A 115,343-nucleotide genomic window follows, 5' to 3' on the forward strand; every position below is an offset into this window, starting at 1 on the left:
GAACCCGGGCGGTATCCGCGATACGAACGCCGCGCGGCACCACGTAGTCGGTCATCTGCGGGAATTTGTCGACGGACTTCACTTCCAGCAGGCGGTCTTCCGTCCGGGCATCCATCTGGCGGTCAGCCAGCTCGTTCAGATCAATCGCGCCCTCGCTGGTCCAGGCCACGTTGGGCAGCAGGCCGAAGATGCCGTCCAGCTTGAGTCCGTGCGGCTTAACCAGGCGATGGGAGATCAGGTGCAGCTTGAGGTAGACTTCCGGGGTGCTGGAGGCGGTGTCGTCGGTATCCAGCAGTGTGACGACGGCCGGGCGTTTGCTGCCGGCGGCTTTCTCGGCCAGGCGGGCCTGGTCGTCCTGTCCGGCGCTGCGCAGGGCCTCTGCAAACTGGGTTAGCTGTGCTGCATCGGCTTCAATAGCCTGGTTGCCGCCCTGATATCCCAGCGTGTTGGATGCGATTTCCCGGATGGTCGCCTCCGGCATATACAGGGGCTTCTGGTAAAACGTTTCCAGCCACTCGCCCTTGCTGTTCTGGGTGCCGATGCCGATGCCGAATGCGAAACTCATGGGGTTAATGCTCCTTGATCAGTAAACGGTTGCTTCGGGCGCCGCGAGGCGCCCGGATTATCCTGAAACGGGATCTGAAAATAGGTTTCAGCCGATGAGGCGGGTCCAGTCGTCGGCCTTGAAGCCGACATGAATCTGGCCTTTCAGCTCAACGACAGGCCGCTTGATGATGGACGGATTCTCCATCATGACTGCCAGCGCGGAATCGCGGTCTATGTTATCACGAACGTCATCCGGCAGCTTGCGCCAGGTAGTGCCGCGGCGGTTCAGCAGGATTTCCCAGCCCACCTGTTTTTCCCAGCTGGCCAGCCGATCCTCGTCAACGCCTTCCTTCTTGAAATCGTGGAAGGTGTAGCTCTGGTCAGCGTTGTCCAGAAACTTGAGGGCTTTCTTGACCGTATCGCAGTTTTTGATGCCGTAGATGTCCATGGGCCTTACTGCTCCTGAATGAAGGTACGGATGCGTTCGGCGGCCTCGATGCATTCGGCCAGCGGTGCAACCAGCGCCATACGGATTCGGTTTTCCCCTGGGTTTCGTCCGTTCACGTCGCGGGACAGGTAGCGTCCCGGCAGTACATGAACGTTCTGCTGGGCCGCCAGGTCACGGGCGAAGATGTCATCGGCGAAGGGTGTCTCTGGCCACAGGTAGAAGCCGGCATCCGGGGCCGATACGCGCATCACCTCGGACAGGATGGGCACTACCGCATCGAATTTCTCGCGATAGGCGGCGCGATTTTCCCGGACGTGATCTTCATCCTGCCAGGCGGCGATGCTGGCCAGTTGGTGCTGGATCGGCATGGACGAGCCGTGATAGGTGCGGTAGCGCAGGTATTCCTTGAGCACTTGGGCGTCGCCAGCCACGAAGCCCGAACGCAGGCCCGGCAGGTTGCTGCGTTTCGACAGACTGTGGAAGACAATGCAGCGCGCATAGTCATCGCGACCGATAGCGGCGCAGGTCTGAAGCAGGCCTTCCGGGGGATTGTTCTCGTCCGGATAGAGTTCGGAATAGCACTCATCCGAAGCAATCAGGAAATCGTGCCGGTCAGCCAGCTCGATCAGCCGCTTGAGCGTATCCCGGGGAATGACGCTGCCGCTCGGGTTACCCGGCGAGCACAGGTACAGGATCTGGCAGCGATCCCAGACCTCGCTGGTCACCGCTTCGAAATCCGGGATGAAATGATTGTCCGCCTCGCAGGGCAGGAAATGCGGCTCGGCGCCAGCGAGAAACGCGGCCCCCTCATAGATCTGGTAGAACGGGTTGGGCATAACCACTTTCGCACCCGGAATGGGGTTCACGACGGCTTGGGCGAGGGAGAAGATGGCCTCCCGCGTGCCGTTTACGGGAATGATGTGATCGGCTGCTGTCAGCGTGCCCGGCGTCAGCTCAAAGCGTGCCGTGGCCCAGTCGGCGATGGTCTGGCGCAGCTCTTCCATCCCTTTGGTCGTCGGGTAGTTGGCCAGACGGTCCAGGTTGTCACGCACCACGTCCTTTACGAACGAGGGCGCGGCGTGCTTGGGCTCACCAATGCCCAGGGCGATCGGTGCGAGCGACGCGGGCGGCGTGATGCCGGCCTTGAGTTGCGCCAGTTTCTCAAACGGGTAGGGATGAAGACGGTCGAGATTCGGATTCATGCTTGGTTCTCTGGGAAAATTTAGACGCCCACGCTCTCGTCCAGCTGGCGGCACAGGTCGTCCTGTAAGGCCTGGCAGACGACAGGGTCACTGAGCGGTGCACCTTCCTCGTCGGTGACGAAGAACACGTCTTCGACTCGCTCGCCCAGCGTAGCGATCTTGGCGTTGGTCAGCCGAACGTTGTTTTCCAGAAGGATGCTGCCGATACGTGCCAGCAGGCCGGGGCGGTCCGGTGTGATGACTTCCATAACGGTCCGCTGGTTCACCGTGTCATTGGAGAAGGTGACCTGGGTCGGGAACGAGAAGTGCTTGAGCTGTCGCGGTGTGCGGCGATGGATGATGTCCGGGTAATCCTCGGGATCGTCCAGCTCCTCAATCAGGCGCTGGCGAACCCGTTCCTTGCGCGCCTGGTCCTTGCCCAGCGGCTGGCCCTGTTCATCCAGCACCACGTAGGCGCTGATGGAATAAGGGCCGTCGCTGCTGCTGATGCGGGCGTCAACGATGTTGAGGTTAAGTTGTTCGAGCACGGCGGTTGTGGCCGCGAAGAGAGCTGCCCGGTCTTTCATGTAGATCACGATCTGCGAAAAGCCATCGGTTGGCCCGCCGCGGGTATCGCGGATCATGACCAGCGGATCGGGATCGTTGCCGTGACGGATAATGGCGGCGGTCTGCCAGGCGATGTCGACGGTGGAATCCTGCAGGAAGTAGTCCTCGTCCATCACATCCCAGATGGCATCGATCTGCTCGTCGGTAATGTTCTGGGCCAGCAGGATTTCCCGGGCCTCGGATTGGGTGGCCTTGATCCACTCGTTGCGGTCCACCGGTGTCTCTGACCCCCGGCGCAGGGCTCGCTTGGCCTCGATGTAGAGCTGGCGCAGCAGGGAGGCGCGCCAGGTATTCCAGAGTTTCGGATTGGTCGCGCTGATGTCGCAAACCGTCAGCACGTACAGATAGTCCAGGTGCACCTGACTGGGCACGGCCCGGGCGAAGGCGTGGATGATGTCCGGGTCGGAGATGTCCTTGCGCTGGGCGGTCATCGACATCAGGAGGTGGTTTTCCACGAGCCAGGCAATCAGGTGGGTGTCCCGTTGGCTCAGGTGATGGCGGTCGCAAAAGTCGATGGCTTCCTCGGCGCCCAGTTCCGAGTGGTCGCCGCCGCGGCCCTTGGCGATGTCGTGGTACAGGCCGGCAATATAGAGGTTTTCCAGCTTGGGCAGGCGATGCACCAGGCGTGAGGCGAGCGGGAAGTTGGAGAGTGCCTCGTCGCCACTCATCTGCACCATATTGCGGATCACCCTAAGGGTGTGGGCGTCGACCGTGAATATATGGAACAGGTCGTACTGCATCTGCCCGATAATAGCCCCGAATTCGGGCAGGTAACGGCCCAGCACGTTGTACTTCTTCATGAAGGACAGGGTCTGGTCGAGGGCGTGCGGTGTGCGCAGCAGCTCCATGAACAATGTGGTGACCGCGAGGTCGGAGCGGAACGCGTCGTCGATCAAATGACGGTGGGCCCGCAGGGATCGGATGGTGGTTGCCCGGATACCGCGGATGGTCGGGTTCTGGGCCATCAGTACGAAGATTTCCATCAGCGCATAGGGCGCGTACGCAAAGACCTGATTGTTGATGGCCTCGATGTAACCGTTACGGATCTGGAAGCGCTTGTTGATCGGGTGGATGTCGTCGTTCCCGTCGGAGCCCAGGATCGCCTCGTCGTAGTACTGCAGGATCACGTCCGTCAGCTCCGCCAGGGCCAGGACCGTGCGGTAATACTCCTGCATCATGATTTCCACGCCCAGGCGTTTGCCTTTGTCGTGGTATCCGAGCATCTCGGCCAGGGCGCGCTGGTGGTCGAACAGCAGGCGGTTTTCGTTGCGGTCGGCGATCAGTTGTAAGCCGTAGCGAAGGCGCCACAGGAAGTTCTCGCCGTTGAGGATGATCTGGTATTCCTCCTCGGTGAGAATGCTGAACCGGGTCAGGTCGGCAATGGACTCCAGGCCAAAGTGGCGCTTGGTGATCCAGCCGATGGTCTGGATGTCCCGCAAGCCGCCGGGCGAGCCCTTGATGTTGGGCTCCAGGTTGTACTCGGTGTCGCCGTATTTTTCGTGGCGACGGCGTTGTTCTTCCCGCTTGGCGATGAAATAGGCTCGATCGGCGCTGACGTCGTCTGAGTAGACCTGCTCCGAAAGGGTCGCACGCAGGCTGTCCGGACCGGCGATGGTGCGGGTTTCCAGCAAGTTGGTGAGGATAGTGACGTCGTCCCGCGCCGCTGCCTTGCTTTCCTCGATGCTGCGGACGCTGTGGCCGATATCCAGGCGCAGATCCCAAAGCAGGGTAATAAAGCTGGTCAGGTCCTCCTGCCATGCTTCGTGGACCTGGTCGCGCGTGAGAATGAGCAGGTCGATATCCGAATGGGGATGGAGTTCCCCGCGGCCATAACCCCCGACGGCAATCAGGGCAATATCGTCCGATGCGGCAAACTCGTAACGACTCCACAGCAGGGCCAGTATGCGATCGACCGAAAGCGCCCGGGCCATGACCAGTTCACGGACATCAGCGCCGTTACGAAACGCCTGGGCGTGGGTCTCGAAAGTGGCCTTCAGGGCTTGCCTGGCCGGCCCGATCGGTGAAGGCGCTTCGGCGATCTGGGCTTCCAGACTGGCTGTATCAAGGACGTCGGCTGTCGCCATGGTAGTCGTGGCCTCGGCGGCTAATGGCAGGCCGGGCAACCCGGCCTGAGACACTATAGGGCAGGATCGGGTTGCTCTGCTGGCTTAAAACGTCTCGTCCGAGCGCTTCGTCAGCACTTCGTGGCCATCGGCTGTTACCAGGATGGTGTGCTCCCACTGGGCTGACAGCTTGTGATCCTTGGTGACCACGGTCCAGCCATCCGGTAGCAGTTTGCAGTGGTACTTGCCCTGGTTGATCATTGGCTCAATGGTAAAGGTCATGCCTTCCTGCAGCTCGAATCCGGTGCCTGGACGGCCATAATGCATGACCTGAGGCTCCTCGTGGAAGACGCGCCCGATGCCATGCCCGCAATAGTCGCGAACGACCGAATAACGGCTTTTCTCCGCGTGCTGCTGGATGACATGGCCGATATCGCCAAGACGGGTGCCCGGGCGGACAAGCTCGATCCCTTTATAGAGGCATTCCTGGGTAATGCGCACGAGTCGTTCCGCCGCAATTTTAGGTTCGCCTACGAAGAACATCTTGCTGGTGTCGCCGTGGAACTCGTCTTTGATCACCGTGACGTCAATATTCAACGTATCGCCGTTCTTGAGCACCTTCTTTTCGCTCGGAATGCCATGGCAGACGACATGGTTGACGGACGTGCAGATCGATTTTGGAAAGCCCTTGTAGTTCAGGGGCGCCGGGATAGCCTTCTGGACATTGACAATATAGTCATGGCAAATGCGGTCCAGTTCTTCAGTGGTTACGCCGGGCTTGACGTGTTCACCGATCATCTCCAGCACGTCGGCGGCCAGGCGACCGGCCACACGCATCTTTTCAATTTCCTCAGGGGTCTTGATCGATACCTGCATCAGTAAGGCTTTCCTTCACACGGATTAAGCGCCCATTTTAGGGAGGTGCCACGGATGGTACAAGGCAACGCTTTCTAATTGGACCATATGCCCGCTCTATATAGGGATCATTATAAGGCCTTGATCTTCGGCAAGTGCGTAGTGCGTTAATGAAAAACAAGTGGCGTATTTGGGTGCTCATATGGTATAAACGCGCCCGCTGAAGCCATTGTCCGGACGCTTGTTCAGGTAGTGATCAGCAAAAAACACACATGTGTCGACACGTTGACCCAGGGTGCTTGTCAGGATCGGATCCTGCGGGTTGGGCAATTGGACACGTGGAGGACTAACCCAAAGTTTGAAAGGTATTGATCATGGCACAAGTCAACATGCGTGACCTGCTCAAGGCAGGCGCTCACTTCGGTCACCAGACTCGTTACTGGAACCCGAAAATGTCGAAGTTCATCTTCGGCGCCCGCAACAAGATTCATATCATCAACCTGGAACAGACTGTTCCGGCCATGGACGAAGCGCTGAACTTCATCCGTCAGCTGGCCGAGAACAAGAACAAGATCCTGTTCGTTGGCACCAAGCGCGCCGCGGCCAAGATCATCAAGGAAGAGGCTCAGCGCGCCAACCAGCCGTACGTCAACCATCGCTGGTTGGGCGGTATGCTGACCAACTACAAGACGATCCGTCAGTCCATCCGTCGCTACCGTGATCTGGAAACCCAGAGCCAGGACGGTACCTTCGACAAGCTGACCAAGAAGGAAGCGCTGGAGCGCACCCGTGAGATGGACAAGCTCGAGCGCAGCATCGGCGGTATCAAGGACATGGGCGGCCTGCCGGACGCACTGTTCGTGATTGACGTGGACCACGAGCGCATCGCCATCAAGGAAGCCAACAAGCTGGGCATCCCGGTTATCGGCGTTGTCGATACCAACAGCGATCCGGACGGCGTCGATTACGTGATCCCGGGTAACGACGATGCGATCCGTGCGATTCAGATCTACGTGAAAGCCGTTGCCGATACCTGCCTCGAAGCGAGCCAGGGTGGCACCGGTGCTGATGAGTTCGTTGAAGTCAGCGAAGAAGACGCACCGGCTGCTGAATAAGGCGGTGCAACCGGCTGATTCAGATTCAGCGACGAAAAAGGGGGGCTGAGTCCCCCTTTTTTGTAAGGGTTGCAGGTGCTCGCAATGACACAGGGTCGACCGCATGCATACCCGGTCGGCCCCGCGAATTAAAGAGGTGGCGCCCAACCACGGGTGTCATTGACCGGATATTGAAACGAGAGGATTGAACATGGCTGCTATTACCGCTGCAATGGTCAAAGAGCTGCGTGAGCGCACGGGTCTGGGCATGATGGAGTGCAAGAAAGCACTGGTTGAAGCCGAGGGCAGTGTTGAAAACGCGATTGAAGAGCTGCGCAAGTCTTCCGGCCTGAAAGCGGCCAAGAAGGCCGGCCGTACTGCGGCTGAAGGTGTTGCCGTGCTGAGCGTTGCCGACGACAACAAGAGCGCTACGTTGCTGGAAGTGAACTCCGAGACTGACTTCGTCGCACGTGACGATAACTTCATGACTTTTGCCAACGAAGTTCTGGAAGTTGCGGTCAAGACCGGTGAGACTGACGTGGCCAAGTTGATGGAAGGCGATCTGGAAGGCAAGCGTGAAGCGCTGGTCCAGAAGATCGGTGAGAACATCACCGTTCGTCGCATCCTGAAGATCGAAGGCGACGTGGTCGATGGCTACGTTCACAGCAACAGCAAGATTGCTTCTGTTGTGGCCCTGACCGGCGGTAACGCTGAAACGGCACGTGACATCGCCATGCACGTCGCAGCCGTTAACCCGCGGGTTGGCAAGCCGGACGAAATGCCGCAGGACGAAGTCGAGAAAGAGAAGGACATCATCCGCGCGCAGCCGGACATGGAAGGCAAGCCGGAGGAAATCGTCGAGAAGATGATGACCGGCCGGATCAACAAGTTCCTGAAGGAAAACAGCCTCGTGGAACAGCCTTTCGTGAAGAACCCGGATCAGACCGTCAAGGCGCTGCTGAAAGAGCAGGGTGCCGAACTGGCCGGTTTCATCCGTCTGGAAGTCGGTGAAGGCATCGAGAAAGAAGAAGTGGATTTCGCTGCAGAAGTGGCTGCAGCGGCAGGTACTGGCAAGGCCTGATCCCGCTTCTGCAAGCCGCGTCGCGCGCCGTTCCGGCGGCGCCGCCGCGGGTTGCATCCGGAACGGTCTGACGTCGGGCCGTTCCGGATGCAACCCTGACCCTGATAACGTCTGCGACGGCGAGCTTCGGCGGCGACAGGCGTTGTCGACCGTCAAGTCATCGTTCACGCCATTAGGGGAACCCTCGCCATGCCGAAACACTCGCAGTCCCAGCCCAAATACAAACGTGTCCTTCTCAAGCTCAGCGGCGAAGCCCTGATGGGTGAGCAGGATTTCGGCATTGACCCCAAGGTCCTTGATCGCATGGCGCTGGAAATCGGCGCATTGATCGGTATTGGTGTCCAGGTGGGGCTGGTCATCGGCGGGGGTAACCTGTTCCGGGGCGCCGCGCTCAACGCAGCGGGTATGGATCGGGTGACCGGCGACCATATGGGCATGCTGGCAACCATGATGAACGGACTGGCAATGCGGGATGCGTTGGAACGCTCCAACATCCGCACGCGTGTTATGTCCGCCATTCCGATGAGTGGTATTGTCGAGCATTACGACCGTCGCCGGGCCGTGCGCGACCTGAAAGACGGCGACGTGGTGATTTTCTGTGCCGGTACCGGGAACCCCTTCTTCACGACGGATTCGGCGGCGTGTCTGCGGGGCATCGAGATCGATGCCGACGTCGTTCTCAAGGCGACCAAGGTCGACGGCGTTTACTCCGCCGATCCGGTCAAGGATCCCTCGGCTGAGAAATACGAAAGCCTGACCTATGATGAAGTGCTCGACAAAAAGCTCGGCGTCATGGATCTCACTGCCATTTGCCTGTGCCGCGACCAGGGTATGCCGGTTCGCGTGTTCAACATGAACAAGTCCGGCGCGCTGACCCGTATCGTGGTGGGCGAGGCAGAAGGTACACTGATTGAATAAGGCTCGACCGAGCCTGAACACGCATTTTCCGGGCAACGGACTGAATTGAGGAATTCAAAGTGATCAACGAAATCAAGTCAGACGCCGAAAAGCGCATGAAGAAGAGTCTGGACGCGCTGCACTCGGCCTTCAACAAGATCCGCACCGGCCGCGCGCATCCGGCCATCCTGGACAGCGTCACGGTCAACTACTACGGCCAGGAAACCCCGCTGAAGCAGGTGGCTGCGGTCAACGTTGAAGATTCCCGTACGCTGGCGGTTGCCCCGTGGGAGAAGAACATGGTCCCGGCCATCGAAAAGGCCATCATGATGTCTGACCTGGGCCTGAACCCGGCCAGCAATGGCGATATTATCCGCGTGCCCATGCCGATGCTGACCGAGGAAAGCCGTCGTGAGCTGGTCAAACAGGCCAAGGCGGACGCCGAGCACGGTCGCGTTTCCATCCGTAACGCACGGCGTGACGCGAATAACGACCTGAAAGAACTGCTCAAGGAAAAGGACATCACCGAAGACGAAGAGCGTAAGGGCGAGGAAGAGGTCCAGAAGCTGACCGACCGCTACATCGCTGAAGTCGAAAAGATGCTCAAGAGCAAGGAAGACGACCTCATGGAGGTCTGATTCCTGTTCTGGAATTTACCGGGGGCGACCGGGGACAATGATCCCGGCGCCCCCGTGACGTATCAGGGGAAGGCATGACGGAAAGTCTATCCGCCAACATACCGGTGACGGCGGCCTCAACGCCGCGGCATGTGGCCATCATTATGGATGGCAACAATCGCTGGGCGAAGCTGCGCCGGCTGGCGGGAGTCGCGGGTCACAAGGCCGGCGTCAACGCAGTGCGCTCGACGGTCGAGACCTGCGCCCGGAATGGCGTCGAAGTGCTGACGCTGTTTGCATTCAGCAGCGAGAACTGGCGGCGGCCCAAGGATGAAGTATCGGCGCTGATGCGTCTGTTTCTGATGGCTCTGGAACGCGAAGTCCGTAAGCTGCATCGCAACAACATCCGCTTGCGCATTATCGGCGATCGCTCCGCGTTCAACGACAAGCTGCAGGAGCACATGGCCCGGGCAGAAGAATTGACGGCCGGGAACACGCGTATGACGCTGGTGATCGCCGCCAACTATGGCGGGCACTGGGATATTACCCAGGCGGCACAGTCGCTGGCGCGGGACGTCCAGAATGGCCTACTGCAACCGGGCGACATCACCGACGAGCACCTGCAAAAGCGGCTGTGCATTGGTGATCTGCCCATGCCTGACCTGCTGATCCGTACCGCCGGAGAGCAGCGCATCAGCAATTTCCTGTTGTGGCACCTTGCGTACACCGAATTCCACTTTTCCAACGTGTTCTGGCCGGATTTTGACGAGCGGGAGATGCTCGCGGCACTGGAGGCCTATGCCGGCCGCAAGCGTCGCTTCGGTCAGACGGACGATCAACTGGAGAAGGCCGCCGCGACTGGCTCCGAATCCAAATAAATAACAAGAGCGAGCCCTGTTGTGCTCAAAACACGTGTCATCACAGCCCTCATCCTGGCTCCGATCGCCATTGGATGTATTTTTTTCCTGCCACCACTGGGCTTTGCCCTGTTTACCGGGATCATCATTTCCATCGGTGCCTGGGAGTGGGCCAACATGGCCGGCATGACGGCCGGTCCCGCCCGCATTGGCTATGCCCTCGCCACTGCACTGGTTCTTTTCCTGTTGTTGCAAAGCACGGCGCTGACCGTCCTGGTGCTGGCGGTGATCTGGTGGGTCGTTGCCCTGTTGTTGGTACGGGCCTATCCGGGCGGCAGTCAGCAATGGCAGCCGGTTCCGGTCAGGGCGCTCATGGGCGGGCTGGTGCTCGTCCCCGCATGGGTCGGTCTGAACCAGTTGCGCTCCGGAGATTTTCATCTGGCCAATGCGGATAATAATCTGCTTCTGTTGCTCTACGTCTTTTGCGTGGTTTGGGTGGCAGATATCGGCGCCTATTTTGCGGGTCGCGCTTTCGGCAAGGCCAAGCTCGCCCCCCGGGTCAGTCCCGGGAAGTCCTGGGCCGGCGTCTGGGGCGGGCTGGTCGCTGTGGCGGCGCTGTCTTTGATTGTGAGCCTGGTGATTGGTTGCAGCGCCACCGAAACGGGACTGCTGCTGGTCGTCAGTCTCATTACCGGGGCGGTGTCGGTGCTTGGGGATTTGCTTGAAAGCATGCTCAAGCGCTTCCGGGGCATCAAGGACAGCAGTCAGTTGTTGCCCGGTCACGGTGGTATCATGGACCGCATTGATAGCCTGACCGCGGCCATCCCCGTCTTTGCCCTGTGTATTACCCTGCTGGGCTGGCTTCAGGTCAGTCCGATTGCATGAACCTGCTGGGGGCACCATGCGTCACGTAACCGTCCTGGGCGCGACGGGCTCAATCGGCCTGAGCACGCTCGATGTCATCGCCCGCCATCCGGATCGTTTTCGTGTGTTCGCGCTGACGGCCTGCCGTCAGGTCGACAGCATGCTTGAGCTGTGCCGGCGGTATCGGCCGCGCTATGCCGTCATGGCTGACCCTGAGGCCGCTGTGCGGCTTCAACAACAGGTGCCGGCGGCTTGGCAGGTTGAGGTTCTATCCGGGCCAGAGGGGCTGGTCGCTGTCGCTGATGCGGATGACAGCGATACCGTTATGGCGGCGATCGTCGGCGCGGCCGGGCTTGAGCCGACACTGGCTGCCGTGCGCGCCGGCAAACGGGTGCTGCTGGCCAATAAGGAAGCGCTGGTCATGTCCGGCGCCCTGTTTATGGATGCGGTGGCCGAGAGCGGGGCGGAGTTGCTACCGATCGACAGCGAACACAACGCGATTTTCCAGTGCCTGCCGCCGCACCAGGTGCGTGATTTCCAGGGAGCTGGCGTCCGTCGGGTATTGCTGACCGCCTCTGGTGGCCCGTTCCGCGAAACGCCGGCGGACGCCCTGGTTGATGTGTCTCCCGAGCAGGCTTGCGCCCATCCCAACTGGAGTATGGGGCAGAAGATTTCGGTGGATTCGGCCAGCCTGATGAACAAGGGGCTGGAGTTGATCGAAGCCTGCTGGCTGTTCAATACCCGGCCGTCGCAAATTGAGGTGCATGTGCATCCGGAAAGCATCATCCACTCCATGGTGGAGTATGTGGATGGCTCGGTGCTGGCCCAGTTGGGAAGCCCCGATATGCGTACACCGATCGCCAATGGGCTGGGCTGGCCGGAGAGGATTGATGCCGGTGTCGCTCCTCTGGACCTGTTTGCCCTTGGGCGCTTTCATTTCGAGCGGCCGGACTTGCAGCGTTTCCCCTGCCTGCGGCTGGCAGCGGAGGCGTTTGAATGCGGCGGTACCGCGCCAGCCGTTCTGAATGCGGCCAATGAAGAGGCGGTGGCTGCCTTCCTGCGTCGTGAGATCCGTTTTACCGATATTCCGGCCGTGATTGAATCGGTTCTGTCGTCGTTGCCGGCGGTTGCCGCGGACGGTTTTTCCGTTATCTTCGAAAAAGATCGTGAATCCCGGGCCTTCGCTGCGGAACAGATTCGCAGACGCGCGGTCTCAGTGTCTGGCCTCAAGTAAGGTCGGTCTCCTGGCGGATGTCTTTCCCGAGGCGTCCAGCCGATATAAAGAGGCGTGTGACGACGGGCATCGTCACGGTCGGAGTCTGCCCCAGGCAGGTCGGCCTTAACCTGGTTTGAATCCGGAGCAACATGCAGTTTATTGAATCAGCGCTTGCGCTCATCGTGACCCTGGGCATCCTGGTCACCATCCACGAATACGGGCACTTCTGGGTGGCCCGCCGGTGTGGCGTGAAGGTATTGCGGTTTTCTGTCGGCTTCGGCAAGCCCATGTTTTCCCGGTACGACCGGCACGGCACCGAGTTTGCGGTGGCCGCCATTCCGCTGGGCGGCTACGTCAAGATGCTGGATGAGCGGGAAGGGCCGGTGCCCGATGATCAGCTCGACCAGGCCTTCACCCGGAAGTCCCCCGGCAAGCGCATCGCCATTGCCGCCGCCGGTCCTGCCGCCAATTTCCTGTTTGCCATCTTCGCCTACTGGTTGTTGAGCGTCGTGGGCGTCACCACAGTCGCGCCGGTGGTGGGGGACGTCAAACCGGGCAGTGTGGCCGAACGCATGGGGTTGTCGCCCGGCATGGAAATCATCAGCGTCGACGGCGAGCCGGCAGCCAACTGGCGCGACATCGGCGCCTCGTTACTGGAACGTGCCGGTGAATATGGCCAGGTTCGCATGACCGTCCGGGAAGATGGCGGGACCAGCGAGCATTCGGCCGATCTCCAGGGCTGGCGGTTGGATCAGGATGAACCCAATCCGATCGACCTGTTTGGTATCGCGCCATACCGCCCGGATGTGCCAGCGGTGCTGGGCCAGGTTATGGAGGGTGGCCGTGCACAAGCGGCTGGTCTGAAGGCCGGCGATCATATCGAAGCGGTTAACGGTACACCGGTGGAGGATTGGTTCGCTCTGGTCAAGAAGATCCAGGCGTCGCCCGAGAAAACACTGACATTGACGCTGACGCGTGATGGGCAGGAGCGGCAGGTGGATGTCACGCCTGCAAGACACGAAACCGAGGACGGTCAGGTGATTGGTCTGGTCGGTGCCGGGGTCAAGCCGGTCGACTGGCCGGACGACATGATGCGGAATACCCGATACGGTGTCCTGGCAGCTATTCCGCATGCGGTGGGTGAGACCTGGGGGGACACCCGCCTGACTCTGATCGCCATCAAGAAAATGGTGACCGGGTTGCTGTCTTTGAATAATCTCAGCGGCCCCATTACCATTGCCCGCGTTGCCGAGCAAAGCGTGAGCTCCGGGTTCGAGGATTTCATCCAGTTCCTGGCGTATCTGAGCGTGAGCCTTGGCGTGCTGAACCTGTTGCCGGTTCCCGTTCTGGACGGCGGCCATATTCTCTTCTACAGCCTGGAGGCCATCCGGCGCAAACCGCTCTCCGAGCAGGTGCAGGCGGCCGGAGTGAGAATAGGGATGGCCATGATCCTGACATTGATGGTCTTTGCTCTTTACAACGACCTGATGCGGTTGTGAGAATCACGACCTTCCGTACGCGCATAAACAGGCGAATTATCTGAATGAGACGTTCTCTTCTGAGTGTGGCAGTAGGCCTCATTTCCACAGTAGGGGTCCTGCCATCGGCTCTGGCTGACCAGTTTGTCGTATCCGATATCGAAGTCGAAGGATTGCAGCGGGTGTCCGCCGGGACCGTATTTGGTGCCTTCCCCGTTGATATCGGTGAGCCGGTCGACGAAGTGTCACTGGCGGATGCGATCAAGAACCTGTTCGGTACCGGGCTGTTTACGGATCTGAGCGCCAGCCGGGACGATGACGTCCTGGTCCTGACCGTCAAGGAGCGGCCAGCCATCAGTTCCATCGATATTGAAGGGAACAAGGCGATCGAGACCGATGCGCTCAAGCAGGCCCTGGACAGTGCCGGCCTGAAGGAAGGGCAGGTCTTCAAGCGCGCCACCCTGGAGCGACTCGAGCTGGAAATCCAGCGCTCCTATGTGGCCCAGGGCCGCTACAGTGCCCGGGTCAAGGCGACGGCGGAAGAACTGCCCCGCAACCGGGTGGCGATCAAGCTGGACATCAACGAGGGCGAAGTCGCCTCGATCCGTCATATCAATATCATTGGCAACGAATCCTTCTCCGACGAACAGCTACTCGACCAGTTCGAACTGGAAACATCCAACTGGTGGGCCTCGATCACCAACTCCGACAAGTACGCTCGCGAACGTTTGAGCGGCGATCTGGAAACGCTGCGCTCCTGGTATCTGGACCGTGGGTATATCGATTTCAACGTGGAGTCCAGTCAGGTCTCCATCTCTCCGGACAAGAAAGACGTCTTCATCACCATCGCGATTAATGAGGGGCCGAAGTACACCATCTCGGACATCAAACTGCGTGGTGACCTGATCCTGAAAGAAAGCGAACTGCGTGATCTGATCAAGCTGAAGTCCGGCGACACCTACTCACAGCAGGCGCTGACCAATACGTCCGAACGTCTTTCCCGTCGTCTGGGCAAGGAAGGCTACACCTTCGCCAACGTCAACGCGGTGCCGGAAACCCACGATGATCACACCGCATCGGTGACGTTCTATGTTGAGCCAGGTAAGCGAGCCTACGTTCGCCGGGTCAACTTCAAGGGGAACGTCAGCACCCGTGACGAGGTTCTGCGCCAGGAAATGGTGCAGATGGAAGGCGGCGTGGCTTCGACCGATCTGATCGAATACTCCAAGACGAAACTGGAACGACTGGGTTTCTTCAAAACCGTGGACGTGGAAACGGTCCGCGTGCCGGGTCACGATGATCAGGTCGACGTCAATTACACCGTGGAAGAGCAGCCTACGGGCAGCCTCTCCGCCTCGCTGGGCTTCTCGCAGAGTTCCGGCGTGATCCTGGGGGCCAGCGTCTCCGAGAAGAACTTCTTCGGCACTGGCAAGCAGGTCACGATCGGCGCCACTCACAGTGATTCGGTGCAGAGTGCCAAGTTCTCCTACACCAATCCTTACTATACCGTTGATGGCGTCAGTCGTGGCTTCAGTCTGTACGGGCGCCAGACCGATTACGATGAGCAGGATATTACCTCCTACCTGCTGGACGAGTATGGCGGCAGTATCGATTTTGGCTATCCGATTGACAGCATCACCCGTCTGAATTTTGGTACCGGTTATACGCGGACCAAGATCAAGCTGGATGATTATCCGGCCCAGGAAGTCTCCGACTTTATCGATGAATATGGCGACACCTCGGATACCTTCCACCTGACCGGTAGCTGGACTCGCAACTCGCTGAACCGCGGCGTATTGCCGACCGCCGGTTTCAGTCAGTCGATTTCGCTGGATGTGGCAGTGCCGGGCAGTGACCTGACGTATTACAAAGCGTCTCATCGGACCAACTTCTATCAGCCGCTGAACGACAACCAGACCTGGGTATTCCATACGCGGACGGACGTTGGATACGGCGATGGCTACGGCAACAACAGTGAGCTGCCGTTCTATGAGAACTACTTCGCCGGTGGCTATGGTTCGGTTCGGGGTTATGAGGCCAACTCTCTTGGGCCGCTTGCCACCAACGCCGTTGGCGACAACTCCGATCCGGATCCGTTCGGCGGTAACCTGCTGACCGAAGGCAGCATGGAACTCATCTTCCCGACACCGTTTGCCGGCGATACCCGGTCCATGCGGACGGCTTTCTTCCTGGATGCCGGTCAGGTCTTCGATACCAGTCGCGGTTACGATCCCAAGCTGGGCGAAGTCCGGACAGCGGCGGGCATCAGCTTCCAGTGGATTACCGCGATTGGCCCGCTGGCGTTCAGTCTGGCCAAGCCGCTGAACGATAAATCCGGGGACAATACGCAGGTGTTCCAGTTCTCACTGGGGCAAACTTATTAATCGCCGGGCTCAAATCGCGCAGCGCAATCGGTACAATGCGCAGAACAAGACGAATGAACAGGAGTTTTCAGCATGATGAAGAAGATGATGGTTGCAGCCCTGGCCTTGATGCTGGCGGTGCCGGCACTGGCCGACACCAAGATTGGTGTCGTGGACTTGCGCCGCGCTCTTTTTTCTTCGGATGACGCGCAGGCATTCAGCAAACAGCTTCAGTCCGAGTTCAGTGACGATGAACAGAAAGTCCGGGACGCCCAGGAAGAAGCTCGCAAGCTCAAGGAACGTCTGGAAAAAGACGGTGCTATGATGAACGAGTCCGAGCGCAACGAGCTGTCGGGCAAATTCAAGGACAAGGTCCAGGAATTCCAGTATCTCAAGAACCGTCTGGACTCAACCGTCAACAGCCGCAAGCAGAAGTTCCTCGAAGACGCTCGTCCGCAGGTGGATGCGGCCGTGAAGGCACTGCTTGAAGAGCATGACCTGGATCTGGTGCTGCCGAGCGAAGCCGTTGTCTATGCCAAGCCGGATATGGACCTGACCAAAGAGTTGATCAAGAAACTCAACAAATAAGTCGATGGGTCGCTGCCTGAAAACGACGTGAGCGCCTCCGAATCAGGGGGTTCCAGCCATTGTCCCGCTGCGGGGCCTCTGGCAGGATTCGGCGGTGTTTTTCGGGCGACTCGTTTTGGCGAAGAGCCCCTGTCCAGGGGCGGGTTGTATTTCGCCCTCAATAAGGAGGCGAGGCGACCCGTCACCTTTTCAGGGGCTTTTCAGGTCTGGTGGCTAGCACAAGGGAAGCTGTCCGCGTCCTGTGTATTTGCGACGGTGAGCCCGAAGCAGTATCCCAAGACAGGGTGGAGTGAATCATGACGAACAAAGTCCATACGCTGGGCGACATTGCACAGGCACTGGGCGGCCGCGTAATCGGGGATGAATCGGTCCAGATCAGCGGCATTGCGACGCTGCAGTCTGCGGGAGAGGGCCAGATCTCTTTCCTGGCCAACCCGTCCTACGGCCGCTATCTCAAGGAGACGCAAGCTACGGCCGTGATCGTCTCGCCGGATATGGCTGACGAGTGTCCGACCAATGTCCTGTTACTGGACAATCCCTACCTCGGTTATGCTCGGTTGAGCCACTGGTTTGATCCCGAGCCCAATCCTGAGGCCGGCATTCATCCCTCGGCGGTGGTTGATCCGTCGGCAACGATTGCCGAAACAGCCTGGATCGGTCCCCAGGCGGTTATCGAGGCAGACGCGTCGATCGCTGATCATGCGGTGATTGGCGCGGGTAGTGTGGTCGGTCAGCGCTGCCGGGTCGGGGAAGGGTCACGACTCAACCCGCGGGTGACGCTCTATCACGACGTCATCGTCGGCAAGCGTTGCCTGATCCTGAGCGGTGCCGTGATCGGTTCCCAGGGGTTTGGATTCGCCAATGAAAAAGGCGTCTGGCATCGCATCGCCCAGGTTGGACGCGTGGTCATCGGCGATGATGTGGAGATTGGCGCCAACACGACAATTGATCGCGGCGCGCTGGACGACACCGTCATCGGCGATGGCGTCAAACTGGATAATCTCATCCAGATTGCCCATAACGTGAGTATCGGTGATCACACGGCTATGGCGGCACTGACCGGGATAGCCGGCAGTACCCGGGTGGGACGGCACTGCGTCTTTGGTGGCGCATCCGGTGTGGGTGGACATCTCGAGATTACCGACAACGTGCACCTGACCGGCATGACGATGGTGACACGCAGTCTGAAGGAACCGGGTGTTTACTCGTCAGGTACCGGCGTGGATACAAACCGCAAGTGGCAAAAGAGCGTCGTGCGCTTCCGTCAGCTGGATGATCTGGCGCGGAAATTGCGCGAGTTAGAGAAGAAACTGCTTAAACGAGCCTGAGGCCGTACCTGATGATGCATATTGAAGAAATTATGGAATTCCTGCCCCACCGCTATCCGTTCCTGCTGGTGGATCGCGTCACGGAAGTCGAGAAAGGGCAGTCCATTGTCGGCTACAAGAACATTTCGATTAACGAGCCGTTCTTCAACGGACACTTCCCAGGCAAGCCGATCATGCCGGGTGTGCTCATTATTGAGGCCATGGCACAGTTGTCAGGGATTCTCGGGTTTGTGACTGTCGACCGGAAACCGTCCGATGGCGTGATACACTACCTCGCCGGTTCCAGTAAGGCACGCTTCAAGCGGCCGGTGGTACCGGGAGACCAGTTGCGTCTTGAGTCCCGTTTCATTTCGGACAAGCACGGCATCTGGAAGTTTGACTGCCGCGCGCTGGTGGATGACAAGGTTGCCTGCGTCGCGGAAATCATGACCGCTGAGAGAGAAGTTTGATGGCGACACAGGTCTGGTCGGGAGTCCATCCTCAGGCGATCGTTGATCCCGGAGCGAAGTTGGGGAAGGACGTGACCGTGGGTCCCTTCAGTTATGTGGGACCCGATGTGGAAATTGGCGACGGTACGGAAGTTCTGTCCCATGTGGTGATCAAGGGGCCGACCGTCATCGGCCGCAATAACCGCATTTTCCAGTTTTGCAGTGTGGGCGAAGAGTGCCAGGACAAGAAGTACGCCGGTGAGCCGACGCGGCTGATTATCGGTGACAACAACGAGATCCGTGAAAACTGCACCATCCACCGTGGCACGGTCCAGGATCGGGGTGAAACGGTGATTGGCAGCAACAACCTGCTGATGGCCTATGTGCATGTGGCGCACGATTGCGTTGTGGGCGATAACACCATCCTAGCGAACTGCGCGACCCTGGCCGGCCACGTGTCGGTGGGTGACTGGGCGATTCTGGGTGGGGGCACGATGGTGCATCAGTTCTGCCATATCGGCGCCCACAGCATGAGCGCTGGCGGCAGTATCGTCCTGAAAGACATTCCGGCTTATATCATGGCCAGTGGCCAGTCGGCGTCTGCTCATGGTTTGAACGCCGAGGGCCTCAAACGGCGCGGTTTCAGCCGTGAGGTGATCACCGAGTTGCGTCGGGCCTACAAGGTGATCTACCGGCAGGGGCACACCCTGGCACAGGCCCTTGAGGTACTGGAGCGGGATTTCTCCGGCCAGCCTGAGCTTGATGCGCTGATCGAATCCCTGCGCATCGCGCATCGCGGTATCGTTCGATAACGGGGTGACCGTGACGGAATCCCCGCCTTTCCCTGCGGTCTCAGTCAAGCACGAGGCCGCGTCCCCGAAAGCCTCCATTGTCAGCGAGCGTGCGTTCACCATCGGTATCGTCGCGGGCGAGGCGTCCGGCGATATTTTGGGCGCCGGGCTCATCCAGTCGTTGCGCCAGCGCTATCCGAATGCCCGCTTTGCCGGCATTGGTGGTGAAGAGATGCAGGCCGAGGGCTTTCACTCCCTGGTGCCCATGGATCGGTTGTCCGTCATGGGGCTGGTGGAGGTGCTCGAGCGTCTGCGAGAGCTGGTCTCCATTCGCAAGCGAGTGCGCGACTACTTCCTGACCACGCCGCCGGCCATCGTCATCGGCATTGATTCCCCGGACTTTACCATCGGCCTGGAGTTGCAGTTGCGCGAGGCCGGGATCCGCACCGCACACTACGTCAGCCCGTCCGTCTGGGCCTGGCGCCGTAAGCGCATCCACAAGATTGCGCGGGCGGTGGACAAGATGCTCACGCTGTTTCCCTTCGAGGCCCGGTTCTACGAAGAGCACGATGTGCCGGTGGCTTGTGTCGGGCATCCGCTGGCCGATGCGATTCCGATGGAGCCGGACACCCAGGCGTACCGACAATCGCTGGACCTTGACGCGTCTGCGCCGGTGCTGGCCATATTGCCCGGCAGTCGCGCTGGTGAAGTGGAGAGGCTCGGCGAGCTTTTCCTTGCAGCGGCGCGTTGGCTGCAGTCCCGTAAACCGGATCTTCAACTGGTCATTCCCTGTGTGAATCGTGCAAGGCAAATGCAGCTGGAAGCACTGCTCGACGCGATGGACGTCAAGCTGCCGGTGCGTCTGGTTTTGGGGCGTTCAAGGGATGTCATGGCTGCAGCTGACGTGGTGTTGCTGGCTTCTGGAACCGCCACGCTGGAAGCGATGCTGCTCAAGAAACCCATGGTGGTGGGCTATCGTCTGAACAGCTTTACCTACTTTCTTGCTTCTCACCTCGTTAAGGTGTCGCACGTCGCGCTGCCCAACCTGCTCGCCCGTCGGGAACTGGTGCCCGAGCTGCTACAGGATAAGGCGACTCCTGAAGCGCTTGGTCAGGCGGTACTGGACCGGCTGACGCCGGGGCCGGACATTGACGCGCTCAAAGAGGCTTTCTCCGAATTGCATGATATGTTGCGCCGCAATGCCAATGAACGCGCGGCCGAGGCCTTGGTGCCGCTGATTGAAGGGGGCGTCGATGGCCGCCGCTAGTCTGGTCGGACAGCCGTTTGTGGCGGCGTATCAGGGCGATTTACTGGCCGGTGTCGATGAAGTGGGGCGAGGTCCGCTGGCGGGGCCTGTCGTCACTGCCGCGGTTATTCTTGACCCGGCCCGGCCGATCGAAGGCCTGACCGACTCCAAGAAGCTGACAGAGCGGCGCCGCGAGGCCCTGGCTGGTGAAATCCGGGAAAAGGCGCTGGCCTGGTGTTTGGGGCGCTGCGAAGTGCATGAGATCGACGAACTGAACATCTATCAGGCGACGATGCTGGCCATGGAGCGGGCATTGGGTGGCTTGCGACCGGCGCCAGAACATGTGCTGGTCGACGGTAACCGCTGTCCGAAGTGGCGCTGGCCCAGTGAGCCGGTGGTCAAGGGCGACAGCCGCGTCGCAGCCATCAGTGCCGCGTCGATCCTGGCCAAGGTGGCGCGCGATCAGGAGATGCTGGCGTTGGAAGATCATTACCCCGGCTATGGCCTCGGTGCCCACAAGGGATATCCGACCCCGGTTCACCTTGAAGCCCTGGCGCGTCTGGGCGTGACGCCTGTCCATCGTCGCTCGTTTCGTCCTGTCAGGGAAGCGCTGGAGAGCGTCGGTGCGGCAACGGCTTCGGCCCCGGCCTTTCCCACAGATCTGTTTGACGTCTGAGGCGTTGGTTGCGTCGCGCTCGCATCAGGCCGGTGCGCGTCGCTTCATTTCATAAAGTCGCTGGTCGGCCAGTCGCAGAAGTTCTTCCGTCGCGGTGTTGGTTTCCGGGCGAATACAGGCGATGCCGTAGCTGAAGCTGACCGAAACCGCCTCCCCACGGATCGTCACCGGATTTGATTTAAGATCGTCCTGCATCCGGCTGGCGATCTGTTCCGTCCGCTCTTCCGTCTGTCCGGGGAGTAAAGCGATAAATTCATCGCCAGCGAAGCGGAACAGGCTGTCATCCCGGCGCATCAGCGATTGCATTCGGCGGGCCACGTGGACCAGGCAGGCATCGCCGGCTTCGTGCCCCCAGGTGTCGTTGACCGTCTTGAAGTCGTCCAGGTCGAGAAAGAGCAGGGCGAGTGGCTGCTCTTGACGCTGTGATCGGCCCAGTTCCTGTCCCAGCACCGCTTCCATATCCCGTCGATTGCGCAGGCCGGTTAACGGGTCACGTGTGGCGAGCAGGCGAAGTTGCTCCCGCGCCCATATGCTGGTCAAGCCGGCAGAGGCCTTGATCGCCAGCTGGTGGAGAAAGAAGGATTCCATCTCCGGCTGATAGCGCGTGACATCGCCGGATCCCAGTATCAGAGCGCCGATCAGTCGTCCCTCCATCTGCAGGGGCAGAATGGCCAGTGAGCGGATACGGCTCCGTAGGTGGCGTGGAACGAGCGTCTGCAGGGGACGGATGTTGTCGCGGAGAACCGGCGTATCGCTGTTTTCGGTCAGGCGGAGAAAGTCGACCGCACTCACAAGCAGGCGCTCGGAAAGGCCACCCTGTTCGCCCAGCAGCGCAAGGATGCGGCGGTTGTCTTCGATATCCGTCAGCGCAAACCAGACCTCATCCAGTTCAAATCGATCCCGGACCTGCTCGGTCAGGCCATCGGCGAACTGGCTCAGCTCGGCGGCCCTCAGCATATCCAGCTCGATGTCGAACAGCTTTGCAGCGATCGCCTCATTGCGGCGGGCCTGCTGAATCAGGGCCTCCAGGCGATGAGTGGCATGTTTGTGATCGGATGACGGCATGACAGGTCCGGTGAAAGGCTCAGCACAAGGCGTGCTGATCGTATCGTCCATTTATGATCTTTCTGAATAACCTGTAATGCGTCAATTGGCAAGCCCGGCGCCGGAACTGATGCGTGGTTTTACAATGTGTGAAATCCGCTACGAGAAACGTTTGACACCCACCCCGCAAGGCCGTATTATTCGCGCCACTGAGATCAAGGGCACATTCACGAAGTGCTTGATTTCTAAAAGTTTGATGCGGGGTGGAGCAGTCTGGTAGCTCGTCGGGCTCATAACCCGAAGGTCGTTGGTTCGAATCCAGCCCCCGCTACCACGTTTACCCAAAGTTGGGTGTTTCCGGGAACGCTTCCAGAGTTCTCGGTCTAAAGTTAAAAGCCGTTTTGATGCGGGGTGGAGCAGTCTGGTAGCTCGTCGGGCTCATAACCCGAAGGTCGTTGGTTCGAATCCAGCCCCCGCTACCAATATGAGAAGGGCCAGTCTGAGGACTGGCCTTTTTTGTTCCTGGGGGGCTTTGTGAGTCAACTCCTTTTTTGGCGCTTCGCGCGGAAATGGCGTTGCCGCAAGTGCTTCATCGCACTTGCTCCCCGCTACCAATATGAGAAAGGCCGGTCTGAGGACTGGCCTTTTTTGTTTGTGCCCGGGCTTTAAGATGTAGCAGGCGCTTCAGTATCGTAGGTTGGGCTGACGCAGGAAGCCCAACAATCGGGGCTTGTCGCCGCTCTCATTCAGCCTGATGGTCGCCAAGCGCCCATGCTCCACGCATTTTCGCGATAACAGGAGCGTCCGGTATGCGCTTGTGTTGGGCTTCCTTTGTCAGCCCAGCCTGCCCTCGGTCCCTGTTAAAGTTCCAGCTCCACTCCAACTGGATGCGTTAGTATCGTAGGTTGGGCTGACGCAGGAAGCCCAACAATCGGGGCTTGTCGCCGCTCTCATTCAGCCTGATGGTCGCCAAGCGCCCATGCTCGACGCATTTTCGCGATAACAGGAGCGTCCGGTATGCGCTTGTGCTGGGCTTCCTTTGTCAGCCCAGCCTGCCCTCGGTCCCTGTTAAAGCTCCAGCTCCACTCCAACTGGGTGCTTTAGTCGTCATCCAGCAAATACGTCATCGGAAAGCGCTCAATCCTCAAATTCTCCCTCTCGATCCATTCCACTTCATCCGCTTTAAAGCCGTGCTTCTCGAATAGCGGTCTGGATACCCGGCTGGCGTCCGCCGACAGTTCCCGCACTCCGTCACGGCGGGCGGATATCAGCAGCTCTTCAAGTAACGCCGAGGCGATGCCGCGGCGCGCGAAGTCCGGGTGGGTGTACAGCATATTGATGTGGTCGTACGGCTGTCGCTGAGCGAAGCCTGCGATCCGGCCGCTGTGTTGGGCGATGAGGGTTTGCCCCTGGCTCAGAGTCAGGGCGATGGCCTGGGTGCTTTCGCCCCATTGGCGCCAGACCTCGATCACGTCCGGTTCATAGCTTGTCGCGCCCAGTTCGATGATCGACTGGCTGTACAGGGCGCCGATGGCTGCGCAGTCGAATTCCGGCCGGAATCGTCGGATGGCGAAGTGAGTGGTGCGTTTGGCCATGGCGTCGTCCAAATTAGTGTCAAAATATTGGCTAAAAAATAAACCATAAAATGACGTAAAACACATTAGTTTTTACGCCGCTTGGATACAGTGACGCTGTATCGTCAAATTAGTGGTGTCAAAACATGTTTTTTACCGTCATTAATCGGTCATGGGCAGGGATTGCCAGTCTGACATTATCCCTTCTGCTTGTTGGCTGCGGTGGCGGTGGATCGTCGGATGACGTCTCCACTTCGTCCAGTGCCACGTCCGAGTCTATCGTGCTGAATGGTGGCGCGATCAAGGGCATTATCAGTGATGGTGACGTTACCGCCTGGACGCTTGATAAGAACGCGGACACCGGGCGTTTCGAAATCGGCAGCGCTCTGGGTGATTCCGTGACGACCGACAAGCAGGGGCGTTTCCAGTTGCCGATCAAGCGCAAGGCCTCTGGCTGGATCCTGGTTGAACTGCGTGCCAATGGCGCTACCCGGATGACCTGTGACGTCGTACCGTCCTGTTTTACCGGCACGTCCAGCGCAGTAGCCTTTGGCGAGACCTTCCCGCTGAATGATAATTTCCGGCTGCGAGGTGCGGTCAACCTGTCAGACACTCGCGAGGTTTATCTGACTCCTCTATCAAGTCTGGCCGTTGCTCTCGCTGAGGCCTCTGACGTGGGGTTCTCCGCGACCAGTCTCACCCGGGCCTACGCGGAGATGGAGTCGGCCTTTGGTCTCCAGGCCGGTACCCTGCAGTTGCCGCCGCCGGATCTGGTGCGACTCAACGGCTTTTCCGGTAGTACTGACGCGGTGCAGCTGGCCGTTATCAACGCCGCATTTTTGTCACTGGTCGATGGCGACCACTGGCAATCCATCGAAGAAGTCCTGACGGACAGCGAGTCACTGATTCGTGACGAGGGAAGCTTTTCTTCGGCGTCCGACGGCGGCAATAACCTGTCTGTGGAATCGGTCATGCTGGAAGCTGCCGTTTTGTCAGAAGGGCTGAAATCCGAGGTGAACAATGCCTCGGTCGTGGCGACACTGGATGAGGTCTCCACCCGCACCCAGGCCTACTATGCGGTCGTCGCCGGTAACGGGAGCGAGGCCGATACGCCCAGCGATAACAGCGGCGGCGTCATTGTTGACCATACGGCAACGCTGACCTGGGATGCACCGCTCACCCGCATGAATGGCGACAGCATCGCCATGGGTGAGCTGCAGGGATACGAGATCGTCTACGGGCACAGCGCCGATCGTCTCGACAACACCATTACGATCTCAAGCGCCAGCACCACGACCCATACCATTGAAAACCTGGATTCAGGTGACTGGTACTTTGCTGTTCGGGCGATCGATACCGAAGGGCTGACAAGCCCCCTGTCCCAGGTAGTGAGCAAGTCAATCTGAGTCTGAGGTCTCAGCTGCGATGGTGGCCAGCGGATCGGCCACCGGCAGACGCAGGGTAAACGACGACCCCTGGCCTTCCTTCGACTCCACGCTGATTTCCCCCTTGTGCTTGTCCACCACGACTTTGACGAACGACAGGCCCAGGCCGGCGCCCCGGTTGCCGGATAATTCCGTGCTCTTCTGGCGCCGGTAACGGTCGAACAAATGAGGCAGTTCATGAGCCGCGATGCCCATCCCTTCGTCGGAGATCGTCAGGCAAACCTGATGGCCGGCCCGGAACACCTGGATGGTGACGGTGGAGCCCGGTGGGCTGTATTGCACGGCGTTGGTCAGCAGGTTGATGACCGCTCGCTCCAGCAACTCGGCGTTGCCCCGCAGCCAGATGTCGTCCAGACCGTGCAGGGCGAGTTCGATGCCTTTGCTCTGGGCCTGTTCGCTGACGCTGTCGCGGGCGTTCTCGACCACGGACAGGAATTCACAGTCGTAGAACCGGGTCTCGGTCAACTGCTCGGCCCGGGCCAGCTGCACGAATTCCTCGGCCAGTTGGTAGCTGCGCCGAGCCAGGTTGCCCAATTGCTCCAGTTGCTCCGGGCCGATGGATTCCGGGCGCCGCTTGAGCTGGGCGATCAGGGCCAGCTGGGAGACCAGGGGCGAGCGCACGTCGTGCGAGATGAAGTCGATGGCTTCCCGATGCTGTCGCTGCTGCTCGCGCAGCTCGGAAATATTGGAGATGTTGGCGATGATGCCGTGCTGCTCGTGATCGGACATGCTGAACGGCGCCAGGTGGATCAGCAGATCCATGCCGCGTACGCGTAGATCGACGGTACGGGTCTGGCCGAGTGTCAGCGTGTCGGCAATGGTTTCCTGCCAGGGCGTGCCGTCTCTGGGGTCATGGGCGTTGAGCAGGCCGGGCAGTGGCATGCCAATGAGGCTTGGCCGTGGCTCGCCGAACCACTCCTCGATGTGACCGTTGACGAACTGGATGGTCGCCAGGGCATCGGTCACGATCACACCGTCAGGCATGCGCTCGAAGCCGCGACCGATGAATTCCCGCATCCCGGTCAGTGATTCGATGGCCCCCCGGACCCGCTCGATGCGCGCGCCGATGTTCTCCGCCGGGTAGTCCTTTTCCACACCGCCGCCGTGGCCGGGATGGTCCAGTCGCAGCCGTTGCAGGTAGCGGCGGCTGGCTTCCCGGGTCAGGCTCGGCGGCAGCGCCAGCCCCATATCGAACTGCCGTTCACCGCGTTTGAAGCGCAACCAGCTCTGGTCGCCTTTATGCATCCACAGGCCAACAGTCAGCCGATCCGGCCTGTCCACCTCTGAGAGGCTGTGACAGGCCAGCACGTCGTCATCCTGGGACAGCCACCAGCCTCGGGCCTGTAAGAGCTGGGAGAGGTCTTCCAGGACGCGCAGCGGCTGATGATCGTTGGGTTCCTTGAGGCCGAGGCCGGGGTCGCGGCTGAGGAGGTCGAGCTGACGATTGAGAAACGTATTGAGCAGCGTCAGGCGACGGGTGCTCCAAAGCGGGTAGGCGATCAGCGGGATCAGCAGCGATTGGGAGACCGGAATCCAGACATTGGCATGCCGGTATAGCAAAGTGGTCGCGAGCAACAGCAATGCGCTGGTCATCAGGCAGACCCACAGGGTATGGGACGGTTTGAGCTGGGGCAGGGCCAGGCTGATGAACAGGATGATCGCCACGAGCAGCAGCCATTGCTGGTAGGGCGGCATGGTGATCATCAGCTTGTTCTGGACCAGGGCGGAAAAGGCATTGGCATGGAATTCGACGCCGGACATGGGGGCTGCCAGGCCAGACAGCGGCGTTGGCAGTACATCACCAAAGCCCGGGGCTGTCGCACCGACAAAGACCGTCTTGCCGGCGAAGCGGTCCATGGACACCCGCCCCTGCAACACATCGCTGTAGGACGTGGTGGATATCGTCCCGACGCGTCCCGAAAGCGGAATATAGGCGTACTGGCTGCGGACATTCACGTAGGGGGACGCCTGATTCTCACCCGAGTTGCGGGCCGGCACATCGCTGCCGCCGAGTTGTGCGGCGGCCACGGATAACGCCGGCCAGGTGGCCTCGCCGAGACCGCTGTAGAGGTAGAGGCCGCGGGCGATGCCGTCTTCATCCAACTCCACATGGACATGGCCGAGCGCCCCGGCAGCCTGGGTCAATTGCGGTGTCGGTAGCTGTTCGGTGAGCGGGGCGTCGGCGGTGGACGGGTATAAGTGAACCGGCAGGACGACCTTGCCATGCGCCTTCATGGCGGCCGCCAGAGCATCATCACCGGGACCGGCTTCGCTGAACAGCACATCGAAGACGATGACGTTGGCTCCGGCCTCCGTCAGGCGCTCGATGAGCTTGGCATGGCGCTGACGGGGCCAGGGCCAGCGGCCGAGCTCACGCAGGCTTTTCTCGTCGATAGCCACCAGCTCCAGGTTAGAAGCCGGTGCGAGAGGCGTGCTCAGGGCGAGGGTGTCGTAGAGCCAGAGGTCGAGGCGCTGAGGCAGGCCGGCAAATTTCAGTGCGAACGCAATGAGAATAAGGGGGAGGGCCAGCTTCCAGGCAGTGCGTGTCAGTCGGAACCAATCCCTGTGCATGCGTCTCGCTTATTGAAGCCCGTTTCCTGGAGGTGTGAAAAAACGTGGCGTTTGCGACGCTTTGACACGGACTCCATCCGTTACGGTTTAATTGACAAATAGCTCCCTGCCCGGTCCCCATCGGCCGTTGATCGGTCCATCAGAAAGCGCTTTCAGCCGCACAAAATACCGCCTTCCGGGAATCAGGCGCAAGGCCGCCGTGGTGTCGGCCACGTTCGCCTCCTTGATGATGTGCTTGAAAGACGGGTCTTCAGACAGCTGCAGCTGGTACTTGTCGGCGCTTGCGACCTGTTGCCAGAAGATCCGTACCTGGCTGTCGACGTAGTTGATGTTGATGATCCGTGCCGGTGGCAGGGTGCCATTGACGACCAGTTTACGCGGCTGGCTGGTGGCACTGGAGTTACCCCCGGTGCGGGTCACCACCCGCCAGTAATATTCGCCAGGAGTCAGGGCGCGGGATGGAATTGCATTGCTGTCCGGCGCCCACTCGCTGGTGGCCACCAGGTCCGAAAAGTCAGATGAGCTGGCAATTTCCACCCGGCCTACCTCGTTATCGCCTTCATAGGTCCAAGCAAACGACGGCATCTTGTCATCAATTTTGGCGTCGGCTTCGGGGGTTTGCAGCTCGGCGGCGCGGGCTTTCTGATCCACGGTAATGGACTGCTTGTCGGGCATGCCGGGATTGCCATGGCGGTCGATGGCCGCCAGCCGCACCTGGTAATGGCCATTGGCGAGATTATCCAGGCGCATTTTGGGCGACGACGACGTTTTACGTGCCACCCAATTGCCTGTGTCGGTGTTGAAAATGTCCATCTGATAGGCCTGGGCGCCCTGGATATCCTGCCAGGCGATGTCCAGCGGCATCTTGTTGGTGGTGCCGGGGATCGCGCCGGGTTCGGGCGCCGGCGGCAAATGCCGGATGTCCACCGGGTTTTGGGTGCCCAGGCCCGCCGTCCCGCTGTAGCCGGCCGGTATACCAACCGTGCGGCCGTGTGGTCCGAATTCGACCTTGCCTTCGGTCACCTGAAGTTGGGTTTTCGATGAGGTGGCTTGCAGGCTGAATTTGGTTCCCCGCACAGCGGCCACAGCAGAGGGCGTATCAACCTCGAAGCGCGAGCCTTTGTCGATCAGCTTTTCCACTTCCGCGTCGAGCTCACCCCGGTCAAGGCGCATGCGGGTGTCCACCATGCCGGTCTTGCCGAAGCGGGTAAGCCGGTTGAACATCAGGTCGGTGTTGCGCCCGAGGCGTAGGAGGGAACCGTCTGCCAGTTGAACCACGGCAAAACCGCTACCCGTCGCGATTTCGTCACCGGCTCGGATGCGGGACTGTGCCGTCAGCGCCTGGCGCCGCCCGGTCACACCGTCGACGTGCTGAACCGGTCCGGAAACGGCCAGGGCCACGGCGGGTTCGGGACTCTTCTCAAGCCAGTTGACCGGGATGCGGATGCTCTGGCCGGGCACGATGTCACCGGGGCTGGACACCCCGTTATGCTGCAGGAGCTGATTCAGGTTGTGGGTGGATGCCAGTAGGCGTTTGCCCACCTGTTCCACGGTCTCGCCCGGGCGCAGGGTGTAGCGCCAGTCATCCACGCCATGGGCCTGGGCCACCTGCAGGTTGCCCTGTTGTGACCCATGGGTGACGGACAGGTCCGCCTGGGTGTGCGAGGCCAGGATCAATAACGTGAGGCCGCCCAGGAGCCGGGCGGCGGCACGGATGACAGTGGAAAGCATCGGCATGAATCGTCTAGCCCGTCGGAGACATCATTGGATGGACGGCGAGTCACCGATCGGTAGCGAGCCGTCGTCGTCCGCATCCAGGGCGATCTCGTCCATCGATTCCAGCCGGTAGCCGCGCTGGTAGATGGTCTTGATGCGGAAGCCGTTCTCGGGCTTGATGCCCAGGCGACGGCGCAGGCGGCTCATGTGGGTGTCTACGGTCCGGGTGTTGATGTCCCGGGTCACGCCCCAGACCCGCTCCAGTAACATTTCACGGGTGAGCAGGCGGCCCTTGTTCTGGAACAGGAACAGGGTCAGGTCAAAGTCCTTGTCGGTCAGCGTCACTTGCTCACCGTGCAGCACAATCGTGCGTGCCTTGGTGTCGATGGTGAACGGTCCGAACTCCAGTACTGGGCGATCGACCTCTGGATTGCTGCGTCGGGCCAGCGCGTGGATGCGCGCCAGCAGCTCGCCCGGACGGGCCGGCTTGGACAGGTAATCGTCGGCACCGGCGTCCAGTGCCTGAACAATGTCCTGCTCGCTGTCGCGCTGGGTCAGGAAGACCACGGGAATGGGCCAGTTGAGCTGAGCGCGGACGCTTTTCAGAACGTCAATCCCGGTCATGTCCGGAATCTGCCAGTCGAGGATCAGCAGGTCGTAACTGCGGTGTGTGACGGCACTCAGGAAAGACTGGCCGGTCTGGAAGCTGTCACATTGGTGTTGATTGTCGGCCAGCAGGGTTTCGATGTTTCTTGCCTGAGCCAGCTCGTCTTCCAGTAATGCGATTCGCATTGAAAGTCTCCTGCGTATTGTCGTGCGCCATTACCGCCATCGCATTGAATATTGTTGCAAATTGCCAGCGAGGGGTCAGTGTCAATGTGTAGCGTACTGTTAACCAGATCGCCCGAATGTTCCAGAGGTCTGTAATAAACGGCGACGGATAGCGTGCGTTCAGGCGGGGGCGAGACATCTACTGCGGGCGACCCGGCCTTCCGTCGACATCCCCTACTGTTTGTCGGCAGGCGGGGAAATTACTGCAGCCCCAGAACCAGCCTTTTTTACCGTGACGACGCACCAGGGGCGAAAAGCAGGCCGGGCAGGGCACGGGTGCCTGGTCGGTGCCGTCGTTGTGATCACTGTCGTCTTCGATTGGGCGCGTGCCTTTGCATTGGGGGTAGCGCGTGCAGGCCCAGAACCGGCCGAACTTGCCGGTCCGCTCCCGCATCGGGGCTCGACAGGCCGGGCAATGGACGCCGGTTTGCTCCACCGACCCGGTTGAGGCGCCGCCTGCGGCTGGCGCAGAGCGGATCGGGCCGAGCAGTTCGCCGATCTGGTTTTCAATCGAGGCCAGGAAGGCCCGCGGGTCACCTTCGCCCTGGCGAATCCGCTCCAGCGTGGCTTCCCAGAGCGCAGTCATGTCCGGCCGTGCCACCGCTGCAGGGAGTGCGCCAATCAAATCCTGCCCCTTCTCCGTCGACTTGATGGCGCGACCGTCACGGATCAGGTAGTCCCGCTTGAACAGGGTTTCGATAATGCCGGCCCGGGTAGCCTCGGTGCCCAGGCCATCTGTGTCGCGCAGCGTTTTGCGCAACTCGGCGTCCGACACGAAACGGGCGATGTTTGTCATGGCCGACAGCAGCGTGGCGTCGGTGAAATGGCTGGGTGGCTGCGTCATCCGATCTTTGATCTGGGGCGATGTGCAATCGACCGGATCGCCAACGTCCAGTCGGGGCAGCGGCCGTGCCGGCTTTTCATTCTGCTCTTTGAGGCGGATTTCCAGCACTTTCCAACCGGCGTCCAGGACGCCGGTTTCCGTGGCGCGGAAGTCATAGTCGGCCACGGTCAGGTCCAGTCGCCCTTCGCGGTGAACGGCATCGGGGAAGAACTGCATCAGGTAGTAGCGGCTGATCAGCTCGTAGACGCGCATCTCCGATCGGCTGAGATTGCCCGCCGGCCGCTTCCGGGTCGTAGGAATAATCGCGTGGTGGGCATCCACTTTCTTGTCGTCCCACGCGCGGGAGTGGCGCTTGAGTTCGGCTTGCTGTGCCAGTCTGGAGAGGCCGGGCGCGATAAATTGCAGCGCCTCGATCACGGCGTGGCGTTGCCCGAAGTGTTCCTCAGGCAGGTATCGGCAATCCGATCGGGGATAGGTGATCAGCTGATGCTTTTCATACAGGGACTGGGCCGCATCCAGTACGGCTTTTGCCCCCAGGCCGTACAAGCGACCGGCCTCGATTTGCAGGGCCGACAGGGACAGCGGCAACGGCGGTGCTTCGTTGCGTTCACGGAAGCGGGCCTGGGTAATCGTGCCCGTCTGGCCATCCACGTCGGCGGCGACCTTTTCCACCAGTTTTCGGTCGAGGACGCGATCCTCTTCGTCCATGGCCTGTCGGAAGGCTTCCCCCGGTCGCCAGCGGGCCGTGAACGTTTCCGGCGGTTCCGAACGGCTCGCTCCGGTGACGGTGAGCGTATAGAACGGCTTGGGTTCGAAGTTGGCGATGGTCAGGTCCCGCTCCACCACCAATCCAAGAACCGGCGTCTGGACCCGGCCCACGGAATAGACGCCTTGCTGGCCCTGTTGTTGGTAGCGCAGGGTGTAAGCCCGGGTCAGGTTGATGCCGTAGAGCCAGTCCGCCCGCTGTCGCGCGAGGGCAGAGTGGGACAGATGCCGGAACTCGCGGTTGTCGCGCAATTGCGAGAGTGACCGCACCACCGCGGTGGGGGTCAGATCCTGGATCAGCAGCCGCTCGACCGGCATGCGCACGCGACAGTAGCGCAGGACTTCGTCGACCAACAGCTGGCCCTCGCGATCCGGGTCGCCGGCATGGACGATCGTTGTCGCCTGGCCAACCAGCGTCTCCAGGATCTTGAGCTGGTTGCGCACGTTGTTTTTGGGCAGTACGGCCCACTGCTCCGGGAAAATCGGCAACTCATGCAGGCGCCAGGACTTCCAGCGTGGGTCGTAGTGGGCCGGTTCCGCCGGTTCCAGCAGGTGGCCGATGCACCAAGTCACCACGTCGCCGTCACCGCAGCGCAGGTAGCCTTGCCCTTTTTCAATATGACCGGGCAGGGCCGTCGCGATCGCGCGGGCGAGGCTGGGTTTTTCGGCGATGAACAGGCGCATGGTGATACCGGGTCGGAAACAGGCGATGGAAGATGGCGAACCCGCCGGATCGTGTCAAGGGTGGACCGCGTCTTCTCAAGCAGGCGGGGTCGGGATTACGTTACAATAGAGCGTATTGTTAAGGGAGGTTCTTTATGGCCGAAACGGCACCCATCCAGACTGCCATTGAACAGAAGCTGAACCAGGGGTTCCAGACGACGCACCTGGCGGTCGAAAACGAAAGCCACATGCACAGTGTGCCCCCGAATTCGGAGACGCATTTCAAGGTGACGCTGGTCAGTGACGACTTTGCCGGCAAGAACCGCGTCAAACGGCACCAGGCGATCTACGGTGCGCTCGGAGCGGAGTTGCAGGCCGGCGTCCACGCTCTTGCCCTGCATCTGTATACGCCCGAGGAATGGCAGGCCCGCAACGGGGTATCGCCAGCATCGCCCCAGTGTCTTGGCGGGTCCCGGCACGACAAGGCGTAAGCTCACTGTCGCCAGGAACATGATTGCACCGGTCCTGACCGGATGACCTATTTCGCTCAATCAAAAAGGATGCCCCATGAGCCAGTTTTTCCAGATTCATCCGGAGACGCCACAACTGCGCCTGATCAACCAGGCTGTCGACATCCTGCGCAAGGGCGGTGTCGTGGTCTATCCCACGGATTCGGCCTATGCCATCGGTTGTCAGCTTGAAGACAAACAGGCGACGGATCGCATCAAGCGCATTCGCCGCCTCGACGACAAGCACAACTTCACGCTGGTGTGTCGCGACCTGTCCGATATCGGGCAGTACGCCAAGGTGGACAACACCCAGTACCGCCTGCTCAAGAATTTCACGCCCGGTCCTTACACGTTCATCCTCGATGCCACCAGCGAAGTGCCGCGTCGGTTATTGCATCCCAAGCGCCGCACCATCGGTCTGCGCGTGCCGGACAACCCCATTGTCCAGGCCCTGTTGGCGGAGCTGGGAGAGCCGATCATGAGCAGCACCCTGATCCTGCCCGGTGAGACCGAACCGATGACCGACCCGTACGAGATTCGTGAGACCCTCGAGCATGAACTGGACCTGATCATTGACGGCGGGTTCTGTGGCTTCGAGGCAACGACGGTTGTGAACTTCTGCGGGGAAGTCCCGGAAGTGACCCGGGTTGGCAAGGGAGATCCCAGCCCGTTCCAGTAAGGTCGTACGACCGGATCAGGCCCGGGTATTCAGGCTGAAGGCGTACTGGCGATTCTGGCCGGCCGCTTCCAGGGCGGTGGCGCCGGCGTTTTTGCGCAGACTGTCGTAGCGGTGGGCCAGGTCTTGCAGCCCATTGAACTGCTGGTTTTCGCTGACCATCTGGTCCAGCACGCTGTTGCTGACGCCATAGGCCTGGTTCAGGCGCAAGGCAGTGTCCACAAAGGAGACGGTCGGCTCGTTCACGCTGAGCCGGCCAAACGCCTGCCTGAACGCTTTGTTGTTATCCAGGTCCTTCTCGATCTGCTGGCGGGTCGATTCCGGCATCAGCGCGTTGATGGAGAAATCGCCGGACTCTTTCCTGGAGACGGCAATGCGTGTTGCCGGGTTCAGCCCGTACTCGGCAAGTTTGTGCCGCAGCGTATCCTTCACAAAGGCATGATCCTGCCCCACATTCTGCTTGAACGAATTCACCGACAGCTTGCTGGATGCCTTGTGGGTTTCCCCGCCATTGATCGTGACGCTGTCACTGTCGGTGGCAGCCGATTTCTCGACATCCGCGCCAGCATTGGCTTGTGTGGCCGCCTTCTGGGCTGCCCGGTTTTCTGTGGCCTGTTGGAAACTGGTGCCGGCCCGCATCAGTGATGTTAGCAGAGACATGGTTTTCGATCCCCGAACGTCAAGGTTTCAACGCTTACCGGTATCGGATTGCATAATGTGGGCCAATTGGGCGTGAACGCGAGCGTGTCCTTGCCCAGACCATCCCGAGGCCCGGCAACGGAAGTCCACATGTTAGTGTCGGGCGTAGACCTTCGACACAATCTACCGACGAACAGGAGGACGGATGATGACAGACAAGGTCATGTTGATTACAGGAGCCTCTTCAGGCATTGGTGCCGCGACAGCCCGGGCTGCGGCCAAAGAAGGCTATCGACTGGCGCTGGCGGCGCGTTCCGTCGACAAATTGCGATCGCTGCAGGAGGAGCTGGGTGGCGAGTCCACGGCGCTGGCGCTGTCCTGCGACGTCCAGGATTTCGACCAGCAGAAAGCAGTGGTCAGCAAGACGCTGGAACATTTCGGGCGCCTGGACGTGGTCTTTGCCAACGCCGGACGCGGCGGCTCACCGGGTGGATTCAGCGGTGCCGATCACGAAGCCTGGCGGGATATGATCCTCACCAACGTCTACGGGGTTGGTTTGACCTTACAGGCGGCTTTACCGGCATTACGGGAATCGAAAGGGCAGGTGCTGCTGACCGGTTCCGCCGCCGGACGGGCGACCATTCCCGGATCCATGTACAGCGCGACCAAATGGGCCGTGTCGGCGATCGGTTATGGTCTGCGGGAAGAGCTGCGAGGGTCGGGCATTCGCGTCACGCTGATTGAGCCCGGCATGGTCGACACGCCGTTCTTCGATCAGAAGCCCGAGCATGCGCTGGTCGACGACGACATTGCCCGCGCGGTGATCTATGCCGTGTCACAACCGGCCCATGTCGACGTGAACGAAATCCTGGTGCGACCGACACCGAAGGTGGAGTGACAAGGCGCTGTAATCAGCGGGAAAGGCAATGGTGCCCCCGGCAGGACTCGAACCTGCTACCTGTCCCTTAGGAGGGGACCGCTCTATCCAGATGAGCTACGGGGGCGCGCGGGTCCGGTATCATACCCATGGGGTGCGCCGGGCTCAACCTGCGAGCACCAGAGGCCTCTACCGGGTTGCCGACGTCGTCTTTCACGCTTGGCTGCAGGGGACCGGACCTGTTAATTTAATAGCGTCATTTCCTGTGCAATGTCACGGAGTTTTCCTTGGGTACGGTACCCCTGCATGTTTCCTTTGTCCTGCCTGTCCTGAACGAGGCGGAGGGCATTGTCGTGGCGTTGAATGAGTTGCAGGGCTGGCGCGATCAGGGCCACGAGGTGATCGTGGTGGATGGCGGCAGCAGTGACGCCACGCGAGATCTCGCGGAGCCGCTTTGCGATCAGCTGGTCTCGGCACCGCGCGGGCGAGCCAACCAGATGAATACGGGGGCTGCCCTGGCAGGCGGCGAGGTGCTGGTCTTCCTGCATGCGGATTCCAGGCTGCCCCTGGATGCCCTGCCGCAGTTGCAACAGTTCGTTGACAGCCCCGCGGCCTGGGGGCGGTTCGACGTGCGTTTGTCCGGGGAGAGTTTGATCTTCCGGGTGATTGGCTGGTTCATGAATCAGCGCTCACGCATCACCGGCATTGCTACCGGCGATCAGGCCATATTCGCGCGGCGTGTGATTTTCCAGGAGGTGGGTGGTTTTGAAGCCCTGCCGTTGATGGAAGACATCGCCCTCAGTCGACGCTTGTTGGCGCTTTCCCGTCCTTACTGTATCCATTCCCGGGTAACCACCGACAGCCGTCGGTGGGAGCGACAGGGCGTCCTCAAAACCATACTGCTGATGTGGCAGTTGCGCTGGCGCTACTGGCGGGGCGAAGACCCGCTCAAGCTGGCTCAGGTCTATTACCCCGATGCACGCACCAAATCCGAGTGAGTCGTCCGACGGCGTGCTGATCCAGTTTGCCAAGTGGCCAGAGCCGGGCCAGGTCAAGACCCGGTTGGCGGCCGGCATTGGCGACGAGAAAGCCCTTGAAGCGCACTTGGTTCTGACGACGGCGGTGCTCGACTCGCTCTCGGCAACGGCTTATCCGCTCTCATTCTGGTGGGACAGGCCCCGGCCACCCGGAGTGCAGGTCTACGCCGATAAGCTTCTGACTCAGCTGCACCATTTGGCGATTCCTCAGTTCAGCCAGAAAGGCACGGATCTCGGCGCGCGCATGGCCCATGCGCTGGGCGCCGCACTGGAAAACTCGCCGAAGGCGGTGATTGTCGGCAGTGATTGCCCGTCGGTTGACCCGGACTATGTCAGTCAGGCGTTTGCTGCGCTGGCCGAGGCGGATGTGGTTCTGGGACCGTCCGACGATGGCGGTTTTGTCTTGATCGGTACCCGCTGTGATCTTGGGGATGCGTTGACCGGTATCGAGTGGGGCACTTCAAGAGCGCTCGAGCAAACCGTCCAGGCTTTGACTGAAGCGGACTTTGTGGTCCGGCAGCTGGCCCATCGGTGGGATGTGGATGATGTGGCGGACTGGCAGCGTTTTCTCGAGAGCCGGAGTAGCTGATCGGGGGAGGCTTTCAACCACCCGCGATCGGCAGGACCGACGCGGGTGGCTTAATGAGGACTAACGCCGCTTCATGAAGTACAGCGTCAGCGGCTGGCCCTGAACGCTTTGCACGTTGCTGCCTGTTGCTTCCGCCTGAAGCTGCTTCTGCACCGGCGCCAGAGCGAGGCTGTGGCCGTCGCTGTCCTGGGCCCGGACGAGCTTCCAGTTCACTTCATTACTCAGCAGATTGATCAGACCCGCCAGCTGGGTTTTGTCCTGGGGACGGAACCAACGATTGTGGCAGCCCCCCGCACCATAGAAATCATCTTCGCGCAGCAACGCCCCAAGTTCCGGATCCTGGGCGTTATTGATGATCATGCGCCGGAGTCGACGCAGTGACGCGCGGGTTTCCGGCAGCTCATGTTGACGGATAAGCTGCCGAATATGGCTGTCGGCCTCCGAGTCGCCTTCAATTCGCGTGTGCAGGTGGACAACAGCGCCCTGGCCGCTGGCCTGATCGACCAGTTGGGCCAGTGACAGCGAGCTCATTTGTTCTGAAGGGAGGCGACCGATTTCGAGCCAGTGCACCTGGTTGCCATCCGCAATGAACTGACTGGCCAGTGACCAGGGCCAGAACACGATGTGGTTCAGCCCCATTTCCTGGGCGGTCCGACTGGCGCGAGCGATGTTCGGGAGAGACTCGTCCACTGCCACAATTTCGACGTCGCTCAGAGAGGCGGCGAGCTCAAGCGCCCGTTGCCCGGACTCGGCGCCACACACCATGATGCGCAGGGTATCCGGCAGCGAGTCGGTGTTCAGGCCCAGCTTCGCTTTCATCACTGCTTTCAGGCTGCTTTCGCTGTGGTGGGACAGCGTCTGCCACGTGGGCCAGGCTTGCGGCACATCGGCTCGCTCCAGTGTCAGCTCAGCGGCTTTCTCTTCAAAAGGCTGTTTGATGGCTTCTTCCATCGCGCGGTTGTAGTAGCTGGCGGCCATCAGGGGTTGCAGGCCGACGGGCCACTCCGTCAGGTTCCAGTGGCCGATATCGACAGCGAAGGATTGATGGAACAGGGCGCCGTACAGGGCACTGATCATTAGCGAGCCGGCGATGTCTTCCAGACGCTCACCCATGGCGAACTGGGCGCGGATGCTGTTGTTGATTGCGTCTATCAGCCGTTCCTCGGCGTCGCTGACCAGCAGTGCGTAACCGGTCCGGTCGGCATAGAGGGCGATCGCGGCCGCAAGCCGATGCATGTCGTCACGGAGCGTTGCGGTTTGTGCAATTTCCGCCAGAATCGCATGGCGCAGCAGAGTGACCAGATTTTCGATCCGGGCATCCGGCATCAGTGTCTTTTCCAGCGCCAGCAGGAGCAGTTCATCCTCGGCGGCGGCTTCGAGCAGGACCGCCGCGTTGGGGTTATCCAGATCGTACTGCTGGCACAGGATGCCCGCCGCGAAACGACCCAGTTCCTGGTGCGCAACGTCATTCCGGCTGAGCAATGTGATGGCGTCGTAAGCCAGCTCCTGATCCGCCCGGTCGACCTGCAAGTGACCTGCGCACGCCACCATGCCTGCGCAGACCGACGGCCAGTTCAGGTCGAGCTGCAGCAGTTTGCGGTAATGCAGGTAAGCCACATCGAACTGACCCAGCCGCCGTTTCGCGTGGGCGATCCCACAGAAAGCGGCGGCAGACTGCCGGTCCCGTTGCAGGGCTTCCTGGAAATACTGTTCAGCGAGGGCAGGACGTTCGCAGGCCAGGGCCCAGTAGCCGAGGTTGGTATATTGCTGGGGCTGGTCCGGATTGATGTCGAGGCTGCGTTCGAACAGGGCCCTGGCGGTATCCAGGTTGCCGTCGTCCATCTCCAGGCGCCCCAACAGCCCCCACGCCGCCGCGTTCTCGTGGCTGAGCTCCATCACCTGGGCCAGCAACTGCCGACTCTCAGCCCGGGCTTCCACGCGCTGGGTGTAGCTGTTGTCCGGCCGGTTGGACTCGCCGTAGGCGCTGTTGGCGGCCAGCAACAGACGCGCGATGGTCGCCTGGTTGCGGGAAGCGACTTGGGGTTGGTGTTGTGCCTGCATGTTTCACCTCGTGATCGTTCTGGCCGCTTTTTAAGTGAGGCGGCAAGAATCTGCAGCTTTTATGACGATGAATCGATGTTGAGGTGAGTGGAGCGAAAGCTGTGCCAATCTGTCGATAATTTCTACAATCCACTGTTTTAAAAGACTTTGTCGTAAATAAAACGGCCGGATCAGTTTCGGTATGGATGTTGCTCCGCTATGCTCAGTGTTGCCGCAACGAGTTGAAGAACAATATGAAGGTACTGGTTTCCGGAGGGGCGGGCTTTATTGGCTCTGCGTTGATCCGGTTTTTAATTCAGGAAGCCGACGTTTCAGTGATCAATCTGGACAAGCTGACCTACGCAGCCAGTCCGGAAGCGCTGGACGCCGTGAGGGCAAGCACGCGCTACCATTTCGAACAGGTGGATATCTGCGACCGTGAGGCCGTGACGAGCGTCTTCGAACGGCATCGTCCGGATGCCGTCATGCACCTGGCCGCGGAATCCCATGTCGATCGTTCGATCGATGGCCCGGAAGCCTGCCTGCAAACCAATGTCGTAGGAACGTTTGTTCTTCTGGAAGCGACCAGGGAATACCTGAAGCAACTTTCCACCGAGTCACGCGACGCCTTCCGCTTTCACCACATCAGTACGGATGAGGTCTTTGGTGATTTGTCGCCCGATGCGCCACCATTCAATGAAGTGTCGCCTTACTCGCCGAGTTCTCCCTACGCGGCAACAAAAGCCGCATCGGATCACCTGGTCAGGGCATGGGGGCGCACCTATGGCGTTCCCGTGGTGTTGAGCAACTGTTCCAACAACTACGGGCCGTTCCAGTATCCTGAGAAGCTGATTCCCCTGACGGTATTTAATGCACTGCGCGGGCAACCGTTGCCACTATACGGTCAGGGCGACCAGATCAGGGATTGGCTGCATGTCGATGATCACGCGCGGGCGCTTTTCCGGATCCTTTGCGGTGGTGAATTGGGTGAAACCTACCTGGTCGGCGGCGAGTCGGAAAGAACCAATCTGGAGGTCGTCGAGGCTATCTGCGACCAACTCCAGCCGTTGATTCCGCGACCGGGTGGCTACCGTCCGTTGATCCGGTTTGTGGATGACCGGCCAGGCCACGATCGCCGCTACGCGGTTTCGCCCAGCAAGGCGCTCAGGACGCTCGGGTGGACACGGCATTATTCCTTTGAAGCCGGTATTCAGCAGACCGTCTCCTGGTACGTCGATCATCAGGACTGGCTGTTTGGCAGTGGGGCGGATGGGCGCCGGTTGGGTTCAGGGAGTGCGGGATAATATGAAGGGCATCATACTGGCCGGAGGCTCCGGCACGCGGCTCTATCCCATCACCATGGGTGTCTCCAAGCAGCTCCTGCCGGTGTACGACAAGCCTATGATCTATTACCCGCTGTCAGTGCTGATGCTGGCTGGGATCCGCGACATTCTCATTATCACCACACCCGAGGATAGCGACAGCTTCCAGCGCATTCTGGGCGACGGTGCCTGCTTTGGGATCCGTTTATCCTACGCCGTCCAACAGGCACCGGAAGGATTGGCGCAGGCCTTCCTGATTGGCGAAGAATTCATTGGGCAGGACTCTGTTTGCCTGGTTCTGGGGGACAACATTTTCTACGGGCAGGGCTTCTCACCAAAGTTGCGCGAGGCGGCGGGGCTTGAAGAAGGCGCTCGAATCTTCGGCTACCAGGTTCGGGATCCGGAGCGATTCGGTGTGGTTGAGTTTGACCGGGATCGTCGTGCGATCTCTCTGGAAGAGAAGCCACGTCGGCCAAAATCCAACTACGCGGTGACCGGGCTGTATTTCTACGATAACGACGTCATCGATATTGCCCGATCAATCAAGCCTTCCGGTCGGGGAGAGCTGGAAATAACATCGGTAAACCAGGTCTACCTGGAGCGCGGAAAACTCGCTGTCGAGAAACTGACGCGCGGCTTTGCCTGGCTAGATACGGGAACGCACGAAAGTTTGCTGGAAGCCGCCCAATTCGTGGAGACGATCGAGAAGCGGCAGGGCTTCAAGATTGCCTGTCTTGAAGAGATCGCCCTCAAGCAGGGTTGGCTCTCGACGACCGATATTCGCGGGTTACCCTCGTTTATGGCCAGCAATGGCTATGGAGACTACGTTCGCATTCTGGTGGATGAATATGATTCCGGTGACTAAGCCTTATTTGCCGCCCCGTGAGCGTCTGGACGCTTATCTTGACCGTGTCTACGCCTCCGAGCAACTCACCAACAATGGCCCGCTGGTTCAAGAATTAACGGAAAAGCTGAAAAACTACCTCGGCGTAGAGCATTTGCTTCTGGTCGCCAATGGAACGATGGCGCTGCAGATTGCCTTCGAGGCGCTCAACATTAACGGCGCTGCTGTCACGACACCCTTCACCTTCCCCGCCACCAGCTCATCGTTGACTTGGCAAGGGATTCGTCCCATCTATGCGGCTATTGATCCTGCGACATTGAACCTTGATCCCCTGGATGTGGATAAGCATCTTGATGAGGACGTGTCAGCTATAGTGCCCGTGCATACCTATGGCAACCCCTGTGAGGTTGAGGCTTTTGAAGCGTTGGCGGAGCAGCGCGAGATCAAGCTGATCTATGACGCTTCTCATACCTTTGGTGTCTTTTACAAACAGCGTAGCCTGCTGCGTTGGGGGGATGCTGCCACTCTGAGCTTTCATGCCACCAAGCTTTTCCATACAGGGGAAGGTGGGGCAATCGTGTTCAAGCACGAAGCTGATCTTCTGAGGGCTCGCGAGTTGATTAATTTCGGCTTTGTCGATGGGCAGCCGCATAGCGTGGGCATTAATGGAAAAATGAGCGAGCTTCATGCCGCTATGGGGCTTGCCGTTCTTGAGGACATCGACCGAATCATTGCCCGACGTGTGGCCATTACGGAACAGTATCGATCGTTATTGGAAGGCGTTGTGCAATTTCCGGAATGCCATCCTGATGCGACCCGAAATGGCGCCTATCTTCCGGTGCTGCTCGGCAATCGCCAGAAGCGGGATTACATCAAGGATACGTTGCGCTCTGAGGGCATTGAATGTCGGGCTTACTTCTCACCGTCGCTGGACAGTCTCGGGCTTTACACTGGGATCAGGTCGACCCTGGCAGGGGCGCAGACGGACAGAATCTTGTGTTTGCCGGTTTATGACCAGCTTGCCGATTCTGACATAGACCGCGTCGTTAGCCGTGTTCGCCAGTTGGTAAATGATGATGTGTCTTAGTGCCTATCGCTTGTTTTTGGATTCTGCCGCTCCAGACACTCTGCATTTGGCTATGGCCTCATGACCAGGTTTGACAATCAATAACGAGAGTTCGCCAATGCGCCTCGCAATCATGCAGCCGTATTTTTTCCCGTATATCGGTTATTTCAGGCTGCTCAAGGAAGCGGATGTGTTCCTGCTTTTCGACAATGTGCAATTCCCCCGAAGAGGCTGGGTTCACCGTAATCGAGGCCTGATTAATGGCGATTGGGTCTGGGTGACTCTCCCGCTACAGAAAGCCGCCCAGTCGACTGAAATACGGGAGTTGCGGTTCCGGGAGGCCGGGTTGCCTGAATGGATCGACAGTCAGAAACGTCGATTGGAACACGCGTGGAATGGCACTGGAGAGCCTATCGAAAGCTTGCCATGGCCGGAAACGTCCGAGTTGCCGGTTGATTACCTGGAACGGTCTATTCGCTGGATGTCAGCCGGGCTGGGGCTGACTTGCGACATCGTCCGATCGTCATCTGTGTTGCCGAGTCTCGGTGAGGGTGCGGGTGAAGATAAAATCCTGAAACTGGCTGGCGAGATGGGCGCGTCGGAATATTTGAATTTGCCCGGTGGCGTTGGGCTCTATCACGAGGAACGGTTTTCTGAGGCGGGCCTTCGTTTGCGGTTTTTGGATGAGCCCGTTGATAGCTACGAATCGACGTTGTTCCGGTCGGTTCGGTCGGGTTTCGGCATGCTCGCCAACTCATTGTGAGGGGCAGGGCCTTCAGCTGAATCGCTGACCGGGGAGAAAACGTTCGTAAAAAGCGCGCTTGGCCTCCATGTTAGCCTTCACGCCAGGACCCCGAACGGCGGGATACGCTCGCTGTTCCTCTCTTTCATACTCAGCAATGAGACTCTCTTCAATGGCGTCGAGTTCAGCAGCACTCGTCTCGGGCCGGTAACCCAGAAGTGCCATTTCGTGACGACAGATGGATTCGATATACGAAATCTCCTGCTGCGACAGCGTCTTTAGATACTTGGCTTTGTTGTTTTTCATGACGCCTTGACCAAGATTTTTCCAGGCAGACTGCTGGTTTGCATTTTCCTGAGTCAATTCATCCTGATGGAATGTGAGCATGCTCGGTTCGAACGCATGCCCGAGCACATTGAGGACGCGTTCAAGCTCGTATTGAGGATCGTCCAGCAGGTCTTCATATCTTAAAAAAATCGACAGATTCCGGGCTTTCAGTTCATTGTGGGCCAGCATGAAACGTTGCTGATCCGCTTTCCATCGGCGCGCTCCTGCTATCAGACCCCCGGGGTGATCTGGATTCGCGCGCCATGACAAAGCCATATCTCTCGGATCCCGTGTTTGATAGACGTATCTGGCATCAGGGAAGCGAAGCAGCAGGAAAGGGAGTATCTCGTAGAGCTGATTTTCCTTTATGAAAACGTCAGGCTTACCCGCTGCCTTGGCTTCCAGCTCAAAGATACCGCTCAACAGCCCTCCAATATCCCCAGCCGATGCCAGTTTGGTCAGTTCCTCTTTGTCGAAGACCTGACGCCAGACCGAAAAGGGCACATTAATCATCCTTTCAATATCATCCAGAAGCTGGTCCCAATGAGCGCTCTGGTTCAATGGTTCATACCGGAAGAGATTGCGGATGACCGGGTTGAAGATGTGTTTGGTGGCGGGACCGCAAATTCGGCTGTGGCCATTGAGAAGTTGGGTGATGAAGTTGCTGCCCGAACGCTCAGAGCACATCAGGAAATAAAGGCTCATGCAGATTCGCTGCCTCGTGTGGACGAAGCGTTGCGGATAAACCGTTCCATCTTTTCGCTGGCATCACGCGCTGCTTGCTCTGTGTACCGGCTCAACCGCCATTGGTTGGTGGTTTTGAACTTCTCAGGCAGTTCCCGCCAGTGATCGGGATCCACGTGCTCCTGAATTTTTTCCGCGATACCTTTCAGATAGGTCCCGGGGGTATCGCAGAACGCTTCGTATGAGACCGTGAGTTGATGGGTGTCTGGGATGTTGGCAAAGCCGAGCTCGATGGCTTGGTTGATAGCATGGACCTGTCCAGCGACAGCGTGCAGGGGGTCAAGCTCCTTGAGTTCGTCGAAGGCTTTTATCTTGAACGAATACCAGGTCTCCATATCACCAAACTGACGTTGGCGGGCCTCCAGAGCGGATTGAATGTTAAAGACGGGATCTCGAACCATACGAATGAATAACGATCCCGGAAACAGGGAATAGAGTGCATCAGCATGTTCGTTGAGAATCATTGCTTTGAGGGCAAATGGCTTGGTGAGTTTGTTCGATATGCCATTCAATTCCGCCTGGAATGCCTTCGCCTGCTTTCCCGTAGGAGCCTCCGGCCGCCCATCGACAAATGGAATAAATCGTTTCCAGAAATACCAGAATTCATTCGGGGAAAGAGGGCCTGACGTCTTCCCGTTGTATGAGCTGAACAGATGCTCCGGCAACTCCAGCGCCATTTCATCCCGAAACTGAAAGCGTGGATCGAACAGCATTTGCTGTATCAGGGTCCCCACCAACGGGGCTTTGTAGAAGCGGGATAAAAGGTTGGTTGGGTAGGCAAACGGTCCCGCCTGAGACAGGCACTGCATCATCAGCGTCGTACCCGAACGCATCGGTCCGAAGACGAAAATTTTGGGGACGGACTCCGAAGAATCGACACTTGGCTGCCGTGAGCAGGAGCCGAGAGCGTCGTTTAATTCCGTGAGCAATGCCTCCAGATCAGGATTGCGCTTCGTCTCTTGGCTTCGGGTCGTCTCGACGGGCTTCTGCATGGATGCCATGTTCCGGGTTGTGATTCCCAATGTCGGGGCTTCAGCTGGCAGAATGCTCGCTGGATATGGTCTTCAAACCTTCAAGGAAGCTGAATGCCGGAGCTGATCCATCCTGATGGGAAATGCTTTCGACAAAGGCTTCCCGAATGCCCGCCATGTACGCTTTCGCGGCATTGAGTTCGTGGTGGTTGTGAACCCACATTATGGCACGTGCGACCAAATCCAACTCGCTGCCACAGGCAAAACCGCCATTGGCGTCGTATCGTAGGAAGTTGTTCGAGTCTGTGAACGCAGCCAGGTCGTTATTCTCCGGAAGATAGGCTTTGGGCTGTCCAAGGAGAATGGCGTCCACATTGGTGTTCGCACCGCCAAACGGGAATGTCCCTATCGCAAAGTGGCAATCGGAAAGTTGCTTCAGGTAAATCGGATAAGGCTGCGGCTCATGGACAACGACATTGTCGCCCAAGACGTGCAGCAACTTCCGGTAGAACGCGAGGAGCTTGAAACCCCGGTTATGTGCCGGGAAAAAATGAAACTCCAGCGGACGCGTGCTGTTTTCCTGCAGCATTCGGCATGCTTTAAGGACGCGATCGCTCACTTTCATCAGTGAACTGTTAATGGCGATCCTCACCACCGGGCTGTCGGCCTGGAGCTCGGCGCTTCTCAACCGGCTATCGAGATCCGGGTGCAGCGTAATGTGGCCTCGCTCGCCATAAAAAGGAATCAGTTTTTCGGTGCAGTAGGCCTGGTAATCCGGACCCTCAAAGAACCCGCTCAGAAAGCCGTAATCGATCGTTTCAGACATTGCCGAAGCAGGGTGGCCATAACCCATGACCTGTACCGGCGCGAGTCGGAAATTAGCGAGACACACCGTCCAGATATTCATGCCCAGCGACGGATACAGGATGATATCGGGCTGAAAGTCGCTCACCGCTTTGGCAGCCTTTTCAATCTCCGACGTAGCGCTCGGGATCTGGACGAACTGGTGTGCGTCCTTTCGGCTGACATCGTCCGTATCGCCTTTGGCGGCAAACAACGCTGTCACAAAATGCTCTTTCAGCGGGGCAATACGTGCGTGATAGGAACGATACATCGCGTGGTCTGAGCGGTAGCGCTCAACCAGAATTGCAACCCTGGGCTTCGAAGCAATCTGGCCGGGTTCTGTTTCCTTTATGGACTTGAAATGAGCACGAATCAGGCTGTTTATTTTGCGTTTGATCTGGTGCCGCTGGGGGATGTCCCAATAGGAGCAGCCCATCCAGATGTTGACCAACATGACGAGGCACAACGAGATGTCCAATCCATCCGGCAGCTTCTGAAACTCCCCGAAAACGGTATCGAACTGTTCAATGCCCCGAGGCGTCTGCAGCTGCTCCAGCTGATACATGGCTGACGTCAGCATCAGCATCAGTTCCTGGGGGACCCGCTCTCGCAAGACATCGTAAGGCACGGACATCTCACTGTTGATCGTCCAGCAGATCATCAGCATGAAGACATCCGCATCCGTTTTCAGCTGGAATCCACCGTTCGCGGACCAGAGATCCCGGTATGCCATCACGTGATCCAGGTTGCCGAAGTCCGAAAGATAGAAAATATCAGTCAGGTGCGTTTTGTAGAAAATCAGCTTGCGGACCTCGAGCGTCTCCAGCTTCAGGTGAGGCGCGCAAAGAAATCCGGTAATGCATGTGGCCAGTCGCTGGACCGCATTCTGATTGTCAAAAAAGCTCGCGTCTTTGTGGAGGGGCGAAATGCCTGGGGACCGGTGGATGCTCCCTTGCTGCGTCAGTCGCTCACCGCCAAGAACCGGGTTGCCTTTTTCCATCGCATCGAGAATGTCGAACAGTTCTTTCTTGAAACCCGCGTCGTCACGGGTAAACAGCTTCTTCTCGAGCGAGGCGATAGTCACATCGGGTCCTTATAAAGCGGAGGGAAAGGGGCGGCACTCTCGTGCCACCCCAAAAGGCTAGTTTAGCCTTGCAGCAGCTGCAATACCTGCTGTGGTCGGGCGTTGGCCTGAGCCAGGATGGACAGGCCGGCCTGTTGCAGGACCTGCGTCCGCGCGAGCTCTGCGGTTTCCGCGGCAAAATCGGCGTCCTGGATCCTGGATCGGGCTGCCGTCAGGTTTTCCGAAGTGGTGCTCAGGTTCGCAATGGTGGATTCGAAGCGGGACTGAACCGCACCCAGATCCGCTCGGATACCGTTGACCACCGACAGGGCACCGTCAACGATTGAAATGGCGTCGTTGGCACCTTCTACCGTACTGATATCGATACTTGAGACCGTCTCTCGCTGTGCGCCGACAGGCGTGTCGGCTGCCACGTCAAAGAGTGAGCCGGCGGTGTTATCGATGTCGGATGTGACGGCGTAGGCGCCTGAAGACGAAAAGTCCACGGTGCCCGTCACGACCACAGAATCCTGGGCGGCATCGTCACCGATCAGATCGGTTGACGCGCCGCTACCGGTAACGCCGGCGACGGTCATGTTGCCAGGACCACTGTGGGAGAAGTTCTCGATCTGGATGTCTTTGCCCGCATCCTGGGTCAGGACGATCGTGTCATCCTGGACCTTGGCGTTGATGCCTGTCTGGCCGGCTGCCTTGTTGATCACCGATGCCAGTTCCGTCAGATCATTGGGGTCGTTGATGGACGCCGAGATCGTGGAGGTCTGCCCCCCTGAACTGAGATCGAAAGTGACCGTGCCGGCAGCGTTGGTGGTCAGTGTCGTTTCAGTACGGGCGGTCGCCGTGACACCGGTACGTTCTTCTTCCTTATTAACCAGGGCCGCAATGTCCGCAGCCGATGCGCCCGCCGGGATCGCGATGTCGACTTGATCCAGGGCGCTGGCAACGGTCAGGTTCTGGGCGGCCACCGGATGGTTGGCTGCAGTGATGTTAGCGGCAACAGCAGACGGTGAGCCGGACCCGAGGTTATCCTGATCGTTGACGCTTTCGATCGAGTAGTTACCCAGGTCATCGTTGGTCGCGCCGGTGACCGAGACTGAAATGTTCTGGTTTTCGTTGGCGCCCACCTGGAAGGTCTGGGCCTGGAACGAACCGTCGAGGAGTTTCAGACCGTTGAATTCGGTCGTCTCCGCGACGCGTTGCAGCTCCTGCTTCAACTGGTTGACTTCGCTCTGCAGGGCCGCGCGATCCGAAGCGGAGTTGGTGGAGTTGGCAGACTGTACAGACAGCTCGCGAATCCGCTGCAGGATTTCGCCGGATTCGTCGAGGGCGCCCTCGGCCGTCTGTGCCAGGGAGATGCCGTCGTTAGCGTTGCGCACAGCCTGGTTAAGGCCTTTGATCTGCGACGTGAATCGCTCGGAAATCGCAAGACCGGCCGCGTCGTCCTTGGCGGAGTTGATGCGCAGGCCTGAAGACAGACGTTGCAGAGCCGTGTCGGCGTCCCGTTGTGATGTGTTCAGGTTTCGCTGGGCATTCAGCGAGGCAATGTTCGTGTTGATAATCTGAGGCATATCGCTCTCCTTATTCAGAGAAGCCGGTAGCTCAGTGCCCGATCACAAGGACGCCCTGCCGGCCGTTATTCAGAAAATTCATTCCTGAGCGGCACAAAGCGAAGGCCATGCCAATTTTTGGTTATCGTTTATAACCATCTAATAAATATGAAAAAATAGTTAATTATTTGCGTGATGGGTGGGGGTGGTGACGAGCTTTTGGCGGGGCGGCAAGGCAGGCTTTTGCCGCTTTTACAATCCTTAACAATAAAAACCGAAGTTTTTTCTAAAGGAACCGTAAGGGTCGCCGTTAAGCACTACAGCAGGGCGGCGCACCCAAACAAACGAGGACGGGCGCCAGACCTCTTCCAAGAGAAACATAGGTTTTATAGGAGAAGCATCATGGCTCTCGGTATCAACACTAACGTCGCTTCACTGTCCGCTCAGAACAACCTGAACAAATCCCAGTCTCTGTCGGATCAGGCTCTGGAGCGTCTGTCTTCTGGTCTTCGCATCAACTCCGCCAAGGACGATGCCGCGGGCCTGGCCATTTCCTCTCGTTTCGACGCGCAGATCCGCGGTCTGAACGTTGCCCAGCGCAACGCCAACGACGGCATCTCCCTGGCACAGACCGCTGAAGGCGCCCTGGGCCAGGCTGGCGACCTGCTGCAGCGTATTCGTGAGCTGTCTGTACAGTCTGCCAACGACACCAACTCCTCCACCGACCGCAAGTCGCTGCAGGCTGAGGTGACCCAGCTGCAGGCCGAGCTGAACCGTGTTGCTGACACCACCAACTTCAACGGCCGTACGCTGCTGAACGGTGATTTCACCAACTCCCAGTTCCAGGTCGGTGCGAACGCCAACCAGACCATCAACGTGTCTCTGGGCAGTGCTCGCGCAACTGACATTGGTAACTACACGGCTGATACCAGCAACGGTACGCTGACCGGCAACCTGACTGCGGCGGCGGCTGCTGATCCGGGCGGCAACAACGTTACTGCTGGCAATATCACAGTGTCTGGCAACGGTGCGACCGAAAAAGCAGAATTTGCCGACGACGCAACTGCGAAAGATATCGCTGCTTCAGTGAATGAGCTGACCTCAAAAACGGGTGTTAGCGCCGATGCATATACTGAAGCAACTATCTCTAACCTGACAGCAGGTACGGTTTCTTTCGATCTCAAGGGCGAAAACAGCACTGCAGTGACTATCTCTGCAACGGTTGAGTCTGGCGACAACAGCGCACTGGTTACGGCCATCAACGATGCGTCTGCAACGACAGGTATTACCGCGAGCCTTGACGATTCTGGCAACGTATTGCTTGAAAGTGACGCTGGCGACGACATCGTCATCGCAGATTCGTCTGCCAACGTTACGGTGACTTCTGCCGATGGTTCGACGGCTGATCTGGTTGCTGGCGGCAACGACAGCACCCGCGTTACTGGTGAAGTTGATTTCAGCTCCAGCTCTGCCTTTAGCATTGTCGGCAACGCTGATGAAGTTGTAAGCAGCACCGCCGAAAGTGGCCAGCTCCAAAGCGTCGCCGCAATCGACATCACCACGGCTGACGGTGCGAACGCTGCGATCGACACCATCGACGCTGCACTGACCTCCATCAACAGCCAGCGCGCTGACCTGGGTGCGATTCAGAACCGCTTCACATCGACCATCGATGCGATTGCGACCACTTCTGAAAACCTGTCCGCTGCGCAAAGCCGGATCCTGGACGCGGACTTCGCCGCTGAAACTGCGAAGCTGTCCAAGTCCCAGGTCCTCCAGCAGGCTGGTATCTCTGTCCTGGCGCAGGCTAACGCCCGCCCGCAGCAGGTCCTGTCCCTCCTGCAGTAACAGGGATAGCACGGTAACGGCCGGTCCCCTCGGGGGCCGGCTTTACGCCGTATGAGGATAGCGAGGTGAGCTATGACTGACGTAAACCTGAACAGCCCGGATTTGAAGCTGGTTCGCTCCAGTGAACAAGCTCCGGCTCGGGCGTCTGCGTCACCTCAGGCAGAAGGAAGCAAGCCTTCCGCTCGAGCCAAGGATACTTCCAACGTTGTGTCGCTTGACCAGTCGCAGCAGCCTACAAAAGTGCAGCGGATGGAAAAGCAGGAGGAAGCCCAGAGGGAATCTCTTGATCAAGCCGTTTCCCGCCTCAACGATTTTGTCCAGACGGTACAGCGAGACCTGCAGTTTGAGGTCGACAATGACTCCGGCAAGACGATCGTGCGCGTGGTGGATCAGCAAACGGAAAAAGTGATTCGGCAGATTCCGGATGATGTGGCTTTGAGGTTGGCCGAAAATTTGCAGCAGGATGAACCGCTGACGTTATTCAATATCGAAGTGTAGGCGCTTGCCGCCTCTCAATCCGGTCACGAGTAACGGAATTTCAGCACCGCCGCCTTCGCGAGAAGCCGGCGGTGTTCTGCGTTAAGGGCGCTTTGCTGAAGATCGTGAATAATCCTGTGGCGTCAATAGGTTGGGGCGAGTGGGAACCACGAGAGCCGACCAAGAGTGCGGCCCGAGGGCCAGACGGTCTATCCTGGTTACCGACGGTCCTGGATGCCGGGTCTCGGATACATGTTGTTACAAATTGGCGGTCGTAACTGGCAAAGTTTTGCCGCTTCTGGCCGATAAGCGTACAAATGGATAAGGCAGCCTTCTTGGGGAGGCGATCGATATGGCTAACATTTCTTCATTGGGGATTGGTTCCGGCGTTCTGACGTCTGATCTGGTGGACCAGCTGGTAGAAGCCGAGCAGAAGCCGACGGCAAACCGGTTGGACAGCAAGGAAAAGGAAACCGAGGCCCTGATATCCGCTTACGGGACCCTGCGCAGCGCTATCACGGAACTGCGGCTGCCCATGCGCCAGCTGAGTTCGGTCGAGAATCTGAAAGCCTTTTCCGCAACGTCATCCAGTGAGGATGTCGAAGTTTCTGTGGACAGCGCATCCGCCAGCCGCGGCAACTACACCATCCAGGTCGACAGTCTGGCGCAGGCCCAGTCTCTGGCATCCGGCACGTTCGAAGATAAGGACGGCACCGCTATCGGCACGGGTCGGATTAGCCTGAGTGTGGGCGGCGAAGTCAAAAACATCGATATCGACAGCTCGAACAACACTCTGCAGGGCATCGCCGATGCCATCAATGATGCGGATATTGGCGCCAGCGCCGGGGTGATCGATACGGGTAATGGCTATCGTCTGGTGTTGTCTTCAGATGAAACCGGCACCGACAACGCCATCCGTATTTCGGTCAACGATGGCGACGGCAACAACACTGACGGTTCCGGGCTGTCGCAGTTCGTCTTCAATGACACCACCCAGAACCTGACCGAGACCGTGGCCGCGCAAGATGCGGTCGTTCAGGTCAACGGCATTACCATCACTCGGTCCTCCAACACCATCGAAAACGTGGTCGACGGGCTTACGTTTGATGTGAAGGCGGAAGGTGCCACCTCAACGGTCAAGGTTACCCAGGACACCGGGGCCGTGGCCGATCGGGTTCAGTCTTTCGTCGACAAGTTCAACGCGCTGCAGCAAACCATTCAGGGGCTGGCCGGCTACAATGCCGAAACCCAGCAGGGCGGCCTGCTGTCCGGCGATGCCACCGTTCGCAATATCCAGAATCAGCTGCGCAACATGCTGACGGGCGTCGTCCCCGGTCTCGAGGATGCCGGCGTACGCTCTCTTGCCGATGTGGGGATCACCACAGACTACAAGACCGGGCAGCTGAGCTTTGATGCCAGCAAGTTCCAGACGCAGCTTGAGAAATACCCGGATGACGTTGCCGCTTTGTTCGGCGAACAGGGGCGGGCGTCCGATTCCCAGGTGGAGTTCATCAGCAGCAACGTGAATACCGAGCCTGGTGAATACAGTATCAACGTGACCCAGGCGGCGACGCAGGGTGCACTGACGGGCGCAAACGCCGGCACGGGCTCCGTCACGATCGATGGCAACAATGACAACCTGTCGTTCAAGATTGACGGGTCCACCTCAGTCAGCATCCAGCTGACCGCAGGTACCTATACCCGCGACGAGCTGGCCGCTGAAATCCAGTCCCAGCTCAACAGCAGCGGCAGCCTGAGTGCGTCCGGCAAGAAAGTCCAGGTTGAGTTCGATTCGACCAGTGGCGCACTGAGCTTCAAATCCGGCGCTTATGGCAGCGATTCGAACGTCAGCATCACCTCGGTGGATACCAACAGTGCCGCAGACCTGGGGTTGTCCGTTGCCACGGGCACGGCCGGAAAAGATGTGGCCGGCACGATCAATGGTCAGCGGGCCTCCGGTGAAGGGCAGATTCTCTACGTCGAGGGAACGTCCCAGGCGGCGGGCATGCAGGTGCGCATCACCGGCGATGCTACCGGCAATCGTGGAACCATTACCTACATTGAGGGGCTGGGGGAGCGGACCGTCAATATGGTGACGGACATGCTCAGCGCCGATGGTGCGCTTGAAGCGCGTACCGATAGCCTGCAGGACACGCTGGATGATATCGCAGATGATCGCGAGCGACTGCAGACCCGCATCGACGCGTACCGGGAGCGCCTGGTGTCGCAGTTCAGTGCGGCCGACTCCCTGATTTCGCAGCTCAATAGCACCAAAGACTACGTCACCCAGCAGCTGGCGGCTCTGGCTCCAAACAGCAATAATAACAACTAACCCGTTGTTACGAAGGCAATCAAGAGGTTGATTATGAACGGTTTACAGGCATATCAGCGGGTCAATACCCAGACCAGCATCACCGATGCCGACCCGCACAAATTGATTCAGCTGTTGTATAACGGCGCTCTGGAACGGATCAATATGGCCAAGGCGCGTATGCAGGCCAAGGATTACGAAGGTAAAGGTCGCCTGATCAGCAAAGCCATCGAGATTGTCGGTGGTCTGCGCAGCTTCCTGGACTTTGAAAAAGGCGGTGAGCTGGCGCGTCATCTGGAAGGGCTGTACGACTACATCGAGCGCACGCTGTTTGAGGCCAATCGCCAAAACGATGTCGCCAAACTGGATGAAGTGTCTGACTTGCTGCGTCAGGTCAAGGAAGGTTGGGACGGAATCCGCGAAGAGGTCATGTCTGACCAGCAGGCCGTCGGCTAACCGATAGCCGATGTTGTGCTGACAGCCGCGGGGCACCAATGGTCGAATAGGGGCTGATTGTCATAGCCGGTAAGCTGGTGCCAAGCTGGTTCGTTTGAGCGGTTGTCCTGCCACATGAAGCCCATTGTTCGGCATCCGGTTGCCGTAGTTCTGCTGACCTTTCTGGTGCTGGCTCTCGACGCGGCCCACGCCAAAGAGCCCCACAGGGGGGACGATTACCCGGAACCTGCCATTTTTGTCATTCCCGAAGTCTGGCCCTGGGGTTATGAAGGTCGTTATGGCCAGCCGGACGGCACGTTGGTGGCTTTTGCTCATCGTCTTGTTGCCGTCGCCAACCTCCCGATCACCTATGAATTAAGGCCACATCGTCGCGCCATCAGCGAATTGCTGGAAGGCACTGCGGATTTTGTGGTGCTGTTTGAAAGCCCGGCTCTGGATAAAGCCGCCATCAACCTCGGCACGGTTGTGACCACGCAGGTGATGCTGACCGCGCTTGCGGACAGCGACTTTGAACTTTCTCTTGATGGATTGGCGGGCAAACCGGTCGCGTTCGTTAACGGTACCTATTACGGTGAGGTCTTCGAGCAGGCGAAGACAATCCAAAAGTTTCCGGTGCGGGACATTTTTCAGGCTATTGAGATGCTGAAGCTGGGGCGTGTCAGCGCCATCCTGTGCAGTGATCAGGCCCTCTATCACACCATGCGATCCCTCGAACTTTCATGGAATCAGTTTCGCACTGCCGTGTTTCGCAAAGGGCAGCGGGGCATCCTGTACATGTCGAAAAAAGCACGCTACCCGCAACTGCGAGAACCTATTCAGGCTGCCCTGCGGCAGCTTGAACGGGACGGCGACCTCGCCGATATCTTCCAGTTATCACACTGACGATCAGTCCTCGATCGCCACCAGGCCTTCCAGGTGAGCCGTGACGCCCTCGGCGAGCGCTTTCAGGTGATATCCCCCTTCGAGCGTCGACACGACACGGTTATCCGAGTAATCCCGGGCAATCGACGTAATCAGGTCGGTCAGCCAGCGGTAGTCCGCGGCTTCCAGTTGCAGTTCGGCCAACGGGTCCGACTTGTGGGCATCGAATCCAGCGGAAACCAGCACCAGTTGCGGTTTGAATTCTTCCAGGCGATGCAGCCAGGCTTCTTCGACGATTCGTCGATAGTCTGTGCCGGACGTGCCAGCGGCAATCGGCGTATTGATGATGTTTTCCGGCAACCGGTAGACATGGGAGTGAGGATAGAAGGGATGCTGGAAGCTTGAGCACATGAGCACCCGCTCATCGCCCTGGACGATATCGACTGTGCCGTTGCCCTGATGCACGTCGAAGTCGATGATTGCGACACGCTCCAGGCCGTGGAAATTCAGGGCGTGCCGGGCGGCCAGGGCGATGTTGTTGTAGAAACAGAAGCCCATCGATTTACCGCGCTCGGCGTGGTGACCCGGCGGACGTGCCGCGACAAAGGCATTGGTGGCCTGGCCAGACAGCACCATATCAACCGCCTCCACATTGGCGCCGGCGGCCAGGCGCGCGGCACGCAGCGTGTGAGGCATCATCGCCGTATCGGGATCGGTGAACACGCGACCCCGGGTGGGCTGCATCATGTCCAGCTGACTGAGGTAGGTTTCCGGATGGACCTGCAGGAGCTGGTCCCGGGTAATTTCCTCGGGCCGCACCCAGTCCAGTTGCTGCTCCAGCTCGGTGTCCGCCAGGTAGCTGATGATGGCATTGAGCCGTTCCGGTGACTCGGGGTGCTCCGGCCCCATGTCATGCTTCAGGAAGTCGTCGTGGTAGAAGAACGCAGTTGTCATTATTGGTCCCGTATTACCGGTGCGCTGTGGCATCTCTTTTTGCCATGGTATCAGGGATGGCAGGGTCTCGCTTTGCTTCTTTGGTGGGTTTTCATACCGTCCTTGCGGGGCCGGATAGGTGCGACAACAAGTCATTTCAAATGGTAAAAGTTTCGTTTTTAAATCCACCCCGGACCGCCTAACATGAGAGGCAGATTGGAGTACGGCTGACGCGGGGGCGACGACTTGAGCACACGGTATCTGGAAAGCCTGTTCAATCCGGAATCGATTGTGATTGCCGGTGCATCGGAGCGGGCGGAAAACCTGGGCGGGATGGTGCTGCGGAACCTGATGGCCGGCGGTTTTCCGGGCCAGTTGCTGGTGATCAACCGCAACGAGTACCAGAACGTCCACGGCGTGCCCTGTGTGCCAAAAGTGTCGCGCATGCCCATGAAACCGGATCTGGCGATCGTCTGCACGCCGCCGGACACGGTGCCCAAGATGATTCGCCAGTTGGGCGAGGCCGGTGTCCGCACGGCGATTGTGATGACCGGCGGGATGTCCCGGGCCCACAGCAAGACCGGTCAGCCGCTGATGTACTCGGTCCGCGACGCGGCGCGCGAAGCCGGTATTCGGGTGCTCGGACCGAACACGATCGGTCTGATGGTGCCGTTCCGCAGCCTGAACGCCACCTACGCCCATATGGGGGCGATTCCAGGAAAGGTTGCGTTTGTGGGGCAGTCGGGCACCGTGGCCAGCTCCATCATCGACTGGGCGTTCGCTCGAGGCGTGGGCTTCTCGCACTTCCTGACCCTGGGTGATGGCATGGACATCGGTCACGACGACCTGATCGATTACCTCGCACAGGACACCCGCTGTCGCGCCATCCTCCTGCACATTGAAAGCATTCCCAATCCTCGACGGTTTATCTCGGCGGTTCGAGTTGCCTCCCGCACCAAGCCGGTCATTGCTGTAAAGAGCGGACGGGTGCCGGAATCCGAGTGGATGCCGGTGCAACGTCCGGTGGGTGTGACCCGAACGGACCCGATCTATGATGCCGTCCTGCGCCGCGCCGGTGTGTTGCGGGTGGACGGTCTCAGCCAGATGTTCGACGCCCTGGAAACCCTGACCCGCATGCGCCCGGTGCGCCGGGAAGAGCTGGTGATCATGGCCAACGGGGTCGGGCCGGGCGTGTTGGCGGTGGATCGGCTGGCGGGGCTCGATGGCGATTTGGCCACCCTGTCGAACGAAACCGTCGAGTCGCTGGCCAAACACCTGCCGTCCTACTGGACCCGCAAGAACCCCATCGACCTGAACTACGATGCGTCGCCGGAACTCTACGCCGAGGCGATCCGGATCCTGGCCAAGGATCCCAACGTCAGTAACGTGCTGGTGATGTACGCCCCGAGTCTGACGGAAGACAGTCTGCAGATTGCCGATGCGGTGGTTCAGGCCAGCAAGGGTACCCGCTTGAACATCTTCACCTGCTGGCTGGGCCAGAGTACGGTACTGGAGGCGCGGGACGAGTTCTATCGGGCCGGTATTCCGTCGTTCTTTTCGCCGGAAAAAGCCGTTAACGCCTTCATGCAGCACGTTCATCATCAGCGGGTCCAGCGGCTGCTGCGGGAAACGCCGGAGTCCTTCACCGATCACTTCGCCGACAGCTCCGTGGCCCGCAAGTTGGTCATGAAAGCGCACCGTTCCGGGCGCAATCACCTGTCCAACAGCGAGGCGAGGGCGGTCATCCGCGACTACGGGATCCGCGCGGTGGATACGGTCTACTGCGATGATGTAGAAGGTGTGGTGGAGAGTTTCCAGGTCGAACGCCGCCCCATTGACGTCACCCTGATTCATGAGCGCGGCTGTCACCCGTTTATGGAAGAGCAGACCGGTCGCGGACGCTACAAATCGACGATTCAGGGGCTCAATAGTGAGTCGGCGATCATCGAATCCTGTCAGGTCCTGATGGACGAGTACCGAGCGCACTTCCCGCGCAGTGGTTTCCTCGGATTTGCCGTGCAGCGCACCTACCAGCACCTGGGCGGTATCGCCTTCAGCGTGGGCATTACCCGGGATCCGGTGTTCGGCCCATTGGTGGTCTGTGGTGCGGCCGGCGCCAGTGTCAACGTGATGACCGATCGCCAGATCGCATTGCCGCCCCTGAATATGGTGCTGGCCAAAGAGCTGCTGCGGCGAACCTATATGTATCGCCTGTTGCGCGAATACAGCCTGCAGCCGGAAGAGGACATCCGGGCGATCTGCGAGACCCTGGTGACCCTGTCCCAGATCGTGATCGATATTCCGCACATCCGCGGGCTGGAAATCCTGCCATTGTTATTTGATCGCAACGGTGCCGTGGCGGTGGACGTGGCCATCGACCTGGCTGAAGAGCCGGGGCGTCCGATTATCCAGCCCTATCCTCGGGAGCTGGAAGAGTGGGTGGTTTTGCCAAAATCCGGGCGTAAGGTGATCGTGCGGCCGGTACTGGCTGAGGACGAGCCCGCGCATCTGGAATTCCATCATCACCAGTCACCGGAATCGATCCGCTACCGGTTTTTCCAGTACCGCAAGCATTTCTCCCACGAAGACGTGGCCCAGATGGTCCAGATCGACTATGACCGTGAAATGGTGTTTATCGCCAACGCCGAACGGGAGGATGGCAACGGCGAGGAAACCCTGGGCACCGTGCGCGTCTGGACCGACGCCGACAACCTCCAGTGCGAATTCGCCGTCATGGTCCGGGATGACATGAAAGGCGAGGGCCTGGGCTACATCCTCATGCGCAAGATGATCGACTACTGCCGCGCCCGCGGCACCGTGGAAATGATCGGCAACGTCTTGCCGGACAACCACCCCATGCTCAACCTGGCGCGCCATCTCGGCTTCGAGATCACCTACAACATGGAAGAAGACGTCATGGACCTGCGCCTGCCGCTCAATGAGCCGGAAACGGATTGGCAAAGGGAGAGGTTGCGAGGGTAACGTTTTTGCCCAGCATAAGCTTAAAAGGGCACCTTCGGCGCCTCAGAAGCTAAAGCATCTGCTACATGCTCGAGTTGACTGGCAATGTAGCCGACGCTTCAGCTTCGGAGCAGCCCGCAGGGCTGCTAGCGTGTTGTCGATATTCTTAAAGTTTCGACTGAAGCCATAACAGAGCCCCTGTCGGCGCCTCAGAAGCTAAAGCATCTGCTACATGATCGAGTTGATTGGAAATGTAGCCGACGCTTTAGCTTCGGAGCTGCCCACAGGGCAGCCATCCATCAGGATTTACGCCTTAGCCCAAATACATCGAATCCCAATGTGGATATTCGCGAACGGTCCGCACTATCCCTGCTCGCACAGGATTAAGAATAATGTATCGCGCGATATCCTGTCGGTCCTCGATTCTTCTCAGCGTCCGCTCGTGATAGCCCTTTTGCCAGGGGATTTTGCTACCGGCATTTCGTGATGCCTGAATTTTCAGGTGAGCTAAAACGTCTCCGAGGCTTCCGACGCCAGTCAGCGCCATTAGAAGATGCAGGTGATCGGGCATAATGACCCAAGCCATGACTTTTGCCAGGCCACTCTCTTCCGTTTTCCTTAACGCAGCGACTGTAGCCCGGGCCGTGTTGAAGTCCTGGAAAGCCGGATAGCGATTCTGAGTGCATGCAGTGACCAGGTATTCCTGGCCTGCTATTGAATGTCGGTGGGCGGTGGCGTTCTTATAACTCAAGAATTAACTCCTTCCATGGAGTTGGCATTCAACGGGCACCTTACGGCGCCTCAGAAGCTAAAGCATCTGCTACACGCTCGGGTTGACTGGCAATGTAGCCGACGCTTCCAGATATTCCTGGCCTGCTATCGAATGTCGGTGGGCGGTGGCGTTCTTATAACTCAAGAATTAACTCCTTCCATGGAGTTGGCATTCAACGGGCACCTTACGGCGCCTCAGAAGCTAAAGCATCTGCTACATGCTCGAGTTGATTGGCAATGTAGCCGACGCTTCAGCTTCGGAGCAGCCCGCATGGCTCCCTGCAAGTAGCGGAATTACGCCGCTTCTTCCTCATCCACGATCGCCGAACGATCCTCACCGCCCAGCGCTTCCAGCAATGCCGGAATCAGGCGCGCCAGTTCCAGTGTCATCAGGGTAAACGCAGCATCGAACTTGGCGGCGGCGTCATCGGCGTCCACGTCGTCCAGTTTTTCCTGGAAGGTGTCACCGAACTTGAGGCGGCGCAGGGCCAGCTCCTCGTCCAGCACGAAGGTCAGGCTGTCTTCCCAACCCAGGGACAGTTTGGTCACTTGCATGCCGGCGTTGAGGTGGTTGCGGATTTCGTCACCCAGCAGGTCCAGGCCCTTGCAGCGGACCACGCCACCGTCTTCGCTGGTGTCCTTGAGTTCGCACTCGTTACCCAGCGAGAAGGTTGAGGGCAGGTCGATGGTTTCGCTCAGCCAGCCGGAGAAGGTGAAGGTCGGCGCCTGTTCCAGCGCGGGCGGGCGGATCGGCAGGGAGCCGATGCACTTGCGCAGGGTGGTGGCGATTTCCTCGGCCTGCTTGTCGGACCCGGCGTCGACAATCATGAAGCCATCCTGTGGTGCCAGGTAGGCAAACGTGCGCTTGGACTTGGTAAAGGCCCGCGGCAGCATTTCCTGGGTCAGCTGCTCCTTGATCTCGTCCTTTTCCTTGCGCGGGACCTTACGCATCTGCTCCGCTTCGATCATCTCGACCCGTTCCGTCACGGCTTCCTTGAGCACCGCGGCGGGCAGTACACGCTCCTCCTTGCGCAGGGCAATCAGGTGATAGCCGTTGGCGCTGTGCACCAGTTGCTGGCCGTGGCGACCCAGCGGCGGGACCCAACCCTGACGGAAAGACTCCTGCGGACCACAGGGTTTAAAGGCGGATTCACCCAACTGACGTTCCAGCTCTTCGGCGGACACGGTGAACGGTTTGGTGAATCGGTAGATACGGGCATTACGAAACCACATTCAGATGTTTCCCTGAGTTGAATGGTTATTGGAACGTGATGGGCCGGAGGGACGGCTCCGGCAAAAGATATGTGCGCATTGAAGCACAAAGCGACCGCAAAGGTCAGTGTCGAAATTGCGGACGGTCGAGCGCCGTTTGGAAAAAGGGTTGAGAGGACTCAGAAATCCATCGTTTCAACCAGGATCGTCTTGATGACGAAGCCCACAACGCCGGCGCCCAGCACCACGAACAGAATCGCGGTGCCGAAGCGTCCGGCTTTGGAGCGTTTGGCCAGGTCCCAGACGATGAAGCCCATGTAGGCGATCAAGGCCGTCAACAGGACATAGAGGGCGATCTCGGAAAACAGAGCTTCGTTCATGGATGTTGATCAGGCCGGCTCGTCCCGCAGGAAGACCCAGTTGTCGCCGCTGGATTGCTCTTCGCTGAAGTAATAGCCCGCCGAGTCGAATTGCTTGAGGGCTTCCGGATCGTTGATGCGGTTCTTGATGGCGTAGGCGCACATCAGCCCGCGGGCTTTCTTGGCGTAGAAGCTGATCATCTTGTACTGGCCGTTCTTCCAGTCCTTGAACTGAGGCGTGATGATGCGACCGTCCAGTTCCTTCTTCTTGACGCTCTTGAAGTACTCGTTGGACGCGAGGTTGATCAGCACCTGGCCTTCGTCCGCCAGTTCGTCGTTGAGCGCCATGGTCAGCTTGTTGCCCCAGAAGGCATACAGATCCTTGCCGCGTTTGTTCTCGAATTTGGTGCCCATCTCCAACCGGTACGGCTGCATCAGGTCCAGCGGACGCAGGATGCCGTACAGCCCGGACAGGATGCGCAGGTGATCCTGGGCAAAGTCGAAATCCCGGTCGTCGAACGACGGCGCGTCCAGGCCGGTGTATACGTCGCCGTTGAACGCCAGGACGGCCGGTCGGGCATTGTCTGGCGAAAATGGCGTATGCCACTGTTGATAGCGCTCGGCATTCAGCTGCCCCAGCTTGTCGCTGATGCCCATCAGGTTGCTGACCTGATGCGGCTCCAGGGTCTTGAGCTGGTCGATCAGTTCGCAGGCGTCGTCCAGGAAAGCCGGCTGGGTATACTTCTGCGTCGCCAGGGGGCTCTCGTAATCCAGGTTCTTGGCCGGGGAAATGACCATCAGCATGATTGGATCCTCGCTCTCGAATAGGGGCTATCGAAATAGTCGATAATAATAAATTATAAAATGCTGATTATTAAATTGAGTTTGGCTATCTCACGCATCGGTTCAGACTTTGTCCAGAAACGCCATCAGGTCGTCCCGGGTAAACGGCCAGTCCAGTTCGCGGCCGTTGTCCGCACGCCGCAACACGGGAATGCGCTCGCCATAGCGGGCGACCAGTTCCGTGGATTGGGCGATGTCCACGACATCCACGGGAATCGGCGGATCCATGGGCGTTTGTACGAGCAGTGTCTCGGCCAGTTCACAAAGTTGGCAGTTGTCGGTGGTGTAGAACACCAACTGCATGGGATGAAGCGCGTCCTGGCTCATGGGGTTACCGCGCGTCGAGCTGCTGGCCGGTCACGCCGTGGCTGTCCGGCCCCATCAGGTAGAGGAACATCGGCATGATGTCTTCCGGCGTCGGGTTACTGTCCGGGTTCTCGGCCGGGTAGGCGTGGGCCCGCATGTTGGTGCGAGTGGCGCCGGGGTTGAGGCTGTTCACCCGCACATTGTGGCGTTCGTCGTCGAGTTCGTCGGCCAGCAGTTGGCTCAGTCCTTCCAATGCAAACTTGGACACCGAATAGGCGCCCCAGTAGGCCCGCGCCTTGCGCCCCACACTGGAGGAGACGAAAACAATGGAGGCATCGTCGGATTTGCGCATGGCCGGAATCAGGGCGCGGGACAGCAGAAAGGGCGCCGTGACGTTCACCCGCATGACTTGCTCCCAGATTTCCGGATCGTAGTGTTCAATCGGCGTGCGCTGGCCCAACAGGCCGGCGTTGTGCAGGATGCCGTCCACCTGACCAAAGGATTCCTCGATGGTCATGGCCATCTCCTCGTAATCCTTCACCGCCGCGCCTTCCAGGTTCATGGGGACAATGGCGGGTTGCGGGTGGCCGGCGGCTTCGATCTCGTCATAGACCGATTCCAGCTTGCTGATGGTGCGGCCCAGCAGGATAACGGTCGCCCCGTGGGCGGCGTAGGTCTTGGCGGCGCATCGGCCGATGCCGTCACCAGCGCCGGTGACCAGGATAATGCGACCTTTCAGTAGGTCGGCAGGTGCCTTGTAATCTTGCATGGTCTGCGCTCCTTGATCCGGGCCTGATTCCCTCAGGCTTCCTTTCCAGTGTACCGGTTCTGCAGCATGGCCAGCAGTTGCCCGGCGGAATCGATGACAAAATCCGCCTGCCAGCCGGGGATTTCGCCAGGGTGGCGGATATAACCATAGCGGGCGGCCACCGTGGTCATGCCGGCCCGACGCCCGGCCTCGATATCGCGCACATGGTCACCGACATAGAGGCAGTCGGCGGCCGGGATGTGCAGCAGCTCACTGGCCAGGAACAGGGACTCGGGGTGGGGCTTGCGCTGATCCACGTCGTCCGGGCAGACCAGGGCGTCGCAGCGGTCGTGAAGATCCAGCGCGTGAAGCAGCGGGACGCTGAAGCGGCGCGGTTTGTTGGTAACGATGCCCCAGGCAATGCGGTTTTCTTCCAGCCAGGTCAGCAGGTCGGCCATACCGGGAAACAGTTTGGTTTCCACGGCGATCTCGCTTTCGTAGAGATCGAGGAATTCGCTGTGCCGATCGAAATAGTCCTCATCTTCGGGGGTCAACCCAAAGCCCACGTGAATCATGGCCCGGGCGCCGTCGGACACCGCTTCGCGGATTTCGGGCTCGGGCAGGTGGGGCAGCTTGTAGCGTTCGCGCACGGCGTTCAGGCAGCGAATGAAATCCGGCGCTGTGTCGATCAGGGTCCCATCCAGATCAAACAGGACGGCGCGCGGTCGCTTCACGCCGGCTCGCTCCCGTCGTCCAGCTTGGCGTGCATCAGGTAGTTGACGTCCACGTCACGGCCCAGCTTGTAGATCTTGGTGATCGGATTGAAGGTCATGCCGGTCAGGTCCTTCACCTCGAAGCCGGCGTGGCGCAGGAAGTCGGACATCTCTGAAGGCCGGATGAACTTGCGCCACTCGTGCGTTCCTTTGGGCAGCATGTTGAGCACGTATTCCGCGCCCACGATGGCAAACAGGAACGACTTGGGATTGCGGTTGATGGTGGAGACGAACAGGTCACCGCCCGGACGCAGCAGCTTGGCACAGGCCTGGATAATCGAGGCCGGTTCCGGCACGTGTTCCAGCATTTCCAGGCAGGTGATGGCGTCGTACTGGCCGATGTGCGCCGGATCCTCTGCCAGGGTTTCGATGGGAATCTGCTGGTAGTCCACTTCGATCCCGGATTCGAGACCATGCAGGCGGGCGACGGAGAGCGGTGCCTCACCCATGTCGATCCCGGTGACGTGCGCACCGCGCTGGGCCATGCCTTCACTGAGCAGGCCGCCGCCGCAGCCCACGTCCAGCACTTTGCGGCCGGGCAGGGGCGCGCGCTCGTCGATGTAGTTCAGGCGCAGCGGGTTGATGTCGTGCAGCGGCTTGAACTCGCTGTTGGGATCCCACCAGCGGCTGGCCAGTGCCTCAAACTTGGCAATCTCGTTGCGGTCTACGTTGTTACCACTCATTCGTGTCTTTCCTGTGAGAAAACAATAACGAGTCAGGGGATCAGCCCTGGCGAATGCGTTGCGCCCAATGGTCGACCCGCAGCATCAGGTCCGGCACGTCGATGCGCGTCAGGATGCCGTCCTGCACCTGAGGTACGCCACCGATCCAGCTGTGGCTCAGTTGGCGGCCATGGCGGCTATAGATGAGGTGCGAGGCCGGGTCGTAAATCGGCTGGTTGAATGGATCACTCAGGTCGATGGCGATCACATCCGCCAGTTTGCCGGCTTCCAGCGAGCCGATGTCCTGTTCCCGGCCCAGTGCCCGGGCGCCATTGATGGTGGCCATGGCCAGCGCATCGTGGGCGGACAGGGCCGCGGCGTCCTCGGCCACGGCCTTGGCCAGCAGCGCGGCCGTGCTGACTTCGCCGAACAGATCCAGATCGTTGTTGCTGGCAGCGCCGTCAGTACCAATGGCCACGTTCACGCCCGCTTTCTGAAGCTTGTCCACCGGGCAGAAGCCGCTGGCCAGTTTCAGGTTGGATTCAGGGCAATGCACCACGTGGGCGCCGCTCTCCGCCATTAATGTCAGGTCGCTGCCGTCCACCTGCGTCATGTGAACGCACTGGGTGCTGGAGGACAGCAGGCCCAGATCCGCCAGGCGCTGGGTCGGGCGTGTGCCGGATTTCTCGATGGCGTCGGCGACTTCGAACGCGGTTTCGTGCAGGTGAATCTGGATGGCCGCCTGCTTGTCCGCGGCCAGGCTGACAATGTCCTTCAGCGGGCCGTCGGAGACGGTGTAGGGCGCATGGGGCCCGATGGCGATCCGGGTATGACTGTGATCGCCCCACTGGTCGATCAGGTCCGCGCCTTTTTTCAGGTAGGTGTCCGGGCCATCGCCCCAGGCCGTGGGGAAATCGAGGACCGGGAAGCAGATCTGGCTGCGAATGCCCACGTCGGTCGACACCTGGGCGGCGACCTCCGGAAAGAAGTACATGTCCGAGAAACAGGTGGTGCCGGTGCGCAGCATTTCCGCAATCGCCAGTCGCGTGCCGTCGGCAATGAAGTCGTCGCTGATGAACTTGGCTTCGGCGGGCCAGATGTGGTCGTTCAGCCAGGTCATCAGCGGCAGGTCATCGGCCAGCCCGCGCATCAGCGACATGGCGGCGTGCCCGTGGGCATTGACCAGCCCCGGCAGCAGCACATGATCGTTGAGATCGAGGGCTTCCCGGGCGTGAAAGCGACGGTCGGCTTCGTCCTGCGGCACGATGGCTTCAATACGCCCGCCCTGGATCAGCAGCGCGTGATGGTTGAGGACCGTGCCGGCGGGAACCACCGGGATAATCCAGCGTGCGTTGATGCGGGTATCGACAGCGGTAATGGTGTCTGCGGTCATGCCTGTCCTGGTTGGGTTTCCATGGAATGTCGGCGCGGGCCGGTATGCTCGCCAGTATAGCGACGTCCGCCCGGTGGAACCAGCAACCCGGGTGCTTCGGGCGGCCCTGAAGCGTTATAATCCGTGCCAGTAAGCCCCCAATTTCAGGACGCTTTTTCATGACTGACAATACCCCACAGACGCCCGGCCCGGACAGCCTCGGCACCCTGGCCATTCTCTGGCACGGCGACCACCTGGCGTTGCTCGACCAGCGCCTGCTGCCAGACCAGGAAATCTGGCTGACTTACCAGGACCCCCACGGTGTTGCCGATGCCATCCGGGACATGGTGGTTCGTGGCGCACCGGCCATTGGGATCAGCGCGGCCTACGGCGTGGTGCTGGCGGCGATCCGGGCACGGGTGAAGGACGACTGGAAAGGCGCGATTGGCGAGGCGATCGATGTCCTGGCCGCCTCCCGGCCCACCGCCGTCAACCTGTTCTGGGCGCTGGAGCGGATGAAGACCCGGCTGCACGCCTGCCAGGCACCGGATGAAGCGATTGCCAGCCTGACCGGCGAAGCCGAGGCCATCCACGCCGAGGATGTGGCCGCCAACCGGCTGATGGGGCGCCACGCGCTGTCCATTATGGAAGAGTCGCCGTTTGCCGTGCTGACCCACTGCAATACCGGCGCGTTGGCCACCGGTGGCTACGGCACGGCACTGGGGGTGGTGCGCAGCCTCTGGCACGCGGATCGGCTCACGCGGGTTTACGCCGACGAGACCCGGCCCTGGTTACAGGGAAGCCGCCTGACGGCCTGGGAGCTGCAACAGGAAGGCATCCCTGTCACGTTGAATGCCGACAGCGCCGCCGCCCAGATCCTGCGCCAGGGGGAGGTTCGCTGGGTGATCGTCGGGGCGGACCGGATTACCGCCAACGGCGACGTCGCCAACAAGATCGGCACCTACAGCCTGGCGATCCTGGCGCGCCATCACGGGGTGCGCTTCATGGTGGTGGCGCCTTCCAGCACGGTGGACATGGCGCTGCATTCCGGCGCGGACATTCCCATTGAAGAGCGGGACGGTACCGAAGTCCGGTCCGTGCGTGGTGTGTCGATTGCGCCGGGAAAGGTGCCGGTCTACAACCCGGTCTTCGATGTGACGCCGGCGGAACTGATTGACGCCATCGTGACGGAGAAAGGGGTCATCGAGAAGCCGGATGCGGAACGAATGACGGCGATGTTCGGCAGCCGCTAAAGGACGTGTTACCAGCCCGGCCTTACCGCCGGGCTGGTCGAGAGGGCTTTCAGTAAACGAACGGCGCGCTGCGCAGCTGGGCGAGGGCGCTGTCATCGGCCTTTTTCTCAGCGCCGGTGGACACGCGCAGACTGTGCAGTCGTGGTTCGATGGTCTGGCGGTAGGTCTTGAGCACGTCGTCGAGGGTGACGTTGCGGATGGCCTTGGCCAGTTGCTCACGGCTGTCGAAATCGAACTCGCCCCGGTCGATCTCCTGCCAGTAACGCTCGGATACCTCGCTCAAACGACGATCCTGCGCCAGCAGCTGGCTCAGGACGGCCTGTTTTTCCCGCTCCAGGTCGGCCTTGTTCAAGTCGGCGAGCGTCTTGTCGAAACCTTTCAGGAAATCGCTGACCGCCTGGTCGATGGCGGCGGCGCTGGCCTTGGGCGACTGGATCATGAAGCCCAGGGCCGGGACCTCCAGCATCTCGAAGGACGACGCGGAGACGATGTAGCCCAACTGCTGCTGGGTGCGCAGGCTCTCATAGAAGGGGGCGCCGATAATCTGCGCCAGAACGCTGAAGCGGGCCCGCTCGTCGAAATCCGTCGAGTCGCCCTGCAGATACAGCGCATAGCCGGTGTCCGGGTGGTCGACCTGCAGGTTCACTGACAGCTCGCCCTTGGGCAGTTGACGAACGCCGCTGCGGGGCACGTCGTCGATGGTGCTGTCGCTGAACAGGATGGCGTTGGCCTGACGCTGCAGGTTCATGGCCGCGGCTTCGGTCAGGTTGCCGTGGGCGAGCATCACCGGATCCACTTCCGCCAGGAACTGACGGGCGAATTCGCGCAGGTCGGAAAGTGTGACCGCATTGGCCGCAGCCAGCTTGTCATCCACCGACCAGGCGCCTTCGATCAGGGCACTCTGCAGCTTCATCGCCGCCTGCTGGACCGGCTTGCTCTTCTTCTGGTTGCGCAGGTCATCGATCAGCTGTTCCCGGTTGATCTGGAAACGCTGGGCGTCGATGTCCGGATGCGCCACCTGGTTCATGATGCGACGCAGCAGCACGTGCAGCTTGTCGTCGTAGCCGCTTACGCGCAGGGTGATGCCCCGCAGGTGGTTGTAGACGGCGTAATCCAGGCCGGCAAGCTGGGCCGGGTAGGCGTACGCGTTCAGGTTGTCCTTGATGCTGTCCACCAACAGGCTGGTCAGCACCTGACCACGCGCGGAATCCCGGGTCAGGGGCGAGCGCAGGCTCAAATACACATCGGCCTTGGGCGCGCCGAAGCGCTTGTCACGCGCGTACCAGACCTTTGGCGCACCCGAGCCGGAAAGGGCAATGGGGTGGTCCATGGTCTTGCCATCCACCATGGCAAAATTCTCCGGGATGAACGGGTTGGGGGCCGGCAAACCGAGCTGGGCGACCAGATCCTTGGGCGCGTCGTCCAGATCCGCGGCGTTGAACGACTGCACCTGGTAGGGCGTGTTGTACCACGTTGTTTTGGGCGCATCGTCCGGCAAGGCCTTCGGCGTCATCAGGGAGATCAGCGCGTTGTCCGGCGTCAGTCGCTTGAGCACGTCCCGGTATTTCTCGGGCGTGTAGTCCTGCATCATGTAGGGCGCCTGCAGCACGTCTTTCGGCGCCACGCGCTGGAGCTGCATGGCCAGCGAGCTGACCTTGTGGATCGGCGACGACTTCTCCTGGAAGCGGAAGCCAATGTCCGAGAGCTGCCGCAGTTCGTCGTAGTAGGTCTTCTGGATGCCGTCCTTGCGGATCTTGTCGATGTAGTCGAACGTCAGCGCAACCACCGTTTTCCAGTTGTCCGCCCCTTTCGGCGTCAGCGACATGCTGATGTTGAAGCTGGTCTGGTGGCCGTCATCCTGGCCCTGCCCGGCGGAAAGGCTGTCGGCCAGCCCGGCATTTTTCAGCACGTTGAGGAGGCTGCCCTGGCCCTCATGACCAATCAGGTTGGCGACATAGCCCGCCGGTTTGTCCGCGTAGTCTTCTTCCATCGACTGCATCGGGAAAGAGAGATCCAGCTGGCGCACGTCTTTCAGGGACTGGACCTGCATAAAGGCCGGCAGGAAACCCGGTTTGAACAACGGAGCGCTGTAATCGGTCTTTTCCAGGTGGCGGTTTTCGATCGCTGAGAAACGCGGGCGAACCATCTTTTCCAGGTTATCCAGGGACTGTTTGCCGTAGACCACCAGGGTCATCAGGTTGGCGGAGTAGTGGGTCTTCCAGAAATTCACCAGATCTTCCCGGACCGGGTCATTCGGGCGATCGGCCAGGGTATCCAGGCTGCCGACGGCAAACCGGCTGGAGGGGTGTTCCGGATTGTAGATGGCTTTCTCGGCCGAGAAATAGCGGCGTCCGTCGTCTTTCAGTTTGGACGAATACTCGGAATTCACGGCGTGCTTTTCACGTTCTACCAGATCGGCGGTAAACAGCGGCGCGGAGAACTGCTGGGCAAAGCGGTCCAGCGCCGGCTCCAGCGAATCGGCCTGGATGTCGAAAAAGAAGTTGGTGTCCCGGAACGCCGTGAACGCGTTGTGGCTGCCGCCGTGGCTGGTGATGAACTGCTGGTATTCACCCGGTTTGGGGTATTTCTGGGTGCCCAGGAAGAGCATGTGCTCCAGGAAGTGGGCGAGACCCTGGCGATTTTCCGGGTCATTGCCGCTGCCCACGGCCACGTTCATGGCGGCCGCTCCCTTGTCCGCATCCGGATCGGAAATCAGGAGCACTTGCAGGCCGTTATCCAGCTCCAGGTAGCGGTATTGGCTGTCGTCATTGGGGCTCTTGATCGGCGTCGTCGCGGCGAGCGCCAGGTGGGGCAGGGTGACAAACAGCAGGAGGACCAGTAAACGAAACGGGGACCTGTGGCCGATCAACACAACACTCCTTTTCCCAAGTTCAAAATAGTGGGGCGACCACGCTGGGGCATGATCGCCTGACAATCAATGCTTAGTGGATGGGCCGGTTCGCGACATTGTGGCCGGAACCCGCCAGGGTTTTACGGGCCAATTCCGAGGCCGACTCGCCGCTGAGTTCGCCGGAAGCGATCCGCTCGAGCACCGACCCCATGACCGCCAGGGACTGACGGTAATCGCTGAACTCGGCCTGAAAGGCGTCGTCGATGGCGTCGTAGACCTTCTGGATCTTTTCTTCCCGACTCTCGCCGCTGGTGCCGGAATCGTTGATGGCCTTCAGGCAGGCCCGGGCGATTTTGATATAGCGCTCGGAATGGGCGTTTTTCTCAGACATGGTGTGCTCCCGAAAAGTTCAAAGGTCGCGGATTATGTCATTGCAACATCATTGTGTCCCGTCTGCGCAGGGAATTCTGCGAGGCCTGGCTGGTCCATTGTGCATGGTCCGCAAGCCCGCGCACAGTTGTGAAAGGGGTGCGACCCAAATCAAATTCAGTGCCCGGGCGCGATGCGCCTGGTGGACGCTGTGCTAGGCTCATTTGAGAGGTGTCCCGAATGCGCTGTTACGTCCCGTCGCCCTGGGCCCGGGAGGTGTACCTGCCCCAGATCCCTCTCAAGAATTTAGAGTAATTAATCTAGCAAAAACAGTAAATTACACGGAGTAAAAGCTCTAATAAAGTACAATACTTGCAAAAAACAATTGCGTACAATGCGACCGATCTCGCCGGGGTACGCACGCCACGGCGGATCATGGAGAGGGAGTCCTCCAGCTGTCCCCGCAGCGATGCTGATCGAGACACGCAGGCGACCACAGGCCTGCAGCCGTCAGCGGACGTTGAGGGTGGTGGATTCCAAATAAAAGCAATAAGTGGATGGGCAAACTATGGACTATTTCCTGACGGGTGGAACCGGATTCATTGGGCGGTTCCTGGTAGAGAAGCTGCTCGCACGAGGCGGTACCGTGCACCTGCTCGTACGCGAGGAGTCACTGGAAAAAGTCGACCGGCTGCGTGAGCGCTGCGGCGTCGACGAGACACGGATCAGGCCGGTGGTGGGCGATCTCACCAAACCGCAGTTGGGCATTGATGGCGACGTGCTCAAGTCGCTGAAGGGGCACATCCGCCACTTCTTCCACCTGGCAGCGGTATACGACATGGGCGCGGACGAGGAGTCCCAGCGCGCGGCCAACATCGACGGCACACACCAGGCCATCGCCGCGGCTTCGGCCATGGATGCCGGTTGCTTCCACCACGTGTCTTCCATTGCGGCAGCCGGCCTGTTCAAGGGCACCTTCCGTGAGGACATGTTCGAGGAGGCCGAGAAGCTCGATCACCCCTACCTCAAGACCAAACACGACAGCGAACGGGTGGTGCGCTACGAGTGCACGGTGCCTTTCCGCATCTACCGTCCGGGTATGGTCATCGGCCATTCAAAGACCGGTGAGATGGACAAGGTCGACGGCCCCTATTACTTCTTCAAGATGATCCAGAAAATCCGCTCGGCGCTGCCGCAGTGGATGCCGACCATTGGTATCGAAGGCGGTCGGCTCAACATCGTGCCGGTCGATTTCGTCGTGGCCGCGCTGGATCACATTGCCCACCTGGATGGCGAGGACGGCAACTGCTTCCATCTGGTGGATTCCGACCCTTACAAAGTGGGCGAGATTCTCAACATCTTCTGCGAGGCCGGTCACGCGCCGCGTATGGCGATGCGGATCGACAGCCGCATGTTCGGCTTCGTGCCGCCGTTTATCCGCCAGAGCCTGAAGAACCTGCCGCCGGTGAAACGCATCACCAGTGCGGTGCTGGACGACATGGGCATTCCGCCGTCGGTGCTGTCGTTCGTGAATTACCCGACCCGGTTCGACGCCCGTGAGACCGAGCGCGTGCTGAAGGGCACTGGCATCGAAGTGCCGCGCCTGACGGATTACGCGCCGGTAGTATGGGACTTCTGGGAGCGGCATCTGGATCCGGACCTGTTCAAGGACCGTACTCTCAAAGGCACCGTGGAAGGTCGCGTCTGCGTCATCACCGGCGCCACATCCGGGATTGGTCTGGCCACGGCCCAGAAGCTGGCGGACGCTGGTGCGATCCTGGTGATCGGTGCGCGTAAACCCGAGCGCCTGAAAGAGGTGGCGGCCGAGCTGGAATCCCGTGGGGCCAGCGTGCACGCTTACCAGTGCGACTTCTCCGACATGGAGGAGTGTGACCGCTTTATCAGCACCGTACTGGACAATCACGGTCAGGTGGATGTGCTGGTCAACAACGCCGGTCGCTCGATCCGCCGTTCGCTGGACCTGGCGTTTGATCGTTTCCATGATTTCGAGCGCACCATGCAGCTCAACTACTTCGGATCGGTCCGCCTGATTATGGGCTTCGCACCGAAGATGCTGGAGCAGCGTCGCGGCCACATCGTGAATATTTCGTCCATTGGTGTGCTGACCAACGCGCCGCGGTTTTCGGCCTACGTGGCATCGAAGTCCGCGCTGGATGCGTTCAGTCGCTGTGCCGCGGCGGAGTGGTCGGATCGTAACGTAACCTTCACCACCATCAACATGCCGCTGGTGAAAACACCCATGATCGCGCCGACGAAAATCTACGATCAGGTGCCGACCCTGACTCCGGACGAGGCGGCCGATATGGTCGCGGAAGCGATCATATACCGTCCCAAGCGCATCGCTACCCGTCTGGGCACCTTTGCCCAGGTGCTGCACGCATTGGCGCCGAAGCTGGGTGAAATCGTGATGAACACCGGCTACCGCATGTTCCCGGATTCCGCCGCCGCCTCCGGTTCGCGCAGCGGTGAGAAACCCAAGGTATCGACCGAGCAGGTGGCGTTCGCGGCCATCATGCGCGGGATTTACTGGTAGGTTTTGCCGGGCAACAAAAAAACCGGAGGCGTGGCCTCCGGTTTTTTTATGGGCGATGGAAACGCCCGGTCAGGCGGGCCGCTCCCGTTCAGGTGTTAGCGCTGCCCGCTTTCAGGCTCGACGGATACAGCGGTGCCAGTCCCGGCGCGGCCTGTCGCTGGGGGCGATCGCGCAGCCGCTGGAGGGCCTTGAGCAGGGGCTCGGGTTGCCAGTGGGTCTCGGACGCCTTGCCGCCGTAGAGCCGTTCCTGCAGCTTCTCCAGCTCTTCCGCCAGGGTTTCGTCGGTGCTGAAGCGAACCACATCGCCGGCGCTGCGCAGATGCTGGTTGCCGAATCGTTGGCGGGCCCACCGTGGCAGCAGACTGAGCGTTTGGGCTTCGCCGGCGCGGGCGGCTTTTTCCAGATCCGCATAAAGCGCCGCTTCCGCCGGATCACCTTGTGGACCACTTTCCCCGGAAGGATCCGTCGCGCGTCGGCGGTTGAGCCACCAGAACAGGACCGTCAGCGCCCAACCGGTGCCCAACGCGACAGCGAGCCACAGCCAGGTGTTATCCAGCGGTGAGTGCAGGGGCTGTGGCGACTCGGCCATCGATGTGTCCCGGGTTTTGGCAACGACCGGCTCGGCCTTGTCCGGCGCAGACGGCGAGTTCTTGGCGGCAGGCGGGGTTGCGGCCACGCCGGCGCTGTCGGTGATGGTCACCGTGCGGGCCGGGATCACGGCGACGCGCTCCTTGTCGTTCACGGTGTCCCACCAGGGCACCCGGACTTCCGGCAGGGTGATCTTGCCCGGTTTGACCGCCACCAGCGCCGTGCTCTCGGTGCGCGAGGAGGTGACTGTGCGGTTGTCCACGTTGGATTTCAGGTCCGGCTTGTCCGGGTAGCTGCGCACGGCGTCCGGGTACTCGACCTTGAGTGGCGGCAGCGCGGAACCCAGCAGGCCCAGGGCGTTCAGGGTCAGTGTCCGGGTCACGCTCTTGCCGGCCTTGAGGGTGCTGCTGGGATCGCTCCAGTCCTGGGACAGTTCCAGGCTGCTGGCCGGCAGCCAGGTGTCGCCGGTGAAGCTGGCGGGAATCCCCTTGACCGGAATCTCGAGCGGGTCGGCCGCATCCCGCAGGAAGGTGAGGTTGCCGGTGTCGTCCCGGGCCTGTCCGTTGAACTTGATGCCGTCGATGGTCAGCGTGCCGGCCGACTGCGGGTAGATGGCGTAGCGCCGTTCCACCACGCGATAACGTACGTTGTTGCGGACCCGGGCGTATTCCTGCTGTTCGCCCATGGATTCGACGATCGCATCCCCCTGATCCGGCTGGCTCAGGTCGCCGCGGATCAGGTTGCCCCGGTAGAACAGGCGCACGGTCAGGATCAGTTGCTCCTGCACGTAAACCGAATCCTTGTCCGTTTCCACCTCGACAAAGGCGGGGCGGGCGGTACCGTCCGGCGCGGGGGCATCACCGGGCTCGACAGTGATGGTCACGGGGTTGGAATGGGCCTCACGGAATTTCAGCGAGGGGATTTCCAACTGCCCCGTTTTCTTCGGCGCCAGTTCGTAGATCCAGGTGACGATGGCCGTGGCGTCGCCGTTGACCGAGCGCAGGCTGTACTTCTGGTGCTTGCTGAGAATCTCGAAGTTCTCTTTCAGCGCATCCTCTTCGGGGGAGGGCAGCTCCAGATCGCCGATGTTGAACAGCATGTCCAGATCCATGGAGAACGGCATCTCGCCCTTGACCGTTAACGTCAGGGTCTGATTCTCGTGCAGGGTCTTCCGATCCACGTGAACGTCGAGCGTTCCTTTCTCGTCCGCCCAGGTGTGGGTCGTGACAAGGGCCATCAGGATCAGCAGGAGCATCTGCCGGACGTGATTTACCATGGTGTATCGCCTTCCATTTGTTGCTGGTTGCCGCGCTCACGGTATTGGTAAAGGAATTTGCGGCGCATCAGGCCGGACGGGTCGTCCGGTATCCGCCGAAGCCATTGTTCCTGGCTCTGGGTCAGTTGCTTTTCATCGCCGGCCTTGTCGGCAGGCTGGGGCTCGGCCTGGGCTTCCTGGCCGGATTTCTCGCCGGACTGCCCCTGTTGCTGGGCGGACTGGCGTTGGGATTGCTGATCGTCCTGTTTTTGTTGGCCAGATTGCTGCTGGGATTGATTCTGCTCTCCCTGCTTGCCCTGGTCGGCGTTCTGGTCCTGCTGGGACGGGTTCTGCCCCTGCTGGCTGTTCTGCTGTTGTTGCGAAGAGGACGGGTCCTGGTTGGGCTTGTTCTGCTGACCCTGACCGGACTGGCCCTGCTGTTTCTGCTTCTGGTCCGACGACTTGTTGTCCTGTTTCTGCTGGTTCTGTTGATTCTGCTTTTGCTGCTGTTTTTGCTGTTGCTCCAGCAGTTTCTTCACCAGGTCGCGGTTGAACCGGGCGTCCTGGTTGTCCGGATTTTTCTCAAGCGCCTTGTCGTAGGCGGCCAGGGCGTCCTTGAGGTTGCCCTTGCGGGCGAGGGCGTTGCCGCGGTTGTACTGGGCATCCGCTGAATCCGCCTTGGCGAAGGCATCGGCGGCACGGTCGTAGTCGCCGGCCCGATAGAGGGCGGAACCTTTCCAGTCGCTGTCGTCCAGCTTATCGGCGGCGACCGCCGGGTCCTTCTGGATCAGCTCCTCGGCACGCTGGTCCGGGCGGCTCCACCAGTCGTCCCAGTCCATGGCCTGGGCGGGCTGTGGCATCAGCGGCAGCAGCACCAGAGGAATCAACAGCAGGGCGCCGCGGCGCCAGGCAATGAGGGCCAGCGGCGCAGCCAGCCACAGCAGCCAGTAGCCGTCGTCCTTCCAGCGTTTGACGGTCAGGTCGCGCTTGCTTTCCTGCCAGTCGTCGCTGTCCTGCGAGCGCAGTTCCAGGGTGCGGATATCGTCATCGTCCAGCGTGACCGGCGAACTGAGACCGCCCGTGGCGCTTGCCAGCTGGGCGAGTCGATCCGGCTGAGCCTTGGCGATCACCACGTGGTCGCCGTCCCGGATAAAGCCGCGCTTGGGCAGCGGTATCGGGCCGCCTTCTCGGGTGCCCACCACCAGGGTACTGAGGCTGTAGGGCGAACCCTGCAGGGTTTCGCGGATGGACTGGTAGTCGCTGGCGCGCAGCGCGTCGGTGACCAGCAGGATGCGGCCTTTGCCGGGCGCGCCCTGTTCGAGCAGTTGTTCCGCCTCTTCCACGCCCAGGTCGGCGCGGTTACCGCTGGCGGGCATCATGAAGGGATCGATCACATCCAGCAGGCTCTCGATGGTGCGGCCGTCATCGGTCAGCGGCGTGACCACATGGGCATCGCCAGAATAGACCACCAGCGCCGTGAAGCTGCTCCCGCGCTGGGCCAAAATGTCGCGGATCTTGCGCTTGGCCTGGGTCAGCCGGTCCGGATCCACATCCTGGGCCAGCATCGACAGGGACAGGTCCAGCACCACCACCAGGCTGTCGTTTTCCTGCATCAGGGGCGTGGGTGCCTCGCGCCAGCTGGGGCCGGACAGGGCCAGGGCACAGGCGATCACCAAGGTGCCGAGGATAATGCCCGGGCGTTTACGGCGAGCGTTCTGCTCCACCGCTTCGCCCAGCAGCGGCCGCAGCAGCGCCTCGGGGATCACCCGGGCCCAACCGCTCTGACCTTCACCCTGGAAACGCAGCAGGAAGGGAATCAGGGGCAGCAGCACCAGGAGCAGTAACCAGAGCGGCCGCACGAAGTGGAAGTCAGCCATGACTCACCTCCGGAACGTCACGCCGGCGCACGTGGGACAGCAATTGACCGATCAACAGCAGGGCCACGGCCAGGCCCGCCGGCCAGTAGAACAGGTCGATGGTGGGGCGATACTGTTTGCCTTCCAGTTCGATCGGCTCCAGTTTGTTGATGGTTTCGTAGATGGATTCCAGCTCCGGGGTGCTGCGGGCGCGGAAATACTGGCCGCCGGTCTGGCTGGCAATGCGCTTGAGCAGGTCTTCGTCCAGATCCCGGGACGGGTTGATCTTGCGGGTACCCAGGAAGCCGCGTTGCAACATGGCTTCAGCACCAATGCCGATGGTGTAGATGCGCACGCCGGCGGCTGCGGCGATTTCGGCGGCCTTGTCGGGGCTGACTTCGCCGGCGGTGTTGGCGCCGTCGGTAAGCAGGATCAGCACCCGCTGCTCCTGGGGGCGGTCCCGCAGGCGTTTCACCGCCAGACCGATGGCGTCGCCAATCGCCGTGGCCCGGCCCGCCATGCCCAGCTGCGCTTCCTGCAACAGCGTCTGGATGGTCTCGTGGTCGAAGGATAACGGCGCCTGGATGTAAGGCTGGGTACCGAACAACAGCAGCCCGAGGCGATCGCCTTCCCGGCGCTTGATGAATTCATCAAGGACGTTCTTGACCGCCGTCAGCCGGTTCACCTGGCGCTGGCCCACGATCATGTCCTCCTCTTCCATACTGGGTGAGATGTCCACCGCCATCAGCAGGTCGCGACCGGTGACCGGCAGGTTGACGCCTTCGCCGATGTACTGGGGTCGGGCGAGGGCAGCGACCAGCAGCATCCACGCCACCAGCAGTACCACCTTCTGCCACAGGCTGCGGGCATTGCCGCTGCGGCTGACGCCGGGCAGGTCCGCCAGCCAGTGCCCCACGGGGATGGCCGGCGCGGCCACCTGATCGGCATCGGTCTTGCGACGCCGCCACCACAGCAGCGGTAGCAGCACCAGCAGCAACAGCCAGGGATAGGCAAAACTCAGCATTTCTGCCCTCCCAGCCAGCGTTCAGCCAGCGCCCGGGCCTGGTCCGGTTCGATGCCCGGTGACGGGCGCCAGGCGGCGTTTACCAGGGCTTCCACCTGCTGGCGCTCCAGCGTCGGTTCGGTGCGGGCGAGAAAATCGGTCCACTGCGACCCGCTCAGGGCATCCGGATGCTGGTCCGGGTAGCGCTGGCGGGCGCAGCGTTTGAGCAGGGCATTGAGCTCGGTAAACCAGTCGTTGTCGGACCGGGCAGAGGCGCTGAGCCGGGCCAATTCCTGTTTGGCGTCGTGAATCCAGCGGTTGCGCCGGTGCCGGCGCCAGACCCACCAGAGGACGGCCGCCACCAGAATCAGCACCAGCGCGGCAAGAACCCACCAGCCGGGCGCGGGCGGCCAGAAGCCGCCGGGCTCGGGCAGGTGGATGTCCCGCAGTTGTGCGAGAGGATCGCCCTGGTTCATGGGTTGTTGTACTGCCTGTGTCATGCTGTTGTTGTGACCGTTGTGCTTATCCCAGTCGGCCCCGCGGGCCGAGCACGGTTTTCAGGACCTGCGCCGGCTGCTGCCCGGTGTAGATCGGGACGGCTTTGACACCGGCCAGACTGAAGCAGCGGTCCACCTGGTATTCGTGTTCCGCCACTTTCGCCTGGAAGGCCTCGCGGAAGGCGGCATTCCCGGCATCAAACCAGAGCGGCCCGTCCGGTCCGGCCACCGCAAAGCGGCCCCGTTCCGGCAGCGCCTGCTCCAGCGGATCGATGATGCGCAGGGCGCTGATCGTATTGTGCCGGGCCAGTTGCGCAATCAGCGCCGGAGTCTCGGGCGACAGGTTAATAAAGTCGCTGATGATGAAAACACGGCTGCCGGTGTGGGCGATACGACGTGCCTCACGCAACGCTTCATCCAGTTTACTCCCGGTCGCGCTTTGGCCCGAGCGGCCGGTGTGGTCGTCCTGGCGCTGCACCAGACTGTCCAGCAGGCGCACCACGGCGCGTCGGCGGCGGGCCGGTCGCAGTACGTCGCACTGTCGGTCGGAGAAGACGATGCCACCCACCTGGTCGCCTGCAAACAGGCCCAGCCAGGCAATCAGCCCGGCCACCTGCGCCGCACGCACGCGCTTGTAGGCACCTTCGCTGCCGAAATACAGCGAGTCGCCCAGATCGCACAGGATCAGCAGCGGGCGTTCCCGTTCCTCTTCGTAGAGTTTGGTGTGCGGCTGTTGCCGGCGCGCGGTTACCCGCCAGTCGATGCTGCGGATGTCATCGCCGGGCTGGTAGAGCCGCACTTCCGAGAACACCATGCCGCGGCCTTTCTGCCGCGAGCGGTTGACGCCGGCCTGGCGTACGGTGACCGGTCGCGTGCCGGGCAGACGCAGGGCACGGGCGTCCGCCTGCAGGCGGATCAGCTCCGGCAGGTCAATGCGAATCAGTGGAGAGGCGTCCGGCATGGTGTCAGGCGGCCACCGGTACCCGATCGATCAGGCGCTGGATAACGTCGTCCGGCGTGATCCCATCGGCCTCGGCTTCGAAAGTCAGCAGCACGCGATGGCGCAGTACGTCGAATGCGATCGCACGCACGTCGTCCGGGCTGACGAAGTCCCGGCCGTCCAGCCAGGCCTTGGCGCGGGCGCAGCGGTCCAGCGCAATGGTGCCGCGCGGACTGGCACCGAAAGCGATCCAGCGGGCCAGATCGGCGTCCAGCGTGTCCGGCTGGCGGGTGGCCAGCACCAGCGCCACCAGGTAATCCTCGACCGCCTCCGCCATGTACAGTTCGCTGGCGTCCAGGCGGGCCTGGAAGATGTCATCGGCACGCAGGCGCAGGTCCGTCGGTGCGATGCCCTGTTGGTAATCGCGCCGCGCCAGGTGGAGGATGTCTCGCTCGGCGCCCGCATCCGGGTAGTCGATGGTGACGTGCATCAGGAACCGGTCCAGCTGCGCCTCGGGCAGGGGATAGGTGCCTTCCTGCTCGATCGGGTTCTGGGTGGCCATGACCAGGAACAGGCGGTCCAGCGGGAAGGTTTTCATGCCCACGCTGACCTGGCGTTCGCCCATGGCTTCCAGCAGGGCGGATTGCACCTTGGCCGGCGCCCGGTTGATTTCATCGGCCAGCACCAGATTGTGGAAGATCGGCCCTTTCTGGAATTCGAACAGGCCGGTCTCGGCGCGGTAGATTTCAGAGCCGGTCACGTCCGAGGGCAACAAATCGGGCGTGAACTGGATGCGGTGAAAGTCCCCTTCGATGTGGTCGGACAGGGTCTTGATGGCGGTGGTCTTGGCCAGACCCGGGGCGCCTTCCACCAGCAGGTGGCCGTCGGCGAGCAGGGCAATCAGCAGCCGGTCCACCAGCTTTTCCTGCCCTATGATCCTTTTCGCTAATTGGGATCGCAGATCCCCGAATATACGCTGTAACGACATTGATCCTTCCGTTTGTTTCGGAGCTGTTGAAAAAGCCCATGCTGTGGCGAGTTGCAGTGTTGCACAGTGTTTCCATTAGATCTGCCCATCAGGTGGACATTCCTTGCTGCGCGTCATGTATCCCGCAATCGCCGTCTGATCTTTTTCAACCACTCCCTGCCATTTTTCTGTTTCGGACCGCATCGGACGAAAAGCACCCCGGGGTCGTCATGAACGATTCGTAGGGTGCTTAGGTTGCAAACCAGTCCGGGGTCCGTATTGACCACAATCGCTGTAAGCGACCAGTGTTTGTAACCTACCAGCAAAAATCAAGGGTTTGACTATGCTAGTGGAGTAAGCCAGCTGCCTGTCATGACCCGGTAGTGGAACCCAGTCTGTGACAGGTCTCCACTGGATTTGTTTATTAACATTCATTCAGAAAGTTGGGGTAGCACATGAACGCGCTGACGGTGACCAGCAAGGACCAGTTCCATGACTTGCTGGCCGAAGCCTTTGCCGAAAAGATCAACAAGACCGAAGCGAAGAAGATCAGTGAATTTGCAGTTCAACATTTATCCCACCTGCCGCTTGATGAACTCCTGGCCCGCCGGTTTGCCGATGTCTACGGTTCCGTGCTCGCCGCCTGGAAGTTCATCCAGAACCGCGCGGCAGCGGATTCACCGGTGGCGGTGTTCAACCCGGACCTGGAAAGCGACGGCTGGCAGTCGACCCACTCCGTTATCTTTATCCTCCACCCGAACATCCCGTTCCTGATTGACTCGATCCGCATCGCCATCAACCAGCGCGAAATCGGAACCCACACGCTCTACCACGCGATCCTCCAGGTGGAGCGCGACCGCAACGGCAAGCTCAAGAAACTCCACGACCGGGACAGCAAGGCGAGTAAGGCGAAGACCAGTTACGAGGCGATGATCGTGCTGGAGATCGACCGGCACAGCGACCCGGAAGAGCTGCGCGGTCTGGAAGACGAGCTGCAGCAGGTGCTGCAGGAAGTGCGCATCGCCGTGGACGACTTCCCGGCCATGAAGGCCAAGTCCGCCGAGATCCTGAAAGAGCTGGACAACTGCAAGGCCAAGATCAGCAACGACGATATCAAGGAAGCACACCGTTTCCTGGAATGGCTGGCGGACGATCACTTCACCTTCCTGGGCTACGACGAATACGACTTCGTCAAAGAGAAGGGCGGCATGCTGGTCACCCAGGTGCCGAATTCCGAGATGGGCATCCTGCGGGTCCACAACGAACGGCCGGTCAAAGTCCGGCTGGAAGAGCTGCCCCAGCGCACCCGCACCGAGATGACCCGCACCGACGACATCTTCATCTTCGCCAAGTCGGCCCAGCGTTCACGAGTGCATCGGCCGGCCTATCCCGACTACATCGCGGTGAAGAAATTCAACGCCAAGGGCGAGGTGATCGGTGAACGCCGTTTCCTCGGCCTGTACACCTCCCACGTCTACCAGGAGCGCCCTGACCAGATCCCACTGCTGCGCCGCAAGATCACCGAAGTGATCAAGCGCTCCGGCTTTCTGCGGGACGACTACGCCGGCAAGGAGCTGGACCAGATCCTGACGGTCTACCCCCGCGATGAACTCTTCCAGATCGAAGCGGACGAGCTGTACCGGGTGGCGTTGGACATCCTCTACATTCAGGAACGCCGCATGATCAAGGTGTTCATGCGCGAGGACGTGTACGGTCAGTTCGTCACCTGCCTGGCGTTCTTCCCGCGGGACATCTACAACACCGAGCTGCGTCTGAACGTGGAACAGGTGTTGATGGAACGCCTGGGCGCCGAAGACATCGAGTTCGTCACCCACTTCTCCGAATCGGTGCTGGCCCGAGTCCAGTTCACCATCCGCGTGCCGCAGGTGGAAAACCGGCAACTGCCGGTCCACGACATTCAGGAGCAGGTGATCGCCCTGGCGCAGTCCTGGCGCGACGGCCTGTCCGACGCCTTGCATGAGACCCACGGCGAGGAGCGCGGCAACGAGCTGATCCGTCTCTACCGCAACGCCTTCCCCGGCAGCTACCGGGACAAGTTCTCACCACGCCGGGCGGCGATCGACCTGGAGCACATCGTCGACGCGGCGAACAGCTCCCAGCTGGAAATGAGTTTCTACCGCGCTCTGGAAGAGGAAGAGAGCACCGTTCACTTCAAGCTGTTTGCGCCCGACGAGCAGTTGCCGCTCTCCGACGTACTGCCGATTTTCCATAATCTCGGCTTCCGGGTGCTGGGCGAACACCCCTTTGAGGTGGTGGACCGTAACGGTCGTTCGGTGTGGATCCACGACTTCTCGCTGCAGGCCTACACCGGCAAGATCGTCGATATCCACCGCATCCGGCCGATCTTCGAAGACCTGTTCCGCCGGGTCTGGTACGGCGAGGCGGAGAACGACAACTTCAACCGCCTGATCCTGGCCTGCTACCTGGACTGGCGGCAGATCGCGATGCTGCGGTCCTACGCGCGCTACATGCGCCAGATCCGCATCTCCAACAGTCAGACGTTCATTTCCAACACGCTGGTCAACCACGTCGGCCTGGCGCAGAACCTGCTCGACTTCTTTGCCGTGCGGTTCGATCCCGAGCGCAACCAGAGTGCCGGCAAGAGCGCTGCGGCCCAGCAGAAGCTGGAGCTGGAGTTCAACGCCGGCCTGGACGACGTGGAAAACCTCAGTGAGGACCGCGTCCTGCGCCTGTACCTGGACCTGATGAAGGCCACCCAGCGCACCAACTACTTCCAGGCGGACGCCGACGGCAACCACAAGCCGTACATCAGCTACAAGTTCCGTCCGTCCGAGATCCCGGACATGCCGCTGCCCATGCCCATGTTCGAGATCTACGTCTACTCGCCGCGGGTGGAAGGTGTACACCTGCGCGGCGGCAAGGTGGCTCGCGGCGGCCTGCGCTGGTCGGATCGCTTCGAGGACTACCGCACCGAGATCCTGGGGCTGGTGAAGGCCCAGCAGGTCAAGAACGCGGTCATCGTGCCGGTGGGGGCCAAGGGCGGCTTCGTCGCCAAGCAACTGCCGGACGGCGGCGATCGCGACGCCTTCCAGCGTGAGGGTATCGAGGCCTACAAGACCTTCGTGCGCGGCCTGCTGGATGTCACGGACAACCTGATTGACGGCGCCATCCGCCCACCGCAGAACGTGGTGCGCCACGACGAGGATGACCACTATCTGGTCGTCGCGGCCGACAAGGGCACCGCCACCTTCTCTGACATCGCCAACGGCCTGTCGAAGGAATACGACTTCTGGCTCGGTGACGCTTTCGCGTCCGGCGGCAGCCAGGGTTACGACCACAAGAAGATGGGCATCACCGCCAAGGGCGCCTGGGTGTCCGTGGAGCGTCACTTCCGCGAACTGGGCATCAACCCGGCGACGGACGACTTCACCGTGATCGGGATCGGCGACATGGCCGGGGACGTGTTCGGCAACGGCCTGCTGCGGTCCGATCACGCCAAGCTGATTGCGGCGTTCAACCACATGCACATCTTTGTGGACCCGTCACCGGATCCCAAGAAGAGCTTCGAGGAGCGCAAGCGCCTGTTCGAACTGCCGCGTTCCGCCTGGACCGACTACAACGCCGACCTGATCTCCAAGGGCGGTGGCGTGTTCAACCGCAGCGCCAAGTCGATCCCGGTCAGCGCGGAAATGAAGAAGCTGTTCAACATCAAGTCGGACCGCGTGCCGCCCAACATGCTGATCAGCCACATCCTCAAGGCCCAGGCGGACCTGCTGTGGTTCGGCGGCATCGGCACCTACGTGAAGGGCTCGAAGGAGACCCACAGCGATGTGGGTGACAAGGCCAACGACGGCCTGCGGGTCAACGGCAAGGAACTGCGGGTCAAGGTCGTGGGCGAGGGCGGCAACCTGGGCATGACCCAGCTCAGCCGCATCGAGTTCGGTCTCAACGGCGGCCGCCTGAATACGGACTTCATCGACAACGCCGGCGGGGTGGACTGCTCCGACCACGAAGTGAACATGAAGATCCTGCTCAACCGCGTGGTGGCCAATGGCGACCTGACCGAGAAGCAGCGCAACAACATGCTCGAGAAGATGACCGACGACGTCTCCGAGCTGGTGCTGCTCAACAACTACCGCCAGACCCAGGCGCTGAGTATCGCCAACACCGATACCACCACCCGGCTGGAAGAGTACCGCCGGCTGATGATTACCCTGGAGTCGGAAGGAAAGCTCAACCGCGAGCTGGAATTCCTGCCGGACGAGGACACCCTGGCCGAGCGCAAGCTCGACAAGAAAGGCCTCACCCGGCCGGAGCTGTCGGTGCTGATTTCCTACGTGAAGGGCGATCTCAAGCAGCTGCTCACCGAGAGCGACCTGCCGGACGAGCCGTCCCTGGCCAAGGAAATGAACAAGGTGTTCCCGGACGCGCTGATCAAGAAATTCGGCAAGGAACTGGGCGAGCACCAACTGCGCCGCGAGATCATCGCCACCCAGATCGCCAACGACATGGTCAACCACATGGGCATCACCTTCGTCGACCGGCTGGCCAAGTCCACCGGCGCGTCCGTGTCGGCCATCGCCATGGCGTGGCTCATCGCCCGGGACGTGTTCCGCATCGACGAGTGGTGGAACAAGATCGAGGCGCTGGACAACAAAGTGCCGGCCTCCCTGCAACTGGAACTGATGAACGAGCTGATTCGCTTGGTGCGCCGGGCCGTTCGCTGGTTGCTGCGCAACCGTCGCAGCGAGCTCAACATCCAGTCCCATGTGGACCGGTTTGCCAAGTCGCTATCGGATATCATTGCCCAGTTGCCGGATTACCTGGGGCAACAGTCCGGCGAGGAGTGGCGCGAGCATTACGACGCGTTGGTCAAGAAGTCGGTTCCGGAGGATGTGGCGGCCGTGGTGGCCGGTACTTCTTACCTGTACGCGGCGCTGGGCATCATCGAAGCCCACGAGACCACGCAGGTGCCGCTCAAGCAGGTGGCCAACCTGTACTACAGCCTGGGCGAGCGGCTGGACCTCAACTGGTTCGCCGGTGCGGTCGCCAAACTCTCGCCGTCTTCCCATTGGGAAGCCCTGGCGCGGGAAAGCTTCCGCGAGGACCTGGACTGGCAGCAACGTGCGCTGACTACCGGCGTGTTGCGCATCAGCGGCAAGGACGGGGACGTCAGTGCCGCCATCGACGACTGGATCGAACGCCACAAGCCGATGGTCGATCGGTGGCAAACGATGCTCTCCGAACTGCGCAGCACCCGGGAGCCGGAGTACGCGATGTTCTCCGTTGCCCTGCGGGAGTTGCTGGATCTGGCACAGTCGTCGATCCACACGCCGCTGGAGGCAACGGCCAGCCCAATGGGTTGAACTTGACGGGCATATCCCGTTCAATTTGTGCGCCGGTACCCGACCGGCGCTGGTTTGATGGCCGGGGTGGGGCACCCTCCCGCAACATCCCGGCCACTGATGGGCTCTACTGGATCCTCTGAACCTCACCGGTCACCGCCGACCGCGCAGGGCAGCGGCTCCCCAACCAGAGAAGGAAAACATGCGACGGCTTAATCATATCTTTGAAAGTAACCGTGACTGGGCAGAGAAGATCAAGGAAGAAGATCCGCAATTCTTCGAGCGTCTGTCCAACCAGCAGTCCCCGGAATATCTCTGGATCGGCTGTGCCGACAGCCGTGTGCCGGCGAACCAGATCATGAACCTGATGCCGGGTGACGTGTTCGTTCACCGCAACGTGGCCAACGTGGTGGTGCATACCGACTTCAACTGCCTGTCGGTCATCCAGTTCGCGGTGGAAGTGCTCAAGGTCAAGCACATCATGGTGGTCGGCCACTACGGCTGCGGCGGCGTGAAGGCGGCGCTGAAAGACCAGGGACTGGGCCTGATCAACAACTGGCTACGCCACATTCAGGACGTTCGCGACCAGTTCAGGCCGGTGCTGGAAAAGCTGCCCAGCGAACAGGACCAGATCGATCGCCTGTGCGAACTGAACGCCATCGAACAGGTGCGCCACGTGTGCCAGACTACCATCGTCCAGGACGCCTGGGCCCGCGGCCAGGACCTGTCGGTGCATGCCTGGGTGTATGACGTGGCCGACGGCCTGCTGCGTGACCTGGGGCTGTGCATCACCAACAACGATGAGCGTGAAGAGATCTACGACAAAGCCGTGAAGGGACTGGTCGACCGGCCGGTTCGTTCACTCAGCGCGTGACGGCACGTCCGTAACGCAGGTCTGATTTCGGCCGCCCTCTTTCGCTTCGTAGAGGGCGGCATCGGCCCGCTCGATCCATTGCGTCGGGGTCTCGGTGTCGTCGGTGATCGGCGCCACGCCCAGACTGATCGTGTAACTGATCCGCGCCGTGCCGGTGTCCACCGGTGACGATTCGATCGTCTGCCGAATACGCTCGCACAACGCCACCGCACCATCGACGGTCGTCTCCGGCAACACGATGGCAAACTCCTCCCCGCCGTAACGCCCCGCCAGATCCGCATGACGCAGGTTGGACCGCAACACGTCGGAGGTCCGGCGAATCACCTCATCACCCGCCACATGGCCGTAGGTGTCGTTCACCGATTTGAAGTGATCGATGTCGAACATCACCAGTACCGAATCGTTGCCGTAGCGCCGGCAGCGCTCGTAGTCCGCCTGTAGCAGGCTCTCCCAGGTGCCCCGGTTGAGCAGGCCAGTCAGGCGGTCCGTTTCGCTCAGGCGCAACAGCTGCTCGTTGGCCTGTTCCAGCGCCAGCTTGCCGCCGGCCATGTCCGTCACGTCGTAGACCATCAGGCACACCATGCGCACCTCGCCGTCGGCGCTGGTGAGCGGACTGATGGTCAGGTTCTGGTACATGTAGGGCGCAGTGCCGGTGATCGGCCGGGTGTTCCGGAAATGGAACAGGTAGGGGCGCTGCTCCCAGGTGGTGAAGGCCCGGGTCTTGAGCATGCGCACGGACTTCACCTTACGTCGCAGCCACGGCTCGGGCAGATCCGGGAAAAAATCGAACAGGCTCTGGTCCTTGATGCGCGACGCGGTTACGCCGCTGTGGTTTTCCATAAAGCCGTTCCACACGTGCACCCGGAACTCGGCGTCGAGCACGATCAGGCCCACCTCGACGGTTTCCAGCATGTCCATCAGCCAGTGGAATTCGAGCATGTCGTCCTGGTTGATCGCCATGGGTTACTCCGTCAGGTAGTCGATGGCTTGTTGAAGCTGGGGGATCGAGTCTGCCGTCAGCAGGATCAGCAGATCGCACATCACGTTGTAGTCCTCAATGGCGTAGTTGATCTCGATGCTGAGCAGCTGTTGATCCCGGGCCTCGTGGTATTCCAGCAGGTCGCTGACCTGACGATGCTGACCCAGCACCGTGGGGTGGCTGAGGCCAAAGTGCAGGTCCAGTTGATCGCCCAGCCCCTTGATAAAGGCCCCGAACAGGATGCTGGACAGATCCATCAGCACTTCCAGTTCGAGGGCGTTGCGATTGTCGGCCTCGTAACCCAGCAGCCGGGCCATGTCATCGAAACTGGCATCCGAAAAGAGCAAAAGGGCTTCGCCCGCCACGCCGGCGCCGTTGAACCCCTGGCACACGGCGGAATAACTGTCGCGCTCGCCGGCGGCACCCAGCGCCATGATCAGCTCGCTCTGCGCCAGCGTGGCCACCCGCGGTACCGGCAGTTTGATGAACACATCCAGCAGGCGCGCCAGCAGGTCCGCCGCCTGGCCCATGGCCACGTTGGACATTTCCTGCAGGTAGGCGTTGAGATCCAGAGTGCCGTCGGGCAAGGGTTGTGGGCTGGGCGACGGGGCCGGCTCCGCCGAGTCGGCCTCGCTGTACAGGCCGTAGGTGCCCAGGATCTCGGTGATCTTCTCCGGATCGGTGGGCTTGCGGATGAAATCCATGGCGCCGAGTTTGAGCACCCGCTTGCGGGCTTCGGGCTGGATATCGCCGGACACCACCAGCGTCATCACCGGCAAATCCTCGCCGGCAATCGCCTCCAGCACCCCGTAGCCGTCGAGCACCGGCATGTTCAGGTCCAGGAACAGGACGTCGCAGTCGCCTTCGCGGATGATCTCCAGGGCGGCTTCGCCGTGTTCGGCAAAACGCACATCGGCCGCCCAGCCTTCGGGCAGGGCGCGGGCCATTTGCTTGCGGGCCATGGAGGAGTCGTCACAGATCAGGACGCGGTAACTCATGCCGTATAACTCATTGACGTGTGTAAGAAGTCTAGCAGTCACTCACAGGTCGCGTATGGCACTCCGTCGTCATAGGCCCGCTGAATCATTCCCGCAAAACTAACGCATTCGCCGCGCATTTTGATGAACAGAATGTAATTTGTTGTAAGACCTCAATCACAGTTTGGAATGACCGGCGGCGATTGCGTGGCCTAATGTGACAGGTCTCACTTAAATGACCGAAATGCCCACCTATAGTCGTCACGCAAGCAAATAATAACGGGCCCCTGAAGGGCTCCTAAAAATGCTGTGGCTGCGATACCGGAACCCCTCAAGGGGACGCCGTACCGGATAACAAAAACAACGCGTCGCGTCTTGCCGCAATGACTGTCGGACAGCAGTCAATCACTCAGAGACACTAACAATGAACAGGGATGCGCTTAAACGCGTGGCCCCGGTGTGCTTCGGCCTGATATTTTCGTCAGTCGTACAGGCGGAACTCAAGCCCATCTCCGACAGCGAGATGGAGCAAATCACCGGTCAGGCCATGATGGCCGTGGATATCGATGGAACGCCGGAACACCGCTACACCCGCGTGACGATGGGGCTGGATGCCGAAATCCAGACCAACATCGACACCGTAGCCCTCGGCGATACCGGCGACGGCGCCGACGTGCTGGTCAGCCAGTTGTCGCTCGGCCACATTTCCACCGACGCCACCAAAGTCCAGCTCAACGGCCAGACCTATGCCGTCAACGACATCGTGCCGTTCGAAGCCAGCAACCCGTATTTCGAGCTGGCGGAAGAGAACGGCGACATCGTCGGCTTCCGCATGGGCTTCGGGCAGGCCCGGGGCACGCTTTCCGGCGATTTCGAAAGCTTCTCCGGCAACCTGGGCATCAAGCTTGAAGACAGCAGCGGCAACGTCTCCGACGCCCAGCTCTACGACGCCAGCGGCAACGCCACCAACACCCGCGCCAGCTACATCGGCCTGAACGACGCCGCCACCGACTGCACCGCCGGCGTCCAGTGCGCACCGCTGACCAACCTCAAAACCCTGGATATCGGCGCGGACAACGGCGACGGCACCGTCAGCCCCACGGAAGACTTCTTCATCTCCTTCCAGAAGGCCCCGGTAAGCTGGTCCAGCAACGCCACCGGCGGCACCGCGGTCGATGCGGCCGCGGGCGTGTACCTGAATATTCCGACGTCCATGCAGATGGACCTGACCACCCTTCAGAACGGCATTTCCCGGGCGCGGACCGAATACATCGATCGCGGTGTCGGCCTCTTCTGAGGCCGGCCTGCTGATCCCTTTTCACGGCTTTGCTACACTCGGCAGCCAAACGACACGGCTGAGGTTGGCAAACACGTGATTAAAAGCTTCTACTGGCACGACTACGAAACCTTCGGCGCCGACCCGGTGCACGACAGGCCCTCCCAGTTTGCCGGCGTGCGGACCGATGCCGACCTCAACATCATCGAAGACCCTCTGGTCATCTACTGCCAGCCCACCGAAGACTACGTGCCGGACCCGGTCGCCTGCCTGATCACCGGCATCACGCCCCAGCAGGCCCGCGCCGAAGGCTACCCGGAAGCCGAATTCATCAGCCTGATCCACGAGGCCTTCAGCCAGCCGGGCACCTGTGTGGTGGGGTACAACAGCCTGCGCTTCGACGACGAGGTCACCCGCCATACCCTTTACCGCAACCTGCGCGATCCCTACGCCCGGGAATGGCAGAACGGCAACTCCCGCTGGGACATCATCGACATGGTGCGTCTGACCTACGCGCTGCGGCCCGAAGGCATCAACTGGCCCAAGAAGGAGGACGGCTCCCCCAGCTTCCGCCTGGAAGAGCTCACCGCCGCCAACGGCATCAGCCACGAAGCGGCCCACGACGCCATGTCCGACGTCACCGCCACCATCGCCCTGGCCAAGCTGATCAAGGACAAACAGCCCAAGCTGTTCGAGTACGTACTGGAGCACAAGGACAAACACTCCGCCCGTTCCATGCTCGACCTGGCCACCATGAAGCCGGTGTTCCACGTGTCCAGCAAATACCCGGCGTCCATCGGCTGCTGCGCCATGATCGCCCCGGTGGCCCAGCACCCGGTCAACAAGAACGCCGTCATCGTCTACGACCTGCGCAAGGACCCGACCGAGCTGATCAACGCCGACGTCGAGGAAATCCGCCGCCGCCTGTTCAGCACCCAGGCGGAACTGGGCGACGAAGAACGCTTCCCCCTGAAAGCCATCCAACTCAACAAATGCCCGGTGCTGGCCCCCGGCACCATGCTCAAATCCCTCAGCCCGGAACGCCTCGAACAACTGCAACTGGACGGGGACACCCTGCGCGCCAACCTGCAGATCCTGCGGCAGGCGAGGGGGCTGGGCGAGAAACTGGCCGAAGTCTACCAACCCCAGGACGACGGCCCGGGCGATCTGACCGACCCCGACGAACAGCTCTACGCCGGCGGCTTCCTCAGCCCCAACGACCGCAAACGCCTGGAACAACTGCTCCAGCAGCCCGTGGAAGTGATGGGCGAAGCCACCCCCGAATTCGACGACGCCCGCCTCGCGGAAATGGTCTTCCGCTATCGCGCCCGCAACTACCCCCAGACCCTGGACTCGGAAGAGCAGGAACGCTGGGAGGAATTCAAGCAACAACGCCTGATGCACCCCAAAGCCGGCTGGCGCTCGCTGGAAGGCTTCTTCGCGGACATTCAGCAACGGATACAATCGCCGGAACTGGAAGCGAAGGATCGGCATGTTCTGGAAGAGCTGGCGTTGTATGGGGAATCGTTGATTCCTTATGTTTGAGGGGTAGGGCAGACCAACTGCCCATCTCCATCTCTGAAGTTCCCTTCGAATAAATCCTTTCTTTGAGACTGTCGCCCGATTCGGGGCGACGGCTTGCGCCTGCCTGATTTGTTGATCTGCCTCATTGGCGAGGTGTGGTTGGTTTGGCTACATTGGTTAGCGGGCGACAGGTTGGTGCATGTTATGAGGAGCGCGGTGATATTGCAGGATGCGTTTGTACGGTGGCTTTAAAATTATGAAAATTATAGATTTATCCGTCGAGCGATACTGCTGTTATACCGAATTCTTCGATATTCGATAATGACGCGTTCCGTCTAATCACTGTTACACCCACAATGAATTGAGTTCTATTATATGAAGAAGGAATTTTACAGGTTCAGACGTATCAATAGTCTGATTGGTGAGTTCGAAGAATTAGAAAATCAAAGTATCTATTTTGCAGAGCCAGAATCATTAAATGACCCTATGGAAGGCTTTCGAGATATGTACTGGAAAGGTGACTTCATAGTATGGAGAAACTTGTTTCGACATTATTTATTATGCCTCGAAAGACTTTGTTCTTTGTTAATAATTTCAGGTGAAGAGCACCCCATTACTACAGCTCACATGCCGGTTTTTTCTGGTGAAGAAGATTTTCCTACACCAATGTATCAAGAGTTATTTGCAAGCATTACAAAAAAATTCTTTGATAATAAAAGTCTAATTAAATTTATCGAATCAATTTCTAAGCGAACAACACCTGTAAGAAGAGATGAATTGTTTTTCTATCTTCGAAATATCCATAATTTTGCGCTTGAAGTAATTTATTCAGAATACGAAAGAAGTGGGCTTATTCCTGAGCGAGACAATAAAGGCTCTGAAGCAGATAAACCAATTCGCGACCTATTGAGCCAAGACTTTATAGGTATTCTTGAGAAAAGCTTACTTGATAGTGGAGGTGATGAAAAGATAGCAAACGCTATGTTTTCAGCGCATCATCATAGTAACCAGCAGATGGATCTTATCTATCGATTTAATGGAAATATCGATAGTGACAAAAAGAATAGAAATCTAGTAATTATTGAGTTTCCTAAAGAATATATCTCTAAAATTGAAAAGTTGGTTTTTCCTGATTGGTATACAGCATGTTTTATGTCTGAGTGTAATAGTTCTTCAGTGTGGGGGCATTATGGTGATAATCATTCTGGTGCCTGCTTGATTTTTAATGCTGACGTAATTAATGAAAAATCCTTTCTAAACCTAAAAGGAAGAAATGGTTACAGTTCAACATCTGGCCCTACTTATGGATTTAGAAACAGAATGTTTTATCCGATAGATTACATTGAAGGTTATGGTCAAATAGATTTCTTTCGTATGCTTGGCCGACTTCCTATCCCTAAACTGAATTCTATGTGGTACACGTTAAATGGCTCCTTGAGTGAATGTGCAGATGACATGATTAAATCTGAAGATAGTTGGCGCAAAAATTATTGGGAAAATTTTTATAGAGATGTAACAGTTAAGTCAAAGGATTGGTCATATGAAAACGAACATCGCTTGATCCTTGCTAGCTCATTCGATAGCTTTTCAGATCCAAAAGATAGGTCATTAAATTACGAATTCTCATCTCTTAAAGGCATTATTTTTGGTATTAAAACGACAACAGAAGATAAATTGAAAGTAATAAAAATAATTGAGAAAAAATGCAGAGAAACAGATAGATATGATTTTAAGTTTTATCAAGCGCACTACTCGTCGGAAGAAAAATGCATAACACATTCTGAAATGTCTCTACTCAGGTTTACAAAAGAGGTGTAACAAGTTGCTGCACTCGGAAAATTACTCGCTGCGCTCCTAATTTTCCGGTGAGTAAGCCGTTATGTGCTGAAGGTGCTCTAGGGGTAGCCGAAATATGAGCGATTTAAGAAAGGTATGTTTCTTTTGCGATGAAGCAATTGAAGAGAAGAAAACGCTAGAGCATATTATTCCAAATAGCCTTCTTGGTAGGCTCGGAATTAAAGAGAAGACGATTACCGGGAGAAAGGAAACTCAGTATAGTCGGATAAAGGTACCTGCGCACTCGAGCTGTAATAGTGAATTTGGGAGCCACTATGAAAATAGAGCTCTTAACCTTCTCGATGACCTAGATTCTCTTTATGAGACTATAAAGTCAGAGGAGGCTGGCCTTCCGATGGTGTACGGGCCAGATGAATCGGCAACAGCAATTATCACAACTTGGTTGTCAAAAATTTATTACGGACTCTTCTACTATGACTTGATTTCGACCCAAGATGAGGAATGGAGAGAAATTTGCTCATCCGTAGTGATGGGTCAGAATTTTGAGTACGTTCGAGCTTCGTATCGAAATGGTCACGGGTTTCAACTGCCATCGAGTCTTTATGCCTTCAAAACAAAAAATGCCGATACAGACCTTGTGACTTTAGTGGATCCAAGCAGTATTTTGCTAAAGATAGGCTCATTGACTCTTATTCTCTGCATTTGCGATGGTTACCTTACAAAAAATTATCTAAACGGCGAGGTGCTGGATCGGCTAAGGGATTGTGTAAGGCAAGAGGATGAAAGAGATATTGGGTTTCCATCACATAAACTTGCACTTGGTGAGATAGTGGCACTTAGAAGCTGCATTCCCAAAACACCAAAGTTTATATCCAGCGATAATCAAATTATTAATATGAGCTTATCAACGATGGTAGCCGATCCAGATACGTATTACAGAATTGATGAGCAGGCTCTATCTAATGCGAGAGTGGAGATTCTTCGTGGATTTAACATTGAGCTTGACTAGAAAAGCACATAACAAATGGCTGTTGTCGGACGCACCTTCGCTGGCGCTCCGGTGCGCCGCAAAGCCAAGGCGTTAGATATTCTCGGAGAGCTATGTGCATATTTCCCAATTTCTACAAGATCACGTTGCGGGTTGGTCCGCACCGCAATTTGATCTCAAATGTGTTGGTAAATTTGACTACACAACGAGCATCCGGCCATGTGAGTACCTCGCATATGCGCGAAGCGATTTAGAGTCAGCACAATCGCATAGACACATCAACGGACTATCCAATGCGAAACGAGCCATAGACTGCCAAGTTGACAACATACTCTGTTCCTTTGGTCTCTCTAGGAAGCCGAATTTCCCGCAAAAGATGGAGCTGCTGGGAAAGATGGGGCTGATCAATTCAGCAATCGTTCGTAAAGTAGTCAAAACTAGGAACTTGCTTGAGCATGAGTACTACAACCCGACGCCCGCAGAAACTGAAGATGCTGTAGACATCGCCTCTTTATTTATTCAGGCGACCTCTCGTCCTTTCCTCGCGTTTGCTGAAGATTATTTCGTCGCAGACCAAGGCACTGCGAAACCTATAGATTCGGAACGGATCGTGAGCTCGATCCTAGATGGAGAAAACCCGTCAAATGGGTACACTTTTGAAGAAGCCTTCTATGTTGAGTATGACTCAGATGAGAAATCGTTCTGGATCGACTGTGTCCACAAAGGCAAGCAAGTTGAGGAAATTGAGATCTGCTCTAGACACCCTTTCTACACGCGTCTGGTGAGATTTTCGATTGAGTATGACCTTGAGCATCATACCTATGCGCCCGAGGTAGCCGGAGCTGCCTTTTTGGAGCTAATGGCGGATCTCGCCAATGAAATCTAACAAGTGCAGGCACGGCGACGCCCATTTCATTGCGCCTTCGGCTCCATTCCATGGACGCGCATGCTGCAAGCGTTATGTGCAAATAATCTGAGAGGCGGCTATGTCAGACGAAAAACCAGAAGACGGCCAAATAAAGGCTGAATTCTTTACTGCTGCGGGTGTCGCAGCAGCAAGTGGATTTACCGTAAGCGTGGGTGAAAAAGCGTATAGGTATATAAAAAGCAAGGAACCGCTTGTAGTGCAAATATTAGATAGTTCGTCAATCGGTGATGAATCGCGTGTAGTTTTACAAATTTCAAACCAAACATTACACGGTATATATATTGATGAAGTTGCTGTACCTATATCAGAAAATACCCAGTTAAAATTTTATGAATGGAAAAAGAATTTCAATCATGGAGGTACAGGTTTTCCCCCAATAGAATGGATCGAGTTCGATTGGAATCCTACAAATATTGCTCCTGGGCATGACTTTCACTTTGGAATAAGTTATGTAAAACCATATGACAAAAATATTTTATTCGGGGAGGTTGAAATAACCTACTCAAGACTCGATAAAAAGAAATCAGACAAAAAGTCATATGTGTTTCGAATAAGATAAGCGTTTTTTGTAAATGCACATAACAAGGAAAATTCACTCGGACGGCAAAAAGCGCCGCTTCGCTGTGCTTTTTGTCGCCGATGATTTTTGACGTCATGCGCCCGAGTTACCCACGAACAGTAGACACCTTCTATAGTTAGGGTTGCCCCTAGCACGGAGGTGCTCCATGAGCCGCAAGAAGGCCCAGGCCTACACCGAAGAGTTTCGTCGTGAAGCCGTTCGAAGAGCCGATCAGCCGGGTAATACGGCAGCCGCGGTTGCCCGAGAGTTGGGCATCCATCCGGGGCAGATCTACAACTGGCGTCGTCAGTTTACCCGCCTGTCCGATAAGCAATTCAACAGCGTCGATGGTGTCGATTACTCCAAGGCCGAGAGCGAGGCGATGCGCAAGCTCCATCCGAAAACCGGGACAGATTTATTTGTTTCGCTGTCAACTTCTCGGGAATAGGCTTAGTCTCGGGTTCGCTAATCAAGACATCGAATACACAGGGACGATGAGAGATGCCAGGGAAATATCCGGATAAAATTCGCACGCTGCCACTCTTTGACGGGCGCTTTGATGCCTACCGCCTGGCGGCCAATGGCGCCGATGTTCTGTTTGCGTCATACCCTGCCGGAACCCGAATCCCACCCCATACCCATGACACGGACAACCACGGCGTCATCATCCGCGGTGAGCTCAAGTTATCCATCGAGGGCCGGACGGAACGTTACGGCGTCGGCGACTGGTACCACGTGCCCGCCGGGGTTGAGCATGCGGCGGAGTTCGATCAGGAGACGGATGAGATTGAGTTCTGGTTTGAAGTGGGGTAGCCGTTGGGCTGCGGATCGTTCATTTTGGCTGGCCCAGGCAGCCCATTTTGTGGGGAGTCTTCATGTTTAAGCCCGATATAGGAGCCATCGCAGATGTTCTCTGCTGAGTTTCTGCTGACCTCTCTGGTTGTCGTACTGATTCCAGGCACCGGTGTCATTTTCACGGTGTCCTCTGGCTTGATGCATGGGCGTCGTGCAAGCCTGTTTGCCTCTCTCGGATGCACCCTTGGCATTGTCCCGCATTTGCTGGCTACTATTTTGGGATTGGCGGCCATCATGCATACCAGCGCGGTCGCGTTTCAGGTGCTCAAGTATGCCGGGGTCGCCTATCTCCTTTACCTGGCGATTGCGACGTGGCGTGATCGAAGCGCCTTCTCCGTTCAAGACGTGCGGCGCAAGGGGGGTGTGGCATCTCTGGTGCTCAGGGCGTTCCTGCTGAATATCCTCAACCCCAAGCTGACGATCTTTTTCCTGGCCTTCCTGCCCCAGTTCGTTGCGACGGATTCCCTGTCGCCGTTGGCTCAGTTGCTGGGCCTGAGTGGCGTTTTCATGGCGATGACCTTTGTTGTTTTCGTGATCTATGGGCAGCTCGCCCATGCCTTTCGGACCGTCGTCATTGAGTCACCCAAGGTTCAGGGTTGGTTACGACGGGGCTTCGCGGCAGCGTTCGCGGGCCTGGGCGTTCAGCTCGCCCTGACGGATCGGTAAGGCGGGAAACCGGATCGGATGAAAAACCGCAGAAAACCGGGACGGATTTATTTAAGGTGCCTCACCATTGAGAACAAGCCCAGCTGCGCCGACAGCAGGGGGTGGATAGCCCATAAGACAAAGCCATATACAACCAACGAACGTTCGTGGTGGAGCCGGTGTTCGGCAACATCGGCGCAACCAAGCGGATGAACCGCTTCTGTCTGCGGGGTAAACGGAAGGTGCAGGGCTAGTGGCAGCTTTACCGCCTGGTTCATAATATTGAGAAGTGGCGAATTAAGGGCAGTTAGCGGCCTGATCTGAAGGTCAGACCAAGCCATGAGCAGGCGCCGCTGAACACGCCATCGGGGATGCCGGGCCGGAAAGCGGGATCTGAGGTTAATTGTCGGCCAATAAAATAAAGCATCTGCTAATTACGGACTAACAAGAGAACAACTGAAACGGCGGGTGGAAATGGCTCAGAATAGGGTTTTTCTACGGCCTCGTTAAATGTCTATGAGATACATAGCAGCAACAACAATCTACCTGTTCATATCTGGGTGTGTTTTTCCTTACCCGCACAATAACTGGAAGACGCCGAGATTTGTTGGCGTCGTATCGAGCGCAAAGACTGGAATCCCTATCCCAGGTGCCAAGGTTTTTTACGAGCCCGATCCGGATATATATGCGATTACAGATCAAGAAGGTCGCTACGAGCTGAAGCCACAGAAGGAGTTTGAGTTTTGGGGGGCGATTATGCCAACAGCGCATCCCGTTCCTATCACGTTTAATCTAATAGTTACTTCATCAGCTGGTAGTGCAAAAATTGAGACTGAATCGTGCCTCGGGGATCCATATTTTGAATGCAATGGCCACACTCGCGAGTTGAATATCAATGTTCATTGAAGCATTTAACCAAAGAGTATTAATGGGCACGTAGCACTTTAATTTTTATCAATTGTCCTCGGAATGATCATGGAAATCCTGGGCAGATTAATTAAATTCTCTTGGACAAAGTATGAGACTACTGCTGTTTGTCGGATTTGCGATTTGCCTGTGCTCTGTTTGGGCAAGTGACTATGTGGATCCGGTTGTCGCCAAGAGAGTCTTTATTGGCGGTTTTGCTTTAGGGCTGGTGGGCATCTTTTTTGAAATGTTATACGCCAAGGTGGAGGTTGCTGCGAAATCCAACCTGTTCCTATATCGAGCGACCATTTCTGGTTTTCTAATCGCTTCGATGGGTGTGCTTCTAAATTTCTTCGTCGAAAGCGGCGTTGCATCGGTCGTCTTTTATATCGGCTTTGTTGTTTTTATCGGGAGTGCTTCTCTGAATATCCTAAAGAATTGACTGATTAAAACGCGGGCGAAAACCGGGATAGATGTCATCAACTGGCCGTCAACTTGTAGGGAATAGGTTCTGTCTCGGGTTCGCCAACCAAGACGTTGAATACATGAGGACGATGAGAGATGCCAGGGAAATACCCGGATAAAATTCGCACGCTGCCACTCTTTGATGGGCGCTTTGATGCCTACCGCCTGGCGGCCAATGGCGCCGACGTTCTGTTTGCGTCATACCCCGCCGGAACCCGAATCCCACCCCATACCCACGACACGGACAACCACGGCGTCATCATCCGCGGTGAGCTCAAGCTGTTCATCGAGGGCCGGGCGGAACGTTACGGCGTCGGCGACTGGTACCAGGTGCCCGCCGGGGTTGAGCATGCGGCGGAGTTTGATCAGGAGACGGATGAGATCGAGTTCTGGTTTGAAGCGGGCCAGTAGTTGGCGAGCCAGGATGTTCATGGGGCAGGAGGCTCCGGTCCTGTAAATGGCGCGTAGCGCTTTTATACCGACCCGAAAGCCTCCGAACCCGCTCAACATCCTCCTTCATTCAACGTGAGAAATAAGCCGTCACCGTGCAGTCCTCGACCACACTGTTCGTTGTGTAGGTATTGACCGACTCGGCACCGTCGCAGCCAGTAACGTGATCCAGGGTGAAGCCGGAATCCGGCGTCAGGGTGAAGGTTGTTGTCAGGCCCTCCGCCACTGTCGCGCTGGTTGGGCTGATGGTGCCGCCGCTCTGGGCATCGATGGCGTATTGGTTAATGACGGAATTGTTGAAGTTGGTTGCGTAGGCGTACTGTCCGGTCGGGTCGACGGTAATGGAATGTCCAGAACCGGAGCTCGTCGCGACGGACTCGGGGCTCAGGGCGGTTAGGCTGCCGTCGGCCCCAATGCCGTACTGGGAAATCGTGTCGTCGTTCGTACTCACCGCGAAGACATACTGACCTGTTGGGTCGACGGTGACGCTCTCGGGGGAATTGCCTGTGGCGACGGTCGCCGGGTTCATAGGCGTCAGCTGTCCGTCATTCCCGACGGTGTATTGGGAGAGGGTGTTATCGTTTCCATTTGCCACGTAGACAGAGTGCCCGTTTGGATCCATGGCAATCTCACGAGGGAGCGAGCCCGAATTGACGTTCTTGGGGCTCAGCGCCGTCAGGGTGCCGTCGTCGCCAATCGCGAATTGGGAGACAGTGCCCACATTCTGGTTGGCGACATAGGCGTATTGACCACTCGGGTCAACGACGACGGATACGGGGCCGGAACCCGCGAGTATTTTTTGGGGGCTTAAATGGCTCAGGGTGCCGTCGGCTCCAATGCTGTACTGGTAGACAGTGTTGTCAGTGGCGTTGGCATTGGTGACGTAGACATATTGGCCGGTCGGATCGACGGCTATGCCGGACGGCCCGACGCCGGCATCGATCGTTGCGGGGTCCAGCGCCTTCAGGCTGCCGTCTGCTTCAATAGAAAATTGCGATACGTTGGAAGAGAAGTTGTTCGTGACATAGGCGTATTGGCCTGTCGGGTCGATGGCAATATTCCTCGGTGAGGAGCCGGCACTGACACTCAAAGGGCTCATCGGCGCCAGGCTGCCATTGGCCTGAATGGTGTATTGATCGATGTCTGAACCCGCGACATAGGCGTATCGACCGCTGGGATCGACCGCTAAGCTCGATGCCTCAGTCGTCGATTCGACCGTTGAGGGCCTCAGTGCTGTCAATCCAGGCACGCCGCCAAGGCGTGTAGATACCGTAAACGTGGGTGTCTTGGTATCACTGTCGCCGCCACCACCACCGCATGCACTCAGTGCGGCCATCGAAAGAAATGTCATTGTCCAGAGCGTTGTTTTTTCCAAGCTCCACATAGTCTGCCCTCAATTCTGCAATGATGATTCGGGCGATCATGGCAGTGAGTGTGGGTGGTCGGTACCCGACAGATGTTGGGAGGGTGCGGAAAAAGCTCACGAAAGCCGCGATAAACGTATGTAAAGCCATCGTGCGGGTCCAGGGCACGAGGTCCAGGTGCCTTGATCAACCTGCTTCGTCGTCGATATGGATCGCCAGACCCGTTTTCCCTGAAGAGAGGTGCCCCGCAAGTACGTGCCCCTCATAGTCACTGCTATTTTGGTGCCGGAACGGGATAGGCGCCTCGTCGAAGAGGTGTTCGAGACGTGAACGCCAGGCACTTATTTCCGCTTCCGCAACCGATGGTTCCAGCTTGCCCGTGCCATAGACGGCGTGGGTCGATAACACATCCATGCCCGGGAAGAAGAGGGCGCCGTGGGTGATGGGGAAGAGCAGCTCTTCCAGGGGGCCGTTGATGCCCCGGGGCGAATAGTCCTCGGCAGGGCCGCCTACCATGACGGAGAGCAGGGCCCGTTTGCCTTTGAGAATGCCGTCGCCATAGCGGTAACGGTTGCCTTCCCCTTTGTAGCCATAGGCAAAGCCGTAGGCGTACACCCGGTCAATCCAGCCTTTCAGGATCGCCGGCATGCCAAACCACCAAAGCGGAAAGTGAAAGATGACCGCATCGGCGGCCAGCAGTTTTTTCTGTTCTTCCGCGACGTCCGGTGTCTGCTGGCGGGTCGCGTAGGCGTGCCCGGACTCCTGGATGAACGCGAGCCGGTGCTGGTCCATGCGGCTGGGAAAGTCCGCCTCGTCAAAGGTGGCTTTCCAGTTCATTCCGTAGAGGTCGGACTGCATGACGCGGTGACCCAACGCCTCGAGTGTTGCCACCGTTTCTGACACGAAACGGCGGGTGAGGGAGGTGGGTTCTGGATGGGCGTAGACAACCAGGACAGTCTTTTTCATTGCTTTGCTCCTTCATCGGGATTAACCAGGGGGGCTGGTTGTGTAGAGGTTGGAGCCAGCGTGCAATAGAATGGGCTATTGATGAAATCACCAAATTTCTGCGCAGCTATATAAAATATGGATACCAAAAGACTGGATCTCAATTTGCTGGCGACGCTGGAGGCCTTGCTCGACGAGCAGAATGTCACCCGGGCAGCGGCTCGCCTGCATATGAGCCAGCCTGCCGTCAGCGCTCAACTGAGTCGCTTGCGGGACCTGTTCGACGACCCCCTGCTGATCCCGGCCCATCGAGGCATGATCCCGACCGCCAAGGCCCTGGAATTACAATCACCGCTGCGTCTGGCACTGGATCAAGTGCGGGACACTCTGGCGACCCACCAGCATTTCGATCCGGCGGGGGCGAACCTGACGGTGACGCTGGCCTGCACCGACTACGTCCAGGCGACGGTTGGTCTGTCGGTCATCAACACGCTGAGGCACCGGGCACCGGGCATAAGGATCGGTTTGCGCAATCTGGAGCCGACCCGTCTTGAGGACCAGATGGCTCGCGGTGACGTGGACCTGGCGTTCATGACCCCGGAGGAGGCGCCTCCGTCGTTGCGGCACCGGCACCTGTATGATGAGGCCTATGTGCTGATCGGACGTCCGGATCACCCGCATCTTTTCGACGGGATGACGATTGGCGACTACGTCCAGCTTGAGCATGTCATCGTCTCACTCAGTGGGGGCGACTTTTCGACCCCTGTTGATCAGGCCCTGAAAGTGCTGGGGTTCGCCCGCAATGTGGTGCTCTCGGCGGCCTCCTTTCTGCTGGTTCCCGAGATCGTGACCCGATCGAACCTCGTGGCGTTGGTGCCGCAGCGGCTGGTTGCGGAGCGTAAGGACCTCAAGGTCGTTGCCTCGCCCATTGAATCGACAGGGTTTTCCGTGGGGATGGTGTGGCACGAGCGTAATCATGCTCACCCGGCCCAGAGGTGGGTGCGGGAGGCGATCGGTCAGGCGCTTTAAGGCGTTCCGAGTTGCCGGGCCCTGGATGGCACCGGCAAGTCGATCTGCCGGGGCAGAAGATGCGCGGAATAAGCTGTTCAATGGCCTCGATGGCGTCAGACTTTGACTGCTGATGCCTTGGGTCGCCAAACTCCTGACCCTCCACCTGGATCTCGATCATTTCTTCCACTCCCAGATACCGGGATGCGGTCCGGATGTGGGGGGTGAGATGGTTCATATGGGCTTTGCTCTCACCTTCGCGGAACCCATATTCGCCACACGACCAGAGCACGATCAGGTTTTTCCCGCCCATCAGGGGCGCCAGCGGCGAGTCTCCGCGGGCCGGGTCGAAGTCAAAGGTCTTGTTCACCCGAATGACCTGGTCGAACCAGGCCTTGAGTGCCGCAGGCATGCCGTAGTTGTACATGGGCGTGGAGAGGACGATGAGATCGGCTTGGTCCACTTCATCGATAAGCCGATCGGATTCCATCAGCGCCTGTTTGTGGGAATAGCCACGTTTGTCCTCCCGGGTAAAGCAGGACTCAATCCAGAACTCGTTGATGATGGCTGGAGGGTGTTTTCCAACATCCCGGTGGGTCAGCGTATACTCGATTCCTTTCTCATCGACCGTCTTAAAGAAGTGATCGGCCATCAATCGTGAAATGGAACGGTATGATTCATTGTCTTGGTCCGCCGCGCGAGCACTGGCATCAATTCTCAATATATTCATAATGTTATCTCCTGGTTTTGCCCTGATTTGGTTTTTATTATCGAGTCGCCCGTACGCGCCGGACAAACCAGGATTCCGAAACCCGACGTGAGAAAAAATCACCGCCTATGAAGCTGCCTCCCCTGAAAGCCGTCCGGTTTTTTGAAGCCTCCGCAAGATGGCAAAGTTTCAAGAAAGCGGCGGAGGAACTGAACGTCAGCCCCACGGCCGTTTCCCACCAGATCCGTAATCTTGAGGAGTGGTTGGGGGTGGATCTTTTCTATCGCGAGGTGTCCGGTGTCCGTTTGACGCCAGAGGGCCAGGAGCTATACAGCGTTGCCAACAGGGCCATCCGCGATCTGGGGGAGGCCATTGCGGGGATAAAACAGGATCGGAGCATCCTGACCGTCAGGACGACGTCTTCCTTTGCGTCATTATGGCTTCTTCCCCGTTTGGAGGCTTTTTATGAAGAGGCGGGGGCAATCGAGCTTGAGATTGTTTCGGGTGAAGTGGCCGAGATCCGGTCAGGAGAAAGGATAAATGAACTCAGCATCCGGTTTGGCGACGTCACTGGCGTGGACGCTCAACAGGTTCTTTCCCGGGAGCGATACAATCTGTATGGAGCCCCGGATTACGTCGATTCAGCGATGGACCCGTCAAGCGGCATAGCGGTCTTCACAAGCAAGTGGAAGAACGCTTCTTTACCGTCGTTACCGATCGCAGAGTTCAAAGCGAAGAACGCCCTGAGCGACCAGTCCCTCAGGGAGTCCAGGTTTGATCAGGAACTGTTCGGAGTCCAGCAAGCCATTGCCGGGCGAGGGCTGGTTTTCGCGTCGGAAACGTTATGCAGCGCCCTGATACGTGACAACCTGCTGGTTGAATCGGGATTCCTGCCTGTTGATTCCGGACTGGGATTTTACCTGAATGAAGGGGCGGAAAATGAAGGTCTGGCGGCCCTGAAATTTGTTGGATGGATCAAGTCGGTGATTCGTCCAAACGACCGATAGTCCTCCCGTTTTGACGGTCGAGCCGTTTAGTGACGTGCGCCTTTAGTGGCTCCGGTCCCACTCTCCGAAGACTGGCCCGGCTCCGAAAGCCGTCGAACCCGCTCGAAATCCTCTTCGGTAAACGTGCCGTTCACACCGGCAATGGCCGCCAGTTTCATGCCGTGTTTCAGGCCCAGCTTGTAGATCTCCTGCACCTTCTCCCACTCGATATGGCGGCCCAGGGTGTAGTTCTCGAAGCGGCCCTCCAGCGTCAGCACGATGGTCTCGGCCAGGCAGGCGTAGACGATGCCGGTGGGCAATCCGATGTCCTTCATCTGGACATTGCCGGGCAGTTCGATCTCGCCCGATTCGATCACCAGCACGTCCGGGCGTTTGGCGACGTCGTCGGCGGGGATGTCCAGGGGACGCGCCACGTCCGTGATCACGCACCCTGGCTTGACCTTCATGATGTCGAGGATGCGCTTGCCGGCGCCGGAGGTGGCGGTAACGATCATGTCCATATTCGCCGCATCCCTGTCCGCGTCGGCCGCCAGGTGCACCTGGGCGCCCGGGGTTTCCTGTTCGATGCTTTCTTTAAGGGCCAGGAGTTTGGCCGGCTCGGGTGAGGCGAGGTAGATGTTCTCGACGGCTTTCGCCAGCAACCGGGCGCACACGGATCCGATGGCGCCCGTCGCGCCGACGACCATGGCATTGCCGGCGAGCTTGCCGCTGTCACCCACACGCACCCGACCGATGCGACGAGCCGCTTCGTGCGCCGCCCAGAGGGCACCGGAGGCGCTGTAGCTGTTGCCGGTGGTGATGGGTAAGGGCGCGCGCCGGGCCACGGTCACGCCGGCATCGCCCACGACTTTGGTGAACGCCCCCAGCCCCATGATCTGCGCGCCCAGTTTCTTGGCCAGCCGGGCCGCGGCCAACAGACGTTCGTAAGTGAACTCCGGGCGATGGGCCATGATCTCATGGGGCGTGCCGCCGACGGTGATCAGCCACCCCTCGGCTTCGTCCCCGGTGGGCGAGCGGATGCCGGAGACTTTGGAATAGACGAAGGGTGGGGTGTAGGCGACCGCTTTTTCCACCAGGTTCATGATCGGCTTGGGGGAGACCTCGGCAATCCAGTCCAGTGGGTGGGTTTTGGTGAGGTATTGCTGGGAAAGCGGGTGAATCACAAAGGCAAACCGGTTCACGCGGCGATAGCCGTCCGGGTACAGGATCCGGGGCTCAATGCCCGTGGCGCGGATGGCCTGGAGATAATCGTCGTCACTCAACTGTTCCGGGCTTCGGGAGGTCGTCGCACAGATCAGCGCTTCAAGGACGTTCACACCGACTGGGCGCCCCTCCAGCCACGGGCTGTCGTCCACCACCATCGCCACCTTGTGGGCTCTCATCCAGGCAAGCGTCTTGTCGGTGACCCGCGATGTCATGATGGTTTTGCCATCCAGGTCCGTGTCTTCCAGCGATTGCAGGTGATTCGGGCTGGCCACGATGACGTGGGACTCCGCGATCGCATGATGGAGGGCGCCGTCGGCCAGCGGTTTGCCCAGTTGCCACAGGGGGCTGTGTGCTACGGTGCGGCGAACCCACTGGGTGGCCGGGCGCTCGAGCAGTGCGCCGGCAAATTCCGAATACGCGTTCATCTGCTCGATCGAGGTCAGCATCCGGGGGATACCAAAATCCAGCCAGGGGTTGGCGAAGCTCAGGTTGTCGGTGTGTTCGCGGAGCGCGCGGGCGATCGGATAGCCGCTGCGGCCGTCCAGGATGAGCACCCGGGCGTTATCGAAGAAGTGCTCCAGAGTGGTCTGCACGTGCCGAACCGCCCATTCCTGCAACAGGCCGCGCAGGTCTTCACCGGTGCCAATGCAGGCTTCCGGCGCCCTCTGTTTCAGGTAGGCGAATTGGGCATTTCTGCGGGCGGGAAGTGTGCTGTGGGCGGTGTCTGGAATACTCAGGCCGATGGCGTCCGCCTGGGCCCGCACGTTTTCCAGCAGCTGGCCGGCTTTTTCCAGGTCGCCGTCGGCGCCAAGACGAATCACCTTGACGGCTTCGCCGAGAAAGTGGGCTTCGACCGTGTAATCCTCGTCGGACGATCCGAGACTGATACTGGCGACGGTTTTCACGATCGTGCTCCGCCTATCGCAGTGGGCTGACAGAGACGAGCTGGTATCCGGCAGGAGTGTTCATCTCCAGTCATCGTCCCCTATGCGCCATGAAACCACCAAACGGGAGGTGACACGTTAATCTGGATCAAGTCCGTGACGCTTTGTGGGACAACCTGGGGATGCTGAGAGGTGATTCCGGACAGGGGATAATCGGCATGGGTACTATTGACGCGGTCTGCTTCGATGCCAGCCGGCGACGAATCAGGCCGAGATGATGTCAGGGATGGATGGAGATAACGCGATGGGCCCGCAGCAGTCTGGTGTGACACAAGGTGTGGAACCAAAACAATCAGAACCTGGACAGTCCGGGGTTAAGCGACCCTGGGGGATCTACCTGGTAGCCTTCTGGTGCTTTTTCGGGCTGATGGGTGGGACTTATGTTTTGTTCCGCTTATTGCTTTCGGTGGTTCAAGAGCGAATGCCCGAACTGGAGCCGTTGCTGGGACTTGCGTATCTGGCGGTGGGTTTGGGGCTGATCATTGGCGTCCTCAGGCTTTACCGCGTTGGGTTAATTCTGTGTGCGGTATTAATGGGACTTTGGGGAGCCTTTCAATTGCTGTCGTCACTGACCTTCGTATTGGCCGATCAGGCCAGCCCCCAGATCCTGATATTCAAACTGTTTTATGGGCTGCCGTCACTGGCTTGTGCCTGGTACTGCGTTCGGCCGTCGATACTCAGACTCGCCCGCGAGCAGGGCGAATATCGGGAGCAGCGAGCGATGCAAAAGTACGCCCAGAAGAGAATGCTGAAAGGAAAGCGATAAGGCTTCAGCGAGTCGGCTTCTGGAGATCTCAGACGATCGGGAGTACGACGAAGGGACTTCGAGAAAAGGATTTCAATTTGATGCATTTCAATTAATGGGGACGTGGCGCTTTAATTTTGATCAACCCGGTTGGTAAGCCGCGGAAAACCGCCAAAGATTTTTTTACTCGCTTTCAACTTATCAGGAATAAGCCAATGGCGAAGCCTTGGTTCGCGGCACGGCATCGGCCGTAATCAATGTCATTACCTCTGCACGAAGAATCTCCGCAAGCCGTGCCGTGGCACCGGCAAGCACATCGTCTGACCGGTGCAGCATCAGCGGCAGGTGAGGGAGTGGAGGCATTCCCAATTCGTCTGCATTCATAAGCCGCAGCCCGGGCGGCAAGCCGATCGGCGTGCGGACGGTAACGCCCAGGCCCGCGGAGACACCCGCCCAGATGCCGGCCAGACTCGGGCTGGTGATGGCGACCCGCCAGGGAATGCCCGCACTGTCCAACGCGTTGGTAGCCGCGGTTCGTAACAGGCAGGGAGCTTCCAGGGCGACCAGTGGCCAGGGTTCACCGGTCGGAAAGGGGATATCCCGATCCGCCGCGCCGATCCAGCGCATGGGCACCTCGCCCAGCCTTTCGGCATGCGGCGTGTCCTGGTTGCCCGCCCAGGCCAGTGCCAGGTCTAGCCGGCCGGAGGTCACCCGCTCCAGCAACTCCGCATTGCGGGCAATGCGCACTTCGACCCGAACTTTCGGGTGAGCGCGGGCGAACTGCCCGAGCACTTCCTGCAGCAAGCCCTCGCCGAAGTCTTCTTGCAGACCCAGTCGCACCCAACCTTCCAGTTCGGCGCCGCGGATGGCCGCAGCGGCTTCATCGTTCAGTTCCAGCATGCGGCGGGCGTAGCCGAGTAGGGTCTCTCCGGCTTCCGTCATGGCCAGGCCCCGACCGGCCTTGTGCAGCAACGGCGTGCCGGCCTGGTCTTCCAGTTTCTTGAGCTGCGAGCTTACCGCTGAGGTGGATCGCCCGAGCCGGTCAGCGGCGCGGGCGAAACTGCCCAGCTCAATGCCCAGCACGTAGGTTCTCAGCACATCCAGATCGAAAGTAACGCGGCGCATGGAATTATCCCGAAAAAGCGGACGATCAGTTAAAAACTTTCCAATTTACCGTATTAATGTGCGCCGCTAACGTAGGTGGGGTCAAGCCTTAACATGGAGATGGGATATGAGCCTTTCACCCGGTATTGCCCGGCAGACGTTTGGCGACGTTGCCCCCAAGCTGGCGGAGATCACTGATGATCTGCTCTTTGCTGACGTCTGGTGCCGTGACGCTCTCGGCATGCGAGAACGCAGTATCGCAACGGTGTCCGCACTGATCGTCCTCAACCGGTCCGAGCAGTTGCCTTTCCACCTGGAGCGGGCGTTGGAGAACGGGGTGAGCCACAGCGAACTGGCTGAACTGGTTACCCACCTGGCGTTCTATGGCGGTTGGCCGGTGGCGGCCTCGGCCGTGGGCGCTCTTCGCAAACTGTCATACCGGTCAGAGGAGTAGGTGCCATGCCGTTTGTACGCATCTCCTTGATCAAAGGGCGCTCGCCCGACGATCTCGCCGCCCTGGCTGACAGTGTGCATCGCGCGCTGGCAGAAACGTTCAGGGTGCCGCGGGATGACCGTTTCCAGGTCATTCACCAGCACGACCCGGAAGAACTGATCTACAACCGCCACTATCTCGGCGGGCCCCGATCTGCCGATTTCGTGCTGATTCACATGACCGCTGGCAAGCCCCGGACCCGGCAGACCAAACAAACCTTCTATCAACGGGTCGTCGCGTTACTGGCGCAAGCGCCCGGTATCGATCCCGAAGATGTGATGGTGGTGATCAGCACGACAGAGAGCGAGGATTGGTCGTTCGGTGGCGGGCGGATGTCGATGATCGATACTGCGCCGGAGGTGTCGTCATGATCGCCATGCAGTACCGTTTCACGCTGCCGGCGGACTACGATATGGACATCATCCGTCATCGCATTGCCAGCAAAGGCCACCTGTTGGATGCGTTCCCCAATCTGGTGTTCAAGGCCTATCTCTACGCCGATCGGGCCGATGGCGTTATCGCCAGCTCTGAGAACGCCTATGCGCCGTTCTATGTCTGGCAAAACTGCGACGGCATGAATGCGTTCCTGGGCTCCGAAGGTTTTGCCGGACTCACCCGGGCTTTCGGGTGGCCCGTCGTCAGCACCTGGTCGGTTTGGCAGGCGTTGGCAACCGAGGATCTGGGCCGTGCCATTACGGCTACTCGGGAAACCATTGCAGTTGAGCCGTTCACCGACCTGACGGCATTGCGAGAGAGGGAAACGGACTGCGCACGAGCGGATATGCAGCAATCCGGCGCTTTTGCCGCTGTAGTCGCCTACGACCCAACCGCCTGGTCCGTGGTTCGATTTCGGCTGTGGGCGGATGAGGGGCCGGAGTTGGCCGCCGGGCAGCACAAGTATCGAGTGGGGCATGTCTCCCGACCGGGGATTGGTGCATTGCTTTCGGAGCCGAGTGAGATCGCCGTGCCCAAGCCCTGATCAACGAAGCTTACGGCCAGACCCGGAACTAGACCGTCTTCATCGCAAGCCCGAGGGCCACGGCAATAAGCAGCGCGCCAGGACCTTTGCGAAGCAGGACATGATCCGTGGTCAGCCACTCTGCGAGCCGTGACGCCAACAGAGCGTAGGTCAGCAGGAATAGGCCGTCGAGTATCAGGTAGGTTGCGCTCAACGCCACAAACTGGGGGATCACCGGATCTGAACTGTCGATAAACTGCGGAAAGAAGGCGGCAAAGAAGATCACGGCCTTCGGGTTAATCGCAGAGACCATGAATCCCTGCAGGTACAGCGACGACTTGCTGCGAACCTCCTTGGGTCGATGGGGGTTGATCTGCAAGGACGTCTGCCTGATCAGGGCCATGGTTCCCAGATAGAACAGGTACACCACGCCCACCCATTTGATCGTGATGATCAGCCCTGCGTTGTTCTTGATCAGAAACGCCAGCCCGGCGGTTGCCACCATCATCTGGATTAAATTGGCAGTGAGATCGCCGGCCGCCGTCATCGTTGAGCGTGGAAACCCCGATGACAGGGTGTTGGACAGAATCAGCAGCTGGCTCGGCCCCGGTGTGCTCATCAGGAGCAGGACGGTGCCCACAAACAGGGACCAGGTTTCCATGTTCAAAAGCGTTGTCTCCCTGACAGGATTCGGGACTTGCCGTTGTCTCTGCAGGCTTGGCCTCGCGTGGGAGGCGCGCCTCAAAGCCATCGAACCGTTGCCACTATTTATAGACCAAAACGTGCTCAAACTTTAAGGTTTCGCCGGCAATCGCCGTGGGCACTGGTGGTCTAACTTCAGGCGCTCATCCCGGTGGAGAGCGTGTCGACGGACAGCCCTGGAATTGCCATGGAGGTGCCATCATGACCACGCGACTCAGATATTCCCTTCTACCCGCTACCTTGTTGGCCCTGATGCCCGTTTTGGGCTTCGCGGAGGGCCAGACGGATCGTGTCAGATCGGCCGGACCGATCGAGACCATCAACCAGGACATGGCGCCGACGGCAGCCGGCCCGGGTCAAAAGGCGGCAGGGACCAGCGTTCAGCCGCAACGGGCGATTGAGCGACCCCGGTATCCGAATGACAACTGGACGGCCCATCAGAAGAAACGCTACCTGTTCGATTCGAACCAGTTTTGAGGCCCAGTCAGCCACTCCCGTTGGTCGTTTCAGTAACGGCCCGGGAGTGGGCTGATTTGTGAGGGGAAATGCAGTGCTCAGTGGCACTCTTTCAGGCGGACGATGCTGAATTTACCGTCGTAGACGAGCCGGTTACTTGCCTGGACACGGTCTGCCGTCAGGTTGAGCGTGTTCTCTCCGGCAACCCCTCCGGCTGAGCGAAGGCTGTCCACCAATTGCTTGCTCGCAGCGGAAAAGTTCGCGTCCGGCCTTGGTATGAGGTGTCCGGAGGGCAGGCTTTCGTGCCCGGTTGATGCGACGAGAACGTCCTCTCCGGAACCGGTCTTGTAGGGCGTTTGCCAGATCCGGATGAAAGACCGGTCAAAGACCTGGTCCGGCCCGTCGATCCGGGACCACTGCTGCCAAGGCGTGCGGTCCCGCCAGAACCACGGGGACAGGGGTGCCGTTGGATTGCCGCGGTGCATCATCACGTCCCGATAGGCGGCCAGCACGGTTTTCCAGCGGGTATCGTCAGCCGGGTGCCAATCGGCTGCTCGCAGGCAGCTTTCCAGTGTCTTTGGCGAGGTTATGAACATCATATTGATGGGCGATTTTCGCTCACCGGCCACAGACAACGCATACTCCGGGGCCTGCTTCGGGAACAGCTGCTGCGGGCCGTCGTAGGTTTGAACCTGCTCAACCGGAGCGGACGATGCCGTAAGGAGTGGCGGGTTGAGATTCGGCGCCAGTAGGGCGGCCAGCCACAAAACGACAACCGGAACCAGGACCAGTGTTCCGTGCTTGAGGGCGTGACGGTACCCCTCGGAAGACAGCCGGGGCCCGCGCCAGCCACTGTAGGTGAGGGCTATGCCCAGCAGCAGCCCGGAACCGCCCAGCAGATAGCCGGCCAGCACATCACTGAGGTGCTCTGCTCCCAGGTAAAGGCGGCTGAATCCGATCAGCAGGGCGATAATCACAGCGCTGAAAAACCAGTTGATCCGGGTGCGCCACGCGGAGGCCGAGTGGGCGAAGACGAAACACAGGAAACCGTAGAGGGCGACGCTGAGTGCGGCATGGCTGCTCGGGAACGAGTGATTGCTCGGGGGCAGCAGCCCCTGCTCCGGTCCGGGGCGGTGCAGCATCTGCTGACTCAGGAGGACGAACCCGGTGGCAAACGCCGAGGCGATAAACATCGGTACCACGAATCTCAGGCGACGCATTCGGTAGAGCAGGGCGACGCCCACCAGCAGCCCGGCCAGCACCACCCAGGGACTTGCCAGGGTGTTCAGGCCGTAGAACAGGTGGTTGAAAAGGGGGCTGCGGAAACCGGCGATCAGGTTGTTGATCCTGGCGTCGGCGGTCACCACGGCTTCCTGGGTCAGCAAATCCTCCACCAGTCCGCCAAACAGCAACAGCGCGTAGAGTAAGGACAGGCTGGCCAGCGTTGTTGGCAGGCCCCGCATACGGGTGGTTTCAACACGGTGTGTCAGGAAGGCGATCAGGCGGGGGTGTCGCCGGCTCCAGGCGGAGACACCCGGATTGTCTCGAATCGCAGCTCCGATCGATCGCGCCGTCGAGCGGACCCGCTTTAACCCATTGCGGCCGTAGCGAATGGCCAGCCAGCGCAGCAGGTAGAGCAGCGCCACCAGCGCGACGAACAGGAAGAGGGCCAGGCCGATTCGCGACAGCCAGGCATGTGCCAGGGCCATGGACTGCGAGAAAATGTAGCCGGGCAGGATCCACTGGAGGGCCCAGCCAATGGCGCCCAGCAGGTTCCAGAAAAAGAAGGGCCAGCGCTCCATCTGGGCCATACCGGCGATAAAGGGCATCAGCTCCTTGACCGACGGCACGAATCGCCCGAGACACACGCTCTTGCCGCCGTGGTGTTCAAAAAAGCCCTCAGCCTTCGACAGATACTCGGCCTTGAGAAACCAGCGCCCCTGGCCCAGCCAGCGGTGCCCGTAGTGTCGTCCCAGCCAGAAATTGATGTTGTCGCCCAGCACAGCGCCGGCGATGGCGAAGACCAGCAGGTCCCCCAGATCAAGGGCGCCCTGGCCGGCCAGAACGCCCATCAGCAGCAGGAAGCTGGAGCCGGGCATAATCAGTCCAACCACCAGCACGGTTTCCGCCAGGGCGGCGACAAACGCCACCCAGTAGCCGAGGACGCCGATGCTCTCAACCAGTCCCAGGATGGCCTGCGTCAGATGTTCCATGTGCCTCTTTCCACTAAGTTGGCAGAGCCGTTACACGATGTGGTTTGCCTCGTGGCGAGCGCCCACCCCTGACGCCCGTGACGTAGTGGATACCAATATAGACCCCGGAAAAAGCGTTCAGGAACGCTACAACCCGGAACCTGATTCCCTGGCTGGCCCGTTGCTTGAGCGGGGCTAATAGTCGCGCTCGCGCAGCCGTCGGCGCTGTCCGATCATGAGGGCGAGCGCAACCGTCGCGAACAGGGCGCCGGCAAGGAACGTGTTCTGTGGGCCGGCGATTTCCCACAGCGCCCCGGCCACGGTACTGGCGGCGAGTAGGGCGAGACCGACAACCAGGTTGAACAAGCCGAAAGCCGTCCCGCGCAATTCCGGCGGCGCGGTGTCGGAGACGAGTGTGGCCAGCAGCCCCTGAGTGAACCCCATATGAAAGCCCCAGAGCGCGACGCCGATGGCCACGCCCACAACCGTTGAGGTGTGGGCCAGAACCAGGTCGGCAACGATCAGCAGGATGAGCCCGACGGCCAGCAGCGTGGGTCGATCGGTACGGTCCGCAAGAAGACCCACGGGATAGGCGGACAGCGAAAAGGTAAAGCTCATGATGACCAGGACCAGGGGAATGAACATGACCGCCAGACCGGCGTCCTGCGCTTTCAGCACCAGGAAGGCTTCACTGAAGCGCGCCAGCGTGAACACCGTGGCGATGATCACGATCCACCAGTAGTTCGACCCCAGCTTGCGCAGCTCACTCCGCCGCAAGGGCATGCGGGGTTCCTGGCGCCGGGTGTCGCGCTGGGGTTCCTTTACCAGGGCCAGCAAGACCAGGACGGAAAGGCAGGCCGGAATCACCGCGATCCAGAAGACGGTTTTGAAGTGATCGGCGGTGAGCCACATCAGGCCAATGGCCAGCAACGGCCCGAGGAAGGCGCCCACCGTATCCAGGGATTGCCGCAGCCCGAAGCTGGCACCGCGTGCGTCGGGCGGAGCCAGATCGGCGATCAGGGCATCCCGGGGCGCACCGCGGATACCCTTGCCGATCCGATCGATGAAACGGGCCGCGAAAACCCAGGTGACGGATGTCGCCAGCGGGAATAACGGTTTGACCAGGGCCGCCAGACCATAGCCGGCCACCGCAAGCAGTTTGCGCCGGCCCAGCCAGTCACTCAGCGCGCCGGAGAACACCTTGGTCACCGAGGCGGTCGCTTCCGCGATGCCCTCGAGAATGCCCACCGTGAGCGCCGAGGCTCCGAGCGCCGTCACCAGGTAGACCGGCAACAAGGCGTGGATCATCTCGGAGGAGACGTCCATGAACAGGCTGACCAGACCCAGCGCCCAGATGCTTCGCGGGATCCGGGAGGATGGGGCGGTCGATGAATCGCGAGCCGGAGACTTGGCCATCAGCTGATGGGGTTCTGTTCTTCGAAAACGCGATGGGCGTAGCCGTCGAGCAGTTCTTCGCATCGTGAGAGCCAGGAGCCGGCCTCCTCGGCGAGCGGCGCGCCGTAGAAGTCGAGGGCGCGTATCTTGTCCAGCCAGCGCTGGAGCTTCTGCAGTTCGGCTTCCTCTTCCTCGAGTTCGGCGTAGGTGAATTTATTCTTCGCGAACTCTTTGGCGATTTCGGCCTCGTAGGCCTCGCACTGGCCGATAAATTCCTGGTATTGGTCGTTGCGCTCGTCGTTGAATCGGGCCAGCACCCGTTCCTCCTGGGCCTTGTCCAGCCCGAGCGATTCCAGGACCACGATCTCGCCCTGCATGCCCATAATGTCATTCTCGATCCGCTTCGCCTGTCGGATCAGGCGGTCGGTCCTGGGCAACAGGCAAACGCCATTCTGGATGTAGATCGCCCCCAGCCCCTTGAGTCGGCGCCACAAGGCGACCCGCTTCGAAGACGGTTCGGGAGGGATTTTGTAGATCAGCGTTAACCAGCGATGTGTCGTCATGGATTCAACTCTAATGTAACGGTCGTTTCATATGAAATGTATCCGGATGACCTGGGCAAAGCAGTGGGACGATGGGTCCGTCCCACGGGGCATACCTGTGAATCGCGAGGCAGCGTCATAATGACTCACCCTTATTGCCTCGTCTGGAGCTCGGGAATAGACTGTGTGCCATGAAATCCAGACGCGCATTCCTTCTCATCTTCCTGCTCCCCCTGTTGGTCTTCGGGGGCTTGGGCGCCATCATTTTTGGTTCCCAGGCCTATTCGGAGAATCAGGAAGATAAGGCCATCCAGCACACCGTTGCCGAGGCGGTTCACGCCAAAGGGCCGGTGGAACTCGCCAACCTGGAGCGGGTCCAGAACGGCTTCGGCGTGTGTGGTATTTATCGCGAAACCGGCAGCGATAAGGGCTACTCATCGTTCTACTACGATGCGATCAACAAGAAAGTGATTCTGGACGTGCAGTCCCGCAAGTTTGAATCCAATTGTGGACTCGCTACGCTCTGCGACACGATCTGACACGATCTGACACGCCCCGGCCTTTCACTGGATGGCGCCAATCGCGGTCCGGACAAAATGTCGCACCGTCTTTGCATTCGGCACCGAAGTCGCTAGGGTTCAGTCCGTCAGGGCGCCTTCGCTCACCTTCCGAAATTTCGACTCGAGGAGTTCTCCATGCGCAATCTCCTAAGCTCTCTGGTACTGGGTATCTCTGTGTTCGTTTTCTCCAGCGGGCTTGCGTTTGCTGACGGCAAAATTGAGGTGACTGACGCGCGCCTGAGACTGCTGCCGGGCGATGTGCCTGCGGCGGGCTACTTCAAGCTCCACAACGGCACCGATGAGGCCATCAAGCTGGTGGGCGCCCATACCGGGGCGTACAAGAAGGTGATGATGCACATGAGCATGGAGAAGGACGGCATGGCCGAGATGCACGCCGTGCCGGAGATCGATGTGGCACCGGGCGAGGACTTCGAGTTTGCACCGTCCGGCTACCATCTGATGTTCATGAAGCGCTCGGCGCTCCTGCAATACGGTGACAAGGTCACTGTGATGTTGAAAGTCGAAGGTCAGAAGAACGTGCCGGTGAACTTCAAGGTCGTCTCGCCGGCGGACATGTAAGCCCCGTTTCTGCTCACCGGATTAATCGGAACCGTTATGCTCAAGCGTTTGTGTCTTCCGTTGTTTATTGCGTTTTTCTTGGCCGGTTGCACCGGTGAGGACTGGCGGACGACGGATATCTCCAAAACCATGCCACCTCTGGACTTCAAACTGGTCAACGAGAACGGTAAGACGGTCACCGAAGAAGACTACGAGACAGAGGGTAAAGCCACCCTCCTGTTCTTTGGTTACACCCATTGCCCGGACGTTTGTCCGACGACGCTGGCGAGACTGGCGAAGGTGACCAAATCACTGGATCAGGATCTCC

General features: G+C 59.3%; 101 protein-coding genes, 3 tRNA genes and 2 pseudogenes (2 of these 106 cut by a window edge). 59 read left to right on the forward strand and 47 right to left on the reverse strand.

All coding sequences use genetic code 11. The features are described from left to right. The 5 genes from dapD to map all read right to left on the reverse strand — a co-directional run. On the reverse strand, nucleotides 1–574 hold the 5' portion of the coding sequence (gene dapD / locus JL474_RS08925) for a 2,3,4,5-tetrahydropyridine-2,6-dicarboxylate N-succinyltransferase (protein WP_407944053.1). Its footprint begins 464 nt before the window's first position; only the first 574 of its 1,038 coding nucleotides appear in the window; its start codon is at nucleotides 572–574; its stop codon lies off the left edge, out of view. A gap of 78 nt (nucleotides 575–652) precedes the next feature. Next, nucleotides 653–994 carry an ArsC family reductase gene (locus JL474_RS08930; protein ID WP_203141772.1) on the reverse strand — a complete coding sequence of 114 codons (342 nt, stop codon included), beginning with the start codon at nucleotides 992–994 and terminating at the stop codon, nucleotides 653–655. Nucleotides 995–999: 5 nt separating this feature from the next. Further along, nucleotides 1,000–2,196 carry a succinyldiaminopimelate transaminase gene (dapC, locus tag JL474_RS08935; protein WP_203141773.1) on the reverse strand — a complete coding sequence of 399 codons (1,197 nt, stop codon included), beginning with the start codon at nucleotides 2,194–2,196 and terminating at the stop codon, nucleotides 1,000–1,002. 20 nt (nucleotides 2,197–2,216) lie between these two features. Continuing rightward, nucleotides 2,217–4,886, reverse strand: a complete 2,670-nt coding sequence (locus tag JL474_RS08940) for a [protein-PII] uridylyltransferase (protein WP_123634995.1) — start codon at nucleotides 4,884–4,886, stop codon at nucleotides 2,217–2,219. An 84-nt stretch (nucleotides 4,887–4,970) separates the two neighbouring features. Further along, nucleotides 4,971–5,741, reverse strand: coding sequence for a type I methionyl aminopeptidase (gene map / locus JL474_RS08945; protein WP_123634994.1), 771 nt, complete (start codon nucleotides 5,739–5,741; stop codon nucleotides 4,971–4,973). A 353-nt stretch (nucleotides 5,742–6,094) separates the two neighbouring features. Here map and rpsB point away from each other — a divergent pair, with 353 nt between their 5' ends. The 15 genes from rpsB (at nucleotide 6,095) to rnhB (ending at nucleotide 21,244) form a co-directional block, all read left to right on the forward strand. After that, a complete protein-coding gene (rpsB, locus tag JL474_RS08950) occupies nucleotides 6,095–6,835 on the forward strand; it encodes a 30S ribosomal protein S2 (protein WP_123634993.1) in 741 nt (246 codons plus the stop codon). 190 nt (nucleotides 6,836–7,025) lie between these two features. Next, nucleotides 7,026–7,895 carry a translation elongation factor Ts gene (gene tsf / locus JL474_RS08955; RefSeq protein ID WP_123634992.1) on the forward strand — a complete coding sequence of 290 codons (870 nt, stop codon included), beginning with the start codon at nucleotides 7,026–7,028 and terminating at the stop codon, nucleotides 7,893–7,895. Between the two features lie 189 nt (nucleotides 7,896–8,084). Then, nucleotides 8,085–8,813, forward strand: coding sequence for a UMP kinase (gene pyrH, locus JL474_RS08960; protein ID WP_123634991.1), 729 nt, complete (start codon nucleotides 8,085–8,087; stop codon nucleotides 8,811–8,813). Between the two features lie 59 nt (nucleotides 8,814–8,872). After that, nucleotides 8,873–9,430: a ribosome recycling factor gene (gene frr, locus JL474_RS08965; protein WP_123634990.1), complete on the forward strand. Its 558-nt coding sequence runs from the start codon at nucleotides 8,873–8,875 to the stop codon at nucleotides 9,428–9,430. Between the two features lie 74 nt (nucleotides 9,431–9,504). Next, nucleotides 9,505–10,287 carry a polyprenyl diphosphate synthase gene (gene uppS / locus JL474_RS08970; protein ID WP_123634989.1) on the forward strand — a complete coding sequence of 261 codons (783 nt, stop codon included), beginning with the start codon at nucleotides 9,505–9,507 and terminating at the stop codon, nucleotides 10,285–10,287. Nucleotides 10,288–10,308: 21 nt separating this feature from the next. Continuing rightward, nucleotides 10,309–11,151: a phosphatidate cytidylyltransferase gene (locus tag JL474_RS08975; RefSeq protein WP_203141774.1), complete on the forward strand. Its 843-nt coding sequence runs from the start codon at nucleotides 10,309–10,311 to the stop codon at nucleotides 11,149–11,151. 16 nt (nucleotides 11,152–11,167) lie between these two features. Then, nucleotides 11,168–12,364 carry a 1-deoxy-D-xylulose-5-phosphate reductoisomerase gene (gene ispC / locus JL474_RS08980; RefSeq protein WP_203141775.1) on the forward strand — a complete coding sequence of 399 codons (1,197 nt, stop codon included), beginning with the start codon at nucleotides 11,168–11,170 and terminating at the stop codon, nucleotides 12,362–12,364. 131 nt (nucleotides 12,365–12,495) lie between these two features. After that, nucleotides 12,496–13,845, forward strand: a complete 1,350-nt coding sequence (gene rseP, locus JL474_RS08985) for an RIP metalloprotease RseP (protein ID WP_203141776.1) — start codon at nucleotides 12,496–12,498, stop codon at nucleotides 13,843–13,845. Between the two features lie 44 nt (nucleotides 13,846–13,889). Then, nucleotides 13,890–16,208 carry an outer membrane protein assembly factor BamA gene (gene bamA, locus JL474_RS08990; protein WP_131480967.1) on the forward strand — a complete coding sequence of 773 codons (2,319 nt, stop codon included), beginning with the start codon at nucleotides 13,890–13,892 and terminating at the stop codon, nucleotides 16,206–16,208. Nucleotides 16,209–16,280: 72 nt separating this feature from the next. Beyond that, nucleotides 16,281–16,775, forward strand: a complete 495-nt coding sequence (locus tag JL474_RS08995) for an OmpH family outer membrane protein (protein ID WP_123634984.1) — start codon at nucleotides 16,281–16,283, stop codon at nucleotides 16,773–16,775. Between the two features lie 296 nt (nucleotides 16,776–17,071). Beyond that, on the forward strand, nucleotides 17,072–18,103 hold the full coding sequence (lpxD, locus tag JL474_RS09000; protein WP_203141777.1) for a UDP-3-O-(3-hydroxymyristoyl)glucosamine N-acyltransferase: 1,032 nt from the start codon (nucleotides 17,072–17,074) through the stop codon (nucleotides 18,101–18,103). A gap of 11 nt (nucleotides 18,104–18,114) precedes the next feature. Further along, nucleotides 18,115–18,552: a 3-hydroxyacyl-ACP dehydratase FabZ gene (fabZ, locus tag JL474_RS09005; protein ID WP_123634982.1), complete on the forward strand. Its 438-nt coding sequence runs from the start codon at nucleotides 18,115–18,117 to the stop codon at nucleotides 18,550–18,552. Beyond that, complete coding sequence (gene lpxA / locus JL474_RS09010; RefSeq protein WP_123634981.1) at nucleotides 18,552–19,343, forward strand: acyl-ACP--UDP-N-acetylglucosamine O-acyltransferase; 792 nt, start codon at nucleotides 18,552–18,554, stop codon at nucleotides 19,341–19,343. Before fabZ ends, lpxA begins: the two co-directional genes overlap by 1 nt. 76 nt (nucleotides 19,344–19,419) lie before the next feature. Next, complete coding sequence (gene lpxB / locus JL474_RS09015) at nucleotides 19,420–20,589, forward strand: lipid-A-disaccharide synthase (protein ID WP_203141913.1); 1,170 nt, start codon at nucleotides 19,420–19,422, stop codon at nucleotides 20,587–20,589. Next, a complete protein-coding gene (gene rnhB, locus JL474_RS09020; RefSeq protein WP_203141778.1) occupies nucleotides 20,576–21,244 on the forward strand; it encodes a ribonuclease HII in 669 nt (222 codons plus the stop codon). The genes lpxB and rnhB overlap by 14 nt, the downstream gene beginning before the upstream one ends. A 24-nt stretch (nucleotides 21,245–21,268) precedes the next feature. On the opposite strand, the gene JL474_RS09025 is transcribed toward rnhB, so the two are convergent. Beyond that, nucleotides 21,269–22,309 carry a GGDEF domain-containing protein gene (locus tag JL474_RS09025; protein WP_203141779.1) on the reverse strand — a complete coding sequence of 347 codons (1,041 nt, stop codon included), beginning with the start codon at nucleotides 22,307–22,309 and terminating at the stop codon, nucleotides 21,269–21,271. Nucleotides 22,310–22,545: 236 nt separating this feature from the next. Here JL474_RS09025 and JL474_RS09030 point away from each other — a divergent pair. Beyond that, a tRNA-Met gene (locus JL474_RS09030) sits at nucleotides 22,546–22,622 on the forward strand. Between the two features lie 71 nt (nucleotides 22,623–22,693). After that, nucleotides 22,694–22,770 (forward strand) — tRNA-Met (locus tag JL474_RS09035). Between the two features lie 618 nt (nucleotides 22,771–23,388). Here JL474_RS09035 and JL474_RS09040 read toward each other — a convergent pair. Next, the gene (locus JL474_RS09040) at nucleotides 23,389–23,883 is read right to left on the reverse strand and encodes a GNAT family N-acetyltransferase (RefSeq protein WP_203141780.1); all 495 of its coding nucleotides are present in this window, start codon (nucleotides 23,881–23,883) and stop codon (nucleotides 23,389–23,391) included. 260 nt (nucleotides 23,884–24,143) lie between these two features. On the opposite strand from JL474_RS09040, the gene JL474_RS21510 reads away from it, so the two are divergent. After that, complete coding sequence (locus tag JL474_RS21510) at nucleotides 24,144–25,268, forward strand: fibronectin type III domain-containing protein (protein WP_236012117.1); 1,125 nt, start codon at nucleotides 24,144–24,146, stop codon at nucleotides 25,266–25,268. On the opposite strand, the gene JL474_RS09050 is transcribed toward JL474_RS21510, so the two are convergent. The 4 genes from JL474_RS09050 to JL474_RS09065 all read right to left on the reverse strand — a co-directional run bounded on the left by JL474_RS09050 (nucleotide 25,260) and on the right by JL474_RS09065 (nucleotide 32,718). Then, entirely contained in the window at nucleotides 25,260–27,878 is a 2,619-nt protein-coding gene (locus JL474_RS09050) for a CHASE2 domain-containing protein (protein ID WP_203141781.1), read from the reverse strand. The genes JL474_RS21510 and JL474_RS09050 overlap by 9 nt on opposite strands. Nucleotides 27,879–27,965: 87 nt before the next feature. Next, the gene (locus tag JL474_RS09055; protein WP_203141782.1) at nucleotides 27,966–29,609 is read right to left on the reverse strand and encodes a FecR domain-containing protein; all 1,644 of its coding nucleotides are present in this window, start codon (nucleotides 29,607–29,609) and stop codon (nucleotides 27,966–27,968) included. Nucleotides 29,610–29,639: 30 nt separating this feature from the next. Continuing rightward, the gene (locus JL474_RS09060) at nucleotides 29,640–30,386 is read right to left on the reverse strand and encodes a response regulator transcription factor (protein WP_203141783.1); all 747 of its coding nucleotides are present in this window, start codon (nucleotides 30,384–30,386) and stop codon (nucleotides 29,640–29,642) included. Between the two features lie 178 nt (nucleotides 30,387–30,564). Beyond that, the gene (locus tag JL474_RS09065) at nucleotides 30,565–32,718 is read right to left on the reverse strand and encodes a DNA topoisomerase III (protein ID WP_203141784.1); all 2,154 of its coding nucleotides are present in this window, start codon (nucleotides 32,716–32,718) and stop codon (nucleotides 30,565–30,567) included. A gap of 134 nt (nucleotides 32,719–32,852) precedes the next feature. On the opposite strand from JL474_RS09065, the gene JL474_RS09070 reads away from it, so the two are divergent. Both JL474_RS09070 and JL474_RS09075 read left to right on the forward strand, forming a co-directional pair. Next, entirely contained in the window at nucleotides 32,853–33,188 is a 336-nt protein-coding gene (locus tag JL474_RS09070) for a BolA family protein (protein ID WP_123634973.1), read from the forward strand. Nucleotides 33,189–33,264: 76 nt separating this feature from the next. Then, complete coding sequence (locus JL474_RS09075; protein ID WP_203141785.1) at nucleotides 33,265–33,885, forward strand: L-threonylcarbamoyladenylate synthase; 621 nt, start codon at nucleotides 33,265–33,267, stop codon at nucleotides 33,883–33,885. Nucleotides 33,886–33,900: 15 nt separating this feature from the next. On the opposite strand, the gene JL474_RS09080 is transcribed toward JL474_RS09075, so the two are convergent. Then, nucleotides 33,901–34,542: a hypothetical protein gene (locus JL474_RS09080; protein ID WP_123634971.1), complete on the reverse strand. Its 642-nt coding sequence runs from the start codon at nucleotides 34,540–34,542 to the stop codon at nucleotides 33,901–33,903. Nucleotides 34,543–34,726: 184 nt separating this feature from the next. Here JL474_RS09080 and JL474_RS09085 point away from each other — a divergent pair, with 184 nt between their 5' ends. Then, nucleotides 34,727–35,419 (forward strand): SDR family oxidoreductase, encoded by a 693-nt coding sequence (locus JL474_RS09085; protein ID WP_223807924.1) that lies wholly within the window; start codon nucleotides 34,727–34,729, stop codon nucleotides 35,417–35,419. A gap of 29 nt (nucleotides 35,420–35,448) precedes the next feature. On the opposite strand, the gene JL474_RS09090 is transcribed toward JL474_RS09085, so the two are convergent. Beyond that, nucleotides 35,449–35,525, reverse strand: a tRNA-Arg gene (locus JL474_RS09090). Between the two features lie 160 nt (nucleotides 35,526–35,685). Between JL474_RS09090 and JL474_RS09095 the strand changes: the two genes are divergently transcribed. Together JL474_RS09095 and JL474_RS09100 are read left to right on the forward strand one after the other, a co-directional pair. Beyond that, complete coding sequence (locus JL474_RS09095; protein WP_123634970.1) at nucleotides 35,686–36,396, forward strand: TIGR04283 family arsenosugar biosynthesis glycosyltransferase; 711 nt, start codon at nucleotides 35,686–35,688, stop codon at nucleotides 36,394–36,396. After that, nucleotides 36,374–37,024 (forward strand): TIGR04282 family arsenosugar biosynthesis glycosyltransferase, encoded by a 651-nt coding sequence (locus JL474_RS09100; RefSeq protein ID WP_203141786.1) that lies wholly within the window; start codon nucleotides 36,374–36,376, stop codon nucleotides 37,022–37,024. The genes JL474_RS09095 and JL474_RS09100 overlap by 23 nt, the downstream gene beginning before the upstream one ends. A gap of 60 nt (nucleotides 37,025–37,084) precedes the next feature. Here JL474_RS09100 and JL474_RS09105 read toward each other — a convergent pair whose 3' ends face one another. Then, nucleotides 37,085–39,085, reverse strand: a complete 2,001-nt coding sequence (locus JL474_RS09105; RefSeq protein ID WP_203141787.1) for a tetratricopeptide repeat protein — start codon at nucleotides 39,083–39,085, stop codon at nucleotides 37,085–37,087. Nucleotides 39,086–39,318: 233 nt separating this feature from the next. On the opposite strand from JL474_RS09105, the gene rfbB reads away from it, so the two are divergent. The 4 genes from rfbB to JL474_RS09125 all read left to right on the forward strand — a co-directional run bounded on the left by rfbB (nucleotide 39,319) and on the right by JL474_RS09125 (nucleotide 43,059). After that, entirely contained in the window at nucleotides 39,319–40,368 is a 1,050-nt protein-coding gene (gene rfbB, locus JL474_RS09110) for a dTDP-glucose 4,6-dehydratase (RefSeq protein WP_203141788.1), read from the forward strand. 1 nt (nucleotide 40,369) lies between these two features. Continuing rightward, complete coding sequence (gene rfbA / locus JL474_RS09115) at nucleotides 40,370–41,251, forward strand: glucose-1-phosphate thymidylyltransferase RfbA (RefSeq protein WP_123634966.1); 882 nt, start codon at nucleotides 40,370–40,372, stop codon at nucleotides 41,249–41,251. Then, entirely contained in the window at nucleotides 41,202–42,317 is a 1,116-nt protein-coding gene (locus tag JL474_RS09120) for a DegT/DnrJ/EryC1/StrS family aminotransferase (RefSeq protein ID WP_236012118.1), read from the forward strand. The genes rfbA and JL474_RS09120 overlap by 50 nt, the downstream gene beginning before the upstream one ends. A 97-nt stretch (nucleotides 42,318–42,414) precedes the next feature. Then, nucleotides 42,415–43,059: a WbqC family protein gene (locus JL474_RS09125; protein WP_203141789.1), complete on the forward strand. Its 645-nt coding sequence runs from the start codon at nucleotides 42,415–42,417 to the stop codon at nucleotides 43,057–43,059. A 12-nt stretch (nucleotides 43,060–43,071) separates the two neighbouring features. On the opposite strand, the gene JL474_RS09130 is transcribed toward JL474_RS09125, so the two are convergent. The 4 genes from JL474_RS09130 to JL474_RS09145 all read right to left on the reverse strand — a co-directional run bounded on the left by JL474_RS09130 (nucleotide 43,072) and on the right by JL474_RS09145 (nucleotide 48,572). Then, nucleotides 43,072–44,070: a sulfotransferase family protein gene (locus JL474_RS09130; protein ID WP_203141790.1), complete on the reverse strand. Its 999-nt coding sequence runs from the start codon at nucleotides 44,068–44,070 to the stop codon at nucleotides 43,072–43,074. After that, nucleotides 44,067–45,101, reverse strand: coding sequence for a sulfotransferase (locus tag JL474_RS09135; protein ID WP_203141791.1), 1,035 nt, complete (start codon nucleotides 45,099–45,101; stop codon nucleotides 44,067–44,069). The genes JL474_RS09130 and JL474_RS09135 overlap by 4 nt, the downstream gene beginning before the upstream one ends. Nucleotides 45,102–45,141: 40 nt before the next feature. Next, complete coding sequence (locus JL474_RS09140; RefSeq protein WP_203141792.1) at nucleotides 45,142–47,007, reverse strand: hypothetical protein; 1,866 nt, start codon at nucleotides 47,005–47,007, stop codon at nucleotides 45,142–45,144. A gap of 62 nt (nucleotides 47,008–47,069) precedes the next feature. Next, nucleotides 47,070–48,572, reverse strand: a complete 1,503-nt coding sequence (locus JL474_RS09145) for a flagellin (RefSeq protein ID WP_203141793.1) — start codon at nucleotides 48,570–48,572, stop codon at nucleotides 47,070–47,072. 381 nt (nucleotides 48,573–48,953) lie between these two features. On the opposite strand from JL474_RS09145, the gene JL474_RS09150 reads away from it, so the two are divergent. From JL474_RS09150 to JL474_RS09170, 5 genes are all read left to right on the forward strand, one after another. After that, nucleotides 48,954–50,399 (forward strand): flagellin N-terminal helical domain-containing protein, encoded by a 1,446-nt coding sequence (locus JL474_RS09150; RefSeq protein WP_203141794.1) that lies wholly within the window; start codon nucleotides 48,954–48,956, stop codon nucleotides 50,397–50,399. 72 nt (nucleotides 50,400–50,471) lie between these two features. Then, complete coding sequence (locus JL474_RS09155; RefSeq protein WP_203141795.1) at nucleotides 50,472–50,897, forward strand: flagellar protein FlaG; 426 nt, start codon at nucleotides 50,472–50,474, stop codon at nucleotides 50,895–50,897. 331 nt (nucleotides 50,898–51,228) lie between these two features. After that, the gene (gene fliD / locus JL474_RS09160; protein WP_203141796.1) at nucleotides 51,229–53,208 is read left to right on the forward strand and encodes a flagellar filament capping protein FliD; all 1,980 of its coding nucleotides are present in this window, start codon (nucleotides 51,229–51,231) and stop codon (nucleotides 53,206–53,208) included. A gap of 33 nt (nucleotides 53,209–53,241) precedes the next feature. After that, nucleotides 53,242–53,643 carry a flagellar export chaperone FliS gene (fliS, locus tag JL474_RS09165; protein ID WP_123634956.1) on the forward strand — a complete coding sequence of 134 codons (402 nt, stop codon included), beginning with the start codon at nucleotides 53,242–53,244 and terminating at the stop codon, nucleotides 53,641–53,643. 114 nt (nucleotides 53,644–53,757) lie between these two features. Continuing rightward, the gene (locus JL474_RS09170) at nucleotides 53,758–54,525 is read left to right on the forward strand and encodes a substrate-binding periplasmic protein (protein ID WP_203141797.1); all 768 of its coding nucleotides are present in this window, start codon (nucleotides 53,758–53,760) and stop codon (nucleotides 54,523–54,525) included. Between the two features lie 3 nt (nucleotides 54,526–54,528). Here the strand turns inward: JL474_RS09170 and JL474_RS09175 are convergent, their stop codons facing one another. Next, nucleotides 54,529–55,458 carry a histone deacetylase family protein gene (locus JL474_RS09175; RefSeq protein ID WP_123634954.1) on the reverse strand — a complete coding sequence of 310 codons (930 nt, stop codon included), beginning with the start codon at nucleotides 55,456–55,458 and terminating at the stop codon, nucleotides 54,529–54,531. 225 nt (nucleotides 55,459–55,683) lie between these two features. Here JL474_RS09175 and JL474_RS09180 point away from each other — a divergent pair, with 225 nt between their 5' ends. Then, a complete protein-coding gene (locus JL474_RS09180) occupies nucleotides 55,684–58,419 on the forward strand; it encodes a bifunctional acetate--CoA ligase family protein/GNAT family N-acetyltransferase (RefSeq protein ID WP_123634953.1) in 2,736 nt (911 codons plus the stop codon). Nucleotides 58,420–58,711: 292 nt separating this feature from the next. On the opposite strand, the gene JL474_RS09185 is transcribed toward JL474_RS09180, so the two are convergent. From JL474_RS09185 to JL474_RS09225, 9 genes are all read right to left on the reverse strand, one after another. After that, nucleotides 58,712–59,149 carry an REP-associated tyrosine transposase gene (locus JL474_RS09185; RefSeq protein WP_203141798.1) on the reverse strand — a complete coding sequence of 146 codons (438 nt, stop codon included), beginning with the start codon at nucleotides 59,147–59,149 and terminating at the stop codon, nucleotides 58,712–58,714. Between the two features lie 314 nt (nucleotides 59,150–59,463). Then, nucleotides 59,464–60,402: a recombination-associated protein RdgC gene (gene rdgC, locus JL474_RS09190; RefSeq protein WP_203141799.1), complete on the reverse strand. Its 939-nt coding sequence runs from the start codon at nucleotides 60,400–60,402 to the stop codon at nucleotides 59,464–59,466. A gap of 158 nt (nucleotides 60,403–60,560) precedes the next feature. Continuing rightward, nucleotides 60,561–60,761 (reverse strand): DUF2788 domain-containing protein, encoded by a 201-nt coding sequence (locus JL474_RS09195; RefSeq protein WP_123634951.1) that lies wholly within the window; start codon nucleotides 60,759–60,761, stop codon nucleotides 60,561–60,563. Between the two features lie 9 nt (nucleotides 60,762–60,770). Next, complete coding sequence (yaaA, locus tag JL474_RS09200; protein ID WP_123634950.1) at nucleotides 60,771–61,544, reverse strand: peroxide stress protein YaaA; 774 nt, start codon at nucleotides 61,542–61,544, stop codon at nucleotides 60,771–60,773. Between the two features lie 102 nt (nucleotides 61,545–61,646). Next, complete coding sequence (locus JL474_RS09205; RefSeq protein WP_203141916.1) at nucleotides 61,647–61,886, reverse strand: glutaredoxin family protein; 240 nt, start codon at nucleotides 61,884–61,886, stop codon at nucleotides 61,647–61,649. A gap of 28 nt (nucleotides 61,887–61,914) precedes the next feature. Beyond that, nucleotides 61,915–62,658 carry a YciK family oxidoreductase gene (locus tag JL474_RS09210; protein WP_203141800.1) on the reverse strand — a complete coding sequence of 248 codons (744 nt, stop codon included), beginning with the start codon at nucleotides 62,656–62,658 and terminating at the stop codon, nucleotides 61,915–61,917. Between the two features lie 32 nt (nucleotides 62,659–62,690). Then, on the reverse strand, nucleotides 62,691–63,371 hold the full coding sequence (locus JL474_RS09215) for an HAD family hydrolase (protein ID WP_203141801.1): 681 nt from the start codon (nucleotides 63,369–63,371) through the stop codon (nucleotides 62,691–62,693). Continuing rightward, nucleotides 63,368–64,093, reverse strand: coding sequence for a bifunctional 2-polyprenyl-6-hydroxyphenol methylase/3-demethylubiquinol 3-O-methyltransferase UbiG (gene ubiG / locus JL474_RS09220; protein WP_203141802.1), 726 nt, complete (start codon nucleotides 64,091–64,093; stop codon nucleotides 63,368–63,370). Before ubiG ends, JL474_RS09215 begins: the two co-directional genes overlap by 4 nt. Before the next feature lie 40 nt (nucleotides 64,094–64,133). Beyond that, a complete protein-coding gene (locus JL474_RS09225; protein ID WP_203141803.1) occupies nucleotides 64,134–65,465 on the reverse strand; it encodes a TRZ/ATZ family hydrolase in 1,332 nt (443 codons plus the stop codon). A 158-nt stretch (nucleotides 65,466–65,623) separates the two neighbouring features. On the opposite strand from JL474_RS09225, the gene mtnA reads away from it, so the two are divergent. Next, entirely contained in the window at nucleotides 65,624–66,697 is a 1,074-nt protein-coding gene (gene mtnA / locus JL474_RS09230; RefSeq protein WP_203141804.1) for an S-methyl-5-thioribose-1-phosphate isomerase, read from the forward strand. A 49-nt stretch (nucleotides 66,698–66,746) separates the two neighbouring features. Here the strand turns inward: mtnA and JL474_RS09235 are convergent, their stop codons facing one another. Beyond that, the gene (locus tag JL474_RS09235) at nucleotides 66,747–69,566 is read right to left on the reverse strand and encodes an insulinase family protein (RefSeq protein WP_236012119.1); all 2,820 of its coding nucleotides are present in this window, start codon (nucleotides 69,564–69,566) and stop codon (nucleotides 66,747–66,749) included. 73 nt (nucleotides 69,567–69,639) lie between these two features. After that, nucleotides 69,640–69,939, reverse strand: coding sequence for a hypothetical protein (locus JL474_RS09240; protein WP_123634943.1), 300 nt, complete (start codon nucleotides 69,937–69,939; stop codon nucleotides 69,640–69,642). A gap of 546 nt (nucleotides 69,940–70,485) precedes the next feature. Between JL474_RS09240 and JL474_RS09245 the strand changes: the two genes are divergently transcribed. Further along, a complete protein-coding gene (locus tag JL474_RS09245) occupies nucleotides 70,486–72,471 on the forward strand; it encodes an SDR family oxidoreductase (protein ID WP_203141806.1) in 1,986 nt (661 codons plus the stop codon). An 88-nt stretch (nucleotides 72,472–72,559) separates the two neighbouring features. On the opposite strand, the gene JL474_RS09250 is transcribed toward JL474_RS09245, so the two are convergent. The 6 genes from JL474_RS09250 to JL474_RS09275 are packed head-to-tail and all read right to left on the reverse strand — an operon-like array spanning nucleotide 72,560 to nucleotide 79,598. Further along, nucleotides 72,560–74,335 (reverse strand): BatD family protein, encoded by a 1,776-nt coding sequence (locus tag JL474_RS09250; protein WP_203141807.1) that lies wholly within the window; start codon nucleotides 74,333–74,335, stop codon nucleotides 72,560–72,562. Further along, nucleotides 74,329–76,191, reverse strand: a complete 1,863-nt coding sequence (locus JL474_RS09255; protein WP_203141808.1) for a VWA domain-containing protein — start codon at nucleotides 76,189–76,191, stop codon at nucleotides 74,329–74,331. Before JL474_RS09255 ends, JL474_RS09250 begins: the two co-directional genes overlap by 7 nt. Then, nucleotides 76,184–77,194, reverse strand: a complete 1,011-nt coding sequence (locus tag JL474_RS09260; protein ID WP_203141809.1) for a VWA domain-containing protein — start codon at nucleotides 77,192–77,194, stop codon at nucleotides 76,184–76,186. Before JL474_RS09260 ends, JL474_RS09255 begins: the two co-directional genes overlap by 8 nt. Continuing rightward, complete coding sequence (locus JL474_RS09265) at nucleotides 77,188–77,673, reverse strand: DUF4381 domain-containing protein (RefSeq protein ID WP_236012120.1); 486 nt, start codon at nucleotides 77,671–77,673, stop codon at nucleotides 77,188–77,190. The genes JL474_RS09260 and JL474_RS09265 overlap by 7 nt, the downstream gene beginning before the upstream one ends. A gap of 22 nt (nucleotides 77,674–77,695) precedes the next feature. Next, entirely contained in the window at nucleotides 77,696–78,631 is a 936-nt protein-coding gene (locus JL474_RS09270) for a DUF58 domain-containing protein (protein WP_203141810.1), read from the reverse strand. A 4-nt stretch (nucleotides 78,632–78,635) separates the two neighbouring features. Further along, complete coding sequence (locus tag JL474_RS09275; RefSeq protein WP_203141811.1) at nucleotides 78,636–79,598, reverse strand: AAA family ATPase; 963 nt, start codon at nucleotides 79,596–79,598, stop codon at nucleotides 78,636–78,638. Between the two features lie 434 nt (nucleotides 79,599–80,032). Between JL474_RS09275 and JL474_RS09280 the strand changes: the two genes are divergently transcribed. Next, nucleotides 80,033–84,925 carry an NAD-glutamate dehydrogenase gene (locus tag JL474_RS09280; RefSeq protein WP_203141812.1) on the forward strand — a complete coding sequence of 1,631 codons (4,893 nt, stop codon included), beginning with the start codon at nucleotides 80,033–80,035 and terminating at the stop codon, nucleotides 84,923–84,925. Nucleotides 84,926–85,106: 181 nt separating this feature from the next. Continuing rightward, complete coding sequence (gene can / locus JL474_RS09285; protein WP_203141813.1) at nucleotides 85,107–85,778, forward strand: carbonate dehydratase; 672 nt, start codon at nucleotides 85,107–85,109, stop codon at nucleotides 85,776–85,778. Here can and JL474_RS09290 read toward each other — a convergent pair. Beyond that, nucleotides 85,764–86,738: a sensor domain-containing diguanylate cyclase gene (locus JL474_RS09290; protein ID WP_203141814.1), complete on the reverse strand. Its 975-nt coding sequence runs from the start codon at nucleotides 86,736–86,738 to the stop codon at nucleotides 85,764–85,766. The genes can and JL474_RS09290 overlap by 15 nt on opposite strands. A 3-nt stretch (nucleotides 86,739–86,741) precedes the next feature. Then, nucleotides 86,742–87,755: a response regulator gene (locus JL474_RS09295; protein ID WP_203141815.1), complete on the reverse strand. Its 1,014-nt coding sequence runs from the start codon at nucleotides 87,753–87,755 to the stop codon at nucleotides 86,742–86,744. A gap of 403 nt (nucleotides 87,756–88,158) precedes the next feature. Between JL474_RS09295 and JL474_RS09300 the strand changes: the two genes are divergently transcribed. From JL474_RS09300 to JL474_RS09355, 12 genes and pseudogenes are all read left to right on the forward strand, one after another. Beyond that, nucleotides 88,159–89,031 carry a hypothetical protein gene (locus JL474_RS09300; RefSeq protein WP_203141816.1) on the forward strand — a complete coding sequence of 291 codons (873 nt, stop codon included), beginning with the start codon at nucleotides 88,159–88,161 and terminating at the stop codon, nucleotides 89,029–89,031. Nucleotides 89,032–89,106: 75 nt separating this feature from the next. Then, the gene (gene sbcB / locus JL474_RS09305; RefSeq protein ID WP_203141817.1) at nucleotides 89,107–90,555 is read left to right on the forward strand and encodes an exodeoxyribonuclease I; all 1,449 of its coding nucleotides are present in this window, start codon (nucleotides 89,107–89,109) and stop codon (nucleotides 90,553–90,555) included. 354 nt (nucleotides 90,556–90,909) lie between these two features. Then, nucleotides 90,910–92,352: a DUF2971 domain-containing protein gene (locus tag JL474_RS09310; protein ID WP_203141818.1), complete on the forward strand. Its 1,443-nt coding sequence runs from the start codon at nucleotides 90,910–90,912 to the stop codon at nucleotides 92,350–92,352. A 94-nt stretch (nucleotides 92,353–92,446) separates the two neighbouring features. Beyond that, nucleotides 92,447–93,340, forward strand: coding sequence for a hypothetical protein (locus JL474_RS09315; protein ID WP_203141819.1), 894 nt, complete (start codon nucleotides 92,447–92,449; stop codon nucleotides 93,338–93,340). 94 nt (nucleotides 93,341–93,434) lie between these two features. Beyond that, the gene (locus JL474_RS09320; protein WP_203141820.1) at nucleotides 93,435–94,205 is read left to right on the forward strand and encodes a hypothetical protein; all 771 of its coding nucleotides are present in this window, start codon (nucleotides 93,435–93,437) and stop codon (nucleotides 94,203–94,205) included. Nucleotides 94,206–94,305: 100 nt separating this feature from the next. Next, complete coding sequence (locus JL474_RS09325) at nucleotides 94,306–94,806, forward strand: hypothetical protein (RefSeq protein ID WP_203141821.1); 501 nt, start codon at nucleotides 94,306–94,308, stop codon at nucleotides 94,804–94,806. 166 nt (nucleotides 94,807–94,972) lie between these two features. Beyond that, the gene (locus JL474_RS09330) at nucleotides 94,973–95,254 is read left to right on the forward strand and encodes a transposase (RefSeq protein ID WP_203141822.1); all 282 of its coding nucleotides are present in this window, start codon (nucleotides 94,973–94,975) and stop codon (nucleotides 95,252–95,254) included. Between the two features lie 53 nt (nucleotides 95,255–95,307). Beyond that, entirely contained in the window at nucleotides 95,308–95,619 is a 312-nt protein-coding gene (locus JL474_RS09335) for a cupin domain-containing protein (RefSeq protein ID WP_203141823.1), read from the forward strand. A gap of 93 nt (nucleotides 95,620–95,712) precedes the next feature. Beyond that, nucleotides 95,713–96,327 carry a LysE family translocator gene (locus JL474_RS09340; RefSeq protein WP_203141824.1) on the forward strand — a complete coding sequence of 205 codons (615 nt, stop codon included), beginning with the start codon at nucleotides 95,713–95,715 and terminating at the stop codon, nucleotides 96,325–96,327. A gap of 119 nt (nucleotides 96,328–96,446) precedes the next feature. Continuing rightward, nucleotides 96,447–96,557: pseudogene (locus JL474_RS21775) on the forward strand (transposase); the annotation flags it as partial. 767 nt (nucleotides 96,558–97,324) lie between these two features. Continuing rightward, nucleotides 97,325–97,654 carry a hypothetical protein gene (locus tag JL474_RS09350; protein WP_203141825.1) on the forward strand — a complete coding sequence of 110 codons (330 nt, stop codon included), beginning with the start codon at nucleotides 97,325–97,327 and terminating at the stop codon, nucleotides 97,652–97,654. Nucleotides 97,655–97,773: 119 nt separating this feature from the next. Continuing rightward, on the forward strand, nucleotides 97,774–98,088 hold the full coding sequence (locus tag JL474_RS09355; RefSeq protein WP_203141826.1) for a cupin domain-containing protein: 315 nt from the start codon (nucleotides 97,774–97,776) through the stop codon (nucleotides 98,086–98,088). Nucleotides 98,089–98,197: 109 nt separating this feature from the next. Here JL474_RS09355 and JL474_RS09360 read toward each other — a convergent pair whose 3' ends face one another. Together JL474_RS09360 and JL474_RS09365 are read right to left on the reverse strand one after the other, a co-directional pair. Beyond that, nucleotides 98,198–99,511, reverse strand: a complete 1,314-nt coding sequence (locus JL474_RS09360; protein WP_203141827.1) for a lactonase family protein — start codon at nucleotides 99,509–99,511, stop codon at nucleotides 98,198–98,200. Between the two features lie 166 nt (nucleotides 99,512–99,677). Then, entirely contained in the window at nucleotides 99,678–100,457 is a 780-nt protein-coding gene (locus JL474_RS09365) for an NAD(P)H-dependent oxidoreductase (protein WP_203141828.1), read from the reverse strand. A 117-nt stretch (nucleotides 100,458–100,574) separates the two neighbouring features. Here JL474_RS09365 and JL474_RS09370 point away from each other — a divergent pair, with 117 nt between their 5' ends. Further along, nucleotides 100,575–101,465 (forward strand): LysR family transcriptional regulator, encoded by an 891-nt coding sequence (locus JL474_RS09370; RefSeq protein ID WP_203141829.1) that lies wholly within the window; start codon nucleotides 100,575–100,577, stop codon nucleotides 101,463–101,465. An 85-nt stretch (nucleotides 101,466–101,550) separates the two neighbouring features. Here the strand turns inward: JL474_RS09370 and JL474_RS21520 are convergent. Continuing rightward, nucleotides 101,551–102,174, reverse strand: a pseudogene (locus tag JL474_RS21520) (FMN-dependent NADH-azoreductase); the annotation flags it as partial. 107 nt (nucleotides 102,175–102,281) lie between these two features. Here JL474_RS21520 and JL474_RS09375 point away from each other — a divergent pair. Then, nucleotides 102,282–103,160 (forward strand): LysR family transcriptional regulator, encoded by an 879-nt coding sequence (locus tag JL474_RS09375; RefSeq protein WP_203141830.1) that lies wholly within the window; start codon nucleotides 102,282–102,284, stop codon nucleotides 103,158–103,160. A gap of 26 nt (nucleotides 103,161–103,186) precedes the next feature. Here the strand turns inward: JL474_RS09375 and JL474_RS09380 are convergent, their stop codons facing one another. Further along, the gene (locus JL474_RS09380) at nucleotides 103,187–105,271 is read right to left on the reverse strand and encodes a dehydrogenase (RefSeq protein ID WP_203141831.1); all 2,085 of its coding nucleotides are present in this window, start codon (nucleotides 105,269–105,271) and stop codon (nucleotides 103,187–103,189) included. Nucleotides 105,272–105,536: 265 nt separating this feature from the next. On the opposite strand from JL474_RS09380, the gene JL474_RS09385 reads away from it, so the two are divergent. Then, a complete protein-coding gene (locus tag JL474_RS09385; protein WP_203141832.1) occupies nucleotides 105,537–106,076 on the forward strand; it encodes a hypothetical protein in 540 nt (179 codons plus the stop codon). A 180-nt stretch (nucleotides 106,077–106,256) separates the two neighbouring features. On the opposite strand, the gene JL474_RS09390 is transcribed toward JL474_RS09385, so the two are convergent. Further along, entirely contained in the window at nucleotides 106,257–107,180 is a 924-nt protein-coding gene (locus JL474_RS09390; RefSeq protein WP_203141833.1) for a LysR substrate-binding domain-containing protein, read from the reverse strand. A 106-nt stretch (nucleotides 107,181–107,286) separates the two neighbouring features. Between JL474_RS09390 and JL474_RS09395 the strand changes: the two genes are divergently transcribed. From JL474_RS09395 to JL474_RS09405, 3 genes are read left to right on the forward strand one after another with little or no spacing between them, the layout of a single operon-like run. Further along, on the forward strand, nucleotides 107,287–107,613 hold the full coding sequence (locus JL474_RS09395) for a carboxymuconolactone decarboxylase family protein (protein WP_203141834.1): 327 nt from the start codon (nucleotides 107,287–107,289) through the stop codon (nucleotides 107,611–107,613). Between the two features lie 5 nt (nucleotides 107,614–107,618). Beyond that, entirely contained in the window at nucleotides 107,619–108,023 is a 405-nt protein-coding gene (locus JL474_RS09400) for a tautomerase family protein (RefSeq protein WP_203141835.1), read from the forward strand. Then, the gene (locus JL474_RS09405) at nucleotides 108,020–108,631 is read left to right on the forward strand and encodes a DUF4865 family protein (protein WP_203141836.1); all 612 of its coding nucleotides are present in this window, start codon (nucleotides 108,020–108,022) and stop codon (nucleotides 108,629–108,631) included. The genes JL474_RS09400 and JL474_RS09405 overlap by 4 nt, the downstream gene beginning before the upstream one ends. 28 nt (nucleotides 108,632–108,659) lie before the next feature. Here JL474_RS09405 and JL474_RS09410 read toward each other — a convergent pair whose 3' ends face one another. Beyond that, nucleotides 108,660–109,271, reverse strand: a complete 612-nt coding sequence (locus JL474_RS09410) for a LysE family translocator (RefSeq protein ID WP_236012176.1) — start codon at nucleotides 109,269–109,271, stop codon at nucleotides 108,660–108,662. A 242-nt stretch (nucleotides 109,272–109,513) separates the two neighbouring features. Here JL474_RS09410 and JL474_RS09415 point away from each other — a divergent pair, with 242 nt between their 5' ends. After that, nucleotides 109,514–109,789: a hypothetical protein gene (locus JL474_RS09415; protein WP_203141838.1), complete on the forward strand. Its 276-nt coding sequence runs from the start codon at nucleotides 109,514–109,516 to the stop codon at nucleotides 109,787–109,789. A gap of 77 nt (nucleotides 109,790–109,866) precedes the next feature. Here the strand turns inward: JL474_RS09415 and JL474_RS09420 are convergent, their stop codons facing one another. The 3 genes from JL474_RS09420 to JL474_RS09430 all read right to left on the reverse strand — a co-directional run bounded on the left by JL474_RS09420 (nucleotide 109,867) and on the right by JL474_RS09430 (nucleotide 113,918). Then, nucleotides 109,867–111,981: a bifunctional DedA family/phosphatase PAP2 family protein gene (locus JL474_RS09420; RefSeq protein WP_203141839.1), complete on the reverse strand. Its 2,115-nt coding sequence runs from the start codon at nucleotides 111,979–111,981 to the stop codon at nucleotides 109,867–109,869. Between the two features lie 174 nt (nucleotides 111,982–112,155). Further along, nucleotides 112,156–113,376 (reverse strand): MFS transporter, encoded by a 1,221-nt coding sequence (locus JL474_RS09425; RefSeq protein ID WP_236012121.1) that lies wholly within the window; start codon nucleotides 113,374–113,376, stop codon nucleotides 112,156–112,158. After that, nucleotides 113,376–113,918: a Chromate resistance protein ChrB gene (locus tag JL474_RS09430; protein ID WP_203141840.1), complete on the reverse strand. Its 543-nt coding sequence runs from the start codon at nucleotides 113,916–113,918 to the stop codon at nucleotides 113,376–113,378. The genes JL474_RS09425 and JL474_RS09430 overlap by 1 nt, the downstream gene beginning before the upstream one ends. Nucleotides 113,919–114,088: 170 nt before the next feature. Here JL474_RS09430 and JL474_RS09435 point away from each other — a divergent pair, with 170 nt between their 5' ends. From JL474_RS09435 to JL474_RS09445, 3 genes are all read left to right on the forward strand, one after another. Next, on the forward strand, nucleotides 114,089–114,436 hold the full coding sequence (locus JL474_RS09435; RefSeq protein ID WP_203141841.1) for a hypothetical protein: 348 nt from the start codon (nucleotides 114,089–114,091) through the stop codon (nucleotides 114,434–114,436). A 156-nt stretch (nucleotides 114,437–114,592) separates the two neighbouring features. Continuing rightward, nucleotides 114,593–115,036 carry a copper chaperone PCu(A)C gene (locus JL474_RS09440; protein ID WP_203141842.1) on the forward strand — a complete coding sequence of 148 codons (444 nt, stop codon included), beginning with the start codon at nucleotides 114,593–114,595 and terminating at the stop codon, nucleotides 115,034–115,036. Nucleotides 115,037–115,165: 129 nt separating this feature from the next. Further along, nucleotides 115,166–115,343: the 5' end (the start) of an SCO family protein gene (locus tag JL474_RS09445; protein WP_236012122.1), read on the forward strand. 323 nt of this gene lie beyond the right edge of the window; the window shows 178 of its 501 coding nt (coding positions 1–178); its start codon is at nucleotides 115,166–115,168; its stop codon lies off the right edge, out of view.

It is taken from the genome of Marinobacter mangrovi, assembly GCF_016798325.1.
GTDB classification, from domain to species: Bacteria; Pseudomonadota; Gammaproteobacteria; order Pseudomonadales; family Oleiphilaceae; genus Marinobacter_A; species Marinobacter_A mangrovi.

Coding starts and splice junctions, on each gene's coding strand:
- JL474_RS08930 (WP_203141772.1), bottom strand. CDS start 994: ATGGACATCTACGGCATCAAAAACTGCGATACGGTCAAGAAAGCCCTC.
- dapC (WP_203141773.1), bottom strand. CDS start 2,196: ATGAATCCGAATCTCGACCGTCTTCATCCCTACCCGTTTGAGAAACTG.
- JL474_RS08940 (WP_123634995.1), bottom strand. CDS start 4,886: ATGGCGACAGCCGACGTCCTTGATACAGCCAGTCTGGAAGCCCAGATC.
- map (WP_123634994.1), bottom strand. CDS start 5,741: ATGCAGGTATCGATCAAGACCCCTGAGGAAATTGAAAAGATGCGTGTG.
- rpsB (WP_123634993.1), top strand. CDS start 6,095: ATGGCACAAGTCAACATGCGTGACCTGCTCAAGGCAGGCGCTCACTTC.
- tsf (WP_123634992.1), top strand. CDS start 7,026: ATGGCTGCTATTACCGCTGCAATGGTCAAAGAGCTGCGTGAGCGCACG.
- pyrH (WP_123634991.1), top strand. CDS start 8,085: ATGCCGAAACACTCGCAGTCCCAGCCCAAATACAAACGTGTCCTTCTC.
- uppS (WP_123634989.1), top strand. CDS start 9,505: ATGACGGAAAGTCTATCCGCCAACATACCGGTGACGGCGGCCTCAACG.
- ispC (WP_203141775.1), top strand. CDS start 11,168: ATGCGTCACGTAACCGTCCTGGGCGCGACGGGCTCAATCGGCCTGAGC.
- rseP (WP_203141776.1), top strand. CDS start 12,496: ATGCAGTTTATTGAATCAGCGCTTGCGCTCATCGTGACCCTGGGCATC.
- bamA (WP_131480967.1), top strand. CDS start 13,890: ATGAGACGTTCTCTTCTGAGTGTGGCAGTAGGCCTCATTTCCACAGTA.
- JL474_RS08995 (WP_123634984.1), top strand. CDS start 16,281: ATGATGAAGAAGATGATGGTTGCAGCCCTGGCCTTGATGCTGGCGGTG.
- lpxD (WP_203141777.1), top strand. CDS start 17,072: ATGACGAACAAAGTCCATACGCTGGGCGACATTGCACAGGCACTGGGC.
- fabZ (WP_123634982.1), top strand. CDS start 18,115: ATGATGCATATTGAAGAAATTATGGAATTCCTGCCCCACCGCTATCCG.
- lpxA (WP_123634981.1), top strand. CDS start 18,552: ATGGCGACACAGGTCTGGTCGGGAGTCCATCCTCAGGCGATCGTTGAT.
- rnhB (WP_203141778.1), top strand. CDS start 20,576: ATGGCCGCCGCTAGTCTGGTCGGACAGCCGTTTGTGGCGGCGTATCAG.
- JL474_RS09025 (WP_203141779.1), bottom strand. CDS start 22,309: ATGCCGTCATCCGATCACAAACATGCCACTCATCGCCTGGAGGCCCTG.
- JL474_RS09040 (WP_203141780.1), bottom strand. CDS start 23,883: ATGGCCAAACGCACCACTCACTTCGCCATCCGACGATTCCGGCCGGAA.
- JL474_RS09050 (WP_203141781.1), bottom strand. CDS start 27,878: ATGCACAGGGATTGGTTCCGACTGACACGCACTGCCTGGAAGCTGGCC.
- JL474_RS09055 (WP_203141782.1), bottom strand. CDS start 29,609: ATGCTTTCCACTGTCATCCGTGCCGCCGCCCGGCTCCTGGGCGGCCTC.
- JL474_RS09060 (WP_203141783.1), bottom strand. CDS start 30,386: ATGCGAATCGCATTACTGGAAGACGAGCTGGCTCAGGCAAGAAACATC.
- JL474_RS09065 (WP_203141784.1), bottom strand. CDS start 32,718: ATGCGCCTGTTCATCGCCGAAAAACCCAGCCTCGCCCGCGCGATCGCG.
- JL474_RS09070 (WP_123634973.1), top strand. CDS start 32,853: ATGGCCGAAACGGCACCCATCCAGACTGCCATTGAACAGAAGCTGAAC.
- JL474_RS09075 (WP_203141785.1), top strand. CDS start 33,265: ATGAGCCAGTTTTTCCAGATTCATCCGGAGACGCCACAACTGCGCCTG.
- JL474_RS09080 (WP_123634971.1), bottom strand. CDS start 34,542: ATGTCTCTGCTAACATCACTGATGCGGGCCGGCACCAGTTTCCAACAG.
- JL474_RS09085 (WP_223807924.1), top strand. CDS start 34,727: ATGATGACAGACAAGGTCATGTTGATTACAGGAGCCTCTTCAGGCATT.
- JL474_RS09100 (WP_203141786.1), top strand. CDS start 36,374: ATGCACGCACCAAATCCGAGTGAGTCGTCCGACGGCGTGCTGATCCAG.
- JL474_RS09105 (WP_203141787.1), bottom strand. CDS start 39,085: ATGCAGGCACAACACCAACCCCAAGTCGCTTCCCGCAACCAGGCGACC.
- rfbB (WP_203141788.1), top strand. CDS start 39,319: ATGAAGGTACTGGTTTCCGGAGGGGCGGGCTTTATTGGCTCTGCGTTG.
- rfbA (WP_123634966.1), top strand. CDS start 40,370: ATGAAGGGCATCATACTGGCCGGAGGCTCCGGCACGCGGCTCTATCCC.
- JL474_RS09120 (WP_236012118.1), top strand. CDS start 41,202: ATGGAGACTACGTTCGCATTCTGGTGGATGAATATGATTCCGGTGACT.
- JL474_RS09125 (WP_203141789.1), top strand. CDS start 42,415: ATGCGCCTCGCAATCATGCAGCCGTATTTTTTCCCGTATATCGGTTAT.
- JL474_RS09130 (WP_203141790.1), bottom strand. CDS start 44,070: ATGAGCCTTTATTTCCTGATGTGCTCTGAGCGTTCGGGCAGCAACTTC.
- JL474_RS09135 (WP_203141791.1), bottom strand. CDS start 45,101: ATGCAGAAGCCCGTCGAGACGACCCGAAGCCAAGAGACGAAGCGCAAT.
- JL474_RS09145 (WP_203141793.1), bottom strand. CDS start 48,572: ATGCCTCAGATTATCAACACGAACATTGCCTCGCTGAATGCCCAGCGA.
- JL474_RS09150 (WP_203141794.1), top strand. CDS start 48,954: ATGGCTCTCGGTATCAACACTAACGTCGCTTCACTGTCCGCTCAGAAC.
- JL474_RS09155 (WP_203141795.1), top strand. CDS start 50,472: ATGACTGACGTAAACCTGAACAGCCCGGATTTGAAGCTGGTTCGCTCC.
- fliD (WP_203141796.1), top strand. CDS start 51,229: ATGGCTAACATTTCTTCATTGGGGATTGGTTCCGGCGTTCTGACGTCT.
- fliS (WP_123634956.1), top strand. CDS start 53,242: ATGAACGGTTTACAGGCATATCAGCGGGTCAATACCCAGACCAGCATC.
- JL474_RS09170 (WP_203141797.1), top strand. CDS start 53,758: ATGAAGCCCATTGTTCGGCATCCGGTTGCCGTAGTTCTGCTGACCTTT.
- JL474_RS09175 (WP_123634954.1), bottom strand. CDS start 55,458: ATGACAACTGCGTTCTTCTACCACGACGACTTCCTGAAGCATGACATG.
- rdgC (WP_203141799.1), bottom strand. CDS start 60,402: ATGTGGTTTCGTAATGCCCGTATCTACCGATTCACCAAACCGTTCACC.
- JL474_RS09195 (WP_123634951.1), bottom strand. CDS start 60,761: ATGAACGAAGCTCTGTTTTCCGAGATCGCCCTCTATGTCCTGTTGACG.
- yaaA (WP_123634950.1), bottom strand. CDS start 61,544: ATGCTGATGGTCATTTCCCCGGCCAAGAACCTGGATTACGAGAGCCCC.
- JL474_RS09205 (WP_203141916.1), bottom strand. CDS start 61,886: ATGCAGTTGGTGTTCTACACCACCGACAACTGCCAACTTTGTGAACTG.
- JL474_RS09210 (WP_203141800.1), bottom strand. CDS start 62,658: ATGCAAGATTACAAGGCACCTGCCGACCTACTGAAAGGTCGCATTATC.
- ubiG (WP_203141802.1), bottom strand. CDS start 64,093: ATGAGTGGTAACAACGTAGACCGCAACGAGATTGCCAAGTTTGAGGCA.
- JL474_RS09225 (WP_203141803.1), bottom strand. CDS start 65,465: ATGACCGCAGACACCATTACCGCTGTCGATACCCGCATCAACGCACGC.
- mtnA (WP_203141804.1), top strand. CDS start 65,624: ATGACTGACAATACCCCACAGACGCCCGGCCCGGACAGCCTCGGCACC.
- JL474_RS09240 (WP_123634943.1), bottom strand. CDS start 69,939: ATGTCTGAGAAAAACGCCCATTCCGAGCGCTATATCAAAATCGCCCGG.
- JL474_RS09245 (WP_203141806.1), top strand. CDS start 70,486: ATGGACTATTTCCTGACGGGTGGAACCGGATTCATTGGGCGGTTCCTG.
- JL474_RS09250 (WP_203141807.1), bottom strand. CDS start 74,335: ATGGTAAATCACGTCCGGCAGATGCTCCTGCTGATCCTGATGGCCCTT.
- JL474_RS09255 (WP_203141808.1), bottom strand. CDS start 76,191: ATGGCTGACTTCCACTTCGTGCGGCCGCTCTGGTTACTGCTCCTGGTG.
- JL474_RS09260 (WP_203141809.1), bottom strand. CDS start 77,194: ATGCTGAGTTTTGCCTATCCCTGGCTGTTGCTGCTGGTGCTGCTACCG.
- JL474_RS09265 (WP_236012120.1), bottom strand. CDS start 77,673: ATGACACAGGCAGTACAACAACCCATGAACCAGGGCGATCCTCTCGCA.
- JL474_RS09270 (WP_203141810.1), bottom strand. CDS start 78,631: ATGCCGGACGCCTCTCCACTGATTCGCATTGACCTGCCGGAGCTGATC.
- JL474_RS09275 (WP_203141811.1), bottom strand. CDS start 79,598: ATGTCGTTACAGCGTATATTCGGGGATCTGCGATCCCAATTAGCGAAA.
- JL474_RS09280 (WP_203141812.1), top strand. CDS start 80,033: ATGAACGCGCTGACGGTGACCAGCAAGGACCAGTTCCATGACTTGCTG.
- can (WP_203141813.1), top strand. CDS start 85,107: ATGCGACGGCTTAATCATATCTTTGAAAGTAACCGTGACTGGGCAGAG.
- JL474_RS09290 (WP_203141814.1), bottom strand. CDS start 86,738: ATGGCGATCAACCAGGACGACATGCTCGAATTCCACTGGCTGATGGAC.
- JL474_RS09295 (WP_203141815.1), bottom strand. CDS start 87,755: ATGAGTTACCGCGTCCTGATCTGTGACGACTCCTCCATGGCCCGCAAG.
- JL474_RS09300 (WP_203141816.1), top strand. CDS start 88,159: ATGAACAGGGATGCGCTTAAACGCGTGGCCCCGGTGTGCTTCGGCCTG.
- JL474_RS09310 (WP_203141818.1), top strand. CDS start 90,910: ATGAAGAAGGAATTTTACAGGTTCAGACGTATCAATAGTCTGATTGGT.
- JL474_RS09315 (WP_203141819.1), top strand. CDS start 92,447: ATGAGCGATTTAAGAAAGGTATGTTTCTTTTGCGATGAAGCAATTGAA.
- JL474_RS09325 (WP_203141821.1), top strand. CDS start 94,306: ATGTCAGACGAAAAACCAGAAGACGGCCAAATAAAGGCTGAATTCTTT.
- JL474_RS09330 (WP_203141822.1), top strand. CDS start 94,973: ATGAGCCGCAAGAAGGCCCAGGCCTACACCGAAGAGTTTCGTCGTGAA.
- JL474_RS09335 (WP_203141823.1), top strand. CDS start 95,308: ATGCCAGGGAAATATCCGGATAAAATTCGCACGCTGCCACTCTTTGAC.
- JL474_RS09340 (WP_203141824.1), top strand. CDS start 95,713: ATGTTCTCTGCTGAGTTTCTGCTGACCTCTCTGGTTGTCGTACTGATT.
- JL474_RS09350 (WP_203141825.1), top strand. CDS start 97,325: ATGAGACTACTGCTGTTTGTCGGATTTGCGATTTGCCTGTGCTCTGTT.
- JL474_RS09355 (WP_203141826.1), top strand. CDS start 97,774: ATGCCAGGGAAATACCCGGATAAAATTCGCACGCTGCCACTCTTTGAT.
- JL474_RS09360 (WP_203141827.1), bottom strand. CDS start 99,511: ATGTGGAGCTTGGAAAAAACAACGCTCTGGACAATGACATTTCTTTCG.
- JL474_RS09365 (WP_203141828.1), bottom strand. CDS start 100,457: ATGAAAAAGACTGTCCTGGTTGTCTACGCCCATCCAGAACCCACCTCC.
- JL474_RS09370 (WP_203141829.1), top strand. CDS start 100,575: ATGGATACCAAAAGACTGGATCTCAATTTGCTGGCGACGCTGGAGGCC.
- JL474_RS09375 (WP_203141830.1), top strand. CDS start 102,282: ATGAAGCTGCCTCCCCTGAAAGCCGTCCGGTTTTTTGAAGCCTCCGCA.
- JL474_RS09385 (WP_203141832.1), top strand. CDS start 105,537: ATGGATGGAGATAACGCGATGGGCCCGCAGCAGTCTGGTGTGACACAA.
- JL474_RS09390 (WP_203141833.1), bottom strand. CDS start 107,180: ATGCGCCGCGTTACTTTCGATCTGGATGTGCTGAGAACCTACGTGCTG.
- JL474_RS09395 (WP_203141834.1), top strand. CDS start 107,287: ATGAGCCTTTCACCCGGTATTGCCCGGCAGACGTTTGGCGACGTTGCC.
- JL474_RS09400 (WP_203141835.1), top strand. CDS start 107,619: ATGCCGTTTGTACGCATCTCCTTGATCAAAGGGCGCTCGCCCGACGAT.
- JL474_RS09405 (WP_203141836.1), top strand. CDS start 108,020: ATGATCGCCATGCAGTACCGTTTCACGCTGCCGGCGGACTACGATATG.
- JL474_RS09410 (WP_236012176.1), bottom strand. CDS start 109,271: ATGGAAACCTGGTCCCTGTTTGTGGGCACCGTCCTGCTCCTGATGAGC.
- JL474_RS09415 (WP_203141838.1), top strand. CDS start 109,514: ATGACCACGCGACTCAGATATTCCCTTCTACCCGCTACCTTGTTGGCC.
- JL474_RS09420 (WP_203141839.1), bottom strand. CDS start 111,981: ATGGAACATCTGACGCAGGCCATCCTGGGACTGGTTGAGAGCATCGGC.
- JL474_RS09425 (WP_236012121.1), bottom strand. CDS start 113,376: ATGGCCAAGTCTCCGGCTCGCGATTCATCGACCGCCCCATCCTCCCGG.
- JL474_RS09430 (WP_203141840.1), bottom strand. CDS start 113,918: ATGACGACACATCGCTGGTTAACGCTGATCTACAAAATCCCTCCCGAA.
- JL474_RS09435 (WP_203141841.1), top strand. CDS start 114,089: ATGAAATCCAGACGCGCATTCCTTCTCATCTTCCTGCTCCCCCTGTTG.
- JL474_RS09440 (WP_203141842.1), top strand. CDS start 114,593: ATGCGCAATCTCCTAAGCTCTCTGGTACTGGGTATCTCTGTGTTCGTT.